Genomic DNA, 115,011 nt, shown 5'->3' on the forward strand with positions numbered 1-115,011 from the left:
GGCAAGGGCCGCCTGCGGCTCCGGTTCCTCGATCGCCGGTCCGCCGGAACCGCCGTAGCCGATCAGCATGGCGATGGCCGAGCCCATGAAGCGAAGCGCCTCCATGTAGAGCCTGGCCATGGCGCCGATCAGCCCGCCGACCAGCAACTCCGAGATGATCATCGGCACCAGGATTTGCGGACGCGGATCAACGAAGGGAAAGATCTTGTCCCACAGGAAGGCAAGCAGGCCCCCCGTGGCGGCGACCGCGACGAACAGCCTGACCTGCACCGGGACGCGGGCGCTGGACAGGCCCGGCATCAGCATGAAACAGGCGCCGATGCGGCAGAAGGCGAGGAACGCCGCGATGACGACGGCCTGCGAGAGAACGCTCACGATATGGTCCCGAGCACTCTGATCTCGACGCCCTTGGCGATTTCGACATGGGAGAGCACCGGCAGCGTGGTGAACAGGCGCTCGATGATCATGCGCACATAGGGGCGGGCGTCGGGCGCGGTGACGAGGACAAAACGCTCGCCGGCTTCGAGGTGTTTCTTGATCGCCTTGGTGGCGTCCTGGCCGAATTCCTCCAACTGGCGCGGATCGATGTCGAATTCGCGCACCTCGCCCTTGGCGTCGCGCTTGAGGCTCTGGTGGAAGGCAAGGTCCCAGCGGTTGCCGAGGCGCAGCACCTTGAGCACGCCGCCTTCGGAGAGGTCGCCGCAGATCTGCTGGGCCATGCGGATGCGCACATGCTCGACGATCTGCTCGGTGCGGCGCACATGCGGCGCGATCTCGGCGATGGCCTCGATGATGAGATGCAGATTGCGGATCGAGACGCGTTCGGCAAGCAGCAGCTTGAGCACCGCCTGCAGGCCGGGATAGGAGATGTGGGTGGTGCAGATCTCGTCGGCGAGCTTGCGGTATTCCTGGTCCTGGCGTTCGAGCAGCGCCTTCATGTCCTTGTAGGACAGGAGCTGCGGCAGGTTGTTGCGGATGACTTCCGAGAGATGGGTGAGCAGCACCGACATGTTGTCGGCGAAGGTGAAGTTCTCGCGCTTCAGATCCTCGGCGAAGGTTTCCATGACGGAGTAGGCGCGCATGCCGAAGGCGGGCTCGCGAATTTCCTCGCCGGGGATTTCGGGTATGTCGCGGTTGCCGAGCAGCACCATGATCTCGCCGACGCGCATCGAATATTCGGCGACCACGGTGCCGTGCACCTTGATCTGGTAACTTTTCGGCGGGATGGCGAAGTCATCGGCGACGCGCACTTCCGGCACGACGAAGCCATACTGCTGGGCGAATTTTTTGCGCATCTTGGACATGCGGAAGACCAGTTCTTGGTGCGAGACCAGGAGCCGGGTGGAAAGCTGCTTGCCGATCAGCAGTTCGATCTCGGCGGTGGCGAGCGAGGCCTTGACCGAGTTCTTTTCTTCCTCGGCCTTGCTCGCTTTTTCCTGGCTCTTCAGCGCCTCGGCCTCGGCGACGGCCCGGTTGTGGCGCATTGGGATGACATAGCCGAGGCCGGCCATGCCGGCGGCGAGCGCGAAGAACGGGAACAGCGGCAGGCCGGGCATCAGGCCGAGCAACACCAGCAGTGCGGCCGCCACGTAGAGCGCGCGCGGATGGGCGCCGAGCTGGCCGAACACGGCCTGGTTGGTCGAGCCGCGCGTGCCGCCCTTGGAGACCAGCAGGCCGGCGGCGAGCGAGACGATGAGCGCCGGGATCTGGGTGACGAGACCGTCGCCGACCGACAGCTTGATGAACACGTCGGCGGCTTCGCCCATGCCCATGCCGTGCCTGATGTAGCCGATGGCGATGCCGCCGACGATGTTGATGGCGGTGATGATGAGGCCGGCGATGGCGTCGCCGCGGACGAATTTCGAGGCGCCGTCCATCGAACCGAAGAAGGAGGATTCCTCTTCCAGTTCGCGGCGGCGCAGTTGCGCGGTCTTGTCGTCGATCATGCCGGCGGAGAGGTCGGCGTCGATCGACATCTGCTTGCCGGGGATGGCGTCGAGGGTGAAGCGCGCACCGACCTCGGCGATACGGGTGGCGCCCTTGGTGATGACGATGAAGTTCACCACGATCAGGATCATGAAGACGATCAGGCCGATGACGAAATCGCTGGCCATCACCAGCTTGGAGAAGCCGGCGATGACATAGCCGGCGGCGTGCGTGCCCTCATTGCCATGCGACAGGATCATGCGCGTGGTGGCGATGTTGAGCGACAGGCGCAGCATGGTGGCAATGAGCAGCACGGTCGGGAAGGACGAGAAATCGAGTGGCCGCTGGATCCACAGCGCCACCATCAGGATCAGCACCGAAAGCGCGATCGAGAAGGCAAGCCCGATGTCGATGAGAAAGGCCGGGATCGGCAGGAACAGCACGGCCAGGATGACGACGATGCCGAGCGCGAAGAAGACGTCGCGGCCGTTCTTGGCCACCGCGCCGGGCTGGATGCTTTCGCTGATCGCCATTCTCGTCCTCGAAACCCTGGGCTGCCGAGCATGCGACAGCCCGGCGAGGGTAGCTGGCCAAGCTTGCGCGAGGGTGGGAGAGTGACGGAATCGACTCTCTCGCGAAGGACACCTCATGCTGCTGATCATCGGTACGATCCGCCTGCCGCCCGACAGGCTCGACGAGGCAAGGCCGGTGATGGAGCGCATGGTTCGCGCCAGCCGCGCCGAGGACGGCTGCCTTGAATATTCCTATGCGCAGGATGTGCTTGATCCCGGATTGATCCGGATCACCGAGGTGTGGCGCGCCAGACCGGCCCTGGATGCGCATTTCCGCTCGCCGCATCTTGCCGACTGGCGCGCGAGCTGGCCGGGGCTCGGCATCGGCGAGCGCAATCTCGTGCTCTACGAGGCCGGCGAAGCCATGCCGACCTGAGCGGTCCGGCGCCCGGATCCTTGCCGCGCTCCGGCTCGGTGTACGCATTGTGCTGAAAGGGCACGGTTAGTTCGCAACTGTCGGGCGGCCCCGTCGGCCCAAAGCGGGAAAGGCCGGATCGGGCGGTTTCGCGGCCATAATGGCGCCTTTGATGTCGGCATTGTGGTTGTCACGACGTGCTGCCCGGCGTATCAGGCGGGTCTTCCTTTGCCTTGATATCGGCGAGCCGCCCCGGTGCTTTCCAGAAACCAACCCCAAGTCTACGCCCGCCGGCTGCGCGCGGTTCTTTTGAGGTCAGTCCCTCTGCTGGAGGCGCGCGGTATCGCCGTCGTCATGCTGGCGGGCGTTATCGGCGTCATGGCTGGCATACTGGTCACCGCGATGAGCCAGATCGTACAGGACCTGCACGGGCTGCTGTTCGGCGTCCAGCCCGGCGGGCGCCTGTCTGGCATGTTCTCGCTCGCCAATCCGATACAGGCGCTGATCCCGGCGATCGGCGGTATCCTGCTCGGGATATCGGTGGTCTGGCTGAGGCTCCGGAAATTCCGCACGCCGGTCGATCCGATCGAGGCCAACGCGCTCTATGGCGGGCGCATGTCTCTGACCGATACCTTCATCATCGTCGTGCAGACGATGATTTCCAGCGGCTTCGGCGCTTCGGTCGGTCTGGAGGCGGGCTACACGCAGGTCGGTTCAGGCGTCGCCTCACGGCTGGCGCGCGCTTTCCGGTTGCGCCGCAACGACGTCCGCATCCTGGTTGGCTGTGGTGCCGCCGGCGCCATATCGGCCGCCTTCGACGCGCCGCTGACGGGCGCCTTCTACGGTTTCGAACTGGTCATCGGCATCTACTCGGTCGCCAATGTCGCCCCCGTCATGACGGCCGCGATCTCGGCGTCGCTGACGGCGGAAGTGTTCGGCGGCGTGCCCTTTCCGCTCGAGCTTTCAGGGTTGCCGCAACTCACCGCCAGCCAATATGTGCCTTTCCTGTTGCTCGGCCTGCTTGGCGGTGCTGCCTCGATCGCCATCATGCAACTGGTGACGTTGATCGAGCGCGGGTTCAACAGGCTGTCGGTCGATGCCTCGCTGCGCCCCGTCATCGGTGGTGTGCTGGTCGGCCTCCTCGGCCTGATCACGCCGCAGGTCCTGTCCAGCGGCCACGGCGCGCTGCATCGCGAGTTCGCCATGAATTACGGGCTGGCGGTGGTGGCCAGCGTCTTCGTGCTGAAGCTGGCGGCGTCGGCGATCTCACTGGGTTCGGGCTTTCGCGGCGGATTGTTCTTCGCCTCGCTGTTCCTTGGTGCGCTGCTCGGCAAGTCGTTCGCCGGTGTCATGGCGCTCGTGTCGCCGGCGACCGGGATCGACCCCGCCGTCGCCGCCGTTGTCGGCATGACGTCGCTTGCCGTCGGCGTCGTCGGCGGGCCTCTGACCATGACCTTCCTGGCGCTGGAATCGACCCGCGACCTGACGCTCACCGGCGTGGTGCTGGCCGCCTCGATCATGGCGGCGATCCTGGTGCGCGAGACCTTCGGTTATTCGTTCTCGACCTGGCGCTTCCACCTGCGCGGCGAGACGATCCGCAGCGCCCACGATGTCGGCTGGATGCGCAGCCTGACCGTCGGCTCGATGATGCGCGAGGACATCAAGACCGTCGATGCGTCGACGACGCTGGCCGCCTTCCGCAAGGAATTCCCGCTGGGCTCGGCCCAGCGCGTGATCGCCGTCGACCCGGGGGATGAGTATGTCGGCGTGCTGATCGTGGCCGAACTGCACAGCGATCCCTCCGGGGGCGAGGTGCCGGTGCGCGACCTTGCCCAGTACAAGGATGCTGTCCTGGTGCCCAGCATGAACGTGCAGGCCGCCGCCGAGACCTTCCAGCGCGCCGGCGCCGAGGAACTGGCCGTGGTCGAGGACTTCGCCGACCACATCGTGCTCGGGCTGCTGACCGAGGGCCATTTGATGCGGCGCTATGCCGAGGAACTCGAAAAGGCCCGCCGGGACCTGTCGGGAGAGGGGTAGGCGCCGCGAACCTTTGAATTCGTCAGTGCTCGATCGGCCCCTTGGCCATCACCAACGCGGTGCCGGCGGTCGTCGGACGCTCGATGACGCGGCGCACGCGCGGCGGCTCGTTGCCCGAGTGCAGCGCCCGCAAGCGTTCGCCGACCATGGCGTCGGCTTGGGTGATGCGACCGTTATGCCTGACATATTCGAGCCAGGTCGGCGTGTGGTAATGCTCGATCCAGATCGCCGGATTTTCGAGATCGCGCGCCAGTGTCCAGTTGCGGGCGCCGTCGCGGCGGCGGATGCGGCCGCGCTCGGCCATGGTGGCGAGGAATTCCGCCTCGTCCTCGTGCCGGATGATGTATTCGATCATAATGGCGATCGGACCGCTGCGCGGCTTCAGGTCGAGTGCCAGGTGGGGCTCCTTGAAGCGGTTGAGCGGGTCGAGGTTGAGCACCTGCTGTTGCGGCAGCGGCAGCACGAGGCCGATGGCGCCGCCGGCCAGCATGGCGATGGCCGCGGCGATCAGCGCCGTCTCGGCGCCATGCGCGTCGGCGACGACACCCCAGATCCAGCTGCCCAGTGCTATGCCGCCGAAGGTTGCGGTCTGGTAGACCGACAGAACCCGGCCGACCACCCAGCGCGGTGTCGCCATCTGCACGGTGACGTTGAAATGCGAGAGCGCGATCACCCAGCAGGCACCGCCGACCAGCAGGCCGAGCGAGGTCTGCCAGGCATGCTGGCTGACGGCGGCGTTGAAGGCGCAGGCCGCAAAGCCGGCGAAGGCACAGCGCACCATCGTCTCGCTGGAGAGCAGCTGCCGCAGCCGCACGCTGATCAGCGCCCCGCCGACGGCGCCGATGCCGAAGGCGCCCAGCATGATGCCGTAGGTCAGCGCATCGCCCTTGACGACGTCGCGCGCCACCAGCGGCAGCAGCGCCAGCACCGCGCCGGCGCTGAAGCCAAAGGCGGCGCCCCTGACCAGCACCTTGCCGATATTGGGCGACATGGCGACGTAGCGCAGGCCGGCGCCCATGGCGGCCCCCAATGACTCGCGCGGCAAGGTCGAGGCCGGCAGATCCGGCTTCCAGCGTGCGAGCACGACGATAAGCCCGACATAGCTCACCGCGTTCGCCGCGAAGGCCGCGGCCGCGCCGGCGGCCGCGACGATGATGCCACCGATTGCCGGGCCGACGCTGCGTGTCAGGTTGAAGCCCATGGAATTCAGCGCCACGGCGGCAGGCACCTTGTTGCGCGGAACGATGTCGCCGACGGAGGCCTGCCATGACGGGCTGTTGAGTGCCGTGCCGCTGTCGATCAGGAAGGTAAAGGCCAGCAGCGTCCACGGCGTGATCAGGTCCAAATAGGTGAACGCGGTCAAAAGCACCGAAACGACCAGCATGAAGGTCTGGGCGACCAGCATCACCTTGCGGCGATCGAAGCTGTCGGCGATGGCGCCGGCGACAAGCGCGAACAGCATGATCGGCAAGGTGGTCGAGGCCTGGACCAGGGCGACCTGATAGGGCGAGGTGGCGATGGTGGTCATCATCCAGGCGGCGCCGACGCCCTGGATCAAGCCGCCGAAATTGGAGACGAGGCTCGCGCCCCATACGGCCCGGAAGATGCCATGCCGGAACGGCGCCAGCGCCGAGACGCTTTCGCTATCCGGCTTCTCGTCAATCATGGATGGGTTCCTGCCACGGCGCGCTGATCCTTGCGGGAATCCGTTTCCCCGCATGATTTGCCGAAACTATGGCATCGCGGCGCAAAGGGCGAATGCCTTGCAGGGAAGATCATGGTCCAACAAGGGGATAGCGAAGGGCCACACGCTGGCGCCGCCACCGCAAACCGTCGCGCCCTGAATGGCACTCCACAGCATGTCGCGGCGAACCGGATTCGCCCGACCTGCTGTAAGCTTCTGATTCTATGCACGTCGTTGTTCCGGAACCGGGAACCACTTCCGGGCGACATGCATTAGCCGCAACCCGGACGCCTGCTAGCTGCGTTCCATCCCGGCGCAAATCTGGGCGGAAGCGTCGAGCACCCTTGCTGGAAATCGCTCAGAAACCGTTCTGGATGCGCTCGAAGATGACATTGGTGAAGGCCGATATCTGGCCGCCGATGAAGGGACCCGTAAGCGCCACCACCAGCATGATGGCGACGATCTTGGGCACGAAGGTCAAGGTGATTTCCTGGACCTGTGTCAACGCCTGGATCAAGGCGATGCCAATGCCGACCGCCATGGCGACCAGTACCACCGGAGCGGATGCGGTCAGCACCGTCCACACCGCATACTGGACGATGTCGAGTGCGTCGGCCTCATTCATGTCGGCGGTTGGCCTAGCTCGCCGGCTTGATCGACACGCCCGCGCCGACAGGGACCGTGGTGCCATCCTGCAGCACCGCGATCAGTCCGTTGCTGCCAAGCGTCACCGACGCCACCGTGCCCGTTGTCTTGCCGTCGGCCGAGGTGATGTTGCGGCCTATGAGAGCGTCGGCCTGCGACAGCGCCGAGGACTGCATGATCTGGTCGAGCTTGGTGTTGGTCTGCACCGATTGCTCGACCTGGGAGAAGGTGGCGAGCTGGGCGACATACGCCGTCGAATCCATCGGTTTGGTCGGATCCTGGTTCTTCATCTCCGCGATCAGAAGCTTCAGGAAGGACTGATAGTCGACCGCCGTCTTCGAGGTCGACGTGGTGGTCTGGTTGGCGCCAACCGGCACCGTCGTCGTCATGTCCACGGTCATCAGTATCGTGCTCCCACGGCCAGCGGGCGCGCGGCGCCCGGAACATCGTCATTGCCGCCAAGTGCGCGGCGTTCGAGAGGATAAAGCGAACGGATCGCCTTCAAGGCCTCGTAGATGTGATCCTCGCCGACCATGCGGTCGACCTGTTTCAGCGCGCTGCCGATCTCGGCGTCTTCGAAACTTGCAATGAGCAGTGGCAGCGAGCGGCGGAACATCTCGCGCGCTTCGTCGGCACCAGCGGGGTTTATCAGCATGACCTGCACGATGAAATAGAGCTGCCGCAATGGCGTCGACGCGTCGTCTGCTTGGATCACATGGCTCTCGAGCAGGAACTGCACGTCGTTCATCAGCTCGATGGTGACCTTGCGGTCGACGCGGATGACCGCGCCATTGATGTAGATCTTCTCATTGGGCTTCAGCGATAACTTCAACGTGTTGGTCATTGAATGCCGTCGCGGATGATCTGGGATACTTCGATCAGCCCCTCGAAATTGTCGGTGCGGCCCTGGCGGATGTCCTCGGCCTCCCGCAGCAGCCACAGGCCGATGGAGATCAGGTTGGCGCGCAACTCCTTGGGGAGTGCATTGTCGCTGGAGCCGAGATCCTCGACGAAGGTGGTCCAGACGCGATTGGTGAAATGCAGCGCCTCGACCGCCTCCATCGAATGCTGGCCTGCCGCGGCGGCGGCCGACAGCATGTCGATCGAGCGGGTCAGGAGGTCCCGCTCGCGGTCCTTGGCGTCCGCGACGGAGGTGCTCTGAACGTCGGCGTAGGAGAATTGGTACATCGGTGGCTCTACCGTTCCGCTGGAGGTGTCAGGTCAGGTAATTCAACAGGCTGAGCTGCTGCAGGCGCGCCGTCAGGGCGAAAGACGTCTCGATATGCTGCGTCAGATTGGCGACGCGGGTCGCCGCTTCCGCCGGATCGACTGCCTCGAGATCCAGAATGTGCCGTTCGAACAGGTCGATCTGCGTCTTCATGCGGTCGCTGGCATCGGAGACGCGCTTCTCCACGATGCCGGTCTGGGATTGGACCTGCGCGATGCCGCTCAGCGCCTCGCCGACCAATTTCTGCGAGTGGTCGATGATGGTGTCCTTCGCCGCCTGGCTGATGTTGGTGGACATCAGGCTGGAGACCAAGGCCGCCGCCATGGCGAGCTTCCTGATGCCGTCGCTGTTGGCCCCGGTCGAGGTCTCGGTGGTTTCGTTGAGCGCGATGCGGCTGACGATCTGCTGGTCGGTCGCATTCGACATGTTGGTCTGCCAGCCCGCGCCGAGGAACTGGGGCGTGACATCGTTGGTGATGAAATCGTCCATCTGGGCCGCGGTGATGTTGGCCGCGGCCGGGTCACTGGGCGGGAAGCCGAACTTGGCGACGAAGGAGGCGTCAAAGGCAGCCTTGGCGGGAGAGCCGGCGGCGGTGAAATCGTTGATCGGCTTGACGTCGGTGTTGGTGCCAGCGAACAAATATTCGCCGTTGACGCTGGTGTTGAGGATCGACGTAAGCTGCTGGATCGTTGTCTGGCCGGTCGATTGGGTCAGGCTGTCGGAGTTGTCGCCCGACGACGCGGTGGTCAGGCTGGACAGGAAAGTCTGCGCGACGCTGGAGAGCTGGCCGAGCGAGGTCTGGGTGGATGAGAGCCGGGCGGCCACCAGTCCGTTGGAATCGACAACGACGTTGAGCCGGTCGAGGTCGCGCGAAAAGGTGACGGACTGGGCGGTACGCCCACCAAGTGCCAGACCGACATCGGCGACCTTGCCGGTCGAGGACTCTTTCGTGGCTTTGACGAGATCGGCCTGCATGCGCATCTGCTGATAGCGCATGGCATTCGTAAGGGCAGCAGAGGAGACAAAGGTCATGGCTTATCCCACCGCGCTCAACAGCGCCGTCATCATGTCGTCGATGGTCTTCATCATCCGGGCGGATGCCTGATAGGTGTGCTCGAGATCGAGCATCAGCGACATTTCCTGATCGACATTGACGCCCGTTGCGTTGGACAAGGCATCGGCACTGCGCTGTGCCAGGGCTTCCTTGGCGTCGGCGGCGGTCGAAGCCTGCTGACGAACGCCCTGCAACCAGCCGATCGAATTGGCGGCGTAGTCGGCAACGCTGGAGGTTGCCGAAATCCCGGCCGATGGATCGAACGTCATCGGTTTGTCCAGCTGGTCGCCATAGGCGACCAGAAGGTTGGAGTATGAAGCCCCGCCAGTGGTGTTGGCGACGTAGGCGACGCCATTGGCGCCCCCATCGCGCAGCAATGTCGGGTTGCCGCCAGTGCTGGGATCCATCGCGGCATTGATCTTGATCGTTCCAGCAAGGCCGTCGACGAGCGTGCCCGCGGCTGGCACCGCCGGTGCGCCCGACCAGGTGAACAGGCCCGCCGCGTTGGGCATCGACGGTGCCGTTTCGGCAAAGGCGGTGATCAGGCCGCGCGCGGTTTCGTCGAGCTGGCTCTGCATGGTCGAGGCGACGCCGTCGCGCAATTGCAGCAGGCCGGCAATGGTGCCGCTGGCGGTGGTGTTGCCGCCGCTGCCCGCCGAGACCGGTACGTTGTCGATATAGACCGTGTTGCCGGCCGCACCCGCGGCGTACCCCGAAGACGGGGCGAAGCTGACGGTGCGTGGGATCGTCTCGAACAATGTCGTGCCGTCACCCGTGGTGATGACCATGTCGTTGTCGCCACGCGTGAAGGTCGACACCGGAATGTAATTGGCGATCTTCTTCAACAATGCGTCGCGTTGGTCGAGCGCATCGGAAACGTCGGTGCCTGAACGGGTTCCGGACATGACCGCGGTGTTGGCATCCTGGAACTGGTTGAGCAGCGAGTTGAGATCCTTGACGGCGGTATCGATCTGGCCGTCGGTTTGGGTACGAAAATCCTGAATGGCCTTGGAGCCTTCATTCAGGGACCGCACGACCTGTTTGGCCGCGTCGATCACGCTCAAGCCAAGATTCTGGTTGGACGGCGAGGTGGCGTACAGCTGCAGCGCCTGCTGCAGATTGCCGATCGCTGTCGAAGGCGAGGAGGCGTTGTCGACGCCATTCACCGATACGTCGAGCTGATCCATGCCGTTGTAGAGCGCGCTCTGGCCGGCATAGGCGGACAGAGCGCCGAGGTTCTGGCGAAACAGCAGGTCGTTGGCCGCACGCTGGACATCAACCGAACGCGCGCCGGGCGTCGTGCTGGTGACCAGCGCGATGCGGCGCGAATAGTTCGGATTGTCGGCGTCTGCCACGTTGCGCGTGACGACGCTTGTCTGCCGCGAGGTGGCCAGAAGCGCCGATTGGGCGATGCTCAGTGCGGAGGAAAGCGACATGCTGGTCTTTCACGGGCGAAGCCCGGTTTATCTCTTCAGGTTGACAAGGACGTCCATCAGGTCGGAACCGGTCTGGAAGACTTTGGAATTGGCGGTGTAGCTGCGCTGGGCCGCGATCATGTCGGTCAATTCCTCCGCGATATCGACGTTGGAATTTTCGAGCGCGCCCGAGATGATCGAACCGGCCTTGCCTTCGTTGGCAAAGCCGACACGGACCGCACCGGAGTCGGTGCCTTGCGCGTAGACATTGCCAGGCAGCGCCTTGAGCTGGTCAGGGCTCTGCACGTCGGCCAGCGGAATTTTGTAGAGCGGCTTGGAGGTGCCGTCCTTGTACTGGGCGTAGATGGTGCCGTCCTTGCTGATCTGCACCTTGTCGATGGTGCTCGGCGCGTTGCCGTTCACCTGGGCGTCGGTGACGGTGAAGCCGGTGCCGAGTTGGGTCAGCTTCGACAGGTCGAGGGCAAGGCTGGCGCCGCCCGGTACGGTGAATGAAACGCCGGTCGGGGTGCCGGTGAGCTTGCCGGTGGTGGTATCGAAGGTCAGGTTGGCCGTGCCCAGGGCGCCGCCGGCAGCGTAGGGGAAGCCAGTTCCGGCCGTCGCCTTCGACTGGTCGAAGACCGCCACCTCCCAGGTGCCTGCGCCGGTGTTGGTGAAATAGACGTCGAGCAACTTCTTGTTGCCGAGATTGTCATAGGCGACCATCGACGATTTCGAAGTATACTGCGCTCCCGCCGAGTTCGTGCTGGGCAGGTTGCCGGCAGCGACCGGTGTCGCACCTGCCGGCAGATTGCCGCTGAAATTGCCTAGGGTGCTCGGCGTCGCGGTCAGTCCCTGGTCGGAGATGACAACCGGCTCGAGACCTTCGAAGCCGTTCACCGTGGCCGCCGGCGTGCCATTGGCGTAGCTGTAGGCCATCAGCTGGAAACCGGCGGCATTGACCAGCCGGCCCTGTGCGTCGGGGACGAAGGCGCCGGCGCGGGTCAGGAAAGGCGTGCCGCTTGGATCCTGGACGACGAAGAAACCATCGCCGCTGACGGCAAGGTCGGAGACCGAGGTCGTGTATTGAAGCACGCCCGGATCGCTGACCGCCTGGCGGATCGTGGTGGTGACGCCGCCGGAATTATAGGCGCCACCGGTCGACGGCATGATCAATGTCGAAAATTCGGCCGAGGACCGCTTGTAGCCGGTGGTATCGGAGTTGGCGATGTTGTCGGCTGTCGTCGACAGGCGGTTCGCCTGGGCGTTCATGCCCGAAACGCCGGTCCGCATCATTCCGTAGAGGCTCATCGAGATGTCTCCGCAATATCCATGCCACTGGCTTCGAGGCTACGCGTCCTGTCTTGCGCGAGGCTGGCGCGGTGCCGCATCAGAACACGAGCCGGTAGCCGAGGAAGCGCTTGGAATCGATCGGGTCGGTGCCCAGCTTTTCGCGCAGTTTCTTGCGCAACTTGCTGATGTGGCTTTCAACCACGTTCTCTTCGACCTCTTCGTCGAAGATGCCGTAAATGGCATTGAACACCTGGGTCTTGGTGACGCGGCGGCCACGGTTGCTCGCTAGATATTCCAGGATACGGCGCTCGCGGCGCGGCAAGGGCAGCGGCTGCCCGTCGATCTCGGGATCGCGGCCGTCCATGAAGATGCGCATGGCACCGATCTCGGTATAGGCGACGTCCTCGCTGGCGCGGCGGCGGATGGCGGTGATGCGGGCCAGGATTTCGCGGATGTGCACCGGCTTGCGGATGACGTCATCGACGCCGCTCTCGAACAACCGCAGCGTGTTTTCCAGCGAATGCTGCTCGCTGAGCGCAATGACCGGAGCCCCGGTGCGGTCGCGGATCTGGCGCGGCGAGATCGCGCCGTCGCGACAGTCGCCGATCAGGAAGGCCCGCACCGATCGCAGATCGGTGTCGGCGGCCGAGTTGACCCACTCGCCGAACTCGCCCGGCGCGAAACCGGCGCAGGCGATCCCCTCGCGGTCGAAAAGTGAATTGTAGCCCTCTGTCACGAGCTCTCGCTCGTCAACGATAACGATCATCGGCCCCGCCTCCGAATCAGCACATTTGCCCCGTGGGGAAAGGCGTATCCGCTGGCGGGAATCCTGAACAACCGTCATTTCTTGTAACTAGTTTCTTGGGAGTCCGGAATCGTATCGGTTGCATTAGCGTGCAGCCAGATATGCTTGGGGGCCCAAGTCTCGGCCAAGTCGAATCGATCGCTTCGCAGCCACGGGACTGATGTATTAGAAGTGGAAAATGCGCTTACGGGTTGCAGAAGGCGCGTGCGTTCGTGGTCCATTTGCCGAAGCCGGTGGCCACCATGTTGGCGATCACCCTGCAGACATAGACCTTCTGCGCCGGGTCGTTGTCGGGTCCGGCATGATAGCGGGCGACGGCCATGGACCAGGTCTCATGGCGGGCATGGAGGCTGGCCAGGAAGCGTGCCGCGTAGTCGACGTTCTGGCGCGGGTCGAGCATGTCCTCGACGCTGCGGAAATGCGAGGCATGGTAGCGATGGTTGATCTGCATGCAGCCGAGATCGATCAGCGTCTTGCCCTCGCGCTGGGCGTTGGCGAAGGCGGCAAGTGCTTCGTCCCGGCTTCTCGGGAAGACTGCTTTTCCCTCTATATTCAAGGCATTGGGTTGAAGGCTGCCCTTGTTTCCGGTTTCCGTCAACCCGACGGCATAGAGGATGCCGGCAGGCACGCCATAGCGGTCGGCGGCACGCAGGATCTCGGGTTCGCAAGGATTGGTGGCGGCGCCTGCGCTGCTCGCGAGGCTAGATAAAAACACCGCCGCCAGCGCGCTCGCGAGAAGGCGAAGCGGCGCGGCCATGTGCTTGCGCTTCATCATGATTACCCCTTGCGGATTGCTGACCTGACTGCTGGCCGCCGGTTCCACTGTTGTCGCCGCCGGAATTTCCGGGCTGGAAGGATGACGGATCGCGGCCGGGTGCAGCGCTCACGGAGGCGGTTGCATCCGTGCGGGTTGTAGAGGGAATTGCTACCGAAGGTTGCAGGATGGTGACCTTGTCAACCTCGAAGCCCAGCCCGCGTAGCGACTTGATGATCGCCTCGCTGTCACTGGAAAGCCGGCGATAGGCATCGTGTGTTTCGGGCTTCAATTCAATCGACAGTTGTTCTCCGGAGAGCCGAAGATGGGCCGTCACCATGCCCAGTTCGGCCGGGTGAAGTTCGATCTTCAACACATGTGTCGGAACGGCAACAGAGCCTGCCAGCTGCGCGGTCGCGGAAGCCGTGGAAAGCGCCTGGTTCGGACCGCCATCGGCTGAAATGGCGCCGATCACGTTGAGGGCTGCCTGGCTTATCGGTGCCTGCGGCGGGGCGGGGAAGCTGCGCTCGGAAACGACGTCGATGCGTGCCGCCGCCGACTGCTGTTTTCCCGGCTCGGACCGCAACGAGGACTGGAGATCGGCGATCGATTTCAACTGCGGCGCCGCCTGCTTCGTCTCCACGCCCGGCACCTCCGCAGGCGCCTCGGGCAAGGGGCCGGCCGCGATCGTACTGTCATGTTTCGGCGTGCCGGCGGTATCACGAATGAGCCGGCCGTCGAGTTTCGTCAACGGTCCGTCGACCAGCGATACCCGCTCGGGCTTGGCCATGGGTTCGAGACCGTCACGTCCGGCGGCGGATTTCTGCCGATAAGCGTTCGGCGGAAGCTGTCCAACGACCGCGGCGTCCTGTCCCGTTCCGGCCGCGCTCTGGTCGGCCGTTTTGGCCGATGTCGAGAAATGGCGCAGGTCATGAAACGCCATCAGCAGCGCTAGATGCTCGTCGAGCGGTGTCGCGCCCGACTCGGCGGCCGGCGCGTCGGCATCGGCATCCTTGTCCGTCCCGGCGTCCTTGCCGTCCTTCATGGATTTCGCGGCAGACGATCCGCTCGGCGTGGTCCTTGCCTTGCCGGCGGGCCTAGGCTCGTCCTCGCCTGCCTTTGCCGCAAGCTCCGCGGCAAGCTTGCTCCACCGCGGATCGCGGGAGCCTGGCTCGGCCGGTGGCTGCTTCTCCGAATGGGCAGGGCTTGCGCCGCCGTGCACCATCTCTCCGAACCCGGTGTCGTCCTTCTTTCCGGACGCGGCCGGCTGCTCTGCCGTGCGCGCGGCGGTAAATCCTGGCAGGGCCGGGCCGAGGCTGGGGGTCATTTCGGGGCGGCTCCAAGCATCTGGTCGATCAGGTCTAGCTGTCGACGGGTTTTCGTCATGGCGGCGTCGGTCGGGTCTGTCGTGTCGGCGGCGGCCGCGACCGCCGGGGCCGATGCCGGCAGAACGATTGCCGGGTCGGTTGCCGGCGCGGATGTGTTCGGCGCAGCGGGCGCAGCGGCCAAGGGCGCCACGGCCGGCTTCTCGGACACGGCACCCTCGACGGGTGGCAATCCAGCGGCATCCGTGGTCGATGCGGCCGCAATTTCGGGTTCGGGCGATGGTACGACCGGCGCGGGCGCCGGATTTGCGACCGGAAGAAAAGCAGGCGGCGCCACCACTTCGCCGGCGATGGCCTGGGCCGCGTCGAGCAAGGCCCGGTCGCCGTCCGATAATTTGCTGCGGTCGATCTTGCCAAGTTTGGTGCGCACGTCCTCGATCGTATCGGAGGTCACCGTGGACAGGCTGGAATAGAGCAGGGCGCGCGGATCGCCCTGATTGGTGTTGCCGTCGCGACCCTGTTCGGCCCGCGCCGAGGCGAAGGCCGACAAGTCACTCATGCCGTCAATCGCGGCGCGGCGCGCGATACGCAGATAGATCACCTTCTCGCGCTCGGGGTCCATCATCGAGGTGATGTCGGCCAGCTTGTCCTGGCTGATCGACATATGCAGTGCAATGACGCCGGAGACGAAGGAGTCGGCGAACTGGCTGGCGTAAGGCGAATAGAGGTAGCGCTCGACATATTGGGTGGAGGCAAGCGCGAACCGCGCCGCGTCGCCCTGCGTCACGGCAATGCCGACCGAGCGCCGCAAGGCCGCTTCCTCGACCAGAGTGCCGGGGCTGAGCAGCTTGGCTTCATCGAGCAGCGTGAGTGCGGCCGCCGGCTGATCCGTGGCAAGCAATGACCCTTTGACCAAAGCGAGGAACGCGCCGAGGTCGCCTGGCAGGGTCATCGGGTCGATCGGCCTCAGGGCTTCGATCGCCTCGCCTGGCCGGCCGTTCAGATAGTCGATCACCCCTTTGGCCATGGCAAGGTTCCGCGGATCGGAGGCGGCGCGCGATACGGCCGCCTCGACGGTCACCGGATTGCCGCCGCTCATGCCGTAGACCAGCAACGCGCGAAAATTCTTGGGATCCTTGAAATCCTCGGCATCCGCCGCGCGCAAACGCGCATCGGTCATCTCGAGCAGCTTGGCCTGCATCGGCATCGCGGCATGATCGCCGGCCGCGATGCGGTCCTGAACGAGCTGCAGCGAGCGGACCAGCTGATAAGGCTGCAGCGTGTCCTGGGCGAGGCCCGCAGACGGACAAGCCGTGGCCAGCAGCAACAGGCTTATCATGCGGCTGGTGAGCGCCGCCCGTTTCATCCGCCGGTCGCCATCAGGATCTCGATGCGGCGGTTGGCCGCCGACAGCGGATCAGCGGCATCCTTGGGCTGGCGATCGGCGAAGCCGGCAACCTCGGTGATGCGGCGTTCATCGACGCCGCCACGCACGAGCATGTAATAGGCCGAGTGCGCGCGCGCCGTCGACAGCCGCCAATTGTCGTAGCTGGCACCGCGGAAGGGACGCGCATCGGTGTGACCGTTGATGCTGATAGTGCCTTTCTGGCCGTTGACGATGCGGCCGATCTTTTCCATCGCCAGCACCAGTTCGCGGCTCGGCACCGCCGAGCCGACCTCGAACATGCCAAAGTCGAGCTGATCGGTGATGGAGATGACGACACCCTTGTCGGTGGCTTCCACCGAGACGCCGTCATGCAGCTTGTCGCCGGGCTTGAAGGCATCGGCCAGCTGTTGCTTGACGTCGGCGGCGGCCTTCAGCGCGGCGGCGGTCGGAGCCTTGTCCGTCTCGAATTTCGCGGCCTCCTGCTTCGCTGCGGCCGTGTCCGCCTTGGCCATGTCCGCGGCCTTGCCGTCTCCAGCCTCGGCCTTGGTATCGCCGGCCTTGGCATCAGCAGTCTTGACCATTGTCGCCGCGGCGTCCTTGCCATCCCCGGCCAGGGGCTCCAGTGGCGCATCCTTGATCGGCGGCGCTGGCGGCACGGCCTTGACCTTGGCGATTTGTGTCTCGGCAGCCTTGTCGCCGGGCTTGAGCGGATCGCCCTCGACCCTGGGGCGCTGGGCACTCGCCTCGGCGCCGGGCGCGGCGACCTGCTGCGACCAGAAGTCCGGCTCGAAAGGATCGCGGTAGGACGCGCCACCCGAGGCGCCCGTCGCCGGGCCGGAATTCTGCGCGCCGCCATCGCCCTTCTGGCTGACATTCTGCATGACGCCGGTATCCGTGGCGATCTCCGAAAGCACCGCATAGGGGTCGGCGAAAAGATGCTCGTCGGACTGTTGCGACTGCTGCGGCTCCTGCTCCTGTTTGCGATTGGACGAGCCCGCGGCGCCGGTGCCGTCCTGTCCAGCCTTGGTGGTCGCTTCCTGCGGGTCGTCGGCCGTCGGCCCGGCCGTGCGCGGTCCATTGCCGAGATCCTTAAGGCCCTTGCGGCTCGACTCGCGGTCGACCAGCTTGACGGGGTTGAAATAGCTGGCGACGGCCGTCTTGGTCTGTTCGTTGGCGGCATTGATCAGCCACATGACCAGGAAGAAGCACATCATCGCGGTCATGAAGTCGGCGAAGGCGATCTTCCAGACGCCGCCATGATGACCTTCGTCGTGGTCGTCATGGCCGCGCCGCACGATGATGATCTCGTGCCTGCCATGATCGGCTTCGGCGACGCTCATGACAGGACCTCGGACAGGGTTACCGACCATTCGGCCATTCGCGTTTCGAACACGGCCTCGTCGATGGTGACCATCAGGTCGAAGCCGGGCGCCTCGATGAAGTCGAGATTTGCGGCGCGGGACCCAAGCGACGCCTTCAGCGTTTCGAACAGCGAGAGCGGCCCGCGAACGGCAATGCGCACGGCTTCGCCATCGCCAACGGCTTCGCGGATCGCGCCGGCGAGCGCTTCGAGCGAGCGCTTCCGCAGATCGTCGCTGACAACGCCGCCGATGATGCGGGCGACCGTGGCGGCGACAAGATCCGTCACGCGCGCCTCCATGGCGTCGATGCGCGACGAGACCGCCTTGCCGACATCGCCGCCGAAACTGTCGAGAAAGGCCTTTGCTTCCTCGGCATTTGCCTGGCGTTCCGCTTGCAGCGTTGCTTCATGGGCGGCGGCAAGCCGTTCGCCGAGCGCCGCCTCCGCCTGGGCAACGGCTTCGGCGATCAGCGTGCCGATATCGGCCGTCGGTGCTGCCGCCTCGGGCTTGTTCTCGGCGGTGGCCTGCGGCTGGCTGGAGCGTTGCGCGCGCGTGCCGAAATCCGGGAGAAGATCAAAGAGGGCTGCGGAGGGCATGGTCTACGCCGCGACTTCCTGGGCCGCCCACTTGCGCAGGATCTGCGCGGTGCGTTCCTCGTTGATGTCGACCATGCGGGCAAGCCGCTCCTGCGGGGCCGGCCTGATCTTCTGGCGCAGATCGTCGAGCGGGGTGGCGCCGGCACGCGTGCCGGGCAGAGCGCCAATGGCGGCACCCGCATCGGCGGAAGCGGCTGCCTCGGGGGTGGGCAGGGAGCGCTGGACCTCATCGAAATTGGGGCCTGCTATAGCGGGCGTCGCCTTTGCCGTCAGCGCGGCCGCCATCGGCCGCAGGCCGAAGAAGGCGACCAGGAACACCACCACGATGAAGGCGCCGGCATTGATCAGCGTGCCGGCATGCTGGCCGATGGAATCGAGCATTCCCGCCTGTGGCACCGCCTCGCCGTCCAGCCCGTCGATGAACTCGACGGCCGAGACGTCGATGACGTCGCCGCGCTTGTCATCGAAGCCGGTGGCGGAGCTTACCATCTTCTGGATTTCGGCGACGCGCTTGGCGATCTGGTCCGGTGTGGCGTCCTTGCCCAGGATCGTCTTCAGCCGGTCCTGGTTGACGACGACGGCGATCGACATCTTGGTGACGCTGTAGCCATTGGAGACGGTGGCGATCTTCTTGGAGTTGATCTCGTAGTTGGTGATCTCCTCCTTGCGGTCGTTGGCCGAGGAGGTCTGCGGACCCTCGGTGCTGGTCGCCTGGGTCTCCGGCAGGTTCTGCTCGACGCTGGCCGGGGTCGAGGCCTGTTTCTGGTTGCTGTTCTCGTTGGCGCGCACCGATTGCACCGAGCGCTCGACACGGGACTCCGGATCGAAGATCGTCTCTTCGGTCTGGCGGGTGTCGGTGTTGACATCAGCTTTGACGCTGGCGCGGAAATTGTCGGGCCCGAGATAGGGCGTGAGCGCGCGGCGAATGTTGTCGCCGATCTGCGCCTCCACGGTTTGCTCGACGCCGAGCGTGCGAGCGGCACTGGTGTTGGATGGATCATCGCCCGCGGCCAGCAGATTGCCGTTGGAATCGAGCACCGTCACCTTGTCGGCCGACAGGCCAGGGACGGCGGCGGCGACGAGATGGCGGATCGACATGGCGCTCTTCTCCGCGTCGATGCCGGCGTAGCGGATGACGACCGACGCGGAGGGTTGCTGTTCGTCGCGACGAAAATTGGCACGCTCGGACATGACGATGTGGACGCGCGCCGCCTTGATACCCGATATCGACTGGATGGTGCGGGCGATCTCGCCTTCAAGCGCGCGCACCCGGGTGATCTGCTGCATGAAGGAGGTGAGGCCCATCGCGCCGACATTGTCGAACAATTCGTAGCCGGCATTGGCGCTGGTCGGCAGACCCTTTTCGGCAAGCAGCATGCGCGCCTGCGCCGTGGTGCCGGTCGGAACCAGCACGGAAGTTCCGTCGGCGCCGACGTCGAAGCCGATGCCGGCCTCGCCCAGCACCAGGCCGATCTGGTTCACGTCGGAGCGATCGAGCCCGACATAGAGCGTGTCGTAGGCCGGGCGGTTGAGATAGACTGAGGCAATGCCGATGACGCCCATCACCAGTACGGCGATGCCCGCCAGCATGGCCAGGCGCCTGACGCCAAAGCCGCGGAGATTCGAGATGATGCTCTGGATCTGTTCCGGCACGATTGAGCGACTCCCAGCATGACTGTCCGCCGGAACACTAGCTCCCGAAGCTTGTGCGAAAATGAAATCGGGCCGCGCTTGCGGCGCGGCCCGTGAATTTCGAATATCCGTCAGCTAGGCCAAGGTTAGCCGTTCTTGAACAGCGACAGGATCGACTGCGAGGAGCTGTTGGCGATCGACAGCGACTGGATGCCGAGCTGCTGCTGGACCTGGAGCGCCTGGAGGCGGGTCGATTCCTTGTTCATGTCGGCATCGACGAGCTGGCCGACGCCGCGATCGATCGAGTCCATCAGGCTCTGCGTGAAGGTCTTCTGCAGGTCGATGGAGCTCTTGGCCGCACCGAGAATGGTGGCGGAGTCGGTCAACTGGCTCATGACCTTGTCGATCTTGCCGACCATCTGGGTGATGATGTCGTCGGTCACGCCGGCCGCGGTGATATCGAGATTGTATGCGGAAACATTGTCGATCCTGGGAACCACCGCCCCGGCCGCGGTCTGGCCGGCGGTGTTGGCGGCAATATCCGTGCCGCCGCCGGCGATTGCGGCCGCATAAGCGGTATCATACAGGTCCTGGGCGGCCGCCGTGGAATAGACCGAGGTCTGGCGGTCAAGCGTGCCCTGGTTCTTGACGGCGGTGGAGAGACCGGAATCGAACAGCTTGGTGCTCTCGACATCGATGTCGATCGTCCCGAGCGAGATGGCGCCCGACGATGAGCGATTGAAGGACGACACGATCTTGGCGTCGGCCTGGACGCCATCATTGGCGGCGGCGACCTGCGTCGACGTTACCGAAAGATAATTCGAGCCCGAAAAGGTGGCGGCATCGGCAAAGGACTTCATCTGCGCCTGGAGCGCGGTGATTTCAGTCTGCGTCTTTGCCTTGGCGGCACCCGTCTGGCCAATGGTCGAAAGCAACTTGGTCTTGATCTTGCCGATCGTATCCAGCGCATTGTTCATGCCGGTATAGGCAGTGTCGACTTTCGAAGCGCCCAGGCCGAGCGCGTCCTGGACTGTCGACAGCGCCTGGTTGTCGGAGCGCATCGTCGTGGCGATCGACCAGTAGGCGGCGTTGTCGGAGGCCTCGGAGACCCTGTAGCCCGTGGAGATTCGGGACTGCGTTTGCTCGAGCGATTTGTTGGTGGCGTTAAGGCTTTGAAGTGCGGTCAACGCCGCGGCGTTCGTCATGATGCTCGCCAAGAAACTCGCTCCTTTTTCCAGACCGGTCTTTCTCAAACCGGCGTTGCCCTCGCGAGCCGCTCGACCCGCTCGTGGATTACCGTCACCCGATCGGGCCGATTCGGCAATCCGTTGTAAGTCATTGGTTAACCATGACTAGCGCGTTATGGTTAACGGCCTGTTAAAAGCCAGCTTTCGAGGGTTAAGAAACGAGGGTTGCGCGGGGCTGGAGCAAACGCAAAACGGGCCGCGCTTTTGGCGCGGCCCGTTTGCCTGGTTTGATCGGTCGAGAGGGATCAGCCGCGGAAGAGCGACAGGATCGACTGCGACGAGCCGTTGGCGATCGACAGCGCCTGGACGCCGAGCTGCTGCTGAACCTGCAGGGCCTGGAGGCGGGTCGATTCCTTGTTCATGTCGGCATCGACGAGCTGGCCGACGCCGCGATCGATGGAGTCCATCAGGCTCGAGGTGAAGGTCTTCTGCAGGTCGATGGAGCTCTTGGCGGCGCCGAGCTTGGTGGCAGCGTTGGTCATGCCCTTCAGCGCGGCATCGACGACGTTCATCATAGCCTGGATCTGGGTGTCGCTCGCAGCGGTGGTGCCCGAGAAGATCTTCAGGCTGGCGACCGAATAAGTGTCGGTGGCCGCCGCGGCAGCGCCCAGGGTCGGGTTCGAGGCCGCGGCCGCGACGCTGCCATCGGTACCGAGGCGGTCGGCGTCGAGGATACCCTTCGTCACGCCGGCAGCAGTGCCGGCTTCATACAGCTTGATGCTTTCCACGTTGACGTCGATCGTCGAGATCGAAACCGCGCCGGTTGCGCTGCGGTTGAAGGCGGAAACGATCTTGACGTCGGCCGCGGTCGTGGCGGTGGCGCCGCTGTTGACCGAGAGCATGTTGGTGCCGGAGAAGGTGGCGCCATCGGCATAGGCCTTCAACTGCTTCTGAAGAGCGGCGATTTCGACCTGGGTCTTTTCCTTGGAAGCGTCCGTCTGGCCGTAGGATGCGGTCAGCTTCTGCTGGATCTGGTTGATGGTCGTGATCGCGCTGTCCATGCCGGTGTAGGCGGTGTCGACCTTCGAGGCGCCGAGGCCGAGCGCGTCCGAAACGGTGGACATCGCCGAGTTGTCCGAGCGCATCGTGGTGGCGATCGACCAGTAGGCGGCGTTGTCCGACGCCTGGGAGACGCGATAACCCGTCGAGATGCGGGCCTGGGTGGTGTCGAGGTTCTTCTGGGTGGCGTTCAAGCTCTGCAGAGCGGTCAACGCCGAGGCGTTGGTCATGATACTGGCCATGGCTACTCGTACCTTGTTTTACAGGGTGTTTTTTGCATACCGGTTTGTCCGGTATGACGGAGCGGCATCATGCCAATGACCGTTGCGTTTGGGTCACCCGCCATCTGCGAGCGACTATGGCGGCGAGTCCCTACCAAACGACTAAACTGGACGGTTAATCGAAAATAATTCGGAGGAATTCGATGACGCGGCGCGCTGCCTCATTCCGCAGGCAGGCCATACCCGATGTCGAGCGCGCACGGTCAGGTAAAAGAGCGCACCAGGCTGCCGACGAGCAGGTTCCAGCCGTCGATCAGGACAAAGAACAGGATCTTGAACGGCAACGACACGACCGTGGGCGGCAGCATCATCATGCCCATCGCCATGGTGATGGTGGCCACGATCAAGTCGATGACCAGGAATGGCAGCACGATCAGGAAGCCGATCTCGAAGCCGCGCCGGATCTCGGAGATCATGAAGGCAGGCACCAGGATGCGCAGGTCGACCGTCTCCTTCGCAACGACCTGGCCGCGTTCGCGGGCAAGGTCGGCGAAAAGGTCGAAATCCTTGTCGCGCACATTGTGCAGCATGAAGGTGCGGAACGGATCGGAAATCTTCTCGAAGGCCTCTGTCTGGCTGATCTGATTGTCCATCAACGGCTTGACGCCGGTATTCCACGCCTGATCGAAGGTCGGCGCCATGACATAAAAGGTCATGAACAGCGACAGCGAAATGAGGATGAGGTTCGCCGGCGTCGATTGCAGGCCAATGCCGGCACGCAGGATGGAGAAGGCGATGACGAAGCGGGTGAAGCTGGTCACCATGATCAGCAGCCCCGGCGCCACCGACAGCACGGTGAGCAGGCCGAACATCTGGATGATGTAGCCGACGGTGGCGCCATCGGCCTTGCCGATGCCGCCAAGGTCCAGTTGCTGGGCCGCCGCGACGGAGGTGGCGGCGCCAATCAGTGCCGCGGCAAGAAGGAATTTTCTCATTCGAGCAGCAATGTCCTGACGAGAACCTGTTTGACGTGCCCCTGACTGCGGATCGAGGCGCGTTCGTCGAGATCGGCCTTCAGATGCTGGTAGCCGCTGGCGCCTTCGATCTGGTGCATCTTGAGGGTACGCACGAAGGCCAGAAGATCCTGCTGGACGTCCTCCGCCATCGCCGGCGGCTGCGGAGCGTCGTAGACCACGGACACTTCCATCCTGATCCAAGTGTCCGCGGGCGAGGCGATGTTGGTGGTGATCGGCGCCAGCGCGACGAGCGTCGGCCCCGCGCCAGCTTGTTGAGCGGCTTCGGGCTGGGGTACCTTGCCCTCGTTTTCAGGCGCGACTGGCACCGACGATGGTGCGCCGACGCCCTTGAGATAACCGCCCGACATCCAGCCCATGCCGATGGCGGCGGCCGTCACCACGAGCAGCATGGCGCCCTGCACGGCAAGGGAAGGACCCTTGCGAGGCTGAATCTGATCGACATTGGCCATGGTGCCGCGCTCTCCAATGCCTAGAACGGAAGAACCTGGTCGAGGACCTGCTGGCCATAAGCCGGCTGCTGGACCTCGCTGACGCGGCCACGGCCGCCATAGGAGATGCGCGCCTCGGCGATGCGTTCATAGGAGATGGTGTTTTCCGCGCCGATGTCCGACGGGCGCACCATGCCGGCGATGGTGAGCACCCTGAGCTCGTAGTTGACGCGCACTTCCTGGGAACCCCTGATCATCAAATTGCCGTTGGGCAGGACCTCGGTGACGACGGCGGCGACGTTGAGCTCCAGGTTTTCGGAGCGCTTGATTTCGCCGTCGGCATTGGTTTCGGTGCTGGAACTCAAGCCGGCGTCGCCCTTGCCGCTGGTGCTGTTGCCTTCCCATCCGAGCGTGACGTCATAACCCAGCTTGCGTGCGGCGGTGCGGCTCCGGTCGTTCTGGTTCTTGAAGTTGGCCTTGTCGTTGAGCTTGATCCTGACGGTCAGGATGTCGCCTTCGCGCAGCGCCCTGGGATCGGTGAACAGCCGGCTCTGGCGGTCGTCCCACAAAGAGAACTTCTTGACCGGCGCGGCGGGCGGCTGAGGATAGCTGTAGGGTGCTGCCCCGTCGCCGCCGATGCCCGAACCGACCGGCGACAGCGATGGTTCCCTACCGATTTCCTTGAAATTGGTTGCGCAACCGGACAAGGCTGCCGCCGCGCACAGGATGAGCATTCTGCGGATCATGACGGATCTACCCTTCGGGCTGCGCTGGCCATGATGCCGGTGAGCGTCGCCGCCGCCTTCTGGTCCATTTCGTTGAGGATGACACCCGCCTTCCGTGAATCGAGCTTCATCAGGATGGCCGCGGCGAGGTCCGCATTGACGATCGCCAGGCGTTCGGCCGCCGCATCGGGCTTCATGCCGGCATAGATCTTGACGACGCCGTCCTCGGCCCGGGCCAGAAACACCTCGCGCCGCTTCAACCAGGTTTCGTATTCGGCTTTCTTTGCGTCCAGCGCCTTCATGCGCTCGTCGATGCCTGCCTGCAGCTGTTTTAACTCCTCCGCCTGCAAGGCATAGCGGCGGTCGCGCGCGGCGTCGGCGATGTTGGAGCAGAAGCGCTCGATCTCGCTCTGGTCCGGCGCCTTTTCTCGTGTCAGTTGCTGCGGTGCGACCGCGGGCTGCGCTCCGGGCAGAATCTGACGAACGACATCCTCGCCGCGTGCGCCGCAGCTCGAAACGGACATGGCCGCGAGGACCGTGGCCGCGAACAAGATTGCGCTGGGAGGGCGTCCTTGATGGGATGAGAGGGAGGTGATCATCGGCATCGCTATTGGAGAACCAGATCGGCTTGCAAGGCGCCGGCCGACTTGATGCCTTGCAGGATGGCAATGATGCCGTCCGGCTTGACGCCGAGACGGTTGAGGCCGGAAACGAGAGTTTGCAGGTCGGGCCCGTCGAGCACGGCGACGCGGGCGTTGGGCCGGGTGGCATCGATGGCTGTGAACGGTTCGACGGCGGTTTCGCCCTTAGAGAAGGGTTCGGGCTGCACCACGCGCGGCGCTTCCGTAATGCGCACCGTCAGCGTGCCGTGGCTGATGGCGACACGTGAGATCTTGACGTCGTTGCCGATGACGATGGTACCGGTGCGCTCGTCGATGACGACGCGGGCCGGCGTGTCGGACTCGACCACCAGGTTTTCGATCTCGGCATAGAAGCGGGCCGCCGAAACGCTCTTCGGCCGCCTGATCTGCACGGTGCGGGAATCGCGCTCCGCCGCCACGCGCATGCCGAAGCGCTGGGCGGTGTAGTCGTTGATCGCGTCCGCGATGCGGATGGCGGTGGAGAAATCGGGATTGCGCAATTGCAGTGTCAGCGTCGACTGGTCATCGAACTCGGCCTTCACCTGCCGCTCGATTATGGCCCCGTTCGGCACGCGGCCGGCGGTCGGTACGCCTTGCGTCAACTGCTCGGCCTGGCCTTGAGCGGTGAAACCGGAAACGATGACCGCGCCCTGGCCGACGGCGTAGATCTCCCCGTCCGCCGCCTTCAGCGGCGTCATGATCAGCGTGCCGCCGGCAAGCGAGGTGGCGTCGCCCATCGAGGAGACGTCGATGTCGATGCGGGCGCCGGACTGCACATAGGGCGGCATGTTGGCGGTGACGATGACGGCGGCGACGTTCTTGGCGCGTGCGCTGCCGCCTTCCGTGGCGATGCCGAGATTTTCGAGCATGGCGCGGATCGACTGTTCGGTGAACGGCGAGTTGCGCAGGCTGTCGCCGGATCCGGCGAGCCCGATGACGAGGCCGTAGCCGACGAGCTGGTTGTCGCGCGAACTCTGCAGCTGCGCGATATCCTTGATGCGCGAGGCGACCTGGCCAGGCGGCAGCGAGCTTGGTCCGGGCGAAACGCGGAACATGCGCGCGGTGGTGGCGGGATCATATTCGGGATCGTCGTAGACACCGCCATTCCTGGCGGCGAGTTCGCGCTTGGCCTTGGGCGTCAGGCCATCGGCTAGTGCCGGCTGCAGACCGAGCGTGGCCGCAATCAGAAGGGCAAGCAGGCGCATCATGAAGCGCCGACCTGGATGGTGCCGTCGGCCATCACCGTGCCGGAGAGAATCTTGCCGCTGTCGCTGTTGCGGACCTTGATGAAGTCGCCCGCCGAACCCGGCTGCAAGGTCACGGCGGTGGCCGTGATCGTCAGCCCGCCGGCGACGAAGAAGACCTGCACGGCGGCACCCTGCTCGACCAGCCAGGCCTCACGGACGGCGGCTGAAGGAATGTAGCGGCCGGGCAGCAGCGTGCGCTTGGCGATCTTGCCCTGCAATTCCTCGGAACGGGTCGCAACAGCATCGGGCCTATGCTTGCCGGGGATGAGGGTGACCTGCTTCAGGGCGGCGAGTTCGATGGTCTCGCCGGGATAAATGACCCGGTTGGGGATCAGCACGACCTCGCCAGCAGGTTGGTTGCTGACGATCTGGTTGGCCGAGTCCTGGGCGAAAGCCGGCATGCCGCAGGCCACCAGCGCAAGGGCGAGCGCGGCGCGGCTGAATGCGGAGCAGGAGATCGGCATGGCCATCATCCGTTACCTGATGTTCTTGGAGACGACGGAGGCCATGTCGTCGGCGGCCTGGATGACCTTGGAGTTCATTTCATAGGCGCGCTGCGCCGAGATCAGTTCGGTGATTTCCTTGACCGGGTCGACATTGGAGGCCTCGAGATAGCCTTGCTGGATGGTGGCGAAGCCGGGATCGCCGGGCACGCCGACATTGGCCGGGCCGGAAGCCGTTGTCTCCTGGAAGAGATTGTCGCCGAGCGGCGCGAGGCCCGCCTCGTTGGCGAAGTTGACGATCTGGAGCTGGCCGAGGTTCTGCAGGTCGGTCTGGCCGTCGATGCGGGCGAAGACCTGGCCGGTCTTGTTGACGATGACTTCGACCGCATCAGTCGGCACGGTGATGGCCGGAATGACACTGGCGCCGTCCACCGTCACCAGCTGGCCGGTGGCGTTGGTGTTGAAGGCGCCGGCGCGGGTATAGAGCGTACCGCCATCGGCGCCTTCGATCTGGAACCAGCCCCTGCCGGTGAGCGCCATGTCGAAGCTGTTGCCGGTGCTGGTCAGTTCACCCTGGGTGTGGACGTTGCGCACGGCGGTCGTCTTGACGCCGAGACCGATCGAAACGCCTTCCGGCACCAGCGAGGCATTGGAGCGGTTGGGGACGCCTTGCGTGCGATCGACCTGGTAGAGCAGGTCGGAGAATTCGGCGCGCGCGCGCTTGTAGCCGGTGGTGTTGATGTTGGCGATGTTGTTGGCGATGACTTCCAGATTGGTCTGCTGGGCATTCATGCCGGTGGCGGCGATTGCGAGTGCTTTCATGGCCTGCTCCTCAGATGCCCATGCGACTGACTTCGAGATAGGCCGAGACCACCTTGTCGCGGATGGCGACGGCGGTCTGCAGCGCCTGCTGGGCGCTCATCACGGCATCGACCACCTGGCGGGTGTCGGCGTCGCCCTTGAGCGCCTGCATCGACACCTGCTCGGCATTCTGCATGGTGCTGACGGTCTTGGAGGCAGCCTGGCTCACCGCTTCGGCGAAGGAGGTGCCAAGGTTGCCCGATGCCGCCGGCGCAACGCCACCCTGCAGCAGATCGGTGGCTGTATCGCCCAGCCCAGGCTTCAGGTTAAGCGCGCCGATGCCGTTGACGATCATTGGTTCCTCATCAGGTCGATGGTCATTGAAATGAGATCACGCGCCTGCTTCACGACTTGCAGGTTGGCCTCGTAGGAGCGGTTGGCCTCGGTCATGTCGGCCATCTCGATCAGCACGTTCACATTGGGCATCTTGACGTAGCCCTTGTCGTCGGCGGCCTCGTTGCCGGGCTGGAATTCGACGGGAAAATTGCTCGGGTCGCGGTCGATCGAATTCACCTCCACCGTCGAGCTGCCGGAGGCCCGGTCGAGTTCGGAGACGAAGCTGATGGTCTTGCGGCGATACGGGTCGGCGCCCGGCGTGGTGCCTGTCGACTGGGCGTTGGCGAGGTTTTCCGAAACCACGCGCAGGCGCTCGGACTGAGCGCCAAGGCCTGATGCTGCGACTTTGAGGGCTGCGGTCAGTGCGTCCATGGTCAGCTCTTCACCGCCATCATCATCATTGAGTGGAATGCCTTGACGATGGCCGTGTTGAGTTCGAAGGAGCGGCGCACCTCGCCGGCCTTGAGAAGCTGGTCTTCAAGCACGACCGTGTTCTTGGAGGGCATGACCACGCCGTCGTCTTCCTGCGGCTTGATGGAGAAGCCGGCATTGGTCGCCGCAGTGCCGAGATGGCCGGGCTCGGTGATCTGGAGCGACACCGCGGTGCGGTCGAGCACCTTCTCGAACGGCTCGACATCGTTTGCCGTGTAGCCCGGCGTGTTGGCATTGGCGATGTTGCCGGCGACCGCCGACTGACGTACCGACAGCCACTGCGCTTGCTTGGCGGCGAGATCGAAAAGGGAAACAGGCTCCATGGGAATCTCCGGGCATGTGCCCAAAGACTAGGACGCCAGTCTTGCGCGGACCTTGCGATCGGTCGCTGGAACGTGAAGGCGAAAACGGTGAAGCGGTTTTCGGACGACATCATGCTCCATCCCTTGAAATGGAGACGGATGATTTCAGGACGATCCGACCTGAAATCATCCTCGGCACAAAACCGTGACGGCTTATCTGGAAAGCTCGATCACCTGGTTGGCGCTGGTGAGCATGACCCATTTGCCGTTGCGCTGCTCGATCGCCGATACCTTGCTGGAATCCGGCAGCGTCGAACCGCGCTGGACCATCCACAGGCCGGTGTCGTCCTCGATCATGGCGCGGCCATTGGCGACATGGACCATGCGGAACTTCGCGATGTCGGCGGGGAAGGGTTGCTCGCCGGGCGGCTGCGTTTTGGAATCGTCCTGCACCGTGCCGGTGGCAAGCAGATCTACATCGGCGTTGGGAACGTCCCTGGCGGTCAGCGGCGCGCTGCGCTCGGCGACCACGCCACCTCCCGCACGTCCCGAATTGGTACCGGTGCCGCCGAACTTGATCGCCTGCACGCCGAACTGGTCCTGGTTGAAGAAGATGTACCAGGGAAACAGGGCGCAGGTCAGGCCGAGCGTGATGCCGAGCGCGGCGATGACGACGTCGCTGCGACGGTCCGCCTTCTTCTTGCCCAGTCTGGGGAATTGCGGCTTTGGCGGCTGCGGCCATTCGCTGGCGGCAAACAGACCATCGATCAGCGATTCGCGACTGGCTTGAGCCATATCGGCAGCCTCGACGCGGGGAAGGGAATTCACAGGGGGCTCGGCAGTCCGGGCCGGCAAAGGCTCGGATCTGGGGAGAGCCGATTTGACGGCCTTGGCCAGAACAACCGCGGTCCGGGCAGCCATGGCGGCGGCGGCGTTTGCCCTGGCGACCCTGGCCTCCTCCGCTCGAGCCTGCTCCGCGGCGTTCGCTTCGGCGATCATCTCGTTCAGGAGTCGCTCGGTGTACTGGCGTTCAGTCTCCTGGTTCGGCATTCTGCTTTCCCTTGAGATGGCGGGCAAGATCGGAGAACGGATCGGCGGACGGACGGTCCCTGGGCGATTGCGTCAGCGCCTCATAGATGACGGGCACCTGGCGTACGGCCATATCGAGTTCAGCGTCGACGCCGCCCTGATAGGCGCCGAGCAGCCGGATGTCGCGCGTGTCCTCGAAGCGGGAGATCATCGACTTCAGCCGCGTCACCAGGGCTCGCTGTTCGACACTCCAGGCCTTGCCGGCCAGTCGCGAGATGGACGACAGCGGATTGACGGGCGGATAGCGCCCCTGTTCGGCGATCGCGCGGTCGAGCACGACATGGCCGTCGAGGATGCCGCGCACCGAATCGGCGACCGGATCGTTGTGATCATCGCCGTCGACCAGCACGGAAATGATGGCCGTGATCGATCCCTTGCCTTCCAATCCTGGGCCTTCGGTTCCAGGCCCGGCGCGCTCGAGCAGCTTGGGCAGTTCGGTGAAGACCGAGGCGGGATAGCCGCGGGCAACCGGCGGCTCGCCGGTTCCCGTCGCCACCTCGCGCAGGGCGTGAGCGAAGCGGGTGATCGAATCCAGCACCAGCAGCACACGGTGGCCCTGGTCGCGAAAATGCTCGGCGACGCGCATGGCGGTGTCTGGCGCGCGCCGACGCATCATGGCGCTCTCGTCGCTGGTGGCGACGACGGCCACGGTCTTGGCCATGCTGTCGCCGATCGTATCCTCGAGGAATTCGCGGACCTCGCGGCCGCGTTCGCCGATCAGCGCCACGACGACGGTGTCGAACGCGTCGGCGCCGGCGAGCATGGCAAGCAGCGTCGACTTGCCGACGCCCGATCCGGCGAAGACGCCCATGCGCTGGCCGAAGCAGAGTGGCGTGAAGATGTCGATGACCTTGACGCCGGTCATGAAGGCGGTACCGACGCGCTGCCGCGCCATGGCGCCGGGTGTCGCGGCGGCCGCCGACATGTCGTCGCCCCTGACCAAGGGCGGACCACCGTCGATTGCCCGGGTGAGCGCGTCGATGGCGCGGCCGCGCCACGAGGCATGCGGCGCCACCGCGAGCGGACCCCTGCGGAACACGGCATCGCCGATGCCGGCGTCGGCGCTGCGTTCGAAGGGGGCGATCACAACCTCGTCGCGGCTGATTTTGACGATCTCGCCGCGGCGCGAGCCGGACTGACCGCGCTGCTCGACAATGTCACCCAGCCTGGTGAAATCGGAAAGGCCGCGCACCTTGTAGTGCGTTGATGTGACTTCGGTGACGAGCCCGCCGCGCTTGACCAGCCCGTCGCTGTCGCCAAAGCGCCTGATAATCCGCTCCAAAGCGGCAAGCCGATCCAGCGGCGCCGGCTGGAGCTGTCTTTCGGGTGCGCGGAGGGCTGGCTGCTCTGACGACATGCTACGACTTCGAGCCGAGCGTCTTTATCGCCTCCTCGGCGGAGGAATCGGTCTGCCGCATCAGCGCGGCAGTGTTCTCGAAGGCGCGCTGGACCATGATCAGCCGGGTCATTTCCAGCACGGGATTGACGTTGGATTCCTCGAGGAAACCCTGGGCGACGCCGATGTCGGAGCGGTCGGTGACCGGTTCGGGCGTGCGTGCGGGCACAATGCCGGAATTGCCGTAGCGCACGAAATTCTCGCCCGGGTCGAAATTGTAGAGGCCGATGGAGCCGACGAGCTGTTCGTTCTGGCGCAGCGAGCCGTCGGCGCCGGCCTTGGGCGGACCGTTGCGGGGGTCGAGCTGGATCGGCGCCCCGCCGGCGTCGAGCACCGGATGGCCCTCGACCGACATCAGCTCGCCATTCTCGTTCATCGAGAAACGGCCGTCGCGGGTCATGACGGTGCCAACTGGCGTGTCGATGGCGAACCAGGCGTCGCCCTGGATGGCGAAATCGAACGGGTTGCCGGTCTCCGTCATGGCGCCGTGAGCCCCCGACATAAAGGTCTTGCCGGAGGAGGCGAACGAAACCGACTTCTGCCCTGCGCCAGACACCACGTCCTCGAACTTCACGCCGGTGGCGCGAAAGCCGACGGTGCTGGCGTTGGCGACGTTGTCGGCGATCGTGTCGAGCCGGCGCTCGAGGGCTATCTGCGCGGAGAGGGCAACGTAGAGACTGTCTCGCATGATCAGAACTTCAGTTTCTGCATGGCCATCATCAGGTCGGTGGAGATGCCCGATGTGACCGGTTTGGCAAAGAGCACGCTGACCGACGTCACCGCCGTCGAGGTCGGATTGTTGATCTCGTACATGCTGGTGAAGCGGGTCAGGAACTTGTTCAGTTTCACTGGGTCGGTGAAATCCGAGATGTCGAGCTTCTGCCCGAACAATTGCGCCTGCTTGTCGATGTCGGCGGTGGCGAAAGAATCGGGCAGCCCCAGCGCGGTGCGCACCACGCTGGCAAGCGCCGTGTCGGCCAGCACGTCGTACCAGCTGGTGATGGTTGATGCTTTGCGGTCGAAATAGAGCGCCAGCCGCACGCCCTCATTGGTCTTGCCGGCGTCCTCCTCGAGAGTCTGGCGCATGTAGTTGTCGACGGTCGGCTGCTGCGCCGGATTGATGGTGGTGGCTGCTTCGCCGTACTGCTCGAAGTTGAAAGCGGCGGCGAGCCCGGCATAAGCCTTGTTCGTCATCTTGTTGGCGACGCTGTCGGCGTCGCGAATGCCCCCGGTCAGTACGCTGCGGATGAGATCCTTGCTTTCCGTCGCCGGATCGAGTCCGTAAGCCGAGAGCGCATAGTTGTACAACCGGCTGTTGGCCATCAGGTCGTCGATGGATTTCACGTTCGTGACGTTGGCAAGGTAGTATGCGGTCTCCGATTTCATGGAGTCCGCGTTCGGCGGGATCAGGCCAAGCGCCGACCCCGTGGTGTAGATCTTCGGCGTGTCTTTCAGCACCTCGTCGCGCGACGTTGTCTGATCGCCATATTGGGCAAAGTTGAACGCCGTGACGAAGTTGGCGTAGCGTTTGTCTGTCAGCTTGTTTGCCGGGCTGTTGGGATCGCTGACGCCGCCCGCCAGCATCGTGCTGATCTGCAGCGGCTTTTCGGTCGACGCATCCAATCCGTAGGAAGCCATGGCGAAGGTGAGCAGGCGCTTGTCCGCCATGAGATCGTCGATCGACTTCACCTTGGAGATGTTTGCCGCGTAATAGTCCGCCTCGCCCTTGATATACTGGGCGCTCGGTTCGACCAATTTCAGTCCGGTTCCGGCCACATAGCCTTTCGGCACCGCCTGCTGGGCAGCATCGCGCGTGGTTGTCTGATCGCCATACTGGGCGAAGTCGAAGGCCGAGACAAAGTTGGCGTAGCTCTTGTCGGTCAGTTTGTTGGCGGGGCTGTTGGGGTCGCTGACGCCACCTTCGAGCATGGCCCTGACGGTTGCCGCCGGTTCGGTCTCGGCGTCGAGGCCGAACGCGGCCATCGCGTATGTCAGCAGGCGGCTGTTGCCCATCAGGTCGTCGATCGACTTCACCTTGGAGATGTTGGTGACGTAGTAAGCGGTTTCACTCTGGTAGTAGGAGAGTCCTGCCTGCGAGGCGCCGATCTGGACTTGCAGCGCATAGTTGCTGGTCACCAGTTGCTGCGCCTTGTTGTAGATCGTCGCATTGGGGCCGTTGGCGGCGAAATTGAAGGCGCTGACGAACGCGGCGTAGCGCTTGTCGGTCAGTTTGTTGGCAAAACTGTTGGGATCGGAGACGCCTTCCTTGAGCGCCTTCACCATGAAGGCCTTGGCGTAGTCCATGTTCTCAAGGCCGTAGGCCTTCATGGCGTATTTGAACAGCCGGTCATTTTTGACGAAATCGTCGATCGATTTCACCTTGGTGATGTTGGCGAGATAATATTGGGTATCGCGGTCGACTGTCGGCTGTTGCTCGATGCGGTCGATCGACTTGTTGATGTCTTTGGTGATCAACTGGTAGCTGGTATAGGTACTGAGCAAGGACGCGCCTCCGGCCGAAGCTATGCCAGCACCATAAGCTCACTTCCTTGCGCGAAACTGAATCGCCAACTTTCGTGCCATGGCGGCTCGGATTCAAGCCTCACACAAGGCACGGGGACTATCCCTTGTCCGACGTGAAATGCGGAAGGACCGGTCGTGGGCATTCTGATTGGACTTGTGGTGACGCTTGGCTGCGTCCTTGGCGGCTTCATGGCCATGGGCGGGCATCTGCACGTGCTGGTGCAGCCATGGGAAGCCGTGGTCATCTGCGGCGCCGCACTCGGCACCTTCCTGGTCGCCAATCCGATGAAGACTGTCAAGGATACCGGCAAGGGCATTCTGGAAGCCTTCAAGCAGGCGGTGCCGAAGGAGCAGGACTATCTGGAAACGCTCGGCGTGCTGCACAGCCTGATGCGCGAGTTGCGCTCCAAGTCGCGCAGCGAGGTCGAGGCGCATATCGACAATCCGGAGGAGTCGGCGATCTTCCAGGCCTTTCCGACGGTGCTCAAGAATCACGATTTGATGAATTTCATCTGCGACTACTGCCGCATCATCATCATCGGCAATGCCCGCTCACACGAGATCGAGGCGCTGATGGACGAGGAAATCCAGACCATCAAATCCGACAAGATGAAGGCCTATCACGCGCTGGTCGCGGTCGGCGACGGCCTGCCGGCGCTCGGCATCGTCGCCGCCGTGCTCGGCGTGGTCAAGGCGATGGGCGCGCTTGACCAGTCGCCGGAAATCCTCGGCGGCCTGATCGGCGCGGCGCTGGTCGGCACCTTTCTCGGCATCTTCCTGTCCTATGCGGTGGTCGGACCTGTCGCCACCAAGATCAAGACGGTGCGCGAGAAGAAGAACCGCCTCTACATCATCGTCAAGCAGACGCTGCTCGCCTACATGAACGGTGCGCTGCCGCAGGTGGCGATCGAGTTCGGCCGCAAGACCATCTCCTCCTATGAACGGCCGACCATCGACGCGGTCGAGCAGAGCACCATGAACACCGGCAGCGCCGAGAAGAAGGCTGCCTGAGCGATGCGCGACAGATCGGTGCCAAAACTGTCATGACGAGTCCGGGCAGCCCCTCGCAGGCGCGTTCGTTGATCATCGAGCGTCTGGTCGGCGACAGCGGCGAGACCGATCAGGTCGTCGACGCCGGCCGTGCCATGGCCGAACGCGCCGTGCCGCTGCTGCAGAAGGGACTCTCGGGCGAGCTCGGCATTCCCGTAATTGTCGACCTCAAGGCCGTCGAGGTCAGCCGCGTCCCGGAGGCGCGCTCACGCGCCGGCGACAATTTCGCGATGACCGTCGTCGGCTCGCCGGCGTCCTCGGACGCGATGACACTCGTCATGGATGCTCCCGCAATCGCGATCATGGTCTCCACCCTGTTCGGCGGCGACCCGGATATGCCGGTGTCGCCGATCGAGCGCGAGCTGTCGTCGATCGAGACCGATGTCTCGAGCATGGTGCTCCAGGAAGTGGCGCAGGCGCTGAATGGATCGGGGCGGCGCTCGCTCGAACTGCGGCTGCCCGCACCCCGCGCCATGTCGGGGATCGAGGCCAGGCGGCACGTGTTGCGCGACGGTGCCGCGATCCGCATCGTCCTTGGCATCTCGACGCCGGTCGACAGCGGCTCGATTACCGTGACGATGCCGCAGCGCATCGTGCTGGCGGGCCGCGATGCCACGGCCAGCATCAGCGAGGACGATCATGGAACCAGTTGGCGGGCACGCTTTTCGGAAGAGGTGATGCGCTCGACCGTAGCGCTCGAGGCCACCATGCCGCTGGCGCGGCTGACGCTGGGCGACCTCGCCAACCTCGAAGTGGGCCAGGTCATCGACTTCGAAGAAACGGCGCAATCGCGGGCTCGCCTCGGCGCGCGCGGCCAGACGCTGTTCGTATGCGAGTTCGGCAAACTGGGGCAGAATTACACCGTCCGAATCAGGCATCCTTTCGATGCCGGGCAGGATTTCATCGATGGGCTCATGCCGGCTGGTGCCGGGCGCGCCTGAGCTTTTGGAGACGACGCATGGCCAAGACCAAGGTAGAAGCAGAGCTCGACCAGCCGGACGAGCAGCTCGATCGCGCCATCGAGGAATTGCGGGGGGTCCTGCACGAAGAAGAGCAGCGCCCCGATGCGGCGTTCCGGGCTGCCGCGGGGGCCAATTCAAGCGTCATCATGAACATCCCCGTCGATGTCCAGATCATCCTCGGCAGCACCGAGATGGCGGTTGCCGATCTGATGGCGCTGCAGAAGGGGTCGACGGTCGCGCTCAATCGCCGCATCGGCGAGCCGGTCGATGTCGTGGTGAACGGCCGCAAGATCGCGCGCGGCGAGATCACCGTGCTCGAAAGCGACCCTTCGCGCTTTGGCATCAGGCTGACCGAAATCATCGCCGGCACGAAGGGCGCCTAGACATGGATCGCGGAGCTCGCCGGTGGCAGCGGAGGCGAAAGGCATGACGACGCCGCTGACGACCCTGACGCGCGCGCAGAAGGCAGCCGCCATATTGGTGGCGATGGGCAAACCGTCCGCCAGCCGTCTCCTGAAATTCTTCAAGCAGGAAGAGCTGAAGGCGCTGATCGAGGGCGCGCGGCTGCTCAGGACCATTCCGCAGAGCGATCTCGAGCGCATCGTCGCCGAATTCGAGGCCGAGTTCACCGAGGGCGCCGGCCTGCTCGATTCCGCCGACAGGATGGACACCATTCTCAACGAGTCTCTTTCGCCCGAAGAGATGAGCGCCATCATGGGGGACAAGAAATTCGAGGTCGCGCCTGAAGGGCCGCCGCCGATCTGGCCCGATCTCGAAAAGCTCGAACCCTCGCGGCTGGGCGCGTTCCTAGCGGGCGAACACCCGCAGACGGCGGCCATGGTGCTGTCGAAACTGGGGCCGCAGGCGGCGGCGAGTGTGCTTTTGACACTGACGAAGCCGATGCGCGGCGAGATCATCAAGCGCATGGTGACGATGGCCAACGTTCCGGCCGCCGCCACCAGGATCGTCGAGAACCGGCTGCGCTCCAGCGTGCTGTCGGATACCTCCACCAAGGACACTTCGGCCGGGCAGGCGCGCGTCGCCAGCGTGCTCAACGAGCTGGAAAAGCCCCTGCTTGAGGAGGTCATGCAGGATCTCGAAGCCGCCGGCACGCCCGACCTCGACGGTGTCCGTGCCCGGCTGTTCGCTTTCGACGACCTGCCGCTGCTCACCCAGAAGGCGCGCGTGCTTTTGTTCGACGGGCTGTCGACCGAGCTTGTCACGCTGGCGCTGCGCGGCACGTCGGCCGCACTGGCCGAGGCGGTGCTGTCGGCGATCGGCGCGCGCTCGCGACGCATGATCGAGGCCGAACTCGGGCAAGGCTCGGAGGGTGTCCCGGCCGCCGACATCATGGCCGCGCGCAAGACGATCGTGACGACCACCATCCGCCTGTCGCGCGAAGGGGCCTTCGAACTTCCCTCGACGCAGAACGCCGCCTAAGGCATGTCCGACGCCACCGACAAGGACTCGAAAACCGAAGAGGCAACGGAAAAGAAGATCCGCGATACCATCGAACAGGGCAAGCTGCCCCATTCGAGGGAAACGGCGCTCCTCGCCTCGTTCGTCGCCATACTGGTGTTCACAGTCTTCTATGCCAAGGACGCCGTCGTCGATCTCAGCACGTTCCTGTCGATGTTCCTGGAGAAGCCCGAGGCCTGGCCGATGGACACCGAGACCGATGTCATCGCGCTTTACAAGCAGGTCTTGTTCGAAGTGGGTCGCGCCGTCGTGAGCCTGCTGGTGCTGCTGACGGTTGCCGGCATCAGCGCCTCGGTGCTGCAGAACATGCCGCAATTCGTCGGCGAGCGGATCAGGCCGCAGATGTCGCGCATATCGATCGCCAAGGGCTGGAACCGGATGTTCGGCGCCCAGGGGTGGGTCGAGTTTTTGAAATCGCTCGCAAAGGTCGGTTTCGCCATCACCGTGCTCACCTTCACCCTGTCGGAGGACCACCGCAAGCTGCTTGCCGGGATGATCACCAACCCCGTCGCTTTCGGCCTCGTCATCCGTGGCATCGCCGTCGACATACTGGTGGCGATCGTCTTCGTCATGGGACTGATCGCGGCGATCGACATCGTCTGGTCGCGCTTTCACTGGAAGCAGGACCTGCGCATGAGCAAGCAGGAGGTCAAGGACGAGTTCAAGCAGTCCGAAGGCGACCCGATCGTCAAGTCGCGCCTGCGCTCGTTGGCGCGCGACCGGGCGCGTAAGCGGATGATGACCGCGGTGCCGCGCGCGACGCTCGTTATCGCCAATCCGACCCATTTCTCGATTGCGCTGAAATATGTGCGCGACGAAGATTCGGCGCCGCTGGTCGTAGCGAAAGGGCAGGATCTGGTGGCGCTGAAAATCCGCGAAATCGCCAAGGAGCATAACATCCCGATCTTCGAGGACGTGGCGCTCGCCCGCTCCATGTACAAGCAAGTTTCGGTCGATAATGTGATCCCATCACAATTCTACCAGGCCGTCGCCGAACTGGTGCGGATCGTCTACTCGAAAAAGGCTGAGCGCAGACAGATTTCATGAACCGGCAACCGCACGCAAAATCCCGCGAGATCATCGTCGCCAGCGCCATCGAACAGGTGGTGGTGGAGCTCAGGCTGATCGACGTCGCCGATTATATCGCCTTCATCCGGCTGGAGCATTTCGCCTGCCTGTCGGATCTGGTCGATTCAGCGGCGGAGCTGTTCTTCATGCCGGGTACGCTTAGGCTCGGTCATGGCGGCGAGGCACATGTCGACTGGAGCGGCAGCCCGCGCATCGTGCTCGATCTGGAACTCAGGCCGCCCGGCGTGACCGTCTATTTCCAGCTGACGCTGAGCGAGACCGGCAGCACGGTCCTGGTCAATTACGTGTCGTTTGAAAAGCCGGGCGAAGACCCCGGGCACAACACGGCGCTGCTGGAGGCGGTGATCGAACAGGCCCGCATTCGCAAGGTCGAACCGCTGGCGTTCTAAAGCGCTTCCTTCAGCCGAGAGCGGCTACTCGATAAGCCCCAGCCGCAACGCCTTGGCGACCGCTTGGTTGCGGTTGACCGCATTGAGCTTTTGGGTCGACTGGGTGAGGTACTGGTTGGCGGTGTGCACCGACAGTTTCAGGAGCCGCGCGATCTCCTCGCTGGTGTTGCCGTTGGCGGTCAGCTTCAGGCATTCAAGCTCGCGCTTGGAGATCGAGCGCATTCTGCCGACGTCTCCCGGACGCATCCGCGCGACGGCGGCGAACAGCGAGAAGCAGCGAGCGTGAATTTCGTAGAGCGCATCCTGCGGCAGCGCGATCTCCGATCCCAGGAAGACGACAAGACCGCATTGATCGCGATCGGCATGGACGGGGAAGGCAATGCCGCTCGACCCGGGTGTCAGCGGCGCCATCTGTCCGGTCCAGGCGAGATTGCCGAACATGTCGGCCATGGCCGCCACGCCATCATCCGTCCACCAGCGCGGCTCGGTCGAAATCCGGCTATGGCGAACGATGTCCTCGCCATTGGCGCCTGAAATGAACTTGGTCGCCACCGCGACGCCTGGATAATCTGAATCAAAGCACGGGACCAGCCGGGCGCGCTCCGGCGACGGGCTGACGAAGTACAGGCCGAAGGCCGAGGCATTGATGTCGACTGAGATCCAGCGGCAGCGGCGCACCGCATCGGGAATGGTGACGGCGTGATGTGTGTCGGATCCCAGCGAGAAGGCACCGAACGGGCTGCGCTGCTCGTTGAAAAGGGCCTCCGCGGCCTCCTTGATGTCGGCGTGTTTCAAATGATGCCACTCCTGATCGCCGTGGCGATGGCCATCGCACGGTTCGAGGCCGCGAATTTCTGGATGGCGTGGGTGATGTAGCTGTTGACGGTGTTGGAGGAGACGCCAAGGATCACCGCCACCTCGTCGGTGGTCTTGCCTTCCGAGACCCAGAACAAGCATTCGCGCTCGCGGTCCGACAGCGGATCCTGCATCGCCGCGGCGGCGATCAACTGCGGGATGTGCGAAAGCGCGTAGCAGCATTTCAGCTGCGCCTTCATCAGCGCCGGCTGGTCGATCCGGCCGGCGGCGGCCGCCGAGAACAACGCGAACAGGCGCTGACGGCCGACATTCAGCCGCAGTGAATAGACCTCGGCATGGCCGAGCACGTCGAGGAGCCGAGCCTCTTCGCCCGAGACCAGCCCGCCGGCATCCGGCGCCTGGGCCGCCACCAGCGGCGTCGGACGGATACCGGGTGCGGCGGTGAGCGGGCCTTGTGCAAGGCCGGCGATCAGCCGCTTGCCGATCAACTCGATGGCGTCGAAGATCCAGTTCGAAGACACGATACGTGCATCGTTGCGGTCCTGGTCATGGACGATGGCGACCAGCATGTAGCTGTCGGCGCCGATCTCGGCGGTCAGCTCCATGAAGAAGGAGGTGAGATCACCGCGCGACGTCAGGCGCGAGCCCAATGTGTCGGATTGAAGAGGCGCGGCGGGACTGCTCATCTGCTGCTTTTTGGTCGGAATCAATTCTGATGCCCGGCTGCTGGAGTGCCAGCTGCCGAACCCGAAAACGCGTTACTTTTACGAGACACACACGAGGCGCGGGGCCGCGCCCAACCAGACGGAATCCATTCAGGGAACGCGAGACATCCGCGTCTAGCGCCGGAAAAATTCCGGAACGTGAGACTTTGGGTGGTCGCCGCGCCCCCCCGAGGACCGGCTGATTCGGGTCTAATCTACCCGCAGATGAATCCGACATCAAACGCGATTTGACAAAATCGAATCCGGTGGACTCGGCCTGCGACTCAGCGGCCAATTTCTTTGCATTTCCTGGGCACGGAAATCGAGCCGCGCAGGCCGGCCATGATTTTTGCGATGGGCTTACGCGGCGCCTCAGGATACAAAAAAGGGCTGCTGCCGCCACCCTTCCTTTGCCCGTCCTCCCCGCAGGCGCTGCGCTTTCTGGACGACCGCTCTACCGATCCTCGAACCCGGTCAGCACGCCGACGGCATTGATGCCGATCTCCTCGACGGCATAGCCGCCTTCCTGGACGAACAGCGTCGGCAGGCCGAGCTTGGCGATGCGCTGGCCGATCTTCGGATAATCCAGGCTTTTCAGCTTGAACTGGCTGATCGGGTCCTTTTCGAAAGTGTCGACGCCGAGCGAGACGACGACGATGTCGGGAGCGTAGGCGGCGAGCCTGGCGCAGGCATCCTCCAGCGACACGTTCCAGGCATCCCAGCCGGTGCCGAAGGGCATGGGGTAGTTGAGGTTGAAGCCTTCGCCGGCCCCCGCGCCACGCTCATCGGCATGGCCGAGGAAGAACGGGTACTCGACCATCGGATCACCGTGCAGGTTGAGAACCTGTACGTCGGCGCGGTCATAGAAGATCTCCTGCGTGCCGTTGCCGTGGTGATAGTCGACGTCGAGGATCGAGACACGCTTGGCGCCCTGGTCGCGGAACCATTGCGCGGCGACGGCCGCGTTGTTGATGTAGCAATAGCCGCCCATGAAGCCGGCCCCGGCATGGTGGCCGGGCGGACGGCAGAGCGCGAAGGCCGACCTCTCGCCGTCCTTGACCAGGCCGGCGGCGGTCAGCGCGACGTCAAAGGACGATTTGATAGCGGCCCAGGTGCCCTCGACGAAGGTGGCGCCGCCGTCGAAGGAATAATAGCCGAGCAGGGCGTCGATGCGCTTGGGCGGCACGTCGCCGCGCAGGCCGCGCGTCGGCCAGGTGAAGGGCATCGCCGTGCCCGCATGGCCCTCGGCGATCCATTGTGGCCAGACGGTCGGCAGGAAGTCGATGTAGTCGGCCCTGTGGACGCGCTTGGCGGCGGCGAGGTCGTGCTCGACCGGGGCAATGATCGGTCCGAGCTTCTCGCTTTCGACCCGCGCCTTGATGAACTCCGCCCGCGAGGGCTTTTCGAAGCCGGGCACGATGGCTGAGGTGACCAGTTCCATCTGCCCGGCATGACCGGCGTGAAGTGGCGAATAGACAGTCTTCATGAAATTCCTCTCGAAGTGCGAAGCTACGGCAATTCCAGGAAAAGTGTGAAGCGGTTTTCCGTCTGGAATTGCATTTGAAACCGGTCAGTCAAGGTTGAGGTAGGGGCTCACCAAGGCGAGCCACATGGTTTCCACATCGTCCTCGATGAGGTCGAACGTCCTGCGGTCCTTCTTCAGCCCAACGAGCCGACAGACGTGCCCGACCTCCATCATCAGCACGCCGAGCCGGCTGGCGATCTTGCCTTCGAGTGCGGGGTTCACATGCTGCAGCCATGCAGCATAGAGGGCGATGATCTGGTCGTCATATTCGTTCTGGATCGGCCGCAGGTCGGCATTGCCTGAAATGGCCTCGATCACCGGCATCAGGGTGGCGTTTTCGAGGTAGAGCTTGGACGTGTCGATGAACAGCTTGCGCACTTCCCGCCGAAATTCTTCGCGGTTGGTGGGCGGGGCGACCTTGATGCGCCTCGCGATCACCTCGGGAAAGGATGACAGCCAGCGCCGGGCGAGATCCAGAAGAATGGCTTCCTTGTTGGGAAAGTACTGGTAGACCGAACCGACCGACAGGCCCGCGCGCTGCGCGATGGCGAGCGTCGTCGGTGTCCTGGTTCCTTGCTCCCGCGTCAGGATCAGCGCAGCGTCGAGGATCCTGTCGACCACCTTGCTGGACCGTTGTTGCCGCGGCTGCTTGCGCGGCTCGAGCGCTATCCTGGTTTTGCGGTCGAGACTGCGCTTCACTGCTTGATGCCCTCGTTCCCTGCCTGGTCCCAACACAAGCGGGGCGTGCTGTCCACAATACATTCTAAATCCGGCATGTTGACAAACGCGAATAATCAGTCGCATTCTTTATCCACGCTGTCTCTTGGGATAACAAGGGAAATTTCGAAGACAGCGTACTGGCATCTATTTTTGTCCCATGGCGCCGCTCCTGTGGAGTGGGTCGTTGGGCACGGGGTTGTCGGGTCTAAAATCAGTCGTCAAAAGCGCGGAGTCGCGATGTCTGTTACGGGTGCGGGTCACAATGCGGATCTGATTGTCATCAACGGTCGTGTGCTGACCATGGACGGTGACAATCCCGCCGCCGAGGCCGTTGCCGTCAAGGACGGCGCCATCATCGCCATTGGCAGCCGTGCTGCAATCGAAGAGTTCAGGGGAACGGGTACAAAGGTCATCGACGCCGAGGGCGGTTCGGTGATCCCGGGTTTCATCGAGGCCCATATGCATCTGTTCGGCGGCGCGGCTGAACTCGACAATCTGCACCTGGCTGGCGTGCATGGCTTCGATGCCTTGCGCGATGCTATCCAGCTCTTTGCCGCGACGCGGCCCAATGCCAAGCTTCTGATCGGCGCCGGCGTCGACTATGCGGTCCTTCCCGAGCCGGTTACGCGGCATCATCTCGACCGCATCATTCCCGACCGCCCCTTCGCCATGTCGGCTTCCGACCATCACACGATGTGGGCGAACACCAAGGCGCTGGAGCAGGCAGGGCTTCTGCATGGCCGCCAATTGGGGCCGGGCAACGAAATCGTCATGGGCGCCGACGGACTGGCCTCGGGCGAATTGCGCGAAGGTGAGGCATTTGGTCCGATTCTGGAATTCTTTGGCCAGAACCGCACGCGGCTTGGCCTGACTGGCATGGAGCCGGAGCCTTATCCTTCGGCCGAGGAATTGGCTGCCGACCGCGATCTGATGCATCGCGGTCTCGAATGGTGCGCCAGGCATGGCATCACGTCGATCCAGAACATGGATGGCAACCTCTACCAGCTTGAATTGCTTGCCGGCCTGGAGGCGGAAGGGCGGCTTATATGCCGTACAAAAATCCCGTTCCATTTCAAGAACTTCATGACACTGGGCATGCTTGAAAAAGCGTCGGGTATGGCCGCGACCTATAACTCCGAATGGCTCTCCTCGGGCATGGTCAAGGTGTTTTACGACGGTGTGCTCGATTCTTGGACTGCCGTGATGGTCGACGACTACGCCGACCGTCCCGGCTGGCGCGGCGAGCCATTGTTCACGCCCGAGCACTTCGCCGAGGTGGCAGTGGAGGCCGACCGCAGAGGCCTGCAGATCGCCGTTCATTCGATCGGTGACGGCGCAGTCCGCGCGGTGCTGGACGGCTATCAGGCGGCGCGGGAGAACAACGGCAAGCGGGACAGCCGTCACCGCGTCGAGCATATCGAAGTCATCACCCCGACGGATGTACCGCGGTTCGCCGAACTTGGCGTCATCGCTTCGATGCAACCGCCGCATCCGCCCGGCGCCATGAACTTTCCGCTGGAGCCGACGATTTCGCGCATCGGTCGCGAAAGGTGGCCGCTGAGCTATGCCTGGCGCACGCTGAAGGATGCTGGCGCCCGCGTCGTGTTCGCTTCCGACTGGCCGGTCTCGCCGGTTGATCCGATCCTGGGCATCCAAGCGGCGGTGATGCGCAAACCTTGGGCAGAGGGCCTGGCGGACCAGAGTTTCTCGCTGCATGAAGCGCTTGCCGGCTATACGGTCGAGGGCGCCTACAGCGAATTCATGGAGCACCGCAAAGGCGTGCTGAAGCCGGGTTATCTAGCGGATCTGGTCGTTTTGTCGGCCGATATCGAGAGGACTGCCCCGGAAGCGTTGCATACGGTGCGGCCGGTGACGACCATCTGTGGCGGCAAAATCACCTACCAAGCCTGACTGTGGCATGGGGCTTGCAGTGCCAAGACTACCAACTGAACTGTGGTTCAATGCCGGGCTTGCCAACCTACCGGCCATGTGGTCACATCCAACAGGGGACAAACTCCGCCAGCAAGAGCGGGGTCAACAGTGAGGCGTAATCGTGCCGGACAAACCGGATCGGAATGCGATTGAAGTAGTAAACGTCAGCAAAATTTTCGGATCGGGTGAGGGGCAGGTCGCTGCTCTCGACAAGGTTTCGGTCTCCATTCGCGAAAACGAGTTCTTCACGCTGCTGGGACCCTCAGGCTGCGGCAAGACCACCTTGCTGCGGCTGATCGCCGGCTTCGACTTTCCAACCGCCGGGGAAATCCTGCTCTACGGCCAGGATATCGCGCCCTTGCCGCCGTTCAAGCGCCCGGTCAACACCGTCTTCCAGTCCTACGCGCTGTTCCCGCATATGACGGTGGCCGACAATATCGGCTTCGGCCTGGAGATGCTGGGCAAGCCCAGGGCCGAGATCAAGGCGCGCGTCGCCGAGATGCTGAAGCTGGTCAAGATGGAAGCGCTGGCCGGCCGCCGCACAGCCCAGATTTCCGGTGGCCAGCAACAGCGCGTGGCATTGGCCCGGGCATTGGCGCCGCAGCCGAAAGTGCTGTTGCTCGACGAACCGCTCTCAGCCCTCGACTACAAGTTGCGCAAGGAGATGCAGATCGAGCTCAAGCGGCTGCAGCACGAGACCGGCATCACCTTCATCTTCGTCACTCATGACCAGGAAGAAGCGCTGACCATGTCGGACCGCGTCGCTGTGATGTCGTCGGGCAAGATCCTTCAGGTCGGTTCGCCCTGGGATATCTACGACAAGCCGGCGGATCGCTTTGTCGCCGACTTCATCGGCGAAACCAACTTCCTCACCGCCGCCATATCGGGCATCGGCAGCGGCAAGGCGCGCGCGACGCTCAAATCCGGCGCGACCATCGAGGCGACCGTTGCCGAAGGTTTTCAGCCGAAGGACAACGCCACCGTGGTGGTAAGGCCCGAGCACGCCAAGCTGACGAAGGACAAGGGCGATGTGTCGGGCACGGTCGAGAACATCGTCTATTTCGGCACCGATACGCATATCCACGTCCATCTCGACAGCGGCGAGGCCTTCACCGTGCGCCAGCAGAACACGCGCAGCGCAGGCTGCGGTTTCGAGCGTGGCGACAAGGTCGGCATCATGATCGGCAACGATGCCGCGCAAGTGCTGAGGGACTAATGGCGACCGCGGAAGAAGTCGCCAAGGCAGCGGAACGGCGCGATGTCCGTGACCGCTGGCTTCTGTCAGCGCCGGCGCTGCTGGTCATTCTGTTCGCCGCGACCGGCCCGTTGCTGATCGTGTTGGTCTATTCGCTCCTGACGCCGGGCGCATATGGCGACGTGAAATGGCAGTTCTCGGGCGATGCCTGGACGTCGGTGTTCCTGGAGCGCGACATTTTCGACGACACGCTGTCGCTGGCGGCGGCGCATGTCACCATCTTCTGGCGCTCGATCAAGCTTGCGGTTGTGACGACACTCGCCACGTTGGCGCTCGGTTTCCCGACGGCCTACTTCATGGCGACGCGCAGTGAAAAGACCAGGGATCTCTGGCTGTTCCTGATCACCATCCCGTTCTGGACCAACCTGTTGATCCGCACTTTCGCCGTGCTGCAGATCATCCGCAACGAAGGCATCGTCAACACGATCCTGCTCAAGCTCGGCATCGTCTCGGCGCCGGTCCAGATCCTCTACACCGACACGGCGATCCTGATCGGCATGGCCTATGTCTACCTGCCGCTGATGGTGCTGCCGATCTACGCCAGCATGGAGAAGCTCGATTTCCGGCTGGTCGAGGCGGGCTACGATCTTTACGCGACGCGTTTCAAGGTGCTGCGGAAGATCATTTTCCCGCTAGTCAAACCCGGCGTCATCGCCGGCTCGATCCTGGTCTTCATTCCGGCGCTGGGCGCTTATGTGACGCCGAGCGTGCTCGGCGGCGGCAAGAACATGATGCTGTCCAATTTGATCGAACTGCAGTTCGGACAGGGCCGCAACTGGCCGCTCGGCTCGGCACTGTCGATCACGGTGATGATCATCGTTATGGTGGCGCTGCTTGCCTATGTGCGCAATGCCGGGAAGTCGGGGGTGCGGCATGGCTAGCAACTTTTCCATCAAGCACCAGCCGGGTTTCACCGCGATCGCGGCGACTTGTTTCGTTATCCTCTATCTGCCCATCATCGTGCTGGTTATCTACGCCTTCAACGCGGCGAGCTCGACATCCGAATGGGGCGGCTTTTCGCTGAAATGGTTCCAGTCGGCATACCAGAACACTCAGGTCATCGACGCGACGCTGCGTTCCTTCCAGATCGGCTCCATCGCGGCGGTGCTGTCGACCGTCTTTGCCACCATGGCGGCACTCGCCACCACGCGCACGGCGTCGTATCCCGGCCTTACCTTCAAATACGCGGCGATCAACCAGCCGCTGATGGTGCCCGAGATCGTCACCGGCGTGGCGCTGCTGATCTTCTTCTCGCGCATCAAGATCTTCACCGGTTATTCCGGCATCGGCTACCTGGTCGCCGCGCATACGGCGTTCTGCATTCCGTTCGCCTACCTGCCGATCCGGGCGCGGCTGGAGAATATGGATCTGACGCTGGAGCGCGCCGCGGCCGATCTCTACGCGACGCCATGGAAGACCTTCCGCCGCATCACGCTGCCGCTTTTGTGGCCTGGTATCCTGGCCGGCCTGATGCTGGCCTTCGTCATCTCGCTCGATGACGTGGTCATCACAGAGTTCGTCAAATCGGGCGGTCAGGACACGCTGCCCACTTACATGCTCGGCCAGATCCGCCGCGGCATCACACCCGAGATCAACGCGATATCGACCGCCTTCCTGCTGCTTTCGGTCGCGATCGTCACGTTGTTTTTCTTCGTCAGCAGGAAACGAGACTGAAACCGACAACGGGAGTTAAAACCATGAACTGGAAGACAACAGCGACCGCCATGGGGTTGGCGTTGCTTGCCTCGACGGGCCTCGCGCGGGCCGAAGGCGTGCTCAACATCTACAATTGGGGAAACTACACCAGCCCCGACGTGATCAAGAAGTTCGAGGCGAAATACAACATCAAGGTGACGATCACCGACTATGACTCGAACGACACCGCTCTGGCCAAGGTTCGCCAGGGCGGCACCGGCTTCGACATCGCGGTGCCTTCGCAGACCTATGTGCCGATCTGGATCAAGGAAGGCCTCGTCCAGGAGACCGATCCCGGCAAGATGGAGAACGCCAAGAACATCGCGCCCGAATGGGCCAATCCCGACTTCGACCCAGGCCGCAAATACACTGTTCCTTGGGCCTGGGGCACGATCGGCGTCGTCGTCAATACCGACGCCTACAAGGGCCCGGCGAACACCTGGGGCATCATCTTCAACACGCCCGACGAGTTGAAGGGCAAGGTCAACGTCGTGCCCGAGATGGGCGACGTGATGTTCGCGGCGATCAAGTATGTCGGCGGTCAGCAATGCACCGACGACAAGGCGGTGCTGAAGAAGGTGCGCGACCTCCTGGTGGCAGCCAAGCCGAACTGGATCGCCATGGAATACAACACCATCGAGAAGATGGGCGCCGGCGACTTCAAGGCAACCAGCGACTGGAACGGTTCGGCCCTGCGCCAGCGGCTGGCCAACCCGGCCATCCACTTCAACTATCCGAAGGAAGGTTATGGGCTGTGGAGCGACAACGTCGTTGTGCTCAAGGAGGCCAAGAACGTCGAAAACGCCAAGCTGTTCCAGAACTTCATCATGGATCCGGAAAACGCCGCGGGTCTCTCGGCCTTCCACCGATACGCGAACGCCATCACCGGCTCGGACAAGTACATGCCAGCCGACATGAAGGACGCGCCGGAGGTGGTCATTCCGGCCGACGCCAAGCCGCTTGGCGAACTGCAGCAGATGTGCGCTCCGGAGACGCAGGAACTCTACACCAAGATCTGGACCGAACTGCAGAAGTAGTCACAGACCCAAGGGGCCCGGCGGCACTTGCCGCCGGGCCTTTTCTTTCCGGGAATGGCCTTTCATGAGTTCCTATCGCAACAGCGATCCGCGGCCGCCTATCATGCAAGGCTCGCCGCCCGCCATGCTGCCGCCGAGGCTCGACTGGGACAGGCCGCCCTGGAACCGCTGGGCTTTCCAGCACATACGGGAAATTCTGCCGACCGTGGAAGTCTGGCGCGGCGCTGGCCATCGCCACCGTCTCGAACGCGCCGAGGTCGATCTCGACGGGCTAGCGGTCGAGGACAGCGAGGGCAGGCCTTCGACACTCGCCGGTCTGCTCGACGAGACCTATACGGACGGCTTCCTGGTGCTCAAGGACGGCAGGATAGCCTATGAGCGCTATTTCAACGGCATGGACGAGCGCACGCTGCACCTGTCGCAGTCGATGGCCAAGTCGGTCACCGGCTCGGTGTTCGGCATATTGGCCGGGCGCGGCCTGATCGATCCGGCGAAGCCAGTGACGGACTACCTGCCGGAACTGAGCGCGACCGGGTGGGCCGGCGCCAGCGTCCAGCATGTGCTTGATATGACCACCGGCGTGCGGTTCTCGGAGGAATACACCGACCGCTATTCCGACATCGGCCAGGTCGATGTCGCCACCGGCTGGAAGCCGGTGCCACCGGGCAGCGATCCGGATTTCCGCTGGCCATCGCACATGTTCGAACTGATCCTGGGCTTGAAGGACACGGTTCGCCCGCATGGAGCCACGTTCGAATATCGCTCGATCGAGACGGACGTGCTCGCCTTCATCATGGAACGGGTGACGGGCAAGCGGCTGGCGCAACTCGTCTCGGAAGAACTTTGGCAAAAGCTCGGGGCTGACGAAAGCGCCTGCTTCACCGTCGACAGCGCCGGCTATGCGCTGGCCGATGGCGGCTTCAACGCGACGCTGCGCGACTACGCCCGCTTTGGCCAGCTGATCCTCGACAATGGCGGCGGCATCGTGCCGGCGGACTGGATCGAGGCGACGCGTACCGGCAGGCATGGTCCGGATTTCTCGGCCAGCCTGCCCGAGGGCAGCTATCGCAACCAGTTCTGGATCGAGAATCCCAGCTCGCGGGCACTGATGTGCCGTGGCGTGTTCGGACAGTTGATCCATATCGACTGGAACACAGGAATGGTCGTGGTGAAGCTGTCGACCTGGCCGGATTTCAGCAACATGGCCTATTCCAGGGCAACGCTGAAGGCCGTGCACGCCATCGCCGCGGCGCTTGCCTGAGCTTCATGACCAATGGACTGGGAGGAAACGCCATGACCGGCAAGACCGCGTTCGAGACTCGATACGGATTCCGCCGCAACGAGGTGCTGCTCGGCAACTGGCGTGTGAGCCCGTTCAATCGGTGGTCGTTCCAGAATCTCGGCGAACTGGTGCCGACCGCCCGGGTGGCGGCAGCGCCCGGCGCCGCAGAAGCCCCTCGGCGAGACATGGACGGCTTGCTCGGGGAAAAGGTCACGGTCGCGACTGCACCGGAGACGGTGGCTGAATTCCTCCTGCGCTCCAGCACCGACGCCCTGACGGTGATGAAAGGCGGCAAGATCATTGGCGACTGGTTCGCGCCGCATATGGAGTTCGGCGCGCGCCACATCATCTTCTCGATCAGCAAATCGGTGACCGCGATCATCGCCGGCATACTGGAAGGCGAGGGGGCGTTCGATCCGGAAGCGCCGGTGACGGACTATATCCCTGAAGCAGCCGGCTCGGCCTATGGCGATGCAAGCGTTCGGCATGTGCTCGACATGAGCGTCAGCCTCGATTTCGAGGAGGCCTATCTCGATCCGGAAAGCGCCTTCGCCCGCTATCGCCGAGCGACGCTGTGGAATCCGGGCGGCGGCACCGAAAGCCTGCGTGAATTCATCCTGACCCTGCAGCGGCTTGCCGAGCCGCATGGCCAGACCTTCCGCTACCGCTCGCCCAATTCCGACCTGCTCGGCCTGCTGCTCGAGCGCGCCTCGGGCCAGCGCTTCACCGACCTGATGCGCGAGAAACTGTGGCTGCCGCTTGGCGCCGTCGGCGAGGCCTCTGTCGGCGTCGACATGGAAGGCACGGCACGCACCGCCGGCGGCATTTCGGTGACGCCGCGTGACCTGGCGCGCCTCGGCGAGATGATGCGGCAGGGCGGCACCGCCAATGGCCACCGCATCGTGCCCGAGGCCTGGGTGCGCGACACCACCAGCACCGGCGGCAGCTCGGAAGCTTGGCGGCGCGGTGCCATGCTGCCGCTGTTCCCGAAAGGCCGCTACCGCAACAAATGGTATCAGACCGGCTTCGAAAATGGCGCGTATTGCGGCATCGGCATCCATGGCCAGTGGCTTTATGTCGATCCCAGCACCGAAGTGGTGATCGCCAAGATGTCGTCGCAGCCGGAGCCGGTCGACGATCCGCTGGATATCGAGATCGTTGCGTTTTTCGAGGCGCTGAGCCGGATGGTCTAAGTGGGCAGTCGCGTGCGATTGGTGATGTCGGCGCTGCCCCTCATCCGCCTGCCGGCACCTTCTCCCCGTATAGTGACGGGGAGAAGGGATCTGGTCGCTACGCCGGCGCCCCTTTGCACCGTTGGCGATTGGCGAAATCGGCGATGACAGCGCCCCTCTCCCCGTCCCTATACGGGGAGAGGATGCCGGCAGGCAGGTGAGGGGCAGCGCAGACATCTCAGTATGGGCAAATTCCTGCGGTACCCAGATCCGGTGAACGCATCGCGCTTTCCTGTGGACCTCCGCCGCGTGTGAGGACGCGGTGGTTGGCGGGCCGCACGCCAACCCTTATGGTCGCCGCTCTTTTCGACGAGAGTGGGAACGGCATGGCATCCGACATCAAGCGCATCGCAGCCATCATCGCGGCCGAAATCAAGGCGCGGCCGGAACAGGCGGCCGCGGCGATCGGACTGCTTGATGAGGGTGCGACGGTGCCGTTCGTGGCACGCTACCGCAAGGAAGTGACCGGCGGGCTGGACGACACGCAATTGCGCGACCTTGCCGAGCGTCTTGTGTATCTGCGCGAACTCGACGCCCGCCGCGACACCATCCTGGGCTCGATCCGCGAGCAGGGCAAGCTGACGCAAGAGCTTGAAACCAAGATCGCGGGCGCCGCGACCAAGGCGGAGCTCGAGGACATATACCTGCCCTACAAGCCGAAGCGCCGCACCAAGGCCGAGATCGCCCGCGAGCGTGGATTGGGGCCGTTGGCCGAAGCCATTCTCAACAAACGTGCGCTGGTGCCCGCGGACGTCGCGCTCGCCTATGTCACCGGCGAGGTGGCCGATGCGAAGGCGGCGCTCGAGGGCGCGCGCGACATCCTGTCGGAGCAATTCGCCGAAAACGCCGATCTGGTCGGCAAGCTGCGCAGCTACATGAAGGAGCGCGCCTTCCTGCGCGCCAGGGTGGTCGACGGCAAGCAGGAGGCCGGCGCGAAATTCTCCGACTATTTCGACCATGTCGAACGTTGGGCGACCGTGCCAAGCCACCGCGCGCTCGCCATGCTGCGCGGCCGCAACGAGGAGGTGCTGTCGCTCGACATCGAGGTGGATGCCGATGACGGCTCGCCGGTGAAGCCGGTCGAGCGGATGATCGCCAACGCCTACGCCATCGGTGCCAGCCTGCCCGGCGACCGCTGGCTGATGGAAGTGGCAGGCTGGACCTGGCGCATCAAACTGTCGCTGCACCTGACGCTCGACCTGATGCGCGACCTGCGCGAGCGGGCCGAGGAAGAAGCGATCCATGTCTTTGCCCGTAACCTCAAGGATTTGCTGCTGGCGGCTCCCGCCGGCTCGCGGCCGACGATGGGGCTCGATCCCGGCATCCGCACCGGCGTCAAGGTGGCGGTGGTCGATGGCACCGGCAAGCTGCTGGCGACGACGACGGTCTATCCGTTTCCGCCGAGGAACGATGTGCGTGGCACGCAGGCCGAACTTGCGGCGCTTATCCGCCAGCACAAGGTCGAGCTGATCTCGATCGGCAACGGCACCGGCAGCCGCGAGACGGAGAAGCTGGTCGCCGACATGCTGTCCGACATGCCTTCGGCCGGCGGCCCGAAGCCGCTCAAGGTGATCGTCAGCGAGGCGGGAGCGTCGGTCTATTCGGCCTCGGCGACGGCTGCCGCCGAGTTCCCCGGCCTCGACGTGTCGCTGCGCGGCGCGGTGTCGATCGCGCGACGGCTGCAGGATCCGCTGGCCGAACTGGTCAAGATCGAGCCGAAATCCATCGGCGTCGGCCAGTATCAGCACGATGTCGACCAGTACCGGCTCGGCCGCTCGCTGGAAGCGGTGGTGGAGGACGCCGTCAACGCGGTCGGCGTCGACCTCAACACCGCCTCGGCGCCGTTGCTGGCGCGGGTTTCAGGCCTCGGCGCGTCGCTCGCCGATGCAATCGTCGCGCATCGCGATGCGACCGGCCCGTTCGCCAGCCGCAAGGACCTGCTGAAGGTGGCACGGCTTGGACCGCGCGCGTTCGAGCAGTCCGCCGGCTTCCTGCGCATCGCCAATGGCAGCGAACCGCTCGATGCCTCGTCGGTGCATCCGGAGGCCTATGGCGTGGCCAAGAAGATCGTCGCCGCCTGCGGCCGCGACGTGCGTTCGCTTTTGGGCGACAGTGCCGCGCTCAAGGCGCTCGACCCGCGCGTCTTCGTCGACGAGCGGTTCGGCTTGCCGACGGTGCGCGACATTCTGGCGGAGCTGGAGAAGCCCGGCCGCGATCCGCGTCCCGGCTTCAAGACGGCGACCTTCGCCGATGGCATCGACGAGATCAAGGATTTGAAGCCCGGCATGCTGCTGGAAGGGACCGTCACCAATGTCGCCGCTTTCGGCGCCTTCGTCGATATAGGCGTGCACCAGGACGGGCTGGTGCATGTCTCGCAGCTCGCCGACCGCTTCATCAAGGACGCGCATGAGGTGGTCAAGGCCGGCGACGTGGTCAAGGTGCGCGTCGTCGATGTCGACATCAAGCGCAAGCGTATCGCGCTCTCCATGCGTAAGGATGCCGGCGAGGGGGGTGCATCGAAGGGCGGGCCGCGCGACAATGGTGGCGGCAGGCCGGCGCCACGCGGGCCTACGCCGCAACGCCAGCCGGAGCGGCCGGCACAGCAAGGTGCGTTCGGCGCCGCGCTGGCGGACGCGCTGAAGCGAAAGTAGCTACCACGCCAGAACAGCCGGCTCCTTCTCAAGCTGGCCGAGCAGCCAGTCCCGGAAACTGGCAACCGGCGGATAGCCGCGCTTGTCGTGAGGAATGACAAGGTAATAGGCGCTGCGGCTCTGCATCGGCTGGCCAGGCGCGGGCACAAGCTGGCCGCGCTGCAGTTCGCCCTCGATGAGAATCTGCGGCAAGAGCGCCACGCCGAGGCCCGCCATGCAAGCCTGGGCAGCGGTGGCGAACTGCTCGAACTGCATGCCAGGCCCGGTCGGCGCGCTCAGGCCCTGATGCTCGAACCATTCGCTCCAGGCCCCCGGACGCGTCGTCATGTGCAGCAGCGGCAAGCGGCCGATGTCGGCCGGTGTGGCGATGGCGCGGCCGGCGAGGAAGTCGGGCGACACCACCGGTGCCACCGTCTCGCGCACCAGAAGTGTCGAGTCGGCGTCCGGCCAGTCCGGCAGGCCGTAGTGGATGGCGGCATCCAACCGTTCGCGGGCGAAGTCGAAGCGCCCGACGCGGGTGACGAAATTGATGGTGATGTCGGGATTGTTCTCGACGAAATCGGGGATCATCGGCATCAGCCAACGCGTACCGAAAGTCGGCAGAATGGCAAGATTCAAGATCCCACTATGCCGATTGCTCATCAATCCAAGGGCTGCGTCACGCAACTGGCCAAGCGCCGAGCGTACCGCTTCGGCGTAGATTTCACCTGCCGTGGAGAGCCTTACATTGCGGCTGTCGCGTTCAAACAGCTGCCGGCCGAACTGATCTTCCAGAAGCCTGACCTGGCGGCTGACCGCGCCCTGGGTCAGGTCCAATTCCTGGGCGGCGGCGGTGAAGGAGCCAAGCCGCGCCACGGCCTCGAAGGCGGCAAGGGCGCTGATATTGGGCAAAAGGCGGCGCTGGACACTCATGATCCATTCCTAACGCTCATTGATCCGCGAAGCAATTTCGTTTGATTTTTTCAGGCCACGAGCCGATAAGCCGGGCTTCACCTGTTTCAAGGATCGAGAAGCCATGGCCGACAAGAATGCATTCGTGTGGGAAGACCCGTTCCTGATCGAGGACCAGCTTTCGGAAGACGAGCGCATGGTGCGCGATGGCGCTGCCGCCTTTGCCGCCGACAAGCTCGCGCCGCGTATCGAGGAAGCCTATCTCAACGAGACCTTCGACACGGCGATCTTCCGCGAGATGGGCGAGGCCGGCCTGCTCGGCATCAACATTCCGGAAGAGTTCGGTGGCCTCGCCGCCAGCTATGTCACCTACGGGCTGGTGGCGCGGGAAGTCGAACGCGTCGATTCCGGCTATCGCTCGATGATGTCGGTGCAGTCGTCGCTGGTGATGTACCCGATCTATGCCTATGGCTCGGACGAACAGCGCAGGAAATATCTGCCCAAGCTCGCCAGCGGCGAATGGATCGGCTGCTTCGGTCTGACCGAGCCGGATGCCGGTTCCGATCCCGGCGGCATGAAGACCCGCGCCGAAAAGACCGCCAGCGGCTATAAGCTCTCCGGCTCCAAGATGTGGATTTCTAACGCGCCGGTCGCCGACGTGTTCGTCGTATGGGCCAAGTTGAAGGGCGAGAACGGCAAGGACGAGATCCGCGGTTTCGTGCTGGAGAAAGGCATCAAGGGGCTATCGGCGCCGAAGATCGGCGGCAAGCTGTCGCTGCGCGCGTCGATCACCGGCGAAGTGGTGATGGAAGGCGTCGAGGTCGGCGAGGACGCGCTGCTGCCCAACGCCAAGGGCCTCGGTGGACCCTTCGGCTGCCTCAACCGGGCCCGCTACGGCATCTCATGGGGCTCGATGGGCGCGGCGGAAGATTGCTGGCATCGCGCTCGCCAATATGGGCTTGACCGCAAGCAGTTCGGCAAGCCGCTGGCCGGCACGCAGCTCTACCAGAAGAAGCTCGCCGACATGCAGACCGAGATCGCTCTGGGGCTACAGGCCTCCTTGCGCGTCGGGCGCCTGCTCGATGAAGGCAAGATGGCGCCGGAAATGATCTCGATCGTCAAGCGCAACAATTGCGGCAAGGCGCTCGACATCGCCCGCCAGGCCCGCGACATGCATGGCGGCAACGGGATCCAGATCGGCTATCACGTCATGCGCCACGCGCAGAACCTGGAAACCGTCAACACCTACGAAGGCACCCATGACGTGCACGCGCTGATCCTGGGACGGGCGCAAACGGGAATACAGGCGTTCTTTTGAGCGACTTAAGCCGGCAAGCGGTTCTTTAATTTAGGTGCACCGCAACATCCGCTTGGAGAATGGCGGCCAGATGTGTCAGGGTTCGGCTGATGAAACGCCGATCTCCGGGGCCCCATGGCAATTCTGGCAGCCATCTACCACCTGACCCACTATAAATACGACCGGCCGGTGGTTCTCGGGCCCCAAATCATCAGGCTGCAGCCGGCACCGCATTCCCGCACCAAGGTGTTGAGCCATTCGCTCAAGGTCGAGCCGGCGAACCACTTCGTCAATCTGCAGCAGGATCCTTACGGCAACTTCCTCGCCCGTTTCGTCTTTCCGGAGCCGGTGACGGAGCTGAAGATCGAGGTCGACCTCGTCGCCGACATGACCGTCTACAATCCGTTCGACTTCTTCGTCGAACCGTCGGCCGAGGCGTTCCCGTTCGACTATCCCGAGGAGATCCGTGACGACCTCGCCACCTACCGCACGCCGGAGCCGGCCGGGCCGCTGCTCCAGGCGTTTCTGAAAACCGTCGACCGCAGCGCGCCCAACACGGTCAATTTCCTCGTCGATCTCAATGCCCGCCTGCAGCGCGAGATCACCTATATCGTGCGCATGGAAACCGGTGTCTTCTCACCGGAGGAAACGCTGGCAGCGGCCAAGGGCTCCTGCCGCGATTCAAGCTGGCTCCTGGTGCAGATCCTGCGCAATCTCGGCATCGCCGCGCGCTTCGTCTCGGGGTATCTGATCCAGCTCAAGCCCGACCTTGTCGCGCTGGATGGGCCGGCCGGGACAGCGGTCGATTTCACCGACCTGCACGCCTGGTGCGAGGTCTATCTTCCTGGCGCCGGCTGGATCGGCTTCGATCCGACCTCGGGCCTGCTCACCGGCGAGAGCCATGTGCCACTGGCAGCGACGCCGCATTTCCGCAATGCGGCGCCTATTTCCGGGATGGCGAGCTTCGCCAATGTCGAGTTCGGCTTCGAGATGCGGGTCGACCGCATCGCCGAGCATCCGCGCATCACCAAGCCGTTCTCCGACGAGAGCTGGCAGGCGCTCGACGCGCTCGGCAACAAGGTCGATGCCGCGCTCGCGGCCGGGGATGTGCGGCTGACCATGGGCGGCGAGCCGACCTTCGTGTCGATCGACGATTTCGAGGCCGCCGAATGGAACACCGCCGCCGTTGGGCCAACCAAGCGCGAAAAGGCCGATGCGTTGATCCGCAGGCTGCGCGAGCGTTTCGCGCCCGGCGGCTTTCTCCATTACGGCCAAGGCAAGTGGTATCCCGGTGAAAGCCTGCCACGCTGGACGTTTTCGCTCTTTTGGCGCGCCGACGGCGAGCCGGTGTGGAGCGACCCGTCGCTGATCGCGCGGGAAGATAGTTCGGCTGATATCGGGCCGAAACAAGCCGAAAGCCTGCTGACGGCGATCGCCGGCGAACTCGGCATCGACACGTCCATGGTCAGCGAAGCCTATGAGGATCCGGCCGAATGGCTGCTCAAGGAAGGCAAGCTGCCCGACAATGTCGACCCGTCGAATTCGAAACTCGAAGATCCGGAGGAACGCAGCCGCATGGCGCGTGTCTTCGAACGCGGGCTGACCAAGCCGTCCGGCTATGTGCTGCCGGTGCAGCGCTGGAACAGCCAGGCCTCCGATCCGCGCTGGCGCTCGGAGAAATGGAAGACGCGGCGCGGCCGGCTGTTCCTGGTGCCGGGTGATTCTCCGGTCGGCTATCGCCTGCCGTTGGGCACGCTGCCCTATGTGCCGCCGGCGCAATTCCCCTACATCGTGCCCGTCGATCCGTCGCTGCCGCGTGGCCCGTTGCCCGTACGCGAAGCGATCTTGCCAGCGGCCGCTCCTGCGGAACTCGAAGGCGCCGACGAAATGGCCCGTCGCCAGCAGGCAGCCTCGTTCACGGCGACGACCGGCCAGCAGGAGCGCGTCGAGCAGGAGATCACCGAGATCGGCGGCGCGGTGCGCACGGCACTTTCGGTCGAACCGCGTGACGGCAGGCTGTGCGTGTTCATGCCGCCGGTCGAGGCGCTCGAGGACTATCTCGAACTCGTCGCCGCCGCCGAGAACGCGGCAAGGGCGATTGGCCTTCCCGTGCACATCGAGGGCTACGGTCCACCGCATGACCCGCGCCTCAACGTCATCCGCGTGGCACCCGATCCCGGCGTCATCGAGGTCAACATCCACCCTGCCTCGAACTGGCAGGACTGCGTGGCGACAACGACGGCGATCTACGACGAGGCGCGGCAGACGCGGCTTGGCGCCGACAAGTTCATGATCGACGGCCGCCACACCGGCACCGGAGGCGGCAACCATGTCGTGGTCGGCGGCGCCACGCCCAATGACAGCCCGTTCCTGCGCCGGCCCGACCTGCTGAAGAGCCTGGTGCTGCAATGGCAGCGGCATCCCTCGCTGTCCTATCTGTTCTCCGGCCTGTTCATCGGCCCGACCAGCCAGGCGCCGCGCTTCGACGAGGCGCGCCACGACTCTCTTTACGAGCTTGAAATCGCGATGGCGCAGGTGCCGCATCCCGACCAGGGTGCCGCACCCTTGCCGTGGCTGGTCGACCGGTTGTTCCGCAACCTGTTGACCGACGTCACCGGCAATACGCATCGCTCGGAAATCTGCATCGACAAGCTGTTTTCCCCGGATGGTCCGACTGGCCGGCTTGGCCTTGTCGAATTCCGCGGATTCGAGATGCCGCCCAATGCGCGCATGTCTCTGGCGCAGCAATTGCTGGTGCGGGCCATCATCGCCCGCGCGTGGAAGAACCCGCTCGACGGGCGCTTCGCGCGCTGGGGCACCTCGCTGCATGATCGCTTCATGCTGCCGCACCATGTCTGGGCGGACTTTCTCGACGTGCTCGACGACCTCAAGCTCAATGGTTTCGAATTCCGGCCCGAATGGTTCGATGCCCAGCTCGAATTCCGCTTTCCCTTCTGCGGCGAGGTGCAGCATGCCGGCATCAAGCTGGAGCTCAGGCAAGCGCTGGAACCATGGCATGTGATGGGCGAGCAGGGCGCGATCGGCGGCACCGTGCGCTTCGTCGATTCATCGGTCGAACGGCTGCAGGTCAGGACCGAAGGCCTCAACCCGGAGCGTCATGCGATCGTCTGCAACGGCCGCATCGTGCCGATGAGGATTACCGACAACAGGGAGGTCGCGGTGGCCGGCGTGCGCTTCAAGGCCTGGCAGCCGGCCTCGGGCCTGCATCCGGCGCTGCCGGTCAACACGCCGCTGGTGTTCGACATCTATGACCGCTGGTCCGGCCGGGCAATCGGCGGCTGCGTCTACCATGTCGCGCATCCCGGCGGGCGCAGCTACGACACTTTCCCCGTCAACGGCAACGAGGCGGAGGCACGGCGGCTCGCCCGCTTCGAACCGCGCGGCCACACACCCTCGGGCTATGTGTTGCGCGAGGAACAGCCGGCGGAAGATTTCCCGATGACCCTTGACCTCAGGCGTCCACCAAGACTGTGATCTGACATGGCAAAGGGGAATCACAAAAGGGTGCGCGGCAAGCCGCAGGCCCATAGCCTGCTGGAGCACTACCAGCCGATCGACGGCGTCGTCGACGAGATGGTCGACGCGTCAGGCAATCCCCGTCCGGTCTGGAAGCATTTTGTCGAAGCGCTCGACGACCTCGGGGCCGAAAAGCTCGGCCAGCGCTTCGCCCGCGCCGATCAGTATCTGCGCGATGCCGGTGTCTATTACCGCGTCTACGACAAGGCGGGCGCCAACGAGCGCGAATGGCCGCTGGCGCATATTCCCTTGCTCATCGAGGACAGCGAGTGGCAGGCGGTCAGCGCCGGCCTGGTGCAGCGCGCCGAACTGTTCGAGGAAATTGTTGCCGATATCCATGGGCCGAACCGGCTGATCGAAAAAGGCATCGTGCCGGCAGGACTGATCGCGGCGAGCCCTGAATATTTGCGGCCCGTGGTCGGCACCAGGCCGGCCGGAGGGCATTTCCTGCACTTCTGCGCCTTCGAACTCGGCCGCGGTCCGGACGGCCGCTGGTGGGTGCTGGGCGACCGCACCCAGGCGCCTTCGGGCGCCGGCTTCGCGCTGGAAAACCGGGTCGCCACCACGCGCGCTTTGTCCGACATCTATGGCGAGATGCATGTGCACCGGCTCGCCGGCTTCTTCCGCCGCTTTCGCGATGCGCTGATCGGCATGGCAAAGGAGAGCGACGGCCGCGTCGCCATCCTGACGCCGGGGCCACTCAACGAGACCTATTACGAACACGCCTATATCGCCCGCTACCTCGGCATCATGCTGCTCGAAGGCGAGGACCTGACCGTTTCCGGCGGCAGGCTGATGGTGCGGACCGTGTCCGGCCTGATGCCCATCAGCGTGCTGTGGCGGCGGCTCGATGCCGCCTTCGCCGATCCGCTCGAGCTGCGCCCGGATTCGCAGATCGGTACGCCGGGGCTGGTCGAGGCGATCCGGCAAGGCACGGTGTCCACCGTCAATGCGCTGGGCTCGGGCCTGATGGAGACGCGCGCGCTGCTCGCCTTTCTGCCCAAGATCGCGCGCGAATTGTGGGGCGAGGAGCTGCTTTTGCCCAGTGTGGCGACATGGTGGTGCGGGCAGGAGACGGAGCGCGCCCATGTGCTCGCCAATATCGACCGCATGGTGGTCGGCCCGGCGCTGTCGACAAGACTTGCCTTCGAAGATGACGGACAGACGAAGCTCGGCTCGGCGCTGTCGGTCGGGGAGCGGGCGGAACTGGTGGCGCGCATCGAACGCGACGGCGAGGCCTTCGTCGGCCAGGAGGCGGTGACGCTTTCGACGACGCCGGTCTATGTCGGCGGCTGGCTGGAACCGCGGCCGGCGAGCCTGCGCGTCTATCTGGCGCGTACGCCCGAGGGCTGGACGGTGATGCCGGGCGGGTTTGCGCGCGTCGGCCTATCGCTCGACCCGACGGCGATCGCCATGCAGCGCGGCGGCCAGGCGGCTGATGTCTGGGTGGTCAGCGACAGACCCGTGGAGCGCGAGACGCTGCTGCCGCAGGAGAGCGACAGCTTCAACCGGACGAGGCCCGGTAGCCTGCCCAGCCGCGCGGCGGAAAACCTGACCTGGCTCGGCCGCTACATCGAACGCTCGGAAGACACGGTGCGTATCCTGCGCGCCTATCACGTGCGGCTCGCCGAAACGTCCGATCCGGACATGCCGCTGCTGGCCGATATCAGGGATTATCTCGAACCGTTCGGCATCGATGTCGAAACGGCGATCCCGCCAGGGCTGATCGGCACGCTCGACAGCGCGGTGTACAGCGCCGGCCAGATCCGCGATCGTTTCTCGCCGGATGGCTGGCTGGCGCTCAAGGATTTGTCAAAAACGATCCATCAGTTCGCCACCACCGTGGCGCCCGGCGACGATGCGACGCGGGCCATGACCGTGATCCTGCGCAAGCTTGCCGGATTCTCGGGCCTTTTGCATGAGAACATGTACCGCTTTGCTGGCTGGCGTTTCCTCGAGATCGGCCGGCGGCTGGAGCGCGGCATCCAGATCGCCAGCACGCTGGCCCGACTGACCAGCAGCAAGGCGCCGGACGGGGCGCTGGACATGATGCTGGAGATCGGCGACAGCGTGATGACCCATCGACGGCAATATCCGGTGCAGGCCGGCCGGCGCACGGTGATCGATCTCCTGGCGCTCGATCCGCTCAATCCACGCTCCATCCTGTTCCAATTGGAGAGGCTGAAAGCCGAGATAGGGCTGTTGCCGGCGACCGGCGGCGAGGGGCACATGTCGGCGGCGGCCAAGGAAATCCTGCAGCTCAACACGTCCATCGCCATCAAGGAGCCGGCAGACATGACGGTGAAGGCGTTGAACGATCTCGCGGGCGAAATAGGCGGGCTCTACAGCAGCCTCGCCAAAGCCTATTTCGGCTAGAAAGAGATGGCCATGCTGTACGACATCAGGCTTCTGCTCCACTACGACTATGCTGCCGCTGCTGGCGGCGGACGCCATCAGGTGCGCGTGCTGCCGTCGACCATTGACGGTGTGCAGCGTGTCATCGCCGCTTCGCTTTCTTTTTCACCGGCACCCAACGAACGGTCGGATTTTTCCGATTTCTTCGGCAACAATGTCACTTCGATCGCGTTTCGCGACGCCCATGACACGCTCGACATCAGGATGAGCGCGCGTGTGTCGGTGGCGCGGCCCGAGCCGGGGCTCGACGTGTCGCCCGATCTCCGCCGCCTTCGACAGGAGCTGGCCGCCGTGCGGTCGCTTGCGCCTGCCTCGCCGCACCATTTCCTGGCCGCCAGCAGCCATGCGGGCATCGATGCCGCGATCACCGCATTCGCGCGAGACAGCATCGGAAACTCGGCCGCGGGGACGGCGATGAACCTGTGCAATCGCATCCATCGCGATTTCACATACGATGACGAGGCGACCACGGTGCGGACCCGGGCCAGCGACGCCTTCCAGCTGAAGCGGGGCGTCTGTCAGGATTTCTCGCACATCATGATCGCCGGCTTACGCGGGCTTGGCATTCCGGCCGGCTATGTCAGTGGCTTCCTGCGCACCATTCCGCCCAAAGGCAAGCCCCGGCTGGAAGGCGCGGATGCCATGCATGCCTGGGTCAAGGTCTGGTGCGGGCGTGATGCCGGCTGGCAGGAGTTCGATCCGACCAATGGCATGCGGGCCTCCAACGACCATATCACCGTTGGTTACGGGCGCGACTATTCGGATGTGGCGCCCATCGTCGGCGTGCTGAAGACGACTGGCGGACAGGTCGGCGACCAGGCGGTCGACGTCATCCCGGTCGTGCTCGAAAAGGCGTGAAACGGGGCGCACTAACTTGCCGGCGCCGCGAGTTCTCACAAGGATGGGGCAGACTTCTCAAACATCGATGCGGTCACTAGAGCAGCTCACCGGTTCACGGAAAAGGCGAGCCGATCCAAGTCTTTGATTTCGCGCAATTCCGGACGGAAAAGCGCCGTTTCACACTTTTCCTGTAAGTGCTTAGTCTGTATTCGCTTGGAGGGAGAATAGTCTTAGGCTGCCGCGCACAGGCATGAGGTTTGTCATTGAAAGCTGTCAGCGTCGTCATACCCGCCTACAATGCGGCGGCAACGATCGCTAAAACGCTGGCCTCGCTTGGCGGAGAGGCCGGGTTTATCGGCGAGGTCCTGCTGGTCGACGATCAATCGACCGATGGCACAGCCGATGCAGCCCGGCAGGCCGCGGCGCAATCATCCCTGCCTTTGCGTGTGCTGCCCGCCAGTTGCCGCGACGCCGGCGGCGCCCGCAACCTGGCGCTTGATGAGGCAGCCCATCCGTGGGTCTACCTGATCGACGCCGACGACCTGCACCTTCAGGGCGGCTTAAGCTCCTTGCTGTCGCAGGCGGAAACCCAGCCCAAGGCCGACATGATCGTCGGTGCCTTCCGGCGCAGGGTGAACGGCCAGGATCGGCAGATCAAGGTGCCAAACGGCTACACCGCGGCCTGCCTCACCAACGCCTCCGCCTACGTGAAGGGGGATATACGCTCGGTGGCGGTGGGCAGCGTGCTGGCTTCCCGGCGTCTCATCGGCGAGACCCGGTTCCCCGTCGGGCTCGCCTTCGACGAGGACACGCTGTTCTGGGCGCGGCTGATGAGCAAGGCGTCGCTGGTCATGGTTCAGCGCCCCGTCATGATCTACGAAGTTTCAGCGGAGCGTTCGGACGATCGCTTCACGGTCAACCCGGTGCGGCGCTTCCTGGACTGGCGCCGGGAGCTGCGTACGCTCACCGATTGCGGCATCCCGATTTCGGCACTGAAAGCAAGGGAGGGCCTCGTCGCGCTCAAGATCGCCCGTGTCCATTATGCGCGAGGCGACCTGGACATGGCCGCGCGCTTTCTCGCAATAGCCTCAGTGGCGCCGAAGCGGCGCTCGGAAGCCTGGCGCTGCCTGCGCTACAAATTCAAACTCGCGGCGCGCCGCCGGCTGTCCCTTCCGCCGACACAGATGCAGCGCGCATTGTAGGCCCGACCGACGCCACCGGGATTGCCTTGTTTCCAGGCGGGGTGTGGAACCAGCGGTCAGCCCGCAGCTTATCTACGCATATTTCGTGTGGAGCTTACATGCTGCAGAGAACCGGATCGTCGCGGAGCCGATTGGCCGACGGTGATAGCGTACCCAAGAATGGAGCACAGATTTCCGCCAGGGATGCCGCGCTGACCTATGTCAGCGATGCCGAGCCCGGCATCCGCCGGCTGAAGGCAGGCAAGGGATTCGCTTACAAGGCACCGGACGGGAAAGCGGTCTCCGATGCCGACAGAGCGCGCATCGCGGCGATCGTCATACCGCCGGCTTGGACCGATGTCTGGATTTCGCCCGATCCGAACGGGCATATCCAGGCGACCGGGAGGGATCAGCGGGGGCGCAAGCAGTATCGCTATCATCCGCAATGGGCCGAGGAGCGCGACGGCGCCAAATATTCGAGCCTCGTGGCTTTCGCCGAAAGCCTGCCGGACCTTCGGCGCAGGATCGACAGCGACCTGCGCCGTCACGGCCTGCCGCTCGAACGCGTCGCCGCCGCGGTGGTCTGGCTGCTCGACAACACGATGATCCGCGTCGGCAATGCCGCCTATGCCCGCGACAACAAGAGCTTCGGCCTGACGACTTTGCGGGACCGGCATGTCGATATCAAGGGATCGAGCCTGCGCTTCGCCTTCAAGGGCAAGTCCGGCAAGGAATGGAAATTGAAGCTGGTTGACCGCCGGATCGCGGGGATCGTTCGGGGCGCGCAGGACCTGCCGGGCCAGAAACTGTTCCAGTATCTCGACGAGGACGGCAACAGACGCCCTGTCCGCTCCGACGACGTGAACCACTATATCCGCGAAGCGGTCGGCGATGCGTTCAGTTCGAAGCACTTCCGCACATGGGGCGGCACCATCCACGCCGCGTCGCTGTTTGCACAGACGGAACTGCCTGAAAGCCAGGCACAGCAAAAACGGGTGATGAACAACGTCATCGACAAGGTGGCCGAACGGCTGGGCAATACGCGCGCGGTCTGCCGCCAATGCTATATCCATCCGCAGGTCTTCAAGGCTTGGAGCGAAGGACGACTGCTTGCCGAAATGGCGGAAGCCAACAAGCGCAAGCGATCCATCGAAGGCCTCGATGAGGAGGAAGCGCTCGTGTTGAGATGGTTGAAGACGCAGGAGGACCGATCGGCGGCAATCGGCGGCCGCTGAATCCGCGGCGTCTCGATTTTTTTATCGACGCCATGTCGGCATCGGCCCTACTGTTTCGTCCTTTGCTACAGAAAGGACCGTCCATGCTCTACGCCATCCTCTGCTACGCCTCCGAAGATGTCGTCTGTTCCTGGAGCAAGGAACAGGACGACAAGGTCATGGCCGACCTGCTCGGCGTTCAGGAGAAGTATGCCAACGCCGGCCGGCTTGGGCCCGTGGCGCGGCTTTTGCCGACGACGGCGGCAACGACGCTGCGGAAAGTGAAAGGTGAATCGCTGGTCATCGACGGGCCGTTCGCCGAGACCAAGGAACAGTTCCTCGGTTTCTACACGCTCGATTGCGCCGACCTCGACGAGGCCGTCGAATTCGCTCGCGAGCTCTCCGAGGTCAACCCAAGCGGCGGTTCCTACGAAATCCGCCCGGTATCGGTGTTCCATCCGACGAGGGTTCCGGCATGACCGAACTCGCCTGGATAAGCTCCGCGATCAGCGCTGCCCGCCCACAGGCGATGGGCGCGCTGCTGCGCTATTTCCGCGATCTCGACACGGCGGAGGAAGCTTTCCAGGACGCCTGCCTCAAGGCGCTGAAGAACTGGCCGCAAAACGGGCCGCCTCGCGATCCGGCGGCCTGGTTGATCTTCGTCGGCCGCAACAGCGGCATCGACGCTGTGCGCAAGCGTGCCAAGCAGGCGCCGATGCCGGAAGAGGACCAGGTTTCCGATCTGGAGGACGCCGAAAGCGACATCGCCGAGCGGCTGGACGGAGCGCATTACCGCGACGACATATTGCGGCTGCTGTTCATCTGCTGTCACCCTGATTTGCCCGCAACGCAGCAGATCGCGGTGGCGCTGCGCGTCGTCTCCGGCCTCACCGTCAAGCAGATCGCGCGCGCCTTCCTGGTCGGCGACAGCGCGATGGAGCAGCGCATCACCCGCGCCAAGGCGCGCATCGCGGACGCTGGCGTGCCGTTCGAGACGCCGGGCGCGGTCGAGCGCTCCGAGCGGCTCGCGGCGGTCGCGTCGATGGTCTACCTGATCTTCAACGAGGGCTATTCGACCAACAGCGGCGAGGCGCCGGCTCGCGCGCCCTTGTGCGAGGAAGCGATCCGGCTTGCCCGGCTGCTGCTGCGGCTGTTCCAGACCGAGCCGGAGATCATGGGGCTGACGGCGCTGCTTCTGCTGCAGCACGCACGCGCACCGGCACGTTTTGACGATGATGGCGAGATCGTGCTGCTCGAGGACCAGGATCGAAGCCTGTGGAGCCGCAAGATGATCGACGAAGGGCTGGCGCTCGTCGACAAGGCGCTGCGCCATCGCAAGCCAGGTCCCTATCAAGTCCAGGCGGCGATCGCAGCGCTCCACGCGCGGGCCGAGAAAGCCGAGGACACCGACTGGGTGGAGATCGACCTGCTCTATGGCCTGCTCGAGCAGATGCAGCCGTCGCCGGTCATCACGCTCAACCGTGCGGTCGCGGTCGCCAAGGTGCGCGGACCGGAAGCGGCGCTGGCGATGATCGAGCCGCTCGAGCCGAGGCTTTCGGGCTATTTCCATTTCTTCGGCCTCAAGGGCGGGCTGTTGATGCAACTCGACCGGGGCGAGGAGGCACGCATTGCCTTCGACCGCGCCATCGCGCTCGCCAACACCGCGGCGGAAGCTGCCCATATCCGCATGCATATCGACCGTCTGATCAAGGACGGCGCCGTACGCATGCCGGCGAAAAAGGCAAACTGACCCCCTACACGGCCCGAGCATTGCCTGGCTCAATCGTGCAGCCCGGGCTTGGACCATGCCGGGGTGGCGATTTTCCCCTGAAACAGGTAATGGCACGCCATGACAGCCGCTTCCAGCCGCGACGGCGCCGGGAAGGCATGGCAGGCGTTGGCCCGCGCCCTACGAGCGGCGGGATTCTGAAAGGGACAGAAATGACAATAGCGAAGGAAACGGCCGAGCTTCTGGCGAAACTGGGCGTGGCCAAGGAGGCGCTTGACGGCGGCGACCTGATCGTGCGCAGTCCGGTGACGGGTGAGCGGATCGCGGCGCTGAAGACGATCTCGCCGGCCGACGCGGCAAAGACCATCGATGCAGCCCACAAGGCGTTCCAGTCCTGGCGGCTGGTGCCGGGTCCCAAGCGCGGCGAACTGGTGCGGCTGCTGGGCGAGGAACTGCGTACGCACAAGACCGAGCTTGGCCGGCTGGTGTCGATCGAGGTCGGCAAGATCCCGTCCGAAGGGCTCGGCGAAGTGCAGGAGATGATCGACATCTGCGATTTCGCCGTTGGTCTGTCCCGGCAATTGTACGGCCTGACCATCGCCACCGAGCGTCCGGGCCACCGCATGATGGAAACCTGGCATCCGCTTGGCGTCGTCGGTGTCATCTCCGCATTCAACTTCCCGGTCGCGGTGTGGTCGTGGAATGCCGCACTGGCGCTGGTTTGCGGCGATGCAGTGGTATGGAAGCCGTCGGAGAAGACGCCGCTGACCGCGCTTGCCTGCGAGGCGATCTTCAAGCGTGCGGTCAAGCGCTTCGGCATCGACGCACCGCAAGGACTGGCACCGGTTCTGATCGGCGACCGTGCGGTCGGCGAGATACTGGTCGACCATCCCAGGGTGCCGCTGGTCTCGGCCACCGGTTCGACCCGCATGGGCCGGGATGTCGGTCCGCGCCTGGCCAAGCGTTTCGCCCGCGCCGTGCTGGAACTGGGCGGCAACAATGCCGGCATCGTCTGCCCGACGGCCGATCTCGACATGGCGCTGCGCGCCATCGCCTTCGGCGCCATGGGCACCGCCGGCCAGCGCTGCACGACGCTGCGCCGCCTGTTCGTCCATGACAGCGTCTACGACGCCTTGGTGCCGCGGCTGAAGAAGGCTTATCAGAGCGTCTCGGTCGGCAATCCGCTGGAGACCTCGTCACTGGTCGGTCCGCTGATCGACAAGGCCGCCTTCGACGCCATGCAGAAGGCGCTGACGGAGGCGGCCGCGCATGGCGGCAAGGTGACTGGCGGCAGCCGGGTCGAGAACGGCCATCCCGATGCCTATTATGTGCACCCGGCGCTGGTCGAAATGCCGAAGCAGGTTGCACCGGTGACGGAAGAGACCTTCGCGCCGATCCTCTATGTGATGAAGTATTCCGATTTCGACGCCGTGCTCGACGAGCACAACGCGGTCGGCGCCGGCCTGTCGTCGTCGATCTTCACCCGCGACCTGCAGGAATCCGAGCGCTTCCTCGGTGTCGACGGTTCGGATTGCGGCATCGCTAACGTCAATATCGGTACTTCCGGCGCGGAGATCGGGGGCGCTTTCGGTGGCGAAAAGGAAACCGGCGGCGGCCGCGAGAGCGGTTCAGATGCGTGGAAAGCCTATATGCGGCGCGCCACCAACACCGTGAACTATTCCAAGGCGCTACCGCTCGCCCAGGGCGTCTCGTTCGACATAGATTGAGAACGCCGGCCCGGTTCGGGTGTCGTTGCGCACCCGAACCGTTTGCGACCGGAGGTTGATTGCCGAGTGCAGTTATGCTACCATCTTCCGCATGGTGCCGACATGCGCCGATGACCCGCCGCAAGGCGGGTTTTTGTTTCACGGTTCTTGTGTTTGGTTGGTTGTCGCCAACAGGCAGGTGACGCCGGCGACGCGGTTAAACCGCTCTACGGCATGTCGCGGCGAATAGGATTCGCCCGACCTGCTGTAAGCCCCTGATTTATGCAGGTCGTTGGCCCGGAGCCGGGTGCCATCCATTAAGTCCCTGTTTTTACGCGATTCCGGGCGGAAACATACCCTTCCTGGAAGCGCTTTGGAAACGGCCAAAAAGCACGCGCAGGTTGACAACCTTCCGGTTGCTGCAACATCCTGCCGATCTTTGACTCGGAGGTAGTTATGACTGTTTCGATCAACCGCCGCACCTTTTCCATAGGCACAGGAGCTTTGGCTTTGGCCGCCGCCGGCCTTTCGCCGGCGCACGCGCAGCAGGCTTTTTTCCGCATCGGCACGGGTGGAACGTCCGGCACTTACTATCCGGTGGGTGGCCTGATCGCCAACGCCATCTCGGCAACGGGGCCGGCCGGCGTCGAAGGCCTGGTCGCCACCGCCACGTCCTCCAACGGGTCGGTCGCCAACATCAGCGCCATCCAGTCGGGTGCATCCGAATCAGGGTTTACGCAATCCGATGTCGCCTACTGGGCATATTCGGGCACTGGCCTCTATGAGGGCAAGCCCAAGGCTGATGACCTGCGCCTCATCGCGACGCTCTATCCCGAAACGATCCATCTGGTCGCCCGAGCGGATGCTGGCATCAAGACGGTGGCGGACCTGAAGGGCAAGCGCGTTTCCCTCGACGAGCCGGGCTCAGGGACCATTGTCGACGCGCGCCTCGTGCTCGGCGCATACGGGCTGACGGAGAAAGATGTGCAGCCCGAATACCTCAAGCCCGGTCCGGCCGGCGAGCGGCTCCAGGATGGCGCCATGGACGCCTATTTCTTCGTCGGCGGCTATCCGACCGGCGCCATCGTCGAACTTGCCAGCACCAACAACATCACCCTGGTTCCAATCACCGGCCCCGAAGCCGACAAGCTCCTGTCCGAGCAGAAGTTCTTCTCCGCCGACACTGTGCCGGAAGGCACCTACAAGAATGTCGGCGAGACCAAGACCATATCCGTCGCCGCGCAATGGGTGACCAGCGCCAAGCAGACCGACGACCTCGTCTACAAGATCGTCAAATCGCTTTACAGCGACGCGACCCAGAAGGCGCTGCAGGCCGGCCATGCCAAGGGCAAGCTGATCACGCTCCAGAACGCGGTCACCAGCGCAGGCATTCCGTTTCATCCCGGTGCGGAGAAATTCTACAAGGAAGTCGGCGCCCTGAAGTAGGAGCTACCAGCGCGTAGGACCGATGGACGACAGCGAGGCGGGAGGCGTGCTTTCCGCCTCTTTTGCCTGGAAACTCAGGACACGGAACCGGCCATGAGCGACGATGACAAAATCACGCTTTCCGCGATGGAGTTCGATGAGGAGAAAGCTCGCGAACTGGAGGAGAAATTCGACTCCGAAATCCGATTCCGGCCATTGACCCAGGCCGCGGGCTGGCTGGTCGGCTTCCTCCTGGTGGCGCTGTCGCTGTTTCACTACTACACCGCCGGCTTCGGATTGCTGCAGGAGATGCTGCACCGAGGCATCCATCTGTCGATGGTGCTGGCGCTGATCTTCCTCGTCTTCCCGCTGGTGAAGAAGGGTTACGACCAGCCCGCGCAATCCAGCTTCCTGCGGCCGCTTGGCATACCGCTTTTCGACTGGCTGCTGGCGCTCGCCGCCGTGGTGGCCGTCCTGCACGTGCCGATGATCCCGCTCGACGATCTTGCCTTCCGCGTCGGCAACCCCACGACGCTCGATGTGGTGTTGGGCGTTATCCTGATCCTGCTCCTCCTGGAAGCGACGCGCCGCTCCGTCGGCATCCCGCTGCCGATCATCGCGTGCATCTTCATGGCCTACGCACTGTTTGGGCGGTACATGCCGAGCATTCTGGTGCACCCCGGCGCGTCCGTTTCCCAGCTTGTCGATCACCTCTATCTGACGACGCAGGGAATCTACGGCATCGCGCTCGGCGTCGTCGCCACCTACGTCTTCCATTTCGTGCTGTTCGGCGTCTTCGCAACCCGCATAGGCCTCGGCCAGCTCTTCCTCGACTGTGCCGCCTGGGTCGCCGGCCGCTACGCCGGCGGTCCCGCCAAGGTATCGATCTTCGGCTCGGCATTGTTCGGCATGATCTCCGGCTCGTCGGTCGCCAACACCGTCACCGTCGGCTCGCTGACCATCCCGGCGATGATCAAGCTCGGCTACAAGAAACATTTCGCCGCGGCGGTGGAGGCGGCGTCCTCGACCGGCGGTCAGGTCACGCCGCCGATCATGGGCGCGGCCGCCTTCCTGATGATCGAATTCCTCGAACTGCCCTACACGACCATCATTCTGGCCGCCATCGTGCCTGCCTTCATGCATTTCTTCGGCGTGTTCATGCAGGTGCATTTCGAGGCCAAGCGCACCGGCCTCAGGGGGCTCAGGCCGGACGAGATGCCCGACGTCGTCGAGGCGCTGAAGCGGGACTGGCCGACGATCATCCCGCTTGTCGTGCTCATCGGCGTCCTGCTCTCGGGCTACACGCCCTACATGGCCGCCTTCTGGGGCATTACGCTCTGCATCGCCGTCGGCTTGCTCAATCCGCGCCGTCGCATGTCGGTTGCCGACATCGCAGTATGCCTGCGCGACGGCGCCAAATATGCGCTCGCCGTCGGTGCCGCGGCCGCCACCGTCGGCATCGTCGTCGGCGTCGTCACCCTGACCGGCGTCGGCTTCAAGCTATCCTACATCGTCACCTCGACGGCAGGCCAGTTGTCGCTCCTGTTCGGCACCTTCATCCCCGAGTCGATCTTCTCGGCTCAGGGCCTGACGCTGCTGTTCACCCTGCTCATGACCGGCGTGGTCTGCATCCTGATGGGCTGCGGCATCCCGACGACGGCCAACTACATCATCATGGTGACCATCGCGGCACCCGCGCTGGTCATGCTGGGCACCGAACCGATCGTCGCCCACTTCTTCGTCTTCTATTACGGCCTGCTGGCCGACATCACGCCACCGGTAGCGTTGGCCGCCTATGCGGCGGCCGGCATGGCGGGGGCGGACCCGTTCAAGACAGGCAACACCGCCTTCCGGTTAGGGTTGGGCAAGGCGCTGGTTCCTTTCGTGTTCGTCTTCTCGCCGTCCCTGCTGCTGGTGACAAAGGACTTCACCTGGCCGAATTTCTTCCTGGCCTTTGGCGGCTGCGTGCTTGGTATCACCTGCCTCGGGGCCGCCCTGTCGCGCTATCTGCTGGTGCGAACGCGCCCATGGGAGAACGTGCTCCTGGTATTTGCCGCCCTGCTACTGGTGGCGCCCGAGCTCTATTCCTCGCTGCTCGGCCTGGCGCTCGTCGTTCCCGTCGTGCTGCGCCATTGGAGCGCACGCCATACCGAAGAGGCGCAACCAGTCTGACCGGCGCCGCGCCCGCGCGATCGACGCTTTAAATAAGCCTGCATCACCTTCACAAGCTGGGAGGTGGCGGGACTCGGCGGTCGGTGGAAAAACACGCTGCAAAGGCGCTGTCGACGACGGCCAGCTTGGCGGCCTGGACGATCATGTATTCCTCGTAGAATCCGTGCGACACCCACATCACCGAATTGCCGCGCTGACCAAGCCAGCCAATGCTACCGAGTTCCTCCGCCGTGCGCAGTTTACGGCTGAGATGGGTCCGCGACAGCTTGAGCCATTTGGCGAAGTCGCCGATCGAAACCACGCCGGTCGGAATTCGCTCCAGCCCGGCATGGTCGGGGTTGATGCCCGACATCAGCCAGTCCATGACGATGCCGCCATTGTTGAGCCAGATGAAAAGGGAAAAGGTCTGGTTGGGTTCGCGCACCGGCTTTGAGGCTAGCAAGCCGTCCGCCACCAGGGGCTGCAGCGTGGCAAGCATGTCTGGCCGCTCCAGGAACCTGGCCAGCCGGTTGCCGCCATCGATATGGTCGAGCGTGCGCAGATGGGCTGTTACCCAGCCGGTGAATCGCTCAATCGTCGCCGCCGTCGGTTGCAGGGGATGCGTGCGGCCGTCCCCACCCGCCACATACTCGGCGATGTTGTAGTGCAGCATCTCCTTGATGAAGGCGTCCGCCGTGTTGCGGCTGGCAACCGCGTTCTTGTGCACGACCTCGATGAAACGCGATACGGTCAGGTCCTTGCGGCGGTCGTTCGGGTCGCGCCTGAAGTGCATGGCAAGGCCGACATGGCCCAACAGCCAGCGCTGCTGCGTGGCAAAGATCGAAGCCAGCCGCGGGCTTTCCTCATAGATGCGGATCAGGGACTGCGACTGTTCCTGAACGTAGCGGTGCAAGGCTGGATGGCCGGCTATGTCTTGCAGATTCAGCGATGATCTCCCGATGCCTTGAATCAACTCGCATGGCGAGATTGCGTTCCCCATTTTCCAGTCTTCGACATCTGTGTCCAGACGTACCAACTACGAAGAACAGGGCCAGCCGAGACACAGATCCACGGCAACGGTTATCGTCTCGTTTGCTATGGCTTGAGAACCCCTTCCCGAATCGTTAGCCGAACGGCGAGATCCAGCCGCAGCGTGGCGCAACGGTCGTCAAGGCGTTTCCAGTTGCTGGTCCATGGCGGCATCTTTCACCTCCATCAACCAAATGAGTCCCAGCCAAGTCGAATTAACCGTTGGACAGGTTGAAGCCCTTGCGGGTTCCGCCGATTTCGCAAGGCCGTGCCACCTTGCCAGGTGGGACGGACACCTTCACTCGGCCGCCTGAACCCGACGGGCCTGGATGATCGTGCGGATTTCCGACCGGCAGGAACCGCAATTGGTACCTGCCTTCAGCGTGGCGCCGATGGCTTCGACACTGTTGCAGCCGGCCGCCACGGCCGCGGTAATCTGGTTCACCCCGATGTTGAAACAGGAACAGACGGTCGCGCCGGCATCGGGCCGCTCGGCACCGGCACGGCCGGCGACGATCCTGAAGCGTTCGCGCTGGCTGGCGTGGACCTCGCCGAGCTGCTCGGCGGCCCAGCCGCGCGACACCGCGACCGGACCGGGTGCGATGAACAAGGCACCCGCCAGATGCTCGCCTTGGAAGGCGGCGATGCGGTGCTGGCCGGCCTCGCGGTCGTGATAGGCGAGCATTTCGGCATCCGCGGCATCGAAGAGAGAGCCGGCGAAGGCCGTCCAGTCGATATCGTCATTGGCAAAGGCCAGTTCGACCCGCCAGCCGCCCCGGCATCTGGCGGTCGCCCAGTAGTCGGCGGCCATCGTCACGGGCCTTTTGCGTGTCACGGCAAAGCCAAAGGCCCCAGCGGTGAATTTCTCGATGCGGGCGGCGACATGCTTTAGCGCCGGCTGCCCCGACACGGGATCGGCAAGCGACGCTGTCAGCGTGTCGAGCCGGCCCCTGGCGGCGAACTGGTCGGTCCAGTGCATCGGGGCGAACAGGCTGCCCGGGCGCTGGCGCGTTGTCACCAGCACGCGGACCAGCACTTCGCCGCGCGGAGTCGAAACGCGCGCGATGTCGGCGTCGCCAATGCCGTGGCGTTGTGCATCCTCGGGATGGATTTCGACGAAGGGCTCGGCGATGTGCTGGGACAGGCGCGGGCTTTTGCCGGTACGCGTCATGGTGTGCCAATGGTCGCGGATCCGGCCGGTGTTGAGGACGAGCGGGAAGGCGGCGGTGATGCGGGTCTCGACGGTTGGGCGCAGAGCGATGAAGCGGGCCTTGCGGTCGGGCGTGTAGAAGTTGCCGTCGGCGAAGAAACGGGTTGGTTGGCGTTCAATCGAAGTGGCCCCCTCTGGCCGAGTTCCAGCCTGAGCACCCCCTTCTGATTGAAGCTGAGCTTGAGCACCCCCCTCTGGCCTGCCGGCAGGCCAGAGGGGGGTGCCTGGGCTCGGCGCCGGCCAATGGAACGGAGCCAATCCTTCGTAGTCCTCAACATCGATCGCAGCATAAGCGCTGATGTCGAAATCCCGCTCGCCATCATTTTCGAACCCCGACAGCGCGGCGTGCTCGGCAAAGATCCCCGCCGGGCTCTTATGCGCAAACGCCTCGCCAAAGCCCATCCGCCTTGCGACTTCCGCAATGATCCACCAGTCGGGCCGCGCCTCGCCGGGGGCGGCCAAAAACGGCCTCTGGCGCGAGATGCGGCGCTCGGAATTGGTGACGGTGCCGTCCTTCTCGCCCCAGGCCGTGGCCGGCAGCCGGACATGGGCGTGGCGGACCGTGTCGGTCTCGGCCAGCACGTCCGACACCACGACGAAGGGGCAGGCCTTGATCGACGCCTCGACTGCCCCTGCATCCGGCATGGAATCGACCGGGTTGGTGGCCATGATCCACAACGCCTTGATGCGCCCATCGGCCACCGCCTTGAACATCTCGACCGCCTTGAGACCGGGCTCCCCGGCAATCGCCGGCGCCTTCCAGAAGCGCTGCACGCGTTCGCGATGCCCGGGGTTTTCGATCTCCATGTGGGCGGCGAGCATGTTGGCCATGCCGCCGACCTCGCGGCCGCCCATGGCGTTGGGCTGGCCGGTGACCGAGAAAGGGCCGGCGCCCGCTTTTCCGATGCGGCCGGTGGCGAGATGGCAGTTGATGATGGCGTTGACCTTGTCGGTGCCCTGGGACGACTGGTTGACGCCCTGGCTGTAGACGGTGACGGCCTTTTCGGTCCTGGCGAACAGGCTGTAGAAACGGCTAAGTTCGTCCTCGCTGAGGCCCGTGGCGGCAGCGACGCCGGCAAGGTCCAGCGTCGAGGCGGCGAACAGGGCTTGTCCGAATCCGGCCGTATGCGCCGTGATATAGGCACGGTCGAGCGCATTGTGCTGGCCGAGCCAGGCGAGCAGGCCGGTGAACAGGGCAACGTCGCCATCCGGCGCGATCGCCAGATGCATGTCTGCGATGTCTGATGTCATGGTACGGCGCGGATCGACCAGCACGATCTTCATCTCGGGCCGCTTTTCCCGGGCAGCCGCGATGCGCTGATAGAGCACGGGATGGCACCAGGCGAGATTGGAGCCGACCAGCACGATCAGGTCGGCCAGCTCCAGATCCTCGTAGGTTCCCGGCACAGTGTCCGAACCAAACGCGCGGCGATGGCCGGCAACCGACGAAGCCATGCAGAGCCGCGAATTGGTGTCGATGTTGGCCGAGCCAATGAACCCCTTCATCAGCTTGTTGGCGAGATAATAATCCTCGGTCAGCAACTGGCCGGAGACGTAGAAGGCGACCGCGTCGGGGCCATGTTCGGCGATGGTGTGCTGGAAGGTCGAGGCGACGACGTCGAGCGCCTCGTTCCAGCCGGCGGGGCGGTCGTGGATTTGCGGATGGAGCAGCCGGCCGTCGAGGTCGATCGTCTCGGCCAGTGCGGAGCCCTTGGAACAGAGCCGGCCGAAATTCGCGGGATGATCGGGATCGCCGCGGACAGATACCTGCCCGTCCGCGGTGATCTTCGCCAGCACGCCGCAGCCGACCCCGCAATAGGGGCAGGTGGTCCTCACCTCGCGCGCTGCGTCAATCTCCATGGTTCAGGCCGCGCGGCTGGCCAGCGCTTCCAGCGCGACGAACAGGTGCTCGCCCTCCCGCTTCACGGGAATCGTGCGCACGGCGCCTTCGTCGGCGCCAAGCGCCTTACCCGTCTCCAGCGAGATCACCCAATTGTGCAAGGGGCAGGTCACCGCCGCGCCATGCACGATGCCCTGGCTCAGCGGCCCGCCTCTGTGGGGGCAATGGTCCTCGATGGCGAAGACCTGGTCGTCGGCGGTGCGAAAGACAGCGATCTTGCCTTGCGGGGTGGCGACACAGCGCGCGCCACGGCGGGGAACGTCGGAGAGGGTGCCGATCGATGTCCAGGTCATAGGTGTGCCTTTGCTTGATATGAATGTGCCAAGGCACCCCCCTCTGTCCTGCCGGACATCTCCCCCGCAAGGGGGGAGATTGGCAGCTTGAGCGCAGGCGCATTTTCTTCAGCGCTGGAGATTGGCGAAAGCAGATATGACATCCGATCTCCCCCCTTGCGGGGGAGATGGCCGGCAGGCCAGAGGGGGGTGCCTCGCGCTGACATCGCCATCACTCCGCCGCTTGCGCAAACCCGACCGACGCCATCGGCCGGAATTCGTGCTTGTCCTTGCCGGACACGCGCTCGGACCAAGGGTCGACCTGGGCGAATTTTTGGGAAAAGACAAAGCGATCGTAATACGCCTCGCGCTTCTCGCCATCGTCCATGATCTGGCGCTTGATCTCGGCGATGCCGATGCGCTTGGCCCATTTGTAGATGCGTTCGAGATAGCGGCCCTGCTCGCGATACATCTGCGTCAGCGCCACGATATGCTCCAACGCCTCGTCCTCGGTCCTGACCAAGCCGAGCACCTCCGTGCCCTTGATGTCGAGCCCGGCGGCGCCGGCGAAATGGATCTCGTAACCGCTATCGACGCAGATGACGCCGACATCCTTGCAGGTCGCCTCGGCGCAATTCCTCGGGCAGCCCGACACCGCCATCTTGACCTTGGCCGGCGTCCACGAGCCCCACATGAACTTCTCGATGCGGATGCCGAGACCTGTCGAATCCTGCGTGCCGAAGCGGCACCAGTCCGAGCCGACGCAGGTCTTCACCGTGCGCAGGCCCTTGGCATAGGCATGGCCCGAGACGAAGCCGGCCTGGCCGAGATCGGCCCACACCGCCGGCAGGTCCTCCTTGCGGATGCCCAGCATGTCGATGCGCTGGCCGCCGGTGACCTTGACCATCGGAATTTCGAATTTGTCGACGACGTCGGCGATGGCGCGCAGTTCGGCCGCATTGGTGACGCCGCCCCACATGCGCGGCACCACCGAATAGGTGCCGTCCTTCTGGATGTTGGCGTGGACGCGCTCGTTGATGAAGCGCGACTGGTAGTCGTCGGCATACTCGTCCGGCCAGTCGCAGACGAGATAGTAGTTAAGGGCCGGCCGGCATTTGGCGCAGCCGCAGGAGGTCTTCCACTCCAGCTCCTGCATGACCGCCGGAATGGTCTTCAGTCCCTTGGCCTTGATCAGCCTGCGCACGTCGTCATGGCCGAAAACGGTGCAGGAGCAGATGGGCTGCACGGCGGCCGGGTTGTAGGTGTCGCCAAGGGTCAGCACCATCAGCTTTTCAACCAGCCCGGTGCAGGAGCCGCAAGACGCCGACGCCTTGGTGTGGGCGCGCACGTCGTCGAGCGAAGTCAGGCCCTTGCCCGTGATCGCGCCCGTGATCTTGCCCTTGCAGACGCCGTTGCAGCCGCAGATTTCCGCATCATCCGGCAAGGCTGCAACGGCCGCCATAGGGTCCAGCGGGGCACCCCCCTGGTAGGACTGGCCGAAGATCAACGTATCGCGCATCTGCGATATGTCGGTCTGTTTCTTCTTCAGGTCGTTGAACCAGGCGCCGTCCGATGTCTCGCCATAGAGCACGGTGCCGATGATGCGGTCATCCCTGAGCACCAGCCGCTTGTAGACGCCGGCCGAGGCGTCGCGCAGCACGATTTCCTGGCGGTCGTCGCCATCGGCGAAGTCGCCGAGCGAGAAGAGGTCGATGCCGGTGACTTTCAGCTTGGTCGGCGTGTCCATGTGGACGAAGGCGGCGGTCTCGTCGCCGGCAAGCTGATGAGCGGCGACACGCGCCATCTCGTAGAGCGGCGCCACCAGCCCGTAGACCATGCCGCCCACCTCGGCGCATTCGCCGAGTGCGTAGATATCCGGGTCGTTGCTGCGCATCCCGGCATCGACGACGATGCCTCTGTTGACGGCAATGCCTGCATCCTTGGCCAGTGCCGCGTTCGGCCGGATGCCTACCGCCATGACCACCAGCGTCGCCGGGATGGTTGTGCCGTCGGCGAGTTCCACCCGCTCGACCTTGCCATTGCCGGTGATTGCCTGCGTGTTGGCCTTGGTGACGACCTTGATGCCGCGCTGCTCCACCGCGCGCTGCAGGAGGTAGCCGGCGGCCGGATCGAGCTGGCGCTCCATCAGCGTCGGCATGACGTGCAGCACGGTGACATCCATGCCTTGCGCGTTGAGGCCGGCCGCCGCCTCCAATCCGAGCAGGCCGCCGCCGATGACGACGGCCTTGGCGCGCGACTGGGCGGCGAGCATCATCGCCTGAACGTCGTCGAGATCGCGGTAGGTCAGCACGCCCGGCAGATTGTGGCCGGGCACCGGGATGATGAACGGCACCGAGCCGGTGGCGATGACAAGCTTGTCGTAAGGCTCGGTGACGCCGTGGTCGGAGGTGACGGTCTTCGCTTGCCGGTCGATGGCCATGATCTTGTGGCCCTTGTAGAGGGTGATGTCATTGGCGATGTACCAGCCGTCGCCATGGATGATGATTTCCTCATAGGCCTTCTCGCCGGAGAGCACCGGCGACAGCATGATACGGTCGTAATTGACCCTGGGTTCGGCGTTGAAGATGGTGACGGCGTAGCGGCCCGGCGCCTGTTCCAGCAGATGCTCCAGCATGCGCCCGGGCGCCATGCCATTGCCGATGATGACGAGTTTTTCGGTCATGGCGTTACTCCGCGGCTTCGACGAAGCGGTGGCGTTCGTAGAGGAACTTCAGGACCGCCTCGCGGCAACGCAGGAATGTCCGGTCGGAGGCAAGTTCAATGCGTCGGCGCGGCCGCGCCAGCGGCACGGGCAGCACCTCGCCGATGGTCGCCGCCGGGCCGTTGGTCATCATGACGATGCGGTCGGACAGCAGCACCGCCTCGTCGACGTCATGGGTGATCATGATCATCGTCGAACCCAGCCTGGAATGGATGTCCATCACCGCGTCCTGCAGATGGGCCCGCGTCAAGGCGTCGAGCGCACCAAACGGCTCGTCGAGCAGCAGGATCTTGGGTTCCATGGCAAGCGCCCTGGCAATGCCGACGCGCTGCTTCATGCCGCCGGAGATTTCGGCCGGCCGCTTGTCGCTCGCATGCGCCATCTGCACGAGGTCGAGATTGCGCATGATCCAGTCATGCCGCTCGGCCTTGCTCTTCGAGCGGCCGAAGACTTTCGACACCGCCAGATTGATGTTCTCGTAGACGGTCAGCCACGGCAGCAGCGAGTGGTTCTGGAACACAACGGCGCGCTCGGGGCCGGGGCTGTCGACCTCCTTGTCCTCCAGCAACACCGCGCCGGCGGAAACCTTGGTCAAGCCGGCGATCAGGTTGAGCAAGGTCGACTTGCCGCAACCGGAATGGCCGATGATGGAGACGAATTCGCCCTTGTCGATGGTCAGCCGGATGTCCCTCAGCACATCGCTTACCTGGCTGCCACGAGCGAAGGATTTGTCGATATGGTCGAGCTTGAGATAGGCGGTCATGGCGCTCTCCTCACTTTGCCGTCGTGCCGCGGGTGACAAAGGCGCCGACCGCCGCGACCAGGCGGTCGAGGCAGAAGCCGGTGACGCCGATATAGGCGAGCGCGACGATGATGTCGGGCAGCCGTGACGAATTCCACGCGTCCCAGATGAAGAAGCCGATGCCGACGCCGCCGGTCAGCATTTCGGCCGCGACGATGGCGAGCCAGGACAGGCCGATGCCGATGCGCAGGCCGGTGAAGATGTAAGGCGCAGCGGCCGGCACCATGATCTTGATGAAGAATTCGAGTTGGTTCAGCCGCAGGATGCGGGCGACATTGCGATAGTCCTGCGGGATGTTGCGCACGCCGACGGCGGTGTTGATGATGACCGGCCAGATAGAAGTGATGAAGATCACGAACAGAGCCGACGGGTTGGAGTCGCGGAAGGCGGCGAGCGACAGCGGCAGCCAGGCGAGCGGCGGCACGGTGCGCAGGATCTGGAACACTGGATCGAGGCCGCGCATCGCCCAGATCGACTGGCCGACCAGCGCGCCGAGCGCCACACCGACGACCGCCGCCATGCCGAAGCCGATGGCGACGCGCTGGAGCGAGATCAGCACCCGCCAGGCAAGACCGATATCCTGCGGGCCGTTGTCGAAGAATGGATGCGCGATCAGGTCATAGGCCTCGTTCCACACCTGGCTCGGCGGCGGCAGGCTTGCCGTCGGCGACGAGCAGGCGACCTGCCAGACGACAAGCAGAAGGGCGATGACGATGGCGGGCGGGACGAGAGCGCTGGCCACCTTGGCGGCGACCGCCACCGGATCGATACGGCGCCGCGCTTTGCCGGTGAAGGCGACCACCTCGGCTGGCTTGGCCGGGAATGCTTTCACCTTGGTGTCCTCGACGGCTTGGATGGACATGTCCTGGGGATACTCCGTGGTGTGCTGGTGCGGTACTGAGCGCCAAACGGCGCTGGCGCCGTTTGCGTTGGGGCACAAACGGCCTGACTAAGCCGATGCCTTGATGGTCAGGCTGTCGAGATAGGCCGAGGGGTTGGCCGGATCGAAAGTCTTGCCGTCGAAGAAGGTCTCGACGCCGCGCGAGGACGAGGCTGGGACGTCGCTCGCGGCGACACCGAGTTCCTTGGCCGCCTCCCGCCAGATATCCTCGCGGTTGACCTGGTCGACCAGCGCCTTGATGTCGGTGGTCGGCGCGAACTTGCCCCAGCGGATGTTTTCGGCGAGGAACCAGCTGTCGTGGCTCTTGAACGGGTAGGAGACGCCGCCCTTCCAGAATTTCATGTAGAGGTCGGTGGCGCTGGCGACCCGGCCATTGCCGTAGTTGATGTCGCCCTTGAGGCGGCCGATAATGTCGGCGACGGGCACATTCATCCATTGCCGCTTGCCGATGATGGCGGCCATCTCGTCCTTGTTTTCCTTGGCGTCGCACCATTGCTGTGCCGCCATCACCGCCATGACGATCGCCTTGGTGGCGTTGGGATATTTTTCTATGAAGGCGGCGCGCAGGCCGAGCGCCTTTTCCGGATGGCCCTTCCAGAGTTCGCCGGTCGTGGCGGCGGTGAAGCCGACGCCCTGATGGACAAGCTGTTCGTTCCACGGCTCGCCGACGCAGAACACGTCCATATTGCCGACCTTCATGTTGGCCACCATCTGCGGCGGTGGCACGACGATGGTCGAGACGTCCTTGTCCGGGTTGATGCCGCCGGCCGCCAGCCAGTAGCGCAGCCACAGATCATGGGTGCCGCCCGGGAAGGTCATGGCGGCCTTGACCTCCTTGCCCTCGGCCTTCTTGGCGGCGAAGGCGTCCTTCAGCTTGGCGGCATCGAGGCCGACGCCGGTCGCGGCATATTCCTGTGCGACCGAAATGCCCTGGCAGTCGTAGTTGAGGCGGGCGACGATCGCCATCGGCAGCGGCTGGTTGTTCTGCGTCACCTTGCCGGTGTGCATGAGGTAAGGCATCGGCGTCAGGATGTGGGCGCCGTCGATGCCGTTGGCTTCGCCGCCGAGCATCAGATTGTCCCGCGTCGCGCCCCAGGAGGCCTGCTTGAGCACCTCGACATCAGGCATGCCGAATTTCGCGAACAGGCCCTTCTCCTTGGCGATGATTAGGGGCGCGGCATCGGTCAGCGCAATGAAGCCGAGCTTGGCGCCGGTTACTTCGGGACCTTTGCCTTCGGCATGAGCGCCGGCGGGAAACAATGTCTTTGCGGCGAGGAACAGTCCTGCCGTCAGCGCGCTGCTGGCCAGAAAATCGCGGCGGGTGAAATCCTTGAGGGACGTGCCAGTTCCGATCCGTTTCGTCATCGTCGTCTCCGGTTGGGCGCGGTTGAAGCGCCGTCGATTGCGTGTTCGGCCAAAAACAAAAAAGCCGCCGGCCAGGCTTCGCGCATCCCTGGGGATTGCGCAGTGACCTGAGCGGCAGCTTTGCCTGTGGCGCCCGCCATTGGACGCCTGTTCCATTGCCCGTGAAGGGCTCGTTTATTTCAAAGCAGGAACCGTGCCAGTTTACCTCTGGCCGAAAAATACAAATGGATTCAGGATGATGGGAGCATTATGCGGGGACCCGATCCGTCGCGACTGAGGTCAAACATTGGTCAGCTCACCTTTCGAGCGCATAATTTTTGTGCAATGCACAAGCATGGCGCTAAAATGATCAGGCTTCCCCGATGGCTGATTTTTGCCTCTCGATATAGGCGTCGATCTCGTCTGGATCGAAGATCTGGCCATCGAAGAAACCGTCCGGTCCGAGCATGAGGCCGGCTCCCGTCGCGCCTACCGCGGTCGCGGCCTTGAGTGCGCCTTCGACCTTGGCATTGGCGCCGGGCAGCGCCACCCCGAGTGGCTTCAGTGCCGAGCGGTAGAGATCTGGGCGGTAGCAGTCGCGGGCGATGGCGAGATTGTCGGGCGTGTGCGCGACGTGGCCCCAGCGGACCATCTGCGTGTAGAACCACAGCGAATGGCTTTTCCAGGGAAAGTTGGCGGCCTTGTTGAACGGCACGAAGAAGTCGTCGATGTCCAGCTCGGCCCCGCCGCCCAGCCGGAGATGGCCGGTCAGGATCGGCATCTGGACCGCCGGCGGCAGGCCAAGGAAGCCACGTTGCGCCATCACCGCGGCCAATTCGTCACGGTTCGCCGGATCCTGGCACCAGCGCGCCGAGTGATGCAATGCGCGCAAGAGGGCCGCCAGCGCCTCTGGGACCTGTTCGGCCCAGGCCTTGCGCACGCCAATCACCTTCTCCGGGCTGTTGCGCCATATCCGTGCCTTGACGGTGACGATATGGCCGGTGCCGGCCGCCACCGCGGCGCTGTTCCAGGGCTCGCCGACGCAATAGCCGTCGATGCGGCCGGCGGCCAGCGCGTCGGCCATGAAGGGCGGCGGCACGATGACGATCTCGATCTCGCGCGATGGATCGACGCCGCAGGCGGCAAGCCAGTAGCGCAGTTCATAATTGTGCCCGGAATGCGGATGCACGACGGCGAAACGCAGTGGGTCGCGGCCGGCGTCGGCCCGCTCGCGGATGAAGGCGCCAAGTGCCGCGCCGGCACGGGCCGGATCGAGATCGGGTACGGCACCGTGCGCCGCCATGCCGGCCCAGACGGCGTTGGAGATGGTGACGCAGTTGCCGCCGAGCCCCAGCGAAAAGGGCACGATGGTCTCGGAGGCGAGCGGAGTGAGGCCCAGATTGCAGGCGAGCGGCATCGGTCCGAGCATGTGCGCGAGGTCGAAATGGCCGATGGCGATGCGGTCGCGGATGTTGGCCCAGGAGGTCTCGCGGTGCAGGGTGAGATCGATGCCTTCGCGCGCGGCAAAGCCCAGTTCGCCGGCCGCGACCAGCACGGCGCTATCGAAAAGCGGCATGAAGCCGGCGGTGATCTGGTGCTCGGCGCCCATGCTCATTCGTCCTCCGCCGGTCCGAGAAGCCCGGCGGCAGTCACCAGGCTTTGGGCGATGTCGCCGATCTTGCGGTTCTGGTTCATCGCGGTCTTGCGCAGCAGCGTGTAGGCGGCCTCTTCGGTCAGGCCGCGCGACTTCATCAAGATGCCCTTGGCGCGGTCGATCACCTTGCGGCTCTCGAGCTCGCTGCGCGCCTCTTCCAGTTCACGTGCCATGCGCGAGAAAGCGTTGAAGCGGCTCACCGCCATGTCGAGGATCGGCTTGACGCGCTCCTGCCTCAACCCGTCGACGACATAGGCCGAAACGCCGGCATCGACCGCGGCCTCGATCGAGGCCTGATCCGAGCGGTCGACGAACATGGCGATCGGGCGCTTTACGGCCCGCGACAGCTGGAACATGTTTTCCAGCATGTCGCGGTTGGGATTTCCAAGGTCGATGACGATGACGTCGGGTTCGATCTCGGCAATGCGGCGCGTAATGCCCGAGACGTCATGGATGACGGTGACCTGCTGATGACCCGCCTCGCGCAATCCGGCTTCGATTATCGAAGCGCGGATGCGGTTTTCGTCGATCACCAGGACGGCGAGGGAAGTTCGGACCATGCCCGCATTATGAGCAAGGCCGCAAATTTGTGCAATGCAGCATAGCCGCCGACCTTGGGAGGTCGGCGGCTATGCCCGGAATGCCTGGTGGCGAAAAGTCTCTGCTTGGCAGGAGACGTTGATCAGCCGCAGACGCGAACGTCTTCGACCACCCTGTGGTGGTGGCGCCAATGCACGACCGTCTCGATGTGGCAGCGGTGATGGCGGTGGTGACGCCAGCGGTAGCCGCCATTGTCATACTGAACGCTCTGGTCGCCATCATACTCGTTGTCGTAGCGGCGCTCATGATGACGGCGCACGACAATTCCGGAATCTTCGTCCGAGGAATACTGGTTGCCGTCGTCGGACTGGATAGTCACGCTGGCAGCCTGCGTGGGCGCAATCGCCGCAGCTGTCGCGGCAAACGCCAGCACCGAAGCCAAAATCAACTTTTTCATTCCGTCCTCCTGCATGTTCAACACACATAAACTCGCGGAACAACCGGGTGTTCCGCTCAAATCCACACGCTTTGCGAGTCTGGCGATATCAAGCCGTTATCGGCCGCATATTACAAGTGGACGAAGGCGGTCAGCGGCAGATGGTCGGAGGCCACGCGCGACAATGGTGTGTCATGCGCTTCGATGGTCCCGATCATGCCGTGCCGGTTGGCCATGATCCGGTCGAGCGCCAGCAGCGGCAGATTGGACGGGAAGGTGGGGACGGCAGGGGGCTGCGGGCCGAAGCTCGCGTGCAGCGTGTTCAGCGCGGAGCGGTTTCCGAGCCGCCATTCGTTCAGGTCGCCGAGCAGGAGCGTCGGCTTCTCGTCGGGACTGTTCATGATATCCAGCACGACCTGGGCCTGCTGCGAGCGGGAGCGGCGCAGCAGGCCCAGATGGGCCGCGATGATGCGCAAGGACTGATTTCCGTCGAGATCGATTTCCGCGACCACCGCGCCGCGCGGTTCGAGACCCGGGAGCCTGATCTGATGCACGTCGCGAACGACGCCCCTTTTGAACAGCAGGACATTGCCGTGCCAGCCATGGCCTTTGCCCGTTGCTGAAATGGGCACCGGCACGAGGCCGGTTTCGAGTTCTAGACGGTGCAGGTCGAGAAGCCCGTCACGGTCGCCGAAACGATTGTCGGCCTCCTGCAGGGCGATCACGTCGGGGGCGATCTCCCGGATGACGCGGCTGGTGCGGTCGGGATCGAACTTGCGGTCGACGCCGATGCATTTGTGGACGTTGTAGGAAGCGACCAGCGTCCCGGTGACGCCGTCCCTCTTCGCCGAGAAGGCGTTGGCCTTGCGCATCCGCCGGTCGCGAATGGACAGGAGCATATTGGCCGGCAGGCTGCGCCCGTTCATTCGCATCGCGCGCCGATCGTCCTTGCTGTTCTCACCATGCACCTAGAAATAGAGTCTTTCAGCCGATGTTCCATGGTTGGCGACACCCTATCCGGTAAACACGTCGTTTTCTTAAAGACAGGTTTTTTCCCAGAGATAGTTTTCTAGAGATAGGGAGATCCCAGCCAGAGCATGCGATCGAACAGCCGGATGATGAACGGACGCGCCCGCAAGGAGGCCAGCGTGACTGGGACGGCCGTTTCGATCGCCGATCCGATCCGGGTCTCGATCTCGGTGGCAAAAGCCGCATCGAGGACCTCAAGGTCGATCTCGAAGTTGAGCCGCAGCGAGCGGGCATCGAGGTTGGAGGACCCGACATAGGCCCACGCGCCGTCGATCGAAAGCAGCTTGGAATGGTCGAAGGGCCCTTCCGTGCGCCATATGCGGCAATAATTCTTCAGGATCTGGTCGAATTGCGCGGTCATGGCGCGATCGACAAGGAAGAGGTTGTTCACCGCCGGCACCACGACATCAATCTCGACGCCGCGCCTGGCCGCGGTGATCAAGGCACTGATCAATTCCCGGTCCGGCAGGAAATAGGGCGACATCAGCCGTATCGACTTGCGCGCGACCGAGAAGGCGCCGATCAGCAGTTTGTGGTTGGTTTCGTTGCTTGCATCCGGTCCGGATGCGACCGCACGCACCAGCATCGGTTGGCCGGCGGATGGCGAAACCGGTGTGATCCGCCAAGCATCGCCCTTCAGCGCCTCCTTGGTGGCAAAGCGCCAGTCCTCGGCGGCGACGGAGAAGAGATCGGCGACAACGGGGCCGGTGACCTGGAAATGCGTATCCCTGGCGCTTTTCGACCCGGCGAACTCCGCCGAAAAACCCTTGCGGATGTTCATGCCGCCGGTAAAGGCAACCGTGCCGTCGACCACCAGGATCTTGCGGTGGGTCCGCAGGTTGGCATAGGGCAGGCGCAGGCCCATGACGATGTTGCCGTTGAAGACATCCGCCGTGATGTTGGCGCGGCGCAGATGCCCCAGGATGCTGGGCACGGAGTAGCGAGCGCCGACGGCATCGATCAGCACACGGACGGTGACGCCGCGCTGGACGGCGCCGGCCAGCGCTTCGACGAAAAGCAGGCCGACGGCGTCGTTGTCGAAAATATAGGTCTCGAGCAGGACGCTGCGCTCGGCCCCGTCGATCGCCGCGCACATGGCCGGGTAGGCCTCGTCGCCGCTTTCCAGCACCTCGATTGCATTTCCCGGGTTGAGCGTTCGCCGCGCCACCCTGTCGCCCAGCGTCCTGAGGCCAGTGAACCGCTGTCCATAGCGCTCGATGATCAACGCCTCTTCGAGGGCGACGTCGCGTTCATGCTTGGCCGACACCAGGCCATCGGCGAGCGGGCGCTGGGCGCTGATCGTGGCGCGGCGGATGCGATTGATGCCGGCCACGGCATAGATCAGCACGCCGAGGATCGGCGACAGCACCATGATGCCGACCCAGCCGGTGGCGGCGCGGACGTCCTCCTTGGTCATGACAGCATGGGCAATGCCGATGGTCGCCATCACCACCGAGATGATCGCCAGTATTTGGGGCCAGTGAATCGCCAGGGTCTCGAACATTGCCGGGACTATCCAGCGAGCGCCCGCATAAGGCAATGCAGCCGGCCGTATCCACGTCTCTGCATGTGCGAGAACGGCGGCGCACGGTTATTTGAGCAGGCCAACCAGGACGCTGAAAGCGGCGTCGATATCGGCGCGGACCGCAGCCTTGACGGCCTCGCCGTCGCGAGCACGGCAGGCCGCCGCTGGTCGCGAGAGCCTCGGCCGCCAAGCGTGGCTCTCCAGCTGGTGGGAACGTTCGTTTGAGGATTGAGCAGTTGGCTCGATCAACCTGCGATAAATTCCACCCGAGAGAGCCCAGCCTCACCGCGTGGGAAAGCATAGAGCCGGTGCGATCCGGCGCCGTCCCGCGCTGCTTTGGTCATCGAGGCTTCCTGTACTTTGGTACCGCATCCATTGTATATCAGAGGGAATGAAATTAGCGATGTAACACTTCGGTTGATGGCGATGGGGGCGCCGAATGATGACGTTCAACTTCGAGGGTCCACCAGTGGGCGACGGCGATGCGCCGGCCGATTGCCAGGACCAGTTGCTGCCTCTCGTCGATGAGATCGTCCAGGCTGCGGTGGCGGCCGGCTGGAAGCGGGACGATGTTCTTCTGGCTTTCGTGGAACTCGCCTGGGATCTGTACGAGAACCAGGGGTGATCTGTAGCAGCGGACTGCCAATCACCGGCTCCGACCGTCGGCTTCCATGCTCGACCTCGCGGGCAAGCCATCAATCAGCGCAGGCGGCGCCAGGCACCTGCAATCAGCGGTTGACGAGAACACAGAATCGCGCGACCGGGCGTGTCAGCACCGATTGGCGAACTCCTGGATGGCGAAGACCTCGCGCCGAGCGAAAATGAAACGCTCGGCAACTCCCATTCGCCGCCATTCTTTGTTTCTTTTCTCGAATAAAGATTTTTCTTTGCACGTGGGAGTTCTTCCCAAGCGAAGATGGCTGCGTTACGCTGTCTTCGGGGCCGGGAAGGGGATGTGAGGCGTCGTCGGACGGCTGAGGCAGTGCGAATGAAAAATGCGGACGAGGCACGGGAAAGCGGCATTTCCCGAGGCATCGATCGGAAGCGAGCAGCTCGATACGTCCTGGACATCATTCCTGAAAGTGCAGGTCCGCGCAGGGCCACAGCGCAAGGAAGCGTGATTTATTCCGTTTGCGGGCCCGGCTCGCAGACATTCCTGGCCAAGGAGTACTCCGCAGGGATCGTGCTTGCGCCCATGCAGCCTGCGCATCGTTCGCCGTCCGGACGGATCGCTCACATGAACGGGCCTGACGACGACGCCGGCCCGCGTCGAGCAATCACGAATTGTTTTTCGCGGGAACGGCCAGGGAGGCCTCGGGTTGAACTTTATCTGGAACTTATCAGGAGGCCGAAGAATGCCGGGCGATGATGGTTTCCCCGGGTCAGTTTCTCGAATCAATTCGGCGCGGCAGCCGGCGCTCACTGCAAAAGGCGGGCTTTCTCCCCGCGCCGCACGCAAGGTGCAAGACTTCCTGCACGAGAACTTCACCCGCAAGCTGGCGCTTGCCGAGATGGCCGCGGTGTGCGGGTTGTCGCCTTCTCATTTCGTGCGGGCGTTTGCCAGGACGTTCGGCGTGCCGCCGCATCAATATGTTCTCGACCTGCGGCTGGACCTCGCCGAAAGGCTGCTTGCCGACAGCCGCATGACGATCGCCGACATCGCTCATTCCAGTGGATTTTCAAGCCAGAGCCATTTTACCACCGTGATGAAGAAATACCGGCAGGTGACCCCATTGCAGGCGCGGGTACGGAAGCTTAACGCCAAGATTAGATGATGCGTTGCCCGCACCGTTGCTTGATTACTTGGTTTTAAAGCAGTTGCTAAGGTAACGAGCTGTTAACCTCCGCCTATATGCTCGGGTCTTTTCTCACAAGACAGCAATTTCGTGAAATACGGCAAGCAGGAATCATGTCTTCCTGCCGTGGACTGGAATTGTCAGACGATTCCATGCCGGCCAGCGGAGGGCACCATGACCGACAATCAGATTTCGAGCGGCTCGCCTGTTGTGCAGCGCCGCGCGGCGCATCTCGCCGGCAACTGGATCGCGAATGCCGATCCTCGCTCTCGCTCGGTTCGCCGTCGTTTGATGGCGGTCTTGCGCATGGCTCATCGCGCGCTGGGTATGGGGCGCAAGCGCCTGGGGCTGGGAACGCTGGGCGTCGGCGGGGCGCCGGCCGCGATGCTGGGCGCCTTCGCGATCGGCATGGCTGCAACGCCGGCCCTGGCGCAATATCAGGCGGGCGGCGGGTCCGCGACAGGCGGCAACGCCGTCGCCATCGGTAACGGCGCCACGGCGAATGGCAATAACAGCACGGCGTTGGGCACCTCAAACAGTGCAACGGGCGACGCTACGATCGCCATCGGCTATGCGATGAGTGTCAATGGCCTCAATTCCATAGGCATAGGCGTGTTCGCGGGCGCGACCGGCGTCAACGCCCTCGCTTTGGGCGGGAACGCCCATGCCAACGGGGACGGAGCAAGCTCGATTGGCGTCAACTCGGTTGCAGCCGCAGGCGCGGCCGCCTTTGGCCTGAACGCGCGTGCCGACGGATTGAACTCGACGGCGATCGGCTACGTTACCCGGGCGACCGGGCTGCGCGCCACCGCGCTCGGGTTTGGGGCAACAGCGTCCGGGCTGGATTCGCTTGCCCAAGGTAATAGCGCCGTCGCAAGCAATCAGAACGCCATCGCCATCGGCTTCCAGGCGACCGCGACCGCGATCAATGCCGTCAATCTTGGCAACCGAACTGTTGCGGGAGGGGGCGCCCTTCAGGAAAGCGCCATCGCCATTGGCACGGACGTACTGGCGTCTCAGGTTGATTCCACTGCGATCGGGCGTCAAAGCAAGGCAACGGGCACGTCCGCCATAGCGATGGGCGTCACAGCCGCGGCATCGGCAACTAACTCGGTCGCCGTCGGCGCCAGCACGGTTGCATCGGGAGCCTTCGGGGTCGCCATGGGTAACCAAGCGCAGGCGCTTGCAGCCGGTGGTGCTGTTGCGATAGGCTCGGGCGCAATCGTTGCCAGCACCGCGACCTCGGGCCTTGCGCTCGGCAACAATGCAAATTCCGGTGGTATTTTATCGGTTGCCGTAGGCGCCGGTACCAACGCCAGCGGCGACAATTCCACAGCCACCGGACGCCAGGCTGTTGCGAGTGGCACAAACGCCTCCTCGTACGGGACAGGATCCAAGGCTACGGGAGACAATTCCCTCGCTGCCGGCGTCAGTTCCAACGCCAGCGGGGTTGCCAGCACCGCACTTGGCATCGGCGCCGCGGCGTCGGCTACGAGCGCCATCGCCATCGGCAACAATGCCGCGGCCACTTCCACCAACGCGGTTGCCATGGGCACCAACGCCGTGGCGACCGGCGGCCAAGCCGTCTCGATCGGTGCGAACAACACCGCCTATGGTGACGGCGCGGTCGCCATCGGCGATCCGAGCTTCGCCAGCGGCACCGGCGCCTTCACCGGCGGCGCCAACAACATCGCCAACAGCGACGGCACGGCAACCGCCACCGCCGCCAACCAGGCCGCCGGCGCGGTCGCCATCGGCAACAACAACAAGGCGATCGGGCAAGGCTCCGTCGCGCTGGGTAACGGCTCCACCGCGGGCGCCGCCGGTTTCGTCGGCAATGTCGCGCTGGGCAACGGCGCCTCGGCGGCGGCAAGCTCGGGCGACGTGGCGCTGGGCTCGGGCTCGGTGACCGCCGTGGCGGTCGGCACCGCCAGTGGGGTGGTCAACGGCACGACCTATGCCTTCCAGGGCACCAACCCGACCTCGACGGTCAGCATCGGCGCGCCGGGCGCGGAACGCACCATCACCAACCTGGCTGCGGGGCGGATCAGCGCGCTCTCGACTGACGCGATCAACGGCTCGCAGCTCGCCGCCACCAACCAGGCGGTCGACGCCATCGGCGCCGTCGTCAACAACATCAATGTCGGCGGCGGCATCAAGTATTTCCACGCCAACTCGACGCTGGCGGATTCGCAGGCGCTGGGAGCCGATTCCGTCGCTGTCGGCCCGAACGCGGTGGCCAACAATGCCGGCGACGTCGCGATCGGCCTGAATTCGACGTCGGGCGCCACGACCAATGTCGGCGGCACGACGATCGGCGGCGTCAACTACACCTTCGCCGGCGGCACGCCGGCGGGCGCCTTCTCGGTCGGCTCGGCCGGCGCCGAGCGCCAGATCCAGAACGTCGCCGCCGGACAGTTGAACGGCGGTTCGACCGATGCCGTCAACGGCTCGCAGCTCTTCGCCACCAACCAGCAGGTGACGCAGAACACGACCGACATCGCCAATATCGGCGGCAACATCACCAATCTCGGCAACACGATCAACAACATCGCCGGCGACACCTCGGCCATCTACACCAACGCCAATGGCGAGGGCATCCGCTATGCCCGCACCAACGAGACCGGCCTGGCGCAGACCGATTCCTTCGCGCAAGGCGTCGGTTCCACCGCAGTCGGCTACCAGGCGACCGCGACCGGCGTCAGCGCGCTTGCGCTCGGCCGCGACAGCGCGGCAAGCATCGACGGCAGCGTGGCGCTCGGTCAAGGTTCGGTCTCTGACCGCGCGATCGCTCCGGCTTCCGGGCAGATCGCGGCCGGTCCGTCGAACTTCATCCAGTACAACACGACCGACAAGACGCTGCTCGGCGCCGTGTCGGTCGGTACCGCCACGGCCTACCGGCAGATCACCAACGTGGCCGACGGCACGCAGGACCAGGACGCCGTGACTGTGCGCCAGCTGGCGGGAGCGATCGCGGCGGTCTCCGCCACCTCGACGAAATATTTCCATGCCAATTCGACAGCCGGCGACTCGCTGGCGGTCGGAGCGGAATCGGTCGCGGTTGGCCCGACCACGGTCGTCAATGGCGACAATGGCGTCGGCATCGGCAATGGAGCCGTCGTCGACCAGACGGCACCCGGCGGCACCGCCATCGGGCAGAACGCCCATGTCATGCTGGCCGACGGCATCGCGCTCGGCACCGACTCCACCGCCGCCGGCGTGCAATCCATCGCACTGGGCGCCGGCGCCCAAAGCACCTTCGCCAACAGCGTGGCGCTGGGCGCGTCGTCCATCACCACGGTCGGCGCGCAGGCCGGCTACACAGCCTTTGCCCTCGGCGCCGCGCAGACATCGGCCGGCGAAGTGTCCTTCGGTGCCGCCGGGGCGGAGCGCAAGCTCACCAATGTCGCGGCGGGTTCGGCTGATACGGACGGCGTCAACGTCTCGCAGTTGCGCGGTGTCTCACAAAATGTTTCCAACCTGTTCGGCGGCGGCACCACGGTCAATCCCGACGGCTCGATCACCGGGCCGACCTACAACATCCAGGGCAACAACTACTCGACGGTCTATGACGGCTTCACCGCCGTCAACAATGCGCTCACCACCATCAATAATGGCGGCGGCATCAAATATTTCCATGCCAATTCGACGCTGGCCGACAGCCTTGCCGGCGGCACCGACGCGGTGGCGATCGGGCCGGAGAGCGTGGCGAGCGGCACCGACAGCCTGGCCGCGGGCCATGGTTCGACGGCCACCGGGCAGGGCGCCGTGGCGCTCGGCCAGGGCGCGCAGGCCAACAATGCCAGCGATGTGGCGCTCGGCTCCGGCTCGGTGTCGCAGACCGCCGTCGGCACGTCCAACACGGTCATCAACGGCAAGACCTACGCCTTTGCCGGCACGACCCCGGACGGCACCGTCAGCGTCGGCGATGCCGGCGCGGAGAGGACGATCACCAATGTCGCCGCCGGACGCGTTTCTTCCGACAGCACCGATGCGATCAACGGCTCGCAGCTCTACGCCACCAACACAGCGATCGAAGACCTTACCAAAACGATCGGCGGCATCGGCGGCACCGTCCAAAACACCGTGCAGTACGACACCGTCACCAATCCGGACGGATCGACGACCAAAATCAACAAGATCACGCTGCAGGGCGGCGATCCGAATGCGCCTGTCGTCATCTCCAATGTCGGCCCCGGCGTTGCCGGTACCGACGTGGTCAACGTCAACCAGCTGAACCTGAACCTGGCTCAGAGCAAGACCTATACCGACCAGGTTGCTGTCACGACGTTGCAACAAGCCAACACTTATACCGACCAGAAGTTCAGCCAGCTCAATTCCGACATCAGCGGCATCCGGGACGAAGCACGGCAGGCGGCGGCAATCGGTCTGGCGGCAGCCTCGCTCCGCTACGACGACCGTCCCGGCAAGCTGAGCGTGGCGGCGGGCGGTGGCTTCTGGCGGGACTCGAGCGCCCTTGCCTTCGGCGCGGGCTACACCAGCGAGGACGGCCGCATCCGTGGCAATGTGTCCGGCACGGCGGCGGGTGGAAATGTCGGTGTCGGCGCCGGGCTGAGCTTCACCTTGAACTGAGGCGGGGACCTGGGGCGGGAATGAACAGGCGAACCGGCCATGTCAGGCCAGGCTCGAATCCGGGAAAACCGTTTGGTTTTCCCGGACTAGCCATGGCATTCCTGACCTGCCTGGCGCTTGCAGGCGGGCTGGCGCCGGCTGCCGCGCAGACGGCTTCGCCCTATAGGGTCAAGCCGTCCGACGTGGTCGTGCCGCCGGACGTGAAGCTCGGACAATACCAGCGCACCATCCGTCCCTTCGAGAACTGGACGCTGATCTGCGACGAGAACCTCAAGGCGCGCAAGAAGGTCTGCAACGTCTCGCAGGTGATCGAGGACGGGGCGGGCAAGATGGCGTTCAGCTGGTCGCTCGCCGCCACACAGGACGGCAAACCCTACATGATCCTGCGCACCGCGCCGAACGCCAGGAGCGATGGGCTGGTATCGCTGAAGTTCGAGGGGCGCGCCGAATCCATCGACGTGCATTTGAACGGCTGCAACGAAATGGTCTGTGTCGGCATGCTGCCGGTGGGACCCCTGATGCGCCAGGAGATAGCGCAGAAGGCGACGCCGGCGATTTCCTACCCGACCGTCGATGGCCAGACCGTCACCGTCACCGCAACGCTCAAGGGGCTGTCCGAGGCCCTTGCGCCAGTCAAATAACCGAGGCAGCACCGTGAGCCACCAAGACCCGTTCATCTCCGCGACGCGCAGCAACCCGACCGTCGAGCCGGATCGCAAAAGGACCGTCGAGCCGGACCGCAAGAGGACCGTCGAGCCGCCGCGGCGTTGGCCGCGCGTCATCGGTTTGTGTGCGCTGGGGCTGGCCATGATGGGCATCGGCTTCGCCGCAGCGAACTATGCCGCGATCGCCGGTCTCGTCGGCACGCCGACGGCCGCTCAGGCCGGCACGGCGCCGCCCGCGCTGCCGGACTCGCCCTTCCTCCAACACGTCAAGCAATCCGGCGTGCAGGCCTGCTCGACCGTCTATCCGGTGCTCGGACAGCTCTTGACGACCGGCTCGAAATACAGCGTCAAGTCGCTGTGGAGCGACCAGGCCGCCGACAAGCACGCCGTGCAGGCGCTTGTCGGCCTGGACTATGCGACCGAGCACTACAGCGGGCCGGCCGCCGGCATCGTTTTTGCTTCGCCCACCGCCACGGGTTGCGAAGGCACCATGGTGCGGGTGGCGCCGTTCGCCAGCCCCTGCGCCGATGTCACGTCCGCGCTTCCGCAAGGCAGCAAGATCACGGATCATCTCGGACAGGTCGAAGTGTACGAGCTTGGCGGCAACACGGGCGAAGCCCTTCTGCTGCCGACGGGCAACACATGCGTGGTGATTTCCATCGCATCGGCGGCCAAGTGAGAATGTCAGGCGAATGGGCGAGGCGCCCTGGAAAGGATTGCGGACCATGAAATCGCGACGTTTGACAGTCTTGTGCATGGCCTTGCTGTGGAGCGGGCAGGTCGTCTCGGCCGATCTGGTGGAGCCGTCCGAGCCACCGCAGGAGGAGAAAGGCATCTGGGCGGCAATCGCCTACTCCCAGACCGATACCAAATACGGCTTCTTCTGGGGCGCCGACAAGCGGCAGGAAGCGAAGGACATAGCGCAGAAATATTGCGAGAATGCCGGTGGAAAGGCCTGCAACGTCGTTACCGTGTTCCGCAATCACCGTCATTGGACGGACGACGATAAGACCGGATTTCCCTACAAGCATTGCGGCGCGCTCGCCGTGGCAGACAAAGTGGAGCACCGGTTCACCCCGTGGGGCGTGAACTCCGCCGAGACCCGCCGGGAAGCGGAGGATCTCGCCCTGCAGGCCTGCGAGGCAGGGGGGACCCAATGCAAGATCCGTGAATGGGTCTGTACGTGACGATAAACACGGGTCCTCGAGCCGCTACTTCGGGCATTTGCCCGGCACCCAAGAGAAGGCAGCATTCATTGGTTCGTAGACAGCTTTTCCCGAAGGCAGCCGTCATCTGCGCGGCTGCCTTCGCCGCTTCGGTGCCGGCCGTTTTCGCGCAACAGCAGCAGGCTTCGCTTCCCAATGGCGCATCGTCGCTCCAGGAAACCTATCAGGACTGGCAGCTGGCCTGCGGCATGCAGGACAATTCCCGGGTCTGCACGGTCACGCAGGACCAGACGCAGAAAAACGGCCAGAGGCTTCTGGCCGTGGAACTGCGCGTGGGGCAGAAGGGCGGGCTGATCGGAACCTTGCTGCTGCCCTTCGGCATCCTGTTCGAGCCCGGCGTGACGCCCCAGATCGACGACCAGCCGCCCGTCGGGCCGTTGAAGTTCAGGACCTGCCTGCCGAACGGCTGCGTGGCGCTGTTTCCGATCGACCGGGCGCTGATGCAGAAGCTCAAGGCGGGGACCGAGCTGAAACTCGACGTCACCACCGCGGCCGACACCAAGCTGAGTTTTCCGGTGTCGCTGAAAGGCCTTGGCGCCGCCCTCGATCGCATGGTCGCGCTGAGCGCACGTTGACGAGGGTGCCGTACGCGACTGCCGGCGGATGCCGAGGTCTTCGTCCCCTGCGGGCGCTCAGCGTCATACCGGAGCCTGACCCGGTCGGGTCATTTCAAAAGGCCCATTGCAGCGCGAGGCCGATAACCGACAATCCCATCGCAGTCGTCGCGAGCCAGCCGAGAAAGCGCAGCCAGCCCTCGACGGGGAATTCGCCCATGATCTCGGAACGCCCGGTCATCAGCATCATGACGACCATTACGGGGACCGCGCATATGCCGTTGATGACGGCGCTCCAGTAAAGCGCCTTGATGGGATCGATCGGCGTCAGCATGATCCCCATTCCCAGCACCACGGCGGCGGCCAAGGTCGCATAGAATGCCAACGCTTGCTTCGGCTTGCGCTCCAGCCCCACTGGCCAGCGGCGCGCCTCGCCCACGGCGAAAGCGGCCGAGCCGGCGAGAACCGGCACCGCGAGAAGGCCAGTGCCGATAATCCCCATCGCAAAAATCACAAAGGCGAATTTGCCCGCGACCGGCTCCAGGGCCTTGGCTGCGTCGGTGGAGGAATTGATGTCGGTCACCCCGGCCTTGTGCAGGGTGGCGGCCGTCGTGACGATGATTGCAATGGCGATCAGGTTCGAAAAAGCCATACCCACAAGGGTGTCGGCGCGAATGCGCTGGAACGCTCGCGGCGCCTGCCAGGGTGCCCATTTCAAAGGCTTGGCCTTCGGGTCGATCTTCTCCTCTTCGACCTCTTGCGATGCTTGCCAGAAGAACAGGTAGGGAGAAATCGTGGTGCCGAGTATGGCCAGAAGCGTCGTGAAGAACGCCCGGCTCCATTCGACATGCGGAACGACGATTCCCTTGAGTGCCTCGCCCCATGGGATATCAGCCAGAAACGCGGCCACCACGTAGGCAAAGAGGCTCAGCGTTGTCCATTTCAGGACCGTGACGTAGCGGCTGTAGTCGAGGAAGACGATCGCCAAAACGCATGCCACGCCGAACGCAACGACGTAAAGCGAGCTTGGGCCGCCCACCAGCAACCACAATGCATCAGCCATCGCGCTCAGGTCCGCCCCGATGTTGATCACGTTGGCGGCGAACAAAAGCAAGGCTACAAAATACATCAGCGGAGATGGGTAGTGCCGTGCGAGGTTGCCGGAAATACCTCGACCTGTCGTCCGGCCTATTCGCGCTGCTATCTCCTGGATCGCGACCATGAGCGGAAAGGTGAAGACCATCGTCCAGCCGACATTGAACCCCAACTGGGCGCCCGCCTGGCTGTAGGTGCCGATGCCCGAAGGATCGTCGTCCGAAGCGCCTGTGATGAAACCAGGTCCGATTGTGCGCAGCAGCCGCTGGAATGGCCCTTTTGCCCGAAGATTGCTCTGTTTCTCAGAGACTTCGGCGCTTATGTTGCTCATGCAGGTGCTCCAAATACGGGGTCCCTTCCGTAATCCACCTGAAGCAAAATTCGGCGATCGCCATTCGGTTCCGTTAGCTATCGCTGAAACGCCGTTGGTGCCGTGTCGCCAGGTCGTGCTTGCTTTGCCGGCGATATGCTATTTCTCAGGCCCGCGATCGAGCGAAGGTCTCGGCGATCGCGAGAACCGCGGCGTGTATAGGTCCCGCGGTGAGACTGGGCATGATCGACGCGTCGACGACAAAAAGATTGTCGAGCGCCTTCAGCCGCAGATCCGCATCGACGACGGCGTCCGGGTCCTTGCCCATCCTGCAAGTGCCACAGGGATGATGGTGCGTGATGACCGACTGCGCGATGAAGTCGTCCATGTCAGCCGCGCTGTTCAGGCTGCCTGGCAGGAGTTCGCGCTCGCGCCAGCCGGCGAGTTCATCCCGATGTCCGATCGTCCGGGCTGCCTCGAGCGCCTGGCGAAACAGCGCACGGTCCCGGCCGCTTTGCAAATATGCGGGGTCGATGATCAACCGATCGTCGAGCTCCGGCCCGCTTATGCGCACGCTGCCGCGGCTCATCGGATGGGTGATCCCGAACAGCAGCGAATATGCGGTGCCGGCGGAAGGCGCCTGAAAGCGTTCGGACACGATGGGCGCGATGCCGCAACCAACGACAATTTCGGGCTGACCGGTACCGGTGAACCCGTCGGCGCGCATATAGGCCATCGATTCCGAGTGCTGGAGGCGCGATGGAGGAACGGGCCTGCGAGCCGCATAAAGGTTGCCGGCGCCAAGCAGGTGATCCTGAAGGTTTCGACCGACTTCCGGCATATCGATCAGGCAGCCAACGCCGGCGGTATCGAGCATGTCGTGCGGACCGATGCCCGAGCGCATCAGCAAAGCCGGACTTTCCAGCGCGCCGGCGCAAAGGACAATTTGATCCGCGAGGATTTCGACCGGACCCTGTCGCCCTGCGATTTCGAGGCCGCGGACCCGATTGCTCGCCAGGTTAAGCCGCCGCACTCGCGATCCCGTGAGGATGGTCAGGTTCTCGCGGCCTCGAACAGCCGGCGTGAGCCAGGCGTCCGCCACCGTAACCCGCCGCCCATCGCGAATGTTCAAGGAGTTCGGGGTGACGCCGATCATCTCCCCGCTGTTGTGCCCTTCAAGACGCGGCAGGCCGAGCGAAGCGCCGGCTTCGATAAACGCGCGCGCGACCGGGCTGACCTCGTCGGCCGGCAAATGGACGGGCATCGGCCCGCCCTTGCCGTAAAGGCCGTTGCCGCCGAGCGGGTGATCCTCGATAGCCCGAAACGCGGGCAGCAATTCATCCCAGCTCCATCTGTTATCGCCGGTCGCGTCGACCCATGCCTGGAAGTCCCGGGGATGACCACGCATGTAACCCATCGCGTGCAGGCAACTCGAGCCGCCGACCACCCGCCCGCGCGCCCAGCGATGCACCCGGCCAGCGGTCCCGGCTTGCGGCTCCGTGCGATAGTCCCAATCGTAGCCACGGCCCTGAAGTGCCGGCCATGCGGCGGGGTTCCAGATGTCGGGATCCACCGCTTCTTCGCCTGCCTCGATCAGCAGAACGCGGCTGTCCGGCTTTTCACTCAGTCGCGCCGCAAGCAATGCGCCAGCCGACCCGCCGCCGACGATGACGATATCGGCATCCCGTTCGCGCTCAAAATTCGCCCAGCTCATCATCACTCCATCTGACGCTTGCGTATTTGGTCGGCAAGTTTGGCGCCGGCACGAGGTGGCCTACGCATCGAGCTGTGCGCGGACAGTCGATCCGCGACATCCTCAAAGGCTTCGGGTTTCAGGCGGAGCAACTGTCTTTCGAAAAACTCAAATCGCGCTGTCCATGGACATCTTCGCTGCCGCTTTGGCCTTCAACAGGTGATTTTTGGAGGCCTTGCGGGCGGCCTTCTCGTCGCCGGCGGCGATGGATTCGTATATCTCCTTCATCTCCGCCAGGCTGCTCTGTGCCCTGCCATCCAAGGACATCGATCGTCCGCGAAAGAAGCTGATCCTGGCCACAAGGCCACGATGGACCTCCTCAAGAATCGGGTTGCCGCAATTGGCCAGTATGATCGAATAGAAGTCCGCGGCGGTCATGACCTGTGCCAGGCTGTCATTGCTGGACGCCGCCGCTTCGAACGCGGAAAGAGATTTCTCGAGTTCAAGCAACTGCTCCGGGGAAATTCTCGACGCGCAGCGTCCCGCGGCCTCGACTTCAAGCAGCTCTCGAACCTCGTAGATGGCGGTTGCCACTTCCCACGTAAGCGACGGTATCGACGGCCCGCGGTTGGGGACGATCTCGATCAGGCGCTCGGCCTCGAGACTGCGCAAAGCCTCCCTTAGCGAAGGGCGGCTGATGCCAAGCTGTGTGCACAGCTGACTTTCGATGAGGCGGCTTCCCGGCTGGAACAATCCGGAGAAGATGGCGAGCCGTAACTTGTCGACGGTCTCGCGTTGAACTGTTCGTGGGGAAATTCGCAAATTCAAATCTGGAGGCATCTCTAACGTCTCATCGGTTTGAGTCGCAATCTCCTAACCAGCATACGTCACGCCGTGGAAAATAGCCAGATTGTCAAATCTGAAGATTGCAAGAATGTCAGACAATCTGCTTGACGTCCTTCTGGCTGTATGATCCTTTTGACCGAGACGGGCAGTGACGGTGAGGATCATGAACATTGCGGCAGGGATAGCTTCCGACCAATTTGGCTCGCGACGCATCGACACCGGCCGCATCACCTTGAATGCGCGCGAGGCGGGCAATGGCCCGTTGATGCTGTTTTTCCATGGCATTACCTCCAATTCCGCGGTCTTCACGCCGTTGATGGCTCGGCTCTCGGATCGCTTCACCGCCGTGGCCGTCGACCAGAGAGGGCACGGCCACAGCGACAAGCCGGAAGGCGGTTACGAGGCGCATGACTACGCCGACGACATTGCCGGCTTGATCCGTACCCTCGACCGGGGTCCTGCCATCCTCGTCGGACATTCGCTTGGCGCGAGAAACTCCGTCACGGCAGCCGTGCGACATCCAGATCTGGTGCGGTCGGTCATCGCAATCGACTTCACGCCCTATATCGAGACCGAAGCGTTGGATGCGCTGGAAGCCCGGGTGAACGCGGGAAGCCAGCTTTTCGAGGATATCAAGGCCGTCGAAGCCTATCTTGCTGGCCGCTATCCGAACATTCCCGCCGACGCCATCAGGATCCGGGCCGAGAGCGGCTATCAGCGGGTCGACGGCGGGCTGCGACCATTGGCGTCGCCCGCCGCCATGGCCCAGACGGCCAAGGGCCTGCGATCGGACCTGGTGCCCGCCTATCGGGATGTGGCGAAGCCCGTCCTTATCGTTCGGGGCGAGGCGAGCAAATTGGTTTCGGCGGCGGCGCTGGCAAAAACAAGCCGGCTGCGGCCCGATCTGCCCGTGGTCGTCGTTCCGGGCGCCGACCACTACGTCAACGAGGTATCTCCCGAGATCACGCTGAAAGCGATCACGAATTTCATCGACGCCTGACGGCCCAGCACGCCGTCTTCTTGTACGCAGCATCAGGATAGAAAATGGCCAATGTAAACAAAACCCAAGGTAAGGCGCGCCGTGCCGAGGTCGCTGGCGGCGGCTTTGCCGGTCTGACCGCCGCCATCGCTCTGAGGCAGAACGGTTGGGATGTCAGGCTGCACGAAAAGAGCTCGGAGCTGCGGGCATTCGGCGCGGGCATCTATCTCTGGCACAATGGCCTTCGCGTGCTCGAAGGACTGGGCGCCCTGGATGATGTTCTCCAAGGTTCGCATACGCCCCCGACCTACGAGACCTGGATGCATAACAAGTCGGTTTCCAAGGAGACGTTCAACGGCCTCCCGTGGCGCATCATGACCCGGAGCCACCTGCATGACGCCCTGGTCAACCGCGCCCGCGCGCTGGGTGTCGACGTATCGGTCAACTCCGAAGCGGTTGCCGCCGATCCGGAAGGTCGCCTGACGCTTCAGACGGGAGAGGTTCTCGAAGCCGACCTGATCGTCGGCGCCGACGGCGTTGGCTCCAAGGTCAGGGACTCCATTGGCTTCAAGCAGGACCGATGGGTCTCCAAGGACGGTCTCATCCGGCTGATCGTGCCTCGCAAGAAGAAGGAACTCGGTCACGGCGAGTGGGACAACACCATAGACATGTGGAACTTCTGGCCGCGCGTTCAGCGGATCCTCTATTCGCCCTGCAACGAGAATGAGCTTTACCTCGGCCTCATGGCTCCAGCCGCCGATCCGCGGGGGTCGCAGGTGCCGATCGACCTCGAGGTCTGGGTCGAGATGTTCCCTTTCCTGGAGCCGTGCCTGATCGAGGCGGCGAAGCTGAAAACGGCCAGGTACGACAAGTACGAAACGACCAAGCTTGACAGCTGGACAAGAGGCAAGGTCGCCCTGGTGGGAGATGCCGCGCATGCGATGTGTCCGGCTCTTGCCCAGGGCGCCGGTTGCGCGATGGTCAATGCCTTCAGCCTGTCGCAAGATTTGCAGACTGGCTCTTCGGTCGAGGACGCGCTCGTCGCGTGGGAAAAGCGCATTCGCCCGATCACCGATCGCTGCCAGGCGCTGTCCGGCGACTATGCGGCGAACCGCTCGCTCTCGAAGGGAAACATGTTCACGCCGGCGGCATTGGAAGCAGCCCGCTACGACCCGCTGCGCGGCGTCTTCTCATGGCCGCAGTAGCATCGGACGAGCCGCTCAACGCATTAATCGGCGCGCGCGCAAGCTGCGCTCCCTTCAGGAGATAAAGATGAACTATTCCAGTGAAGTCGAACGGGATTACGATGTCAGGGGGTGGTACGCCTCGGTCCAGGAAAGCCGGCATGATGGCGGCCAGCCTGGCGAGACCCTCGTCAAAGTCGCGACTGGCGTGGTCATCCGCAATCCGTTCGCCGGAAAGTTCGTCGCCGAACTGTCCGACCTGACCAATCCCAGTTCAGCCATCGGTCATGCGCTCGGCGAGCGGGCGGTGGCGCTGCTCGGCAACAGGCCGGTCGAAAGCTATGGCAAAGGCGGTATCGCGGGCACATCCGGCGAGCAGGAACATGTCGTCGCCTGCATCACCACGGTGTTCGGAGATCCGCTGCGCCAGCAAGTGGGCGGCGGCAAGGCCTGGATCTCGTCGGTCAGCAAGGTCGCCGCAGCCGGCACATCCATCGATATCCCGCTTGCCCACAAGGACGAGCTCTACATCCGTTCCCACTATGATGCCGTCACATTTTCGGTGCCGGATGGCCCGCGCCCCGATGAGCTTTTGATCTGCGTGGCCGTCGCATCGGGTCCGCGCGTTCATCAGCGCGTCGGGGGCAAATCCGTCGCCGACCTCAAGGCCGGTGTCTAGTTCGATCGAAATTGGCGAAGGACGAATTCCATGCCCCTGAACATCAAGGACCTCAAGATTACGTCGGCGGATTTCAAGCCGCTCGGGAAGTTGCGCGACGAGCATGCCGGCGACAAAGGCAATGTGTTGCCCAGGCTTACGGTCAGCGGCGTCCCCGCGGGCACGAAGGAACTCGCGGTCATCTGCCATGATCCCGACGCGCCCTTGCCCAACGGCTTCACCCATTGGGTCGTCTACGGCATCGATCCGTCGACCACCGATCTTTCGGACGCGCAGGAAAAGTTTCGCGTCGGGCCAAACGGCGCCGGCGGCAAGCAGTATTACGGGCCCCAGCCGCCCGCAGGCCATGGAGAACATCACTATTACTTCTGGGTCTATGCCCTGGACACCAAGGTCGAAGGGACGCCTACCAGGGAGGAGTTCCTGCAGAAATATGCCGGGAACATCATCGAGCAAAACCGGATCGTTGGCCTCTACGAAAACAAGTGAAATCCGCGACGCCGGCGACCGATAACCAAGAATAAAAATGGTCGCCAGCGCCGCGCAATGGGAGAATTTGGAAATGAAAGACAACAGCCCAGCACACCAGACCGTCTTCGAAGAGCTGGTCACGGCGACGAAGATCCTTCTGAACGAAGGCATCATGGATACGTTCGGGCACATCAGTGCCCGTGACCCCCAGGATCCCCAAAGCTTCTTCCTGGCCCAGAAGCTTGCTCCGAGCCTGATAACCGTCGACGACATCCAGCGTTTCAATCTCGACGGCGAGACGTCGGACAATCGCCCGTCCTATCTTGAGCGCTACATCCACAGCGAGATCTACAAGGCGCGGCCCGACGTCCAGTGTGTGCTCCACACTCATTCTCCGGCTGTCCTGCCGTACTGCTTCGTCGATACGCCGCTTCGGCCGGTCACCCACATGGGAGCTTTCATCGGCGAGAAAGTCCCGGTCTACGAGATTCGCGACAAGAATGGCGACGAGACGGATCTCTTCGGCGGCAGCCCCGGGATCTGCGCTGATATCGCCGAAAGTCTCGGCAACCAGACAGTGGTGCTCATGGCGCGGCATGGCGTCGTCAATGTCGGCAACTCCGTGCGTGAGGTCGTCTTCCGGGCGTTCTATCTCGAGCAGGAAGCGGCAGCGCTCACGGCCGGCCTGCGGATCGGCAACATCAAATATCTGTCGCCGGGCGAGATAAAGACGGCAGGAAAACTCGTCGGCGCCCAGATCGATCGAGGATGGAATCACTGGTCGCAGCGTCTGAGAGAGGCCGGCCTGGCCTAGTGCCGGCCGCCTTGAGGAATACCTAGTCCATCCGGCCCTGGCCGGGATGGTCCAGGCTCGGGTTTCAATAGTTCCCTGGCGCAGGAGCGCCGGACCAAGGCAATGAAACGCACCATGCCGCACGCGGAAAGTTACGACTACATCATCGTTGGGGCCGGATCGGCCGGTTGCGTGCTCGCCAACCGGCTGAGCGCCGATCCCGGATGTTCGGTGCTGCTGCTCGAGGCCGGCGGCTGGGATCGCGACCCCATGATCCACATCCCGCTTGGCTGGGGCAAGATCCTGACCGAGCGACGTCACGACTGGATGTATTTCTGCGAACCGGAAGACAATGTCGGCGGACGCAGGGTCGAGTGCGCCCGCGGCAAGGTGATCGGCGGGTCGTCGTCGACCAACGCCATGGCCTATGTGCGGGGAAATCGCGGCGATTACGACCGTTGGGCGGCCAGCGGGCTCCATGACTGGTCGTACGACAAGGTGCTGCCCTATTTCCGCAAGCAGGAGAGCTGGGAAGGAGGCGCGAGCCACTTTCGCGGCGGCAATGGTCCGGTCAGCACCCAGTTCTGCCGTTACAAGGACCCGCTGATCGACGCGTTTGCGCAGGCCAGCGTGGAGGCAGGATATCCACAGACGGACGACTACAATGGTGAGCGGCAGGAAGGTTTCGGCCGCCTCCAGATGACAATCTCGAAAGGTCGGCGCAGCTCGACCGCGTCCGCCTATCTGCGGCCAGCCCTGAAGCGGCCCAATTTGACCGTGCTGACCGGAGCGACGGCGACGAAGATCACGCTGGAGGGCACACGCGCCACCGGGGTGGTTGTGAACCATGGCGGCGGCCAACGGTCGGTCGTCGCCCGCAGGGAAGTCCTGCTCTCGGGCGGCGTCATCAACACGCCGCAACTTCTGATGCTGTCCGGCATAGGGGCGCCAGAGGAACTCGCGACGCACGGTATCCAGACGCGGGTCAACCTGCCGGCGGTCGGCAAGAACCTGCAGGATCACGTCTCGGTCATTCTCATGTACCGGCGCCGGGCTCCGGGCGGCCCTTTCCTTCGCAACATGCGTGCCGATCGGATCGGGTTCGATTTCGCCAAGACCTACTTCACGGGACGAGGTTTCTCGGGAGATGTGCCCGGCGGGGTCGTCGCGTTCCTGAAAAGCGGCCCGGAGCGTCCGTTGCCGGATGTGCAACTGCTGTTCACGGCCGCCCCGCTCGCCGCGTGGCCGTATTTCGAGCCGTTCAAGGCGCCGTTTCCGGACGGGTTCGCCACACGGATCGTGGCGACGCAGCCTGAAAGCCGGGGCGCGGTGAAATTGGCCTCGGCCGATCCTCTCGCGGCGCCATTGATCCACCAGAATTTCCTCGCCTCGCCGAAGGACTGGGGCTCGCTTCGGGCCGGCTTCCGAGTGGCGAGGGACCTCGCGTCGCAGCCCTCCATGCAGCCCTTCATCGAGGCGGAGTTTTTCCCTGGCCCGAAATGCCAGAGCGACGACGAGATCGATGAGCATATCCGCAAGACCTCCATCACCGTGCATCACCCGGCGGGAACCTGCCGGATGGGCGCCGACGCGGCCTCGGTCGTCGACCCGCAATTGCGGCTTCGCGGCGTCGACGGCCTGAGGGTGGTGGACGCTTCCGTCATGCCCGACCTGGTCTGCGGAAACATCAACGCGGCGGTGATCATGATTGCCGAGAAAGCCGCCGATCTCCTCGCGGCATCAAAAGCGGCAACGCAAAGCAGGGCAGCATAATGATCCAGCGTATCGCCATCATCGGTCTGGGTACGATGGGGCCTGGCATGGCCGCCCGGCTCGCCAGGGGCGGCCTGCAGGTCGTCGCCTACGACGTTGCCCCGGCTGCGATCGAGCGCGCGGGGTCCATGCTGGGCGTGGCCGAGAGCGTTCTCGACGCCCTGGGTATCGCGGCGCCACCGGCCGGCGCCGGAACGGTCCGCTTCACGGATGACATCGCAGACGCGGTATCGGGCGCCGACCTCGTCATCGAGAACGTTCCTGAAAACATTTCGATCAAGGCCGATGTCTATCGCACGATCGACAGCCTGATCGCATCGGACACGATCGTCGCGTCCGACACGTCGGGCATCCCGATCACCAAGCTGCAGGCGCACATCTCCCATCCCGAGCGGATGGTGGGCATGCACTGGTCGAACCCGCCGCACATCATCCCGATGATCGAGGTGATCGCAGGCGAAAAGACCGCGCCGCATATCGTGACGACGATTCGCGAGCTGATCCGCTCGATCGGCCTCTTGCCGGTGGTGGTGAAGAAGGATGTTCCGGGCTTCGTCGAAAACCGCGTGCTCTATGCGTTGCTGCGCGAGGCGGTCGACCTTGTCGAGCGCGGTGTCATCGAGCCGGAAGATCTCGACACCTGCGTCTCGTGGGGCATCGGCTACAAGATCGCGGTCATCGGGCCGATGGCGCTGCTCGATATGGCGGGCCTCGATATCTACAAGTCCGTTTCGTCGTTCCTCAACGCCGATCTCTCCAATCGCGACGATGTCGCGCCGATGGTGCTGGAAAAGACGAACGCGTCGAAGCTCGGCATCAAATCGGGGGAGGGCATGTTCTCCTACACGCCCGAGCAGACAAAGGCGCTGCAAGGCGAACGGGCGCGCAAGCTCGTCGCGGTGCGGCGCATCCTGGAGGGCCGGGAGTAGCCATGACACATCGTGCTCAGAAGGCCGGTCGGGTTGGGGCACCGCTTGGAGGGCCAAGCCATGCGTGTTGAAACCATTCGGGCAGCCGGCGGCCGGCCGGCCCATATACGTCACGACGACCTGATCTCCGCCAAGGGCGTTTCGGTGGTCATGGCCAGGCAATTGGTTCTGCAGAACATCGATCTTTCGGTACCGAAGGGCTCGTTTGTTTCTCTCATTGGTCCTTCCGGTTGCGGCAAGAGCACCTTGCTCAAGGTTCTGGCCGGACTTGTAAATCCGACAAGCGGCAGCGTTTCGATCGCCGGGCTTTCGCCGGTCGAGGCGGCGCGCAAGCGCATGATCGGCCTCGTCTTCCAGGACGCCAACCTTTTGCCGTGGAAGAACGCCGTCGACAACGCTTCCATGCTGCTAGGAATCGCCGACAAGTCGCTTTCGCGCGCACAACTACGGACGCGCGGACAGGAGATGCTTGAGCTGGTGGGCCTGGGCGACAGCGCCCACAAGCGTCCGAACGAATTGTCGGGCGGCATGCGCCAGCGCGTCGCCATCGCGCGGGCGTTGGCGCTCGATCCGGCGGTGCTGCTGATGGACGAGCCGTTCGGCGCGCTCGACGCCATTACCCGCGACCAGATGGGTCAGTCGCTGCTGGAGATCTGGCAGCGCACCGGCAAGACCATCGTTCTTGTCACCCACTCCATCGACGAAGCCATTCATTTGTCTCGCCATGTTCATGTGTTGGGGATCAAGCCCGGCCGGATCACCGAAAGCCTCGATATTGGCCTGCCCTACCCGCGCGATCTGTCGGTGACGGAAGATCCGGAGTTCGTCAGGCTGGTGGTTCAACTGCGCACGATGCTGCGCGCCAGCCACCAACCGGGAGGCGTGTTATGAGCGATCAACCCATCACCAATCCCTCCGACTCGCGGCTTGCCTCGAGTTGGGTGGCCGCGACCGGGAGCTGGCTGCCGGCGGTCATACTTTTGCTGGCGACGATCGTCGTATGGGAAGCCGTGGTGCGAATTTTCGCCATCTCCGCCTTCATTATTCCCGCCCCGTCCGAAATCGCGCAATCGCTGGTCGCGCAATGGGCTACGCTGATGCAGGCGACACTGGTGACGGCAGGCGAGATCCTGTTCGGGTTCCTTGTCTCCGTCGTGGTCGGCGTCGCCATTGCGCTGGTCATCGTGCGCTTCGACTGGCTGGGCCGGGCGCTTTATCCGCTGGTGGTGCTGTTCCAGAACGTCCCCAAGGTGGCGCTGGCGCCGATCTTCATTCTCTGGTTCGGCTATGGGCTCGCGCCCAAGATCGGCCTGATCCTGGTCATCGCCTTCTTCCCGGTGACACTGTCGATGCTGGCCGGCATGCAGTCGGTCGATCGCTCGCTGCTGTCGCTGATGAACTCGGTCGGCGCCAGCCCGACGCAGATCCTGTTCAGGATCCGCGTTCCGCATTCGCTGCCGAACCTGATGGCGGGAACCAAGATCGCGGCCACGCTGAGCGTGATCGGCGCCATCGTCGGCGAATTCGCCGGTGCCTCGGACGGCTTAGGCTACGTCATCCAGTTCGCCTCGACCCAGCTCGACACCGCGCTGGTCTTCGCGGCGCTGCTGCTCGTCTCCGTGCTCGGCATCGCCTTCTACTACGCCGCCGAAATCCTCGAACGCATCGTGGTGCCATGGGCACCGAAATTCAGCCAGGCCTAGGCCTCTCGATCAACCACCGTCAATAAAGGGAACAAAAATGCTGAGACGCTCACTTATCAAGGTAGCCACGCTTGCGGCCTTTGCCGGCGCGCTTGGCTTCTCGAACGCGACGCTGGCGGCTGACAAGATCACCGTCCAACTCGATTGGGTGGTGCGCGGCAACCACGCCATGTTCTTCGTCGGCAAGGAAAAAGGCTTCTTCGCCAAGAACGACATCGATGTCGCCGAAATCCGCAAGGGTTCGGGTTCGCCGGATGCCATGCGGCTGGTGGGCAACGGGAACGCGGATTTCGGTTTCGGCGATCTTCCCACGCTCGCCGTGGCCCGCTCGCAGAGCGTTCCGGTGGTGGCGGTGGCAGCCGTCAACCAGCACTCGCCGCTGGCAATCATGTCGCTCGCCAAGACGGTGAAGCTCACCAAGCCGGCCGATCTCAAGGGCCTGACCATCGGCATTCATCCAGCGGGCTCGACCTACATCTTCTTCAAGGGCTTCCTGGCGGCCAACGGCCTGACCGAAAAGGACATGACGCTGAACAGCGTCTCGCCGCCCTATGAAAGCTATCTGCTTCTCGGCCGGGTCCAGACGGTGGTCGGCTATGTCGACGCCGAGGTTCCCGAACTGGAAGCCAAGGCGGGCGGTCCCGGTTCGCTCAGCATCATGATGGGCGCCGACCATGGCTGGAAGGCTTATGGCTCCGGCCTGTTCACCTCGGAGACAATGATCAAGGACAAGCCGGACGTCGTCGCCCGTTTCGTCAAGGCCTACAGGGAAGCCTTCGATTATGTCGTCGCCCATCCGGAAGAAGCCGCCGAGATCACCGCGAAGGCCGCACCCGGTTACGCGGACAAGAAGGATGTGCTGCTGGCGCAGATCAACGCCGACATCGCCTCCACCTTCACCAGCCCCGACACCAAGGACCACGGCCTCGGCTGGATGACGAAGACGCAGTGGGAGGAAACGCTGAAGACGCTCACCGACCAGGGCGTGCTTAAAGCCGCGCTATCGGCCGACGACGTCTTCACCGACAAGTTCCTGGCGAAGGAATAGGGCACGATGGCCCGGGCAAACCGATCAATGAGCGCCTACCGGCATGCCAGGCTGTCCTGCTCCATGCCGCAGGACACCTCGCGCTCGCCTTTGGCGGCGTCGGTTCGGTCGAGCGCGATCTGCCCGCGCGTGGCATATGCGCGACCCGCGAGGCCACACCACAGGCGCTCGACCGGCAGGTTTTCGCGCTTGTCGTTGAGGATGGTGAAGGTGCCGGTCTTGGGATCGAACCAGAGTTCGACACGAGCGCTCATGCCCGGCTCTATCGTGGCGATCCCTTCTGAATACCAGTGGGCGAAGTCGGCGTTGCAGGACACGCCTTCCTTGCCGGCATTCGAAATCGTCAACGGCACCATATCGAGCCCGTCGGTGCCTTTGCGGACGATCACGTGGTGCAACTCAACGGCGTTGGCAAGCGATGTGAACGCCAACATCACGGGGAGGACATAACGGATTTTCACTTTGCCTGAGCTCCATGGGTAGCTTTCTCAGGCAGTCTATCTCGCTTGTGCGCAATAACAATAAAAATATCGATTGGAAATCAAACAGAGAGGGTAACATGTTAAAGATTCTGAAGGGTAGCGTAAGTGCATTAATACTGTCTGGTATCTTGATGGGCGGCGCGCTTGCCGGCGAAGTCAAGTCGATCGCCATCCTCACGCCTGAAGAAGGCACGGACTATGGCTGGAACCAGCAAGGCATCGACGCCGCCAAGGCAGCTGGCAAGGCAGCCGGCGTCGAGGTGGTCGTGGCCCAGGGCCTCGGCTATGGCGATGTCCGTCCGACGCTGCGCGAGCTCGCGTCCGACGGCGCCAGCCTGCTGATCGCGCATGCCAGCGGCTACAACACCTCGGCGCCCGAGATCGCCAAGGAACTGAAGGTTCCGGTAGCGATCGTCGATACGCCGAACGGGCTCGAGAAAGGCCTCGTCGCCGACTACACGCTGAGCGGCCACCAGGGCGCCTATCTGGCCGGCCGTCTCGCCGCCAAGATGTCGCGCTCGAAGTCGGTCGGCATCGTCGTCTCCGGCGAACCGCCATCGTGGAACTCGCAGTCGGCGGCGTTCGCGCAAGGAGTGAAGGCGGAGAACCCGGACGTCAAGATCACCTATGCGGTGATCGGGCCGGCCGCCTACAGTGACGCTGCCGGCGGCAAGCGCGTCACCGAAAGCGTCATCGCCTCGGGCGCCGACATCATTTTCGGCCAGGGCAACGGCTCCAGCTTCGGCATGCTCCAGGCGGTGGAGACGACCAAGGCCGCCGATGGCGGCAAGGTCTATTTCATCGACGTCATCGGCGACAAGTCGCCAATCGACAAGGGCTTCCTGCTGTCATCGGTGGTGTGGAACATCGAACCGGTCTACGCGGCGATGATCGCCGACTTGAAGGCCGACACGTTCGGTACCAAGCATTATTCGATCGGCCTCAAGGACGATTCCGTGCAGTTGCTGAAGACCGCCGCCATCCCCGACAAGGTCTGGAGCGAAATCCAGGCGCTGCGCGAGGACGTCATTTCCGGCAAGATCAAGGTCGAGCCAGTCTATGACGCGGCCGCCGTCAGGGCACTGATGACAAGCGTCGCCCAGTAAGGCGATCAGAAGTCGGCTGCCGGAGGGGCGATCGGTTCGCCCCTCCGGATATTTCCCGTTTTCCAGTGCTGGGCTTTCATGAGCAGTCTTTCTTCATCGCCCGTCGACAGCCGCGACATCGTCGCGCTCGAAGCCGTGACCAAACGCTTTCCCGGCATCGTCGCCAACGACAGCGTCGACCTGTCGATCCATCCTGGCGAGGTGCATGTACTGCTCGGCGAGAACGGCGCGGGAAAATCCACCTTGATCGGCATGCTGTCGGGCCTGCAGCAGCCGGACGAGGGGCGCATACTTGTCGACGGCAAGCCGACGCCGATCACCTCGCCACGCCATGCGCTGGCGCTTGGCATAGGAACGGTGTTCCAGCACATGATGCTGGTGCCCACCCTGACGGTCGCCGAGAACCTGCTTCTTGGCGGGCCCTGGTGGCAGCGCCCGAGGACCGAAGAGCTTGCGGCCCGCGTGGCCGAGATCACCAGCAGCCTCGGCATCACGGTAAAACTGCATGCCAAAGTTTCGGAACTTTCGCTCGGTGAGCAGCAGCAAGTCGAAATCCTGCGCGCCATGGTGCGCAACAGCCGGCTGCTGATCCTCGACGAATCCACCTCGATGCTGACGCCGAAGGGCATCGAGGAACTTGGCGCGCTGATGCGGCGCCTCGTCGAACAGGGATTGGCGATCGTCTTCATCACCCACAAGCTCAAGGAGGCGGCCGCCTTCGGCGACCGCATCTCGGTTCTCAAGCTCGGCCGCAAGGTGGGCGAGATCCCGCCCGAGCGGTTTCGCGCACTCGGCGAGCAGGAGATTATTTCCGAGATCGTGGAGTTGATGTTCGGCAAGCAGGAGGACGATCCCGAAGCGGTCGAACGTCCGGCCCGCGCTGTCGATGCCAGTGCCGCGCCTCTGCTTCAGGTCGCGGATCTGACGGTCGCGCCGACCGACAATGCACCCGGCCTGTCGTCGATCTCCTTCGACATCCGCCCGGGCGAGATACTCGGCATCGCTGGTATCGATGGCAACGGCCAGAAACAACTGGCGGAGGCCTTGGCCGGTCAACGGGCGGCGACCAGCGGCTCGGTCCGGCTGGAGGGCACCGCCATCGAGGCCCTGAGCGTCGGCGAACGCCGCCAGCGCGGCCTTCGCTATTTGACTGACGACCGGCTGGGCGAGGGCACCGTCGGCACGTTCCCGGTCTCCATCAACTTCTTCCTCAAGCAGGTCGGGGCGGCGCCCTTCTGGCGCAGCGGCGTCGAGCAGCGCGCCGAGATCGACAAACGCGCCGCCGAGCTGGTGCGCGAATACGATGTGCGTACGCCAAGCCTGAAGACGCCCGTTGCCCGGCTCTCCGGCGGCAACATCCAGAAGGTGCTGCTGGCGCGGGAATTGGCCGACGGCGCCAAGGTGGTGATCTTCAACAAGCCGACCTATGGGCTCGATCTCGCCAACACGCTGGCCTCGCGCCAGCGCATCCGCGACACGGCGGCACGCGGCCTCGCCGTACTCCTGATCTCCACCGACCTCGAGGAACTGCTCAGCATGTGCGACCGCATCGCCGTCATCGCCAATGGCGTGCTGGTCGGCACCGTGGCGAATGCCGACGACGCCCGGACCAGGGTCGGTCGCCTGATGATCGGACTTGCCGCATGAGCATCGACACTGCACCCACCGCCGGCGCCACCGCACTCGATGCCACGAGCGCCGCCGCCACGCGGCGAGACTTAGTGCACCGGCTGCTGATGACGCTTGGGCCGATCCTTGCCGCTCTCGTCATCGCCGGCTGCATCCTGCTTGCCGTGGGCGTCGACCCGCTCGCTTACTATGGCTACGTGCTGGAGAAGGGCCTCTTCTCGCCGCTCGGCATCCAGCAGACGCTGACGCGCATGGCTCCACTGCTGTTTCTCGCCGCCGGCCTGATCGTTGCCTTTCGCGCCGGCATGTGGAACCTCGGCGGCGACGGCCAGTTCCTGCTCGGCGCCGTCACGGCGGCGGCCAGCGCTCCCGTGCTGGTGCAGGTCATGCCAGCCTGGCTGGCGTTGTTCTGCGCGTTCCTGATTGCCATGCTGGTGGCCATGATCTGGTCGCTGGTGCCGGCGCTGCTGCGCGCCTATCAGGGTGTCAACGAGATCATCACCACGCTGATGATGACGTTCCTCGGCACGTCGCTCGCCAATGTGCTGGTCAAGCTGGTGTTTCGCGATCCCGGCACGACCGTGCCGCAGACCCGCACGCTGCCGGTGGAAGACCGGCTGCCGCGCCTGTTCGAAACCACCATCACCAGTGGCCTGCTGCTCGGCCTGGCGGTAATCATCATCGTGCATCTGGTGATGACGCGTACGGCATTCGGGCTGAAACTGAGGATCGTCGGCGCCAATCCGCGCGCCGCGGTTCATGCGGGGCTGGGCGTGCCCCGCCTGACGATTGCCGTCTTTGCCATTTCCGCCGGGCTCGCCGGCCTTGCCGGCGCTGTCGACATCATCGGCGTGCAAGGCAATGTTCGCGCCGACTGGAATCCAGCCTATGGGCTGGCGGTCATTCCGGCCGTGTTTCTCGCCCGCATGAACGGCTTTGCCGCGATCGGCTTCGTGTTCCTGCTCTCCGTATTGTCGATCGGCGGCGAGAGCGCGGCGCGGCGGCTTGGCGTGCCCAATCACTTCACGCTGGTGCTGGTCTCCATCGTGCTGATCGTGCTCGCCTTGGCCGAATATGTCGACCACCGCTATCATCAGTCGAGAAAGGCGTAGGGCATGACCGGGCTCTTCAGCGAAGTCTTTCTCAGCGCATTGCTGTTTGGCGCCGTCACCGCCGCCATTCCGCTGCTGCTTGCCGGGCTCGGCGAGCAGATGTCGGAAAAGGCCGGCGTGCTCAACATCGGCATCGAGGGCATGATGCTGGCCGGCGCTTATCTCGGCTTCGTCGGCGCATTCTATTCGGGATCGCTGTGGCTAGGCTTCCTCACCGGCGCTGCGGGCGGCGTCGCGGTAGCGCTGATCATGGCGCTGCTTTGCGTGCGCATCGGGCTGAACCAGATCGTCATCGGCATCGCACTGACGCTTGGTCTCGAAGGCCTGACGGCGCTGCTCCATCATTTCCAGTTCTCGCGCAGCTATCCCCGCCTGCCGGCGGCGGACGCAACCGTCATTCCGCTACTGTCGGACATTCCGGTGATCGGCCCGGCCTTCTTCAGGCATCACTTGATCGTCTATCTGGCGGTCGCCCTGGTGTTCGCCATGAGCCACCTCTACCGCCGCACGCAGCTCGGTCTCAATCTGCAGGCAGCGGGCGACAAGCCGGCCGCGCTCGATGTCGCCGGCATCGACGTCATCAGGACACGCACCATCGCGGTGCTGACGACCGGCGCGCTGGCTGGGCTTGGGGGTGCCTATCTCGCCAATGTCGGAGCGGGCCTGTTCATTCCGTTCATCACCAATGGCGCCGGCTTTCTCGGCATCGTGCTGGCCATGCTGGCGCGGGGACGGCCGATCTGGGTGCTGTTTGGGGCTCTTTTGTTCGGCGTGTGCCTGTCGC

102 protein-coding genes (2 of these 102 cut by a window edge) are annotated in these 115,011 nt (G+C 64.0%); 48 read left to right on the forward strand and 54 right to left on the reverse strand.

Annotated features, from left to right (window positions below):
* Both fliR and flhA read right to left on the reverse strand, forming a co-directional pair.
* Nucleotides 1-375 carry the start of a flagellar biosynthetic protein FliR gene (fliR, locus tag FJ543_RS12280; protein WP_140875234.1) on the reverse strand. Its footprint begins 378 nt before the window's first position, so 375 of the gene's 753 nt are visible here — the first part of the coding sequence; its start codon is at nt 373-375; its stop codon lies off the left edge, out of view.
* Complete coding sequence (gene flhA / locus FJ543_RS12285; protein ID WP_015315887.1) at nt 372-2,459, reverse strand: flagellar biosynthesis protein FlhA; 2,088 nt, start codon at nt 2,457-2,459, stop codon at nt 372-374. The genes fliR and flhA overlap by 4 nt, the downstream gene beginning before the upstream one ends.
* A 115-nt stretch (nt 2,460-2,574) precedes the next feature.
* Between flhA and FJ543_RS12290 the strand changes: the two genes are divergently transcribed.
* Together FJ543_RS12290 and FJ543_RS12295 are read left to right on the forward strand one after the other, a co-directional pair.
* The gene (locus tag FJ543_RS12290; RefSeq protein WP_015315888.1) at nt 2,575-2,874 is read left to right on the forward strand and encodes a putative quinol monooxygenase; all 300 of its coding nucleotides are present in this window, start codon (nt 2,575-2,577) and stop codon (nt 2,872-2,874) included.
* Between the two features lie 234 nt (nt 2,875-3,108).
* On the forward strand, nt 3,109-4,890 hold the full coding sequence (locus tag FJ543_RS12295) for a chloride channel protein (RefSeq protein ID WP_140875236.1): 1,782 nt from the start codon (nt 3,109-3,111) through the stop codon (nt 4,888-4,890).
* Nucleotides 4,891-4,912: 22 nt separating this feature from the next.
* On the opposite strand, the gene FJ543_RS12300 is transcribed toward FJ543_RS12295, so the two are convergent.
* The 31 genes from FJ543_RS12300 to FJ543_RS12450 all read right to left on the reverse strand — a co-directional run bounded on the left by FJ543_RS12300 (nt 4,913) and on the right by FJ543_RS12450 (nt 33,972).
* Nucleotides 4,913-6,556, reverse strand: a complete 1,644-nt coding sequence (locus FJ543_RS12300; RefSeq protein WP_140619434.1) for an MFS transporter — start codon at nt 6,554-6,556, stop codon at nt 4,913-4,915.
* Between the two features lie 376 nt (nt 6,557-6,932).
* Nucleotides 6,933-7,199 (reverse strand): flagellar biosynthesis protein FliQ, encoded by a 267-nt coding sequence (gene fliQ / locus FJ543_RS12305; RefSeq protein WP_013893193.1) that lies wholly within the window; start codon nt 7,197-7,199, stop codon nt 6,933-6,935.
* 13 nt (nt 7,200-7,212) lie between these two features.
* Nucleotides 7,213-7,620, reverse strand: coding sequence for a flagellar hook assembly protein FlgD (gene flgD, locus FJ543_RS12310; RefSeq protein ID WP_140661809.1), 408 nt, complete (start codon nt 7,618-7,620; stop codon nt 7,213-7,215).
* On the reverse strand, nt 7,620-8,063 hold the full coding sequence (gene flbT, locus FJ543_RS12315; protein ID WP_015315892.1) for a flagellar biosynthesis repressor FlbT: 444 nt from the start codon (nt 8,061-8,063) through the stop codon (nt 7,620-7,622). The genes flgD and flbT overlap by 1 nt, the downstream gene beginning before the upstream one ends.
* Complete coding sequence (gene flaF, locus FJ543_RS12320; protein WP_015315893.1) at nt 8,060-8,407, reverse strand: flagellar biosynthesis regulator FlaF; 348 nt, start codon at nt 8,405-8,407, stop codon at nt 8,060-8,062. Before flaF ends, flbT begins: the two co-directional genes overlap by 4 nt.
* A gap of 28 nt (nt 8,408-8,435) precedes the next feature.
* Entirely contained in the window at nt 8,436-9,479 is a 1,044-nt protein-coding gene (locus tag FJ543_RS12325) for a flagellar hook-associated family protein (RefSeq protein ID WP_140875239.1), read from the reverse strand.
* Between the two features lie 3 nt (nt 9,480-9,482).
* Nucleotides 9,483-10,937, reverse strand: a complete 1,455-nt coding sequence (gene flgK / locus FJ543_RS12330; RefSeq protein ID WP_140875241.1) for a flagellar hook-associated protein FlgK — start codon at nt 10,935-10,937, stop codon at nt 9,483-9,485.
* Between the two features lie 27 nt (nt 10,938-10,964).
* Nucleotides 10,965-12,224: a flagellar hook protein FlgE gene (locus tag FJ543_RS12335; RefSeq protein WP_140875243.1), complete on the reverse strand. Its 1,260-nt coding sequence runs from the start codon at nt 12,222-12,224 to the stop codon at nt 10,965-10,967.
* Nucleotides 12,225-12,303: 79 nt separating this feature from the next.
* Nucleotides 12,304-12,972: a response regulator transcription factor gene (locus FJ543_RS12340; protein WP_015315897.1), complete on the reverse strand. Its 669-nt coding sequence runs from the start codon at nt 12,970-12,972 to the stop codon at nt 12,304-12,306.
* 223 nt (nt 12,973-13,195) lie between these two features.
* A complete protein-coding gene (locus FJ543_RS12345; RefSeq protein WP_181173977.1) occupies nt 13,196-13,783 on the reverse strand; it encodes a transglycosylase SLT domain-containing protein in 588 nt (195 codons plus the stop codon).
* On the reverse strand, nt 13,713-15,092 hold the full coding sequence (locus tag FJ543_RS12350) for a flagellar hook-length control protein FliK (protein WP_140875245.1): 1,380 nt from the start codon (nt 15,090-15,092) through the stop codon (nt 13,713-13,715). The genes FJ543_RS12345 and FJ543_RS12350 overlap by 71 nt, the downstream gene beginning before the upstream one ends.
* Nucleotides 15,089-16,456: a chemotaxis protein MotC gene (locus tag FJ543_RS12355; protein ID WP_140875247.1), complete on the reverse strand. Its 1,368-nt coding sequence runs from the start codon at nt 16,454-16,456 to the stop codon at nt 15,089-15,091. Before FJ543_RS12355 ends, FJ543_RS12350 begins: the two co-directional genes overlap by 4 nt.
* Complete coding sequence (locus FJ543_RS12360; protein WP_140875249.1) at nt 16,453-17,817, reverse strand: MotB family protein; 1,365 nt, start codon at nt 17,815-17,817, stop codon at nt 16,453-16,455. Before FJ543_RS12360 ends, FJ543_RS12355 begins: the two co-directional genes overlap by 4 nt.
* Nucleotides 17,814-18,434 carry a hypothetical protein gene (locus tag FJ543_RS12365; RefSeq protein ID WP_140875250.1) on the reverse strand — a complete coding sequence of 207 codons (621 nt, stop codon included), beginning with the start codon at nt 18,432-18,434 and terminating at the stop codon, nt 17,814-17,816. Before FJ543_RS12365 ends, FJ543_RS12360 begins: the two co-directional genes overlap by 4 nt.
* Nucleotides 18,435-18,437: 3 nt before the next feature.
* Complete coding sequence (fliF, locus tag FJ543_RS12370; protein WP_140875252.1) at nt 18,438-20,087, reverse strand: flagellar basal-body MS-ring/collar protein FliF; 1,650 nt, start codon at nt 20,085-20,087, stop codon at nt 18,438-18,440.
* 125 nt (nt 20,088-20,212) lie between these two features.
* Nucleotides 20,213-21,283, reverse strand: a complete 1,071-nt coding sequence (locus tag FJ543_RS12375) for a flagellin (protein WP_015315904.1) — start codon at nt 21,281-21,283, stop codon at nt 20,213-20,215.
* 275 nt (nt 21,284-21,558) lie between these two features.
* Complete coding sequence (locus FJ543_RS12380) at nt 21,559-22,554, reverse strand: flagellin (protein WP_015315905.1); 996 nt, start codon at nt 22,552-22,554, stop codon at nt 21,559-21,561.
* Between the two features lie 242 nt (nt 22,555-22,796).
* A complete protein-coding gene (gene fliP / locus FJ543_RS12385) occupies nt 22,797-23,528 on the reverse strand; it encodes a flagellar type III secretion system pore protein FliP (protein ID WP_015315906.1) in 732 nt (243 codons plus the stop codon).
* A complete protein-coding gene (locus FJ543_RS12390) occupies nt 23,525-24,019 on the reverse strand; it encodes a flagellar basal body-associated FliL family protein (protein WP_015315907.1) in 495 nt (164 codons plus the stop codon). The genes fliP and FJ543_RS12390 overlap by 4 nt, the downstream gene beginning before the upstream one ends.
* Before the next feature lie 20 nt (nt 24,020-24,039).
* Nucleotides 24,040-24,744 (reverse strand): flagellar basal body L-ring protein FlgH, encoded by a 705-nt coding sequence (gene flgH / locus FJ543_RS12395; RefSeq protein WP_015315908.1) that lies wholly within the window; start codon nt 24,742-24,744, stop codon nt 24,040-24,042.
* Nucleotides 24,741-25,322, reverse strand: a complete 582-nt coding sequence (locus FJ543_RS12400; protein ID WP_083883185.1) for a MotE family protein — start codon at nt 25,320-25,322, stop codon at nt 24,741-24,743. Before FJ543_RS12400 ends, flgH begins: the two co-directional genes overlap by 4 nt.
* Before the next feature lie 8 nt (nt 25,323-25,330).
* The gene (locus FJ543_RS12405) at nt 25,331-26,572 is read right to left on the reverse strand and encodes a flagellar basal body P-ring protein FlgI (RefSeq protein ID WP_140721464.1); all 1,242 of its coding nucleotides are present in this window, start codon (nt 26,570-26,572) and stop codon (nt 25,331-25,333) included.
* Entirely contained in the window at nt 26,569-27,081 is a 513-nt protein-coding gene (flgA, locus tag FJ543_RS12410) for a flagellar basal body P-ring formation chaperone FlgA (RefSeq protein ID WP_181173962.1), read from the reverse strand. Before flgA ends, FJ543_RS12405 begins: the two co-directional genes overlap by 4 nt.
* 6 nt (nt 27,082-27,087) lie before the next feature.
* On the reverse strand, nt 27,088-27,876 hold the full coding sequence (gene flgG, locus FJ543_RS12415; protein ID WP_015315912.1) for a flagellar basal-body rod protein FlgG: 789 nt from the start codon (nt 27,874-27,876) through the stop codon (nt 27,088-27,090).
* Between the two features lie 10 nt (nt 27,877-27,886).
* Nucleotides 27,887-28,210: a flagellar hook-basal body complex protein FliE gene (locus FJ543_RS12420; RefSeq protein WP_181166333.1), complete on the reverse strand. Its 324-nt coding sequence runs from the start codon at nt 28,208-28,210 to the stop codon at nt 27,887-27,889.
* The gene (gene flgC / locus FJ543_RS12425) at nt 28,207-28,623 is read right to left on the reverse strand and encodes a flagellar basal body rod protein FlgC (RefSeq protein WP_015315914.1); all 417 of its coding nucleotides are present in this window, start codon (nt 28,621-28,623) and stop codon (nt 28,207-28,209) included. Before flgC ends, FJ543_RS12420 begins: the two co-directional genes overlap by 4 nt.
* Nucleotides 28,624-28,625: 2 nt before the next feature.
* Nucleotides 28,626-29,006 carry a flagellar basal body rod protein FlgB gene (gene flgB / locus FJ543_RS12430; protein WP_015315915.1) on the reverse strand — a complete coding sequence of 127 codons (381 nt, stop codon included), beginning with the start codon at nt 29,004-29,006 and terminating at the stop codon, nt 28,626-28,628.
* A gap of 192 nt (nt 29,007-29,198) precedes the next feature.
* On the reverse strand, nt 29,199-30,035 hold the full coding sequence (locus tag FJ543_RS12435; protein WP_140661818.1) for a hypothetical protein: 837 nt from the start codon (nt 30,033-30,035) through the stop codon (nt 29,199-29,201).
* The gene (gene fliI / locus FJ543_RS12440) at nt 30,016-31,431 is read right to left on the reverse strand and encodes a flagellar protein export ATPase FliI (RefSeq protein WP_015315917.1); all 1,416 of its coding nucleotides are present in this window, start codon (nt 31,429-31,431) and stop codon (nt 30,016-30,018) included. Before fliI ends, FJ543_RS12435 begins: the two co-directional genes overlap by 20 nt.
* 1 nt (nt 31,432) lies before the next feature.
* Nucleotides 31,433-32,158: a flagellar basal-body rod protein FlgF gene (gene flgF / locus FJ543_RS12445; protein WP_140661819.1), complete on the reverse strand. Its 726-nt coding sequence runs from the start codon at nt 32,156-32,158 to the stop codon at nt 31,433-31,435.
* A 2-nt stretch (nt 32,159-32,160) separates the two neighbouring features.
* Entirely contained in the window at nt 32,161-33,972 is a 1,812-nt protein-coding gene (locus tag FJ543_RS12450; protein WP_140875256.1) for a DUF1217 domain-containing protein, read from the reverse strand.
* A gap of 156 nt (nt 33,973-34,128) precedes the next feature.
* On the opposite strand from FJ543_RS12450, the gene motA reads away from it, so the two are divergent.
* The 6 genes from motA to FJ543_RS12480 are packed head-to-tail and all read left to right on the forward strand — an operon-like array spanning nt 34,129 to nt 38,962.
* Nucleotides 34,129-35,004, forward strand: a complete 876-nt coding sequence (gene motA / locus FJ543_RS12455; RefSeq protein ID WP_015315920.1) for a flagellar motor stator protein MotA — start codon at nt 34,129-34,131, stop codon at nt 35,002-35,004.
* A 32-nt stretch (nt 35,005-35,036) separates the two neighbouring features.
* Nucleotides 35,037-35,984 (forward strand): FliM/FliN family flagellar motor switch protein, encoded by a 948-nt coding sequence (locus FJ543_RS12460; protein ID WP_140875258.1) that lies wholly within the window; start codon nt 35,037-35,039, stop codon nt 35,982-35,984.
* A 17-nt stretch (nt 35,985-36,001) separates the two neighbouring features.
* On the forward strand, nt 36,002-36,388 hold the full coding sequence (gene fliN / locus FJ543_RS12465) for a flagellar motor switch protein FliN (protein ID WP_015315922.1): 387 nt from the start codon (nt 36,002-36,004) through the stop codon (nt 36,386-36,388).
* Between the two features lie 43 nt (nt 36,389-36,431).
* Entirely contained in the window at nt 36,432-37,445 is a 1,014-nt protein-coding gene (locus FJ543_RS12470) for a flagellar motor switch protein FliG (RefSeq protein WP_140619464.1), read from the forward strand.
* A 3-nt stretch (nt 37,446-37,448) separates the two neighbouring features.
* Nucleotides 37,449-38,531, forward strand: coding sequence for a flagellar biosynthesis protein FlhB (gene flhB / locus FJ543_RS12475; protein ID WP_140823147.1), 1,083 nt, complete (start codon nt 37,449-37,451; stop codon nt 38,529-38,531).
* Entirely contained in the window at nt 38,528-38,962 is a 435-nt protein-coding gene (locus FJ543_RS12480) for a hypothetical protein (protein ID WP_015315925.1), read from the forward strand. The genes flhB and FJ543_RS12480 overlap by 4 nt, the downstream gene beginning before the upstream one ends.
* A 24-nt stretch (nt 38,963-38,986) precedes the next feature.
* Here the strand turns inward: FJ543_RS12480 and FJ543_RS12485 are convergent, their stop codons facing one another.
* The 4 genes from FJ543_RS12485 to FJ543_RS12500 form a co-directional block, all read right to left on the reverse strand.
* Nucleotides 38,987-39,757 (reverse strand): helix-turn-helix transcriptional regulator, encoded by a 771-nt coding sequence (locus tag FJ543_RS12485; protein WP_140875260.1) that lies wholly within the window; start codon nt 39,755-39,757, stop codon nt 38,987-38,989.
* Nucleotides 39,754-40,464 (reverse strand): helix-turn-helix transcriptional regulator, encoded by a 711-nt coding sequence (locus tag FJ543_RS12490; protein ID WP_041163672.1) that lies wholly within the window; start codon nt 40,462-40,464, stop codon nt 39,754-39,756. Before FJ543_RS12490 ends, FJ543_RS12485 begins: the two co-directional genes overlap by 4 nt.
* Before the next feature lie 472 nt (nt 40,465-40,936).
* On the reverse strand, nt 40,937-41,968 hold the full coding sequence (locus tag FJ543_RS12495) for a histone deacetylase family protein (protein ID WP_140875262.1): 1,032 nt from the start codon (nt 41,966-41,968) through the stop codon (nt 40,937-40,939).
* An 84-nt stretch (nt 41,969-42,052) separates the two neighbouring features.
* Nucleotides 42,053-42,706: a TetR/AcrR family transcriptional regulator gene (locus tag FJ543_RS12500; protein WP_015315929.1), complete on the reverse strand. Its 654-nt coding sequence runs from the start codon at nt 42,704-42,706 to the stop codon at nt 42,053-42,055.
* A 258-nt stretch (nt 42,707-42,964) separates the two neighbouring features.
* On the opposite strand from FJ543_RS12500, the gene FJ543_RS12505 reads away from it, so the two are divergent.
* The 8 genes from FJ543_RS12505 (at nt 42,965) to FJ543_RS12545 (ending at nt 53,811) form a co-directional block, all read left to right on the forward strand.
* Nucleotides 42,965-44,638, forward strand: a complete 1,674-nt coding sequence (locus FJ543_RS12505) for an amidohydrolase (protein WP_140875264.1) — start codon at nt 42,965-42,967, stop codon at nt 44,636-44,638.
* A gap of 142 nt (nt 44,639-44,780) precedes the next feature.
* Nucleotides 44,781-45,875: an ABC transporter ATP-binding protein gene (locus tag FJ543_RS12510; protein ID WP_015315931.1), complete on the forward strand. Its 1,095-nt coding sequence runs from the start codon at nt 44,781-44,783 to the stop codon at nt 45,873-45,875.
* Complete coding sequence (locus FJ543_RS12515) at nt 45,875-46,795, forward strand: ABC transporter permease (RefSeq protein ID WP_015315932.1); 921 nt, start codon at nt 45,875-45,877, stop codon at nt 46,793-46,795. The genes FJ543_RS12510 and FJ543_RS12515 overlap by 1 nt, the downstream gene beginning before the upstream one ends.
* Nucleotides 46,788-47,588, forward strand: a complete 801-nt coding sequence (locus tag FJ543_RS12520) for an ABC transporter permease (protein WP_015315933.1) — start codon at nt 46,788-46,790, stop codon at nt 47,586-47,588. Before FJ543_RS12515 ends, FJ543_RS12520 begins: the two co-directional genes overlap by 8 nt.
* A gap of 23 nt (nt 47,589-47,611) precedes the next feature.
* A complete protein-coding gene (locus FJ543_RS12525; protein WP_015315934.1) occupies nt 47,612-48,646 on the forward strand; it encodes an extracellular solute-binding protein in 1,035 nt (344 codons plus the stop codon).
* Nucleotides 48,647-48,710: 64 nt separating this feature from the next.
* Nucleotides 48,711-49,907: a serine hydrolase gene (locus FJ543_RS12530; RefSeq protein ID WP_140875265.1), complete on the forward strand. Its 1,197-nt coding sequence runs from the start codon at nt 48,711-48,713 to the stop codon at nt 49,905-49,907.
* Between the two features lie 32 nt (nt 49,908-49,939).
* Nucleotides 49,940-51,121 carry a serine hydrolase gene (locus FJ543_RS12535; RefSeq protein WP_140875267.1) on the forward strand — a complete coding sequence of 394 codons (1,182 nt, stop codon included), beginning with the start codon at nt 49,940-49,942 and terminating at the stop codon, nt 51,119-51,121.
* 365 nt (nt 51,122-51,486) lie between these two features.
* Nucleotides 51,487-53,811 (forward strand): Tex family protein, encoded by a 2,325-nt coding sequence (locus tag FJ543_RS12545; RefSeq protein WP_140875269.1) that lies wholly within the window; start codon nt 51,487-51,489, stop codon nt 53,809-53,811.
* On the opposite strand, the gene FJ543_RS12550 is transcribed toward FJ543_RS12545, so the two are convergent.
* Entirely contained in the window at nt 53,812-54,723 is a 912-nt protein-coding gene (locus FJ543_RS12550) for a LysR family transcriptional regulator (protein WP_140875271.1), read from the reverse strand.
* Between the two features lie 103 nt (nt 54,724-54,826).
* On the opposite strand from FJ543_RS12550, the gene FJ543_RS12555 reads away from it, so the two are divergent.
* The 11 genes from FJ543_RS12555 to FJ543_RS12605 all read left to right on the forward strand — a co-directional run bounded on the left by FJ543_RS12555 (nt 54,827) and on the right by FJ543_RS12605 (nt 72,218).
* The gene (locus FJ543_RS12555) at nt 54,827-56,020 is read left to right on the forward strand and encodes an acyl-CoA dehydrogenase (protein ID WP_140875273.1); all 1,194 of its coding nucleotides are present in this window, start codon (nt 54,827-54,829) and stop codon (nt 56,018-56,020) included.
* 114 nt (nt 56,021-56,134) lie between these two features.
* Nucleotides 56,135-59,494 (forward strand): transglutaminase family protein, encoded by a 3,360-nt coding sequence (locus tag FJ543_RS12560; RefSeq protein ID WP_140875275.1) that lies wholly within the window; start codon nt 56,135-56,137, stop codon nt 59,492-59,494.
* Between the two features lie 6 nt (nt 59,495-59,500).
* Nucleotides 59,501-61,912 carry a circularly permuted type 2 ATP-grasp protein gene (locus tag FJ543_RS12565; RefSeq protein ID WP_140875277.1) on the forward strand — a complete coding sequence of 804 codons (2,412 nt, stop codon included), beginning with the start codon at nt 59,501-59,503 and terminating at the stop codon, nt 61,910-61,912.
* Nucleotides 61,913-61,924: 12 nt separating this feature from the next.
* The gene (locus FJ543_RS12570; protein WP_140823160.1) at nt 61,925-62,809 is read left to right on the forward strand and encodes a transglutaminase family protein; all 885 of its coding nucleotides are present in this window, start codon (nt 61,925-61,927) and stop codon (nt 62,807-62,809) included.
* A gap of 245 nt (nt 62,810-63,054) precedes the next feature.
* Nucleotides 63,055-63,993 (forward strand): glycosyltransferase family A protein, encoded by a 939-nt coding sequence (locus FJ543_RS12575; RefSeq protein WP_140875279.1) that lies wholly within the window; start codon nt 63,055-63,057, stop codon nt 63,991-63,993.
* A 98-nt stretch (nt 63,994-64,091) separates the two neighbouring features.
* Nucleotides 64,092-65,207: a DNA topoisomerase IB gene (locus FJ543_RS12580; RefSeq protein WP_140661836.1), complete on the forward strand. Its 1,116-nt coding sequence runs from the start codon at nt 64,092-64,094 to the stop codon at nt 65,205-65,207.
* Nucleotides 65,208-65,290: 83 nt separating this feature from the next.
* Nucleotides 65,291-65,665 carry a YciI family protein gene (locus FJ543_RS12585; RefSeq protein ID WP_015315946.1) on the forward strand — a complete coding sequence of 125 codons (375 nt, stop codon included), beginning with the start codon at nt 65,291-65,293 and terminating at the stop codon, nt 65,663-65,665.
* Nucleotides 65,662-66,936 (forward strand): RNA polymerase sigma factor, encoded by a 1,275-nt coding sequence (locus FJ543_RS12590; RefSeq protein WP_140875281.1) that lies wholly within the window; start codon nt 65,662-65,664, stop codon nt 66,934-66,936. The genes FJ543_RS12585 and FJ543_RS12590 overlap by 4 nt, the downstream gene beginning before the upstream one ends.
* 191 nt (nt 66,937-67,127) lie before the next feature.
* The gene (locus FJ543_RS12595; RefSeq protein ID WP_140875282.1) at nt 67,128-68,642 is read left to right on the forward strand and encodes an aldehyde dehydrogenase family protein; all 1,515 of its coding nucleotides are present in this window, start codon (nt 67,128-67,130) and stop codon (nt 68,640-68,642) included.
* A 435-nt stretch (nt 68,643-69,077) separates the two neighbouring features.
* Entirely contained in the window at nt 69,078-70,067 is a 990-nt protein-coding gene (locus FJ543_RS12600) for a TAXI family TRAP transporter solute-binding subunit (RefSeq protein ID WP_015315949.1), read from the forward strand.
* A 93-nt stretch (nt 70,068-70,160) separates the two neighbouring features.
* A complete protein-coding gene (locus tag FJ543_RS12605) occupies nt 70,161-72,218 on the forward strand; it encodes a TRAP transporter permease (protein ID WP_140875284.1) in 2,058 nt (685 codons plus the stop codon).
* A gap of 49 nt (nt 72,219-72,267) precedes the next feature.
* On the opposite strand, the gene FJ543_RS12610 is transcribed toward FJ543_RS12605, so the two are convergent.
* The 12 genes from FJ543_RS12610 to FJ543_RS12670 form a co-directional block, all read right to left on the reverse strand.
* Nucleotides 72,268-73,197 (reverse strand): hypothetical protein, encoded by a 930-nt coding sequence (locus FJ543_RS12610; RefSeq protein WP_140875286.1) that lies wholly within the window; start codon nt 73,195-73,197, stop codon nt 72,268-72,270.
* Nucleotides 73,198-73,524: 327 nt separating this feature from the next.
* Nucleotides 73,525-76,296: a nitrate reductase gene (locus FJ543_RS12615; protein ID WP_140875288.1), complete on the reverse strand. Its 2,772-nt coding sequence runs from the start codon at nt 76,294-76,296 to the stop codon at nt 73,525-73,527.
* A gap of 3 nt (nt 76,297-76,299) precedes the next feature.
* A complete protein-coding gene (gene nirD, locus FJ543_RS12620) occupies nt 76,300-76,629 on the reverse strand; it encodes a nitrite reductase small subunit NirD (protein WP_140875290.1) in 330 nt (109 codons plus the stop codon).
* A 211-nt stretch (nt 76,630-76,840) separates the two neighbouring features.
* Nucleotides 76,841-79,291, reverse strand: a complete 2,451-nt coding sequence (nirB, locus tag FJ543_RS12630; RefSeq protein ID WP_140875293.1) for a nitrite reductase large subunit NirB — start codon at nt 79,289-79,291, stop codon at nt 76,841-76,843.
* Between the two features lie 4 nt (nt 79,292-79,295).
* Nucleotides 79,296-80,093 (reverse strand): ABC transporter ATP-binding protein, encoded by a 798-nt coding sequence (locus FJ543_RS12635; protein ID WP_140875295.1) that lies wholly within the window; start codon nt 80,091-80,093, stop codon nt 79,296-79,298.
* A gap of 10 nt (nt 80,094-80,103) precedes the next feature.
* Nucleotides 80,104-80,994: a nitrate ABC transporter permease gene (gene ntrB / locus FJ543_RS12640; protein ID WP_140875297.1), complete on the reverse strand. Its 891-nt coding sequence runs from the start codon at nt 80,992-80,994 to the stop codon at nt 80,104-80,106.
* Nucleotides 80,995-81,081: 87 nt separating this feature from the next.
* Nucleotides 81,082-82,398, reverse strand: a complete 1,317-nt coding sequence (locus tag FJ543_RS12645) for a CmpA/NrtA family ABC transporter substrate-binding protein (protein ID WP_140875299.1) — start codon at nt 82,396-82,398, stop codon at nt 81,082-81,084.
* A 349-nt stretch (nt 82,399-82,747) separates the two neighbouring features.
* Nucleotides 82,748-83,986 (reverse strand): CmpA/NrtA family ABC transporter substrate-binding protein, encoded by a 1,239-nt coding sequence (locus FJ543_RS12650; protein WP_181173978.1) that lies wholly within the window; start codon nt 83,984-83,986, stop codon nt 82,748-82,750.
* A gap of 2 nt (nt 83,987-83,988) precedes the next feature.
* Entirely contained in the window at nt 83,989-84,591 is a 603-nt protein-coding gene (locus FJ543_RS12655; RefSeq protein ID WP_140875303.1) for an ANTAR domain-containing response regulator, read from the reverse strand.
* Nucleotides 84,592-84,713: 122 nt separating this feature from the next.
* Nucleotides 84,714-85,028 (reverse strand): hypothetical protein, encoded by a 315-nt coding sequence (locus FJ543_RS12660; protein ID WP_140875305.1) that lies wholly within the window; start codon nt 85,026-85,028, stop codon nt 84,714-84,716.
* Nucleotides 85,029-85,138: 110 nt separating this feature from the next.
* A complete protein-coding gene (locus tag FJ543_RS12665) occupies nt 85,139-85,939 on the reverse strand; it encodes an endonuclease/exonuclease/phosphatase family protein (RefSeq protein ID WP_140792819.1) in 801 nt (266 codons plus the stop codon).
* A 137-nt stretch (nt 85,940-86,076) separates the two neighbouring features.
* The gene (locus FJ543_RS12670; RefSeq protein WP_140875307.1) at nt 86,077-87,540 is read right to left on the reverse strand and encodes a phosphatidylserine/phosphatidylglycerophosphate/cardiolipin synthase family protein; all 1,464 of its coding nucleotides are present in this window, start codon (nt 87,538-87,540) and stop codon (nt 86,077-86,079) included.
* A gap of 460 nt (nt 87,541-88,000) precedes the next feature.
* Here FJ543_RS12670 and FJ543_RS12680 point away from each other — a divergent pair, with 460 nt between their 5' ends.
* From FJ543_RS12680 to FJ543_RS12715, 7 genes are all read left to right on the forward strand, one after another.
* A complete protein-coding gene (locus FJ543_RS12680) occupies nt 88,001-88,186 on the forward strand; it encodes a hypothetical protein (RefSeq protein WP_140875309.1) in 186 nt (61 codons plus the stop codon).
* Nucleotides 88,187-88,916: 730 nt separating this feature from the next.
* Nucleotides 88,917-89,336, forward strand: coding sequence for an AraC family transcriptional regulator (locus tag FJ543_RS12690; protein WP_181173963.1), 420 nt, complete (start codon nt 88,917-88,919; stop codon nt 89,334-89,336).
* A gap of 195 nt (nt 89,337-89,531) precedes the next feature.
* Nucleotides 89,532-93,950, forward strand: coding sequence for a YadA-like family protein (locus FJ543_RS12695; protein ID WP_140875313.1), 4,419 nt, complete (start codon nt 89,532-89,534; stop codon nt 93,948-93,950).
* Nucleotides 93,951-94,042: 92 nt separating this feature from the next.
* Nucleotides 94,043-94,591, forward strand: coding sequence for an invasion associated locus B family protein (locus tag FJ543_RS12700; protein WP_140617616.1), 549 nt, complete (start codon nt 94,043-94,045; stop codon nt 94,589-94,591).
* A gap of 13 nt (nt 94,592-94,604) precedes the next feature.
* A complete protein-coding gene (locus FJ543_RS12705; protein ID WP_181172905.1) occupies nt 94,605-95,294 on the forward strand; it encodes a hypothetical protein in 690 nt (229 codons plus the stop codon).
* 46 nt (nt 95,295-95,340) lie between these two features.
* Nucleotides 95,341-95,802: a DUF4189 domain-containing protein gene (locus FJ543_RS12710; RefSeq protein ID WP_015315968.1), complete on the forward strand. Its 462-nt coding sequence runs from the start codon at nt 95,341-95,343 to the stop codon at nt 95,800-95,802.
* A 68-nt stretch (nt 95,803-95,870) separates the two neighbouring features.
* Nucleotides 95,871-96,416 (forward strand): invasion associated locus B family protein, encoded by a 546-nt coding sequence (locus tag FJ543_RS12715; protein WP_140713525.1) that lies wholly within the window; start codon nt 95,871-95,873, stop codon nt 96,414-96,416.
* 94 nt (nt 96,417-96,510) lie between these two features.
* Here FJ543_RS12715 and FJ543_RS12720 read toward each other — a convergent pair whose 3' ends face one another.
* The 3 genes from FJ543_RS12720 to FJ543_RS12730 form a co-directional block, all read right to left on the reverse strand.
* Nucleotides 96,511-97,821 (reverse strand): divalent metal cation transporter, encoded by a 1,311-nt coding sequence (locus tag FJ543_RS12720; RefSeq protein ID WP_140875314.1) that lies wholly within the window; start codon nt 97,819-97,821, stop codon nt 96,511-96,513.
* 145 nt (nt 97,822-97,966) lie between these two features.
* Nucleotides 97,967-99,514, reverse strand: a complete 1,548-nt coding sequence (locus FJ543_RS12725; protein WP_140875316.1) for a GMC family oxidoreductase — start codon at nt 99,512-99,514, stop codon at nt 97,967-97,969.
* 147 nt (nt 99,515-99,661) lie between these two features.
* On the reverse strand, nt 99,662-100,333 hold the full coding sequence (locus tag FJ543_RS12730) for a GntR family transcriptional regulator (RefSeq protein ID WP_140617621.1): 672 nt from the start codon (nt 100,331-100,333) through the stop codon (nt 99,662-99,664).
* Between the two features lie 169 nt (nt 100,334-100,502).
* Between FJ543_RS12730 and FJ543_RS12735 the strand changes: the two genes are divergently transcribed.
* From FJ543_RS12735 to FJ543_RS12780, 10 genes are all read left to right on the forward strand, one after another.
* Nucleotides 100,503-101,339: an alpha/beta hydrolase gene (locus tag FJ543_RS12735; protein ID WP_140823171.1), complete on the forward strand. Its 837-nt coding sequence runs from the start codon at nt 100,503-100,505 to the stop codon at nt 101,337-101,339.
* A gap of 44 nt (nt 101,340-101,383) precedes the next feature.
* The gene (locus tag FJ543_RS12740; RefSeq protein WP_015315974.1) at nt 101,384-102,523 is read left to right on the forward strand and encodes an NAD(P)/FAD-dependent oxidoreductase; all 1,140 of its coding nucleotides are present in this window, start codon (nt 101,384-101,386) and stop codon (nt 102,521-102,523) included.
* A gap of 67 nt (nt 102,524-102,590) precedes the next feature.
* Nucleotides 102,591-103,181, forward strand: coding sequence for an amino acid synthesis family protein (locus tag FJ543_RS12745; RefSeq protein ID WP_041163678.1), 591 nt, complete (start codon nt 102,591-102,593; stop codon nt 103,179-103,181).
* Nucleotides 103,182-103,211: 30 nt separating this feature from the next.
* Complete coding sequence (locus tag FJ543_RS12750; RefSeq protein WP_015315976.1) at nt 103,212-103,670, forward strand: YbhB/YbcL family Raf kinase inhibitor-like protein; 459 nt, start codon at nt 103,212-103,214, stop codon at nt 103,668-103,670.
* Nucleotides 103,671-103,743: 73 nt separating this feature from the next.
* Complete coding sequence (locus tag FJ543_RS12755) at nt 103,744-104,466, forward strand: class II aldolase/adducin family protein (RefSeq protein WP_140617623.1); 723 nt, start codon at nt 103,744-103,746, stop codon at nt 104,464-104,466.
* A gap of 114 nt (nt 104,467-104,580) precedes the next feature.
* Complete coding sequence (locus tag FJ543_RS12760; protein ID WP_140875562.1) at nt 104,581-106,218, forward strand: choline dehydrogenase; 1,638 nt, start codon at nt 104,581-104,583, stop codon at nt 106,216-106,218.
* A complete protein-coding gene (fhmpcd1, locus tag FJ543_RS12765; RefSeq protein ID WP_140875318.1) occupies nt 106,218-107,147 on the forward strand; it encodes a 5-formyl-3-hydroxy-2-methylpyridine 4-carboxylate 5-dehydrogenase in 930 nt (309 codons plus the stop codon). The genes FJ543_RS12760 and fhmpcd1 overlap by 1 nt, the downstream gene beginning before the upstream one ends.
* 60 nt (nt 107,148-107,207) lie before the next feature.
* The gene (locus FJ543_RS12770; RefSeq protein WP_140875320.1) at nt 107,208-108,038 is read left to right on the forward strand and encodes an ABC transporter ATP-binding protein; all 831 of its coding nucleotides are present in this window, start codon (nt 107,208-107,210) and stop codon (nt 108,036-108,038) included.
* Complete coding sequence (locus FJ543_RS12775) at nt 108,035-108,850, forward strand: ABC transporter permease (protein WP_140823173.1); 816 nt, start codon at nt 108,035-108,037, stop codon at nt 108,848-108,850. The genes FJ543_RS12770 and FJ543_RS12775 overlap by 4 nt, the downstream gene beginning before the upstream one ends.
* Before the next feature lie 37 nt (nt 108,851-108,887).
* A complete protein-coding gene (locus tag FJ543_RS12780) occupies nt 108,888-109,898 on the forward strand; it encodes an ABC transporter substrate-binding protein (protein ID WP_140721556.1) in 1,011 nt (336 codons plus the stop codon).
* 35 nt (nt 109,899-109,933) lie between these two features.
* On the opposite strand, the gene FJ543_RS12785 is transcribed toward FJ543_RS12780, so the two are convergent.
* Nucleotides 109,934-110,359 (reverse strand): hypothetical protein, encoded by a 426-nt coding sequence (locus tag FJ543_RS12785; RefSeq protein ID WP_140617627.1) that lies wholly within the window; start codon nt 110,357-110,359, stop codon nt 109,934-109,936.
* A gap of 98 nt (nt 110,360-110,457) precedes the next feature.
* Here FJ543_RS12785 and FJ543_RS12790 point away from each other — a divergent pair, with 98 nt between their 5' ends.
* From FJ543_RS12790 to FJ543_RS12805, 4 genes are all read left to right on the forward strand, one after another.
* Nucleotides 110,458-111,486 (forward strand): BMP family protein, encoded by a 1,029-nt coding sequence (locus FJ543_RS12790; RefSeq protein WP_140617628.1) that lies wholly within the window; start codon nt 110,458-110,460, stop codon nt 111,484-111,486.
* Nucleotides 111,487-111,564: 78 nt separating this feature from the next.
* Entirely contained in the window at nt 111,565-113,133 is a 1,569-nt protein-coding gene (locus tag FJ543_RS12795; RefSeq protein ID WP_140617629.1) for an ABC transporter ATP-binding protein, read from the forward strand.
* On the forward strand, nt 113,130-114,227 hold the full coding sequence (locus FJ543_RS12800) for an ABC transporter permease (protein WP_140875322.1): 1,098 nt from the start codon (nt 113,130-113,132) through the stop codon (nt 114,225-114,227). The genes FJ543_RS12795 and FJ543_RS12800 overlap by 4 nt, the downstream gene beginning before the upstream one ends.
* 3 nt (nt 114,228-114,230) lie before the next feature.
* Nucleotides 114,231-115,011 carry the 5' portion of an ABC transporter permease gene (locus tag FJ543_RS12805; RefSeq protein WP_140617631.1) on the forward strand. Its footprint extends 155 nt past the window's final position, so the window shows 781 of its 936 coding nt (coding positions 1-781); it begins with the start codon at nt 114,231-114,233; its stop codon lies beyond the right edge, outside the window.

Origin of the sequence: Mesorhizobium sp. B2-5-7 (genome assembly GCF_006440875.1) — a bacterium.
Taxonomy (GTDB): Bacteria; Pseudomonadota; Alphaproteobacteria; order Rhizobiales; family Rhizobiaceae; genus Mesorhizobium; species Mesorhizobium australicum.

What these genes read in the sequence shown, in the direction of transcription:
- FJ543_RS12695 (WP_140875313.1), top strand. Translation starts at nt 89,532, where the DNA reads ATGACCGACAATCAGATTTCGAGCGGCTCGCCTGTTGTGCAGCGCCGC.
- FJ543_RS12505 (WP_140875264.1), top strand. Translation starts at nt 42,965, where the DNA reads ATGTCTGTTACGGGTGCGGGTCACAATGCGGATCTGATTGTCATCAAC.
- FJ543_RS12300 (WP_140619434.1), bottom strand. Translation starts at nt 6,556, where the DNA reads ATGATTGACGAGAAGCCGGATAGCGAAAGCGTCTCGGCGCTGGCGCCG.
- FJ543_RS12545 (WP_140875269.1), top strand. Translation starts at nt 51,487, where the DNA reads ATGGCATCCGACATCAAGCGCATCGCAGCCATCATCGCGGCCGAAATC.
- FJ543_RS12380 (WP_015315905.1), bottom strand. Translation starts at nt 22,554, where the DNA reads ATGGCCAGTATCATGACCAACGCCTCGGCGTTGACCGCTCTGCAGAGC.
- FJ543_RS12610 (WP_140875286.1), bottom strand. Translation starts at nt 73,197, where the DNA reads ATGGGGAACGCAATCTCGCCATGCGAGTTGATTCAAGGCATCGGGAGA.
- FJ543_RS12710 (WP_015315968.1), top strand. Translation starts at nt 95,341, where the DNA reads ATGAAATCGCGACGTTTGACAGTCTTGTGCATGGCCTTGCTGTGGAGC.
- FJ543_RS12795 (WP_140617629.1), top strand. Translation starts at nt 111,565, where the DNA reads ATGAGCAGTCTTTCTTCATCGCCCGTCGACAGCCGCGACATCGTCGCG.
- fliP (WP_015315906.1), bottom strand. Translation starts at nt 23,528, where the DNA reads ATGAGAAAATTCCTTCTTGCCGCGGCACTGATTGGCGCCGCCACCTCC.
- FJ543_RS12650 (WP_181173978.1), bottom strand. Translation starts at nt 83,986, where the DNA reads ATGGGCGCCGAGCACCAGATCACCGCCGGCTTCATGCCGCTTTTCGAT.
- FJ543_RS12730 (WP_140617621.1), bottom strand. Translation starts at nt 100,333, where the DNA reads ATGCCTCCAGATTTGAATTTGCGAATTTCCCCACGAACAGTTCAACGC.
- nirD (WP_140875290.1), bottom strand. Translation starts at nt 76,629, where the DNA reads ATGACCTGGACATCGATCGGCACCCTCTCCGACGTTCCCCGCCGTGGC.
- FJ543_RS12350 (WP_140875245.1), bottom strand. Translation starts at nt 15,092, where the DNA reads ATGACCCCCAGCCTCGGCCCGGCCCTGCCAGGATTTACCGCCGCGCGC.
- flgC (WP_015315914.1), bottom strand. Translation starts at nt 28,623, where the DNA reads ATGGACGCACTGACCGCAGCCCTCAAAGTCGCAGCATCAGGCCTTGGC.
- fliN (WP_015315922.1), top strand. Translation starts at nt 36,002, where the DNA reads ATGGCCAAGACCAAGGTAGAAGCAGAGCTCGACCAGCCGGACGAGCAG.
- FJ543_RS12740 (WP_015315974.1), top strand. Translation starts at nt 101,384, where the DNA reads ATGGCCAATGTAAACAAAACCCAAGGTAAGGCGCGCCGTGCCGAGGTC.
- FJ543_RS12700 (WP_140617616.1), top strand. Translation starts at nt 94,043, where the DNA reads ATGGCATTCCTGACCTGCCTGGCGCTTGCAGGCGGGCTGGCGCCGGCT.
- FJ543_RS12340 (WP_015315897.1), bottom strand. Translation starts at nt 12,972, where the DNA reads ATGATCGTTATCGTTGACGAGCGAGAGCTCGTGACAGAGGGCTACAAT.
- FJ543_RS12660 (WP_140875305.1), bottom strand. Translation starts at nt 85,028, where the DNA reads ATGAAAAAGTTGATTTTGGCTTCGGTGCTGGCGTTTGCCGCGACAGCT.
- nirB (WP_140875293.1), bottom strand. Translation starts at nt 79,291, where the DNA reads ATGACCGAAAAACTCGTCATCATCGGCAATGGCATGGCGCCCGGGCGC.
- FJ543_RS12335 (WP_140875243.1), bottom strand. Translation starts at nt 12,224, where the DNA reads ATGAGCCTCTACGGAATGATGCGGACCGGCGTTTCGGGCATGAACGCC.
- FJ543_RS12435 (WP_140661818.1), bottom strand. Translation starts at nt 30,035, where the DNA reads ATGCCGAACCAGGAGACTGAACGCCAGTACACCGAGCGACTCCTGAAC.
- FJ543_RS12535 (WP_140875267.1), top strand. Translation starts at nt 49,940, where the DNA reads ATGACCGGCAAGACCGCGTTCGAGACTCGATACGGATTCCGCCGCAAC.
- FJ543_RS12790 (WP_140617628.1), top strand. Translation starts at nt 110,458, where the DNA reads ATGTTAAAGATTCTGAAGGGTAGCGTAAGTGCATTAATACTGTCTGGT.
- FJ543_RS12400 (WP_083883185.1), bottom strand. Translation starts at nt 25,322, where the DNA reads ATGATCACCTCCCTCTCATCCCATCAAGGACGCCCTCCCAGCGCAATC.
- FJ543_RS12390 (WP_015315907.1), bottom strand. Translation starts at nt 24,019, where the DNA reads ATGGCCAATGTCGATCAGATTCAGCCTCGCAAGGGTCCTTCCCTTGCC.
- FJ543_RS12680 (WP_140875309.1), top strand. Translation starts at nt 88,001, where the DNA reads ATGATGACGTTCAACTTCGAGGGTCCACCAGTGGGCGACGGCGATGCG.
- FJ543_RS12525 (WP_015315934.1), top strand. Translation starts at nt 47,612, where the DNA reads ATGAACTGGAAGACAACAGCGACCGCCATGGGGTTGGCGTTGCTTGCC.
- FJ543_RS12360 (WP_140875249.1), bottom strand. Translation starts at nt 17,817, where the DNA reads ATGAGCGTCGCCGAAGCCGATCATGGCAGGCACGAGATCATCATCGTG.
- FJ543_RS12720 (WP_140875314.1), bottom strand. Translation starts at nt 97,821, where the DNA reads ATGAGCAACATAAGCGCCGAAGTCTCTGAGAAACAGAGCAATCTTCGG.
- FJ543_RS12365 (WP_140875250.1), bottom strand. Translation starts at nt 18,434, where the DNA reads ATGCCCTCCGCAGCCCTCTTTGATCTTCTCCCGGATTTCGGCACGCGC.
- FJ543_RS12690 (WP_181173963.1), top strand. Translation starts at nt 88,917, where the DNA reads ATGCCGGGCGATGATGGTTTCCCCGGGTCAGTTTCTCGAATCAATTCG.
- FJ543_RS12760 (WP_140875562.1), top strand. Translation starts at nt 104,581, where the DNA reads ATGCCGCACGCGGAAAGTTACGACTACATCATCGTTGGGGCCGGATCG.
- fliI (WP_015315917.1), bottom strand. Translation starts at nt 31,431, where the DNA reads ATGTCGTCAGAGCAGCCAGCCCTCCGCGCACCCGAAAGACAGCTCCAG.
- FJ543_RS12420 (WP_181166333.1), bottom strand. Translation starts at nt 28,210, where the DNA reads ATGATCGTCAACGGCATCGGCGCGCTTAACCTGAAGCCTGGGCTGGGC.
- ntrB (WP_140875297.1), bottom strand. Translation starts at nt 80,994, where the DNA reads ATGTCCATCCAAGCCGTCGAGGACACCAAGGTGAAAGCATTCCCGGCC.
- FJ543_RS12755 (WP_140617623.1), top strand. Translation starts at nt 103,744, where the DNA reads ATGAAAGACAACAGCCCAGCACACCAGACCGTCTTCGAAGAGCTGGTC.
- FJ543_RS12555 (WP_140875273.1), top strand. Translation starts at nt 54,827, where the DNA reads ATGGCCGACAAGAATGCATTCGTGTGGGAAGACCCGTTCCTGATCGAG.
- FJ543_RS12780 (WP_140721556.1), top strand. Translation starts at nt 108,888, where the DNA reads ATGCTGAGACGCTCACTTATCAAGGTAGCCACGCTTGCGGCCTTTGCC.
- FJ543_RS12290 (WP_015315888.1), top strand. Translation starts at nt 2,575, where the DNA reads ATGCTGCTGATCATCGGTACGATCCGCCTGCCGCCCGACAGGCTCGAC.
- FJ543_RS12570 (WP_140823160.1), top strand. Translation starts at nt 61,925, where the DNA reads ATGCTGTACGACATCAGGCTTCTGCTCCACTACGACTATGCTGCCGCT.
- flhB (WP_140823147.1), top strand. Translation starts at nt 37,449, where the DNA reads ATGTCCGACGCCACCGACAAGGACTCGAAAACCGAAGAGGCAACGGAA.
- FJ543_RS12645 (WP_140875299.1), bottom strand. Translation starts at nt 82,398, where the DNA reads ATGACGAAACGGATCGGAACTGGCACGTCCCTCAAGGATTTCACCCGC.
- flbT (WP_015315892.1), bottom strand. Translation starts at nt 8,063, where the DNA reads ATGACCAACACGTTGAAGTTATCGCTGAAGCCCAATGAGAAGATCTAC.
- FJ543_RS12655 (WP_140875303.1), bottom strand. Translation starts at nt 84,591, where the DNA reads ATGGTCCGAACTTCCCTCGCCGTCCTGGTGATCGACGAAAACCGCATC.
- FJ543_RS12615 (WP_140875288.1), bottom strand. Translation starts at nt 76,296, where the DNA reads ATGGAGATTGACGCAGCGCGCGAGGTGAGGACCACCTGCCCCTATTGC.
- flgH (WP_015315908.1), bottom strand. Translation starts at nt 24,744, where the DNA reads ATGATCCGCAGAATGCTCATCCTGTGCGCGGCGGCAGCCTTGTCCGGT.
- FJ543_RS12495 (WP_140875262.1), bottom strand. Translation starts at nt 41,968, where the DNA reads ATGAAGACTGTCTATTCGCCACTTCACGCCGGTCATGCCGGGCAGATG.
- FJ543_RS12325 (WP_140875239.1), bottom strand. Translation starts at nt 9,479, where the DNA reads ATGACCTTTGTCTCCTCTGCTGCCCTTACGAATGCCATGCGCTATCAG.
- FJ543_RS12490 (WP_041163672.1), bottom strand. Translation starts at nt 40,464, where the DNA reads ATGAGCAGTCCCGCCGCGCCTCTTCAATCCGACACATTGGGCTCGCGC.
- FJ543_RS12670 (WP_140875307.1), bottom strand. Translation starts at nt 87,540, where the DNA reads ATGTTCGAGACCCTGGCGATTCACTGGCCCCAAATACTGGCGATCATC.
- flhA (WP_015315887.1), bottom strand. Translation starts at nt 2,459, where the DNA reads ATGGCGATCAGCGAAAGCATCCAGCCCGGCGCGGTGGCCAAGAACGGC.
- FJ543_RS12775 (WP_140823173.1), top strand. Translation starts at nt 108,035, where the DNA reads ATGAGCGATCAACCCATCACCAATCCCTCCGACTCGCGGCTTGCCTCG.
- FJ543_RS12665 (WP_140792819.1), bottom strand. Translation starts at nt 85,939, where the DNA reads ATGCGAATGAACGGGCGCAGCCTGCCGGCCAATATGCTCCTGTCCATT.
- FJ543_RS12520 (WP_015315933.1), top strand. Translation starts at nt 46,788, where the DNA reads ATGGCTAGCAACTTTTCCATCAAGCACCAGCCGGGTTTCACCGCGATC.
- FJ543_RS12345 (WP_181173977.1), bottom strand. Translation starts at nt 13,783, where the DNA reads ATGAAGCGCAAGCACATGGCCGCGCCGCTTCGCCTTCTCGCGAGCGCG.
- FJ543_RS12580 (WP_140661836.1), top strand. Translation starts at nt 64,092, where the DNA reads ATGCTGCAGAGAACCGGATCGTCGCGGAGCCGATTGGCCGACGGTGAT.
- FJ543_RS12585 (WP_015315946.1), top strand. Translation starts at nt 65,291, where the DNA reads ATGCTCTACGCCATCCTCTGCTACGCCTCCGAAGATGTCGTCTGTTCC.
- flgB (WP_015315915.1), bottom strand. Translation starts at nt 29,006, where the DNA reads ATGGAGCCTGTTTCCCTTTTCGATCTCGCCGCCAAGCAAGCGCAGTGG.
- FJ543_RS12590 (WP_140875281.1), top strand. Translation starts at nt 65,662, where the DNA reads ATGACCGAACTCGCCTGGATAAGCTCCGCGATCAGCGCTGCCCGCCCA.
- FJ543_RS12550 (WP_140875271.1), bottom strand. Translation starts at nt 54,723, where the DNA reads ATGAGTGTCCAGCGCCGCCTTTTGCCCAATATCAGCGCCCTTGCCGCC.
- FJ543_RS12725 (WP_140875316.1), bottom strand. Translation starts at nt 99,514, where the DNA reads ATGAGCTGGGCGAATTTTGAGCGCGAACGGGATGCCGATATCGTCATC.
- FJ543_RS12460 (WP_140875258.1), top strand. Translation starts at nt 35,037, where the DNA reads ATGACGAGTCCGGGCAGCCCCTCGCAGGCGCGTTCGTTGATCATCGAG.
- flgF (WP_140661819.1), bottom strand. Translation starts at nt 32,158, where the DNA reads ATGCGAGACAGTCTCTACGTTGCCCTCTCCGCGCAGATAGCCCTCGAG.
- FJ543_RS12800 (WP_140875322.1), top strand. Translation starts at nt 113,130, where the DNA reads ATGAGCATCGACACTGCACCCACCGCCGGCGCCACCGCACTCGATGCC.
- FJ543_RS12565 (WP_140875277.1), top strand. Translation starts at nt 59,501, where the DNA reads ATGGCAAAGGGGAATCACAAAAGGGTGCGCGGCAAGCCGCAGGCCCAT.
- FJ543_RS12355 (WP_140875247.1), bottom strand. Translation starts at nt 16,456, where the DNA reads ATGAAACGGGCGGCGCTCACCAGCCGCATGATAAGCCTGTTGCTGCTG.
- flgG (WP_015315912.1), bottom strand. Translation starts at nt 27,876, where the DNA reads ATGAAAGCACTCGCAATCGCCGCCACCGGCATGAATGCCCAGCAGACC.
- FJ543_RS12515 (WP_015315932.1), top strand. Translation starts at nt 45,875, where the DNA reads ATGGCGACCGCGGAAGAAGTCGCCAAGGCAGCGGAACGGCGCGATGTC.
- flgK (WP_140875241.1), bottom strand. Translation starts at nt 10,937, where the DNA reads ATGTCGCTTTCCTCCGCACTGAGCATCGCCCAATCGGCGCTTCTGGCC.
- flaF (WP_015315893.1), bottom strand. Translation starts at nt 8,407, where the DNA reads ATGTACCAATTCTCCTACGCCGACGTTCAGAGCACCTCCGTCGCGGAC.
- fliQ (WP_013893193.1), bottom strand. Translation starts at nt 7,199, where the DNA reads ATGAATGAGGCCGACGCACTCGACATCGTCCAGTATGCGGTGTGGACG.
- FJ543_RS12470 (WP_140619464.1), top strand. Translation starts at nt 36,432, where the DNA reads ATGACGACGCCGCTGACGACCCTGACGCGCGCGCAGAAGGCAGCCGCC.
- FJ543_RS12480 (WP_015315925.1), top strand. Translation starts at nt 38,528, where the DNA reads ATGAACCGGCAACCGCACGCAAAATCCCGCGAGATCATCGTCGCCAGC.
- FJ543_RS12750 (WP_015315976.1), top strand. Translation starts at nt 103,212, where the DNA reads ATGCCCCTGAACATCAAGGACCTCAAGATTACGTCGGCGGATTTCAAG.
- FJ543_RS12530 (WP_140875265.1), top strand. Translation starts at nt 48,711, where the DNA reads ATGAGTTCCTATCGCAACAGCGATCCGCGGCCGCCTATCATGCAAGGC.
- FJ543_RS12405 (WP_140721464.1), bottom strand. Translation starts at nt 26,572, where the DNA reads ATGATGCGCCTGCTTGCCCTTCTGATTGCGGCCACGCTCGGTCTGCAG.
- flgA (WP_181173962.1), bottom strand. Translation starts at nt 27,081, where the DNA reads ATGGCCATGCCGATCTCCTGCTCCGCATTCAGCCGCGCCGCGCTCGCC.
- FJ543_RS12600 (WP_015315949.1), top strand. Translation starts at nt 69,078, where the DNA reads ATGACTGTTTCGATCAACCGCCGCACCTTTTCCATAGGCACAGGAGCT.
- FJ543_RS12560 (WP_140875275.1), top strand. Translation starts at nt 56,135, where the DNA reads ATGGCAATTCTGGCAGCCATCTACCACCTGACCCACTATAAATACGAC.
- FJ543_RS12735 (WP_140823171.1), top strand. Translation starts at nt 100,503, where the DNA reads ATGAACATTGCGGCAGGGATAGCTTCCGACCAATTTGGCTCGCGACGC.
- FJ543_RS12595 (WP_140875282.1), top strand. Translation starts at nt 67,128, where the DNA reads ATGACAATAGCGAAGGAAACGGCCGAGCTTCTGGCGAAACTGGGCGTG.
- FJ543_RS12635 (WP_140875295.1), bottom strand. Translation starts at nt 80,093, where the DNA reads ATGACCGCCTATCTCAAGCTCGACCATATCGACAAATCCTTCGCTCGT.
- flgD (WP_140661809.1), bottom strand. Translation starts at nt 7,620, where the DNA reads ATGACCGTGGACATGACGACGACGGTGCCGGTTGGCGCCAACCAGACC.
- FJ543_RS12745 (WP_041163678.1), top strand. Translation starts at nt 102,591, where the DNA reads ATGAACTATTCCAGTGAAGTCGAACGGGATTACGATGTCAGGGGGTGG.
- fhmpcd1 (WP_140875318.1), top strand. Translation starts at nt 106,218, where the DNA reads ATGATCCAGCGTATCGCCATCATCGGTCTGGGTACGATGGGGCCTGGC.
- FJ543_RS12770 (WP_140875320.1), top strand. Translation starts at nt 107,208, where the DNA reads ATGCGTGTTGAAACCATTCGGGCAGCCGGCGGCCGGCCGGCCCATATA.
- FJ543_RS12605 (WP_140875284.1), top strand. Translation starts at nt 70,161, where the DNA reads ATGAGCGACGATGACAAAATCACGCTTTCCGCGATGGAGTTCGATGAG.